At 66.9% G+C, this 111,088-nt stretch carries 107 protein-coding genes, 2 tRNA genes and 1 other RNA gene (1 of these 110 cut by a window edge); 50 read left to right on the top strand and 60 right to left on the bottom strand.

The features are described from left to right. The 3 genes in view from ASF81_RS05365 to purB are tightly spaced (at most 5 nt apart) and all read right to left on the bottom strand, a layout consistent with a single transcriptional unit that may run on beyond the window. Positions 1–247, bottom strand: the 5' end (the start) of a protein-coding gene (locus ASF81_RS05365; RefSeq protein WP_235559260.1) for a 2OG-Fe(II) oxygenase family protein. 473 nt of this gene lie to the left of the window's left edge; the window shows 247 of its 720 coding nt (coding positions 1–247); it begins with the start codon at positions 245–247; its stop codon lies off the left edge, out of view. A 5-nt stretch (positions 248–252) separates the two neighbouring features. Beyond that, positions 253–588, bottom strand: coding sequence for a hypothetical protein (locus ASF81_RS05360; protein ID WP_055805961.1), 336 nt, complete (start codon positions 586–588; stop codon positions 253–255). Then, positions 585–1,886 (bottom strand): adenylosuccinate lyase, encoded by a 1,302-nt coding sequence (gene purB / locus ASF81_RS05355; protein WP_055805957.1) that lies wholly within the window; start codon positions 1,884–1,886, stop codon positions 585–587. Before purB ends, ASF81_RS05360 begins: the two co-directional genes overlap by 4 nt. 162 nt (positions 1,887–2,048) lie before the next feature. Between purB and ASF81_RS05350 the strand changes: the two genes are divergently transcribed. The 3 genes from ASF81_RS05350 to ASF81_RS15540 are packed head-to-tail and all read left to right on the top strand — an operon-like array spanning position 2,049 to position 3,227. Then, positions 2,049–2,369, top strand: coding sequence for a multidrug efflux SMR transporter (locus ASF81_RS05350; protein WP_055805954.1), 321 nt, complete (start codon positions 2,049–2,051; stop codon positions 2,367–2,369). A gap of 22 nt (positions 2,370–2,391) precedes the next feature. Next, on the top strand, positions 2,392–3,060 hold the full coding sequence (locus ASF81_RS05345) for a glutathione S-transferase family protein (protein WP_055805951.1): 669 nt from the start codon (positions 2,392–2,394) through the stop codon (positions 3,058–3,060). A 35-nt stretch (positions 3,061–3,095) separates the two neighbouring features. Beyond that, positions 3,096–3,227 carry a hypothetical protein gene (locus ASF81_RS15540; RefSeq protein WP_255353863.1) on the top strand — a complete coding sequence of 44 codons (132 nt, stop codon included), beginning with the start codon at positions 3,096–3,098 and terminating at the stop codon, positions 3,225–3,227. 4 nt (positions 3,228–3,231) lie between these two features. On the opposite strand, the gene ASF81_RS05340 is transcribed toward ASF81_RS15540, so the two are convergent. Then, positions 3,232–4,917 (bottom strand): lytic transglycosylase domain-containing protein, encoded by a 1,686-nt coding sequence (locus ASF81_RS05340; RefSeq protein WP_055805946.1) that lies wholly within the window; start codon positions 4,915–4,917, stop codon positions 3,232–3,234. Positions 4,918–5,001: 84 nt separating this feature from the next. Further along, positions 5,002–5,814, bottom strand: coding sequence for a uracil-DNA glycosylase family protein (locus tag ASF81_RS05335; protein ID WP_055805943.1), 813 nt, complete (start codon positions 5,812–5,814; stop codon positions 5,002–5,004). Between the two features lie 195 nt (positions 5,815–6,009). Here ASF81_RS05335 and ASF81_RS05330 point away from each other — a divergent pair, with 195 nt between their 5' ends. The 6 genes from ASF81_RS05330 (at position 6,010) to glyS (ending at position 14,643) form a co-directional block, all read left to right on the top strand. Continuing rightward, complete coding sequence (locus ASF81_RS05330; RefSeq protein WP_156363179.1) at positions 6,010–7,665, top strand: electron transfer flavoprotein-ubiquinone oxidoreductase; 1,656 nt, start codon at positions 6,010–6,012, stop codon at positions 7,663–7,665. 64 nt (positions 7,666–7,729) lie between these two features. After that, complete coding sequence (locus ASF81_RS05325; protein ID WP_055805936.1) at positions 7,730–9,592, top strand: tetratricopeptide repeat protein; 1,863 nt, start codon at positions 7,730–7,732, stop codon at positions 9,590–9,592. A gap of 3 nt (positions 9,593–9,595) precedes the next feature. Beyond that, positions 9,596–10,474, top strand: a complete 879-nt coding sequence (locus ASF81_RS05320) for a 4-(cytidine 5'-diphospho)-2-C-methyl-D-erythritol kinase (protein WP_055805932.1) — start codon at positions 9,596–9,598, stop codon at positions 10,472–10,474. Positions 10,475–10,677: 203 nt separating this feature from the next. Then, entirely contained in the window at positions 10,678–11,568 is an 891-nt protein-coding gene (locus tag ASF81_RS05315) for a fasciclin domain-containing protein (protein WP_055805929.1), read from the top strand. Positions 11,569–11,668: 100 nt separating this feature from the next. Then, positions 11,669–12,562, top strand: a complete 894-nt coding sequence (locus ASF81_RS05310) for a glycine--tRNA ligase subunit alpha (protein WP_055805924.1) — start codon at positions 11,669–11,671, stop codon at positions 12,560–12,562. After that, on the top strand, positions 12,562–14,643 hold the full coding sequence (glyS, locus tag ASF81_RS05305; RefSeq protein WP_055805921.1) for a glycine--tRNA ligase subunit beta: 2,082 nt from the start codon (positions 12,562–12,564) through the stop codon (positions 14,641–14,643). Before ASF81_RS05310 ends, glyS begins: the two co-directional genes overlap by 1 nt. A gap of 129 nt (positions 14,644–14,772) precedes the next feature. Here the strand turns inward: glyS and ASF81_RS05300 are convergent, their stop codons facing one another. Then, positions 14,773–15,126: an endonuclease domain-containing protein gene (locus ASF81_RS05300; RefSeq protein ID WP_055806903.1), complete on the bottom strand. Its 354-nt coding sequence runs from the start codon at positions 15,124–15,126 to the stop codon at positions 14,773–14,775. 209 nt (positions 15,127–15,335) lie between these two features. Here ASF81_RS05300 and ppdK point away from each other — a divergent pair, with 209 nt between their 5' ends. Both ppdK and ASF81_RS05290 read left to right on the top strand, forming a co-directional pair. Further along, positions 15,336–18,017, top strand: a complete 2,682-nt coding sequence (ppdK, locus tag ASF81_RS05295; RefSeq protein ID WP_156363160.1) for a pyruvate, phosphate dikinase — start codon at positions 15,336–15,338, stop codon at positions 18,015–18,017. Between the two features lie 232 nt (positions 18,018–18,249). Continuing rightward, positions 18,250–18,777, top strand: coding sequence for a porin family protein (locus tag ASF81_RS05290; protein ID WP_055805919.1), 528 nt, complete (start codon positions 18,250–18,252; stop codon positions 18,775–18,777). Between the two features lie 72 nt (positions 18,778–18,849). Here ASF81_RS05290 and ASF81_RS05285 read toward each other — a convergent pair whose 3' ends face one another. After that, a complete protein-coding gene (locus ASF81_RS05285) occupies positions 18,850–19,119 on the bottom strand; it encodes a hypothetical protein (RefSeq protein WP_017504786.1) in 270 nt (89 codons plus the stop codon). A gap of 136 nt (positions 19,120–19,255) precedes the next feature. Here ASF81_RS05285 and ASF81_RS05280 point away from each other — a divergent pair, with 136 nt between their 5' ends. Then, on the top strand, positions 19,256–20,461 hold the full coding sequence (locus ASF81_RS05280; RefSeq protein WP_055805917.1) for a M48 family metallopeptidase: 1,206 nt from the start codon (positions 19,256–19,258) through the stop codon (positions 20,459–20,461). A gap of 41 nt (positions 20,462–20,502) precedes the next feature. After that, the gene (locus ASF81_RS05275; RefSeq protein ID WP_055805915.1) at positions 20,503–20,964 is read left to right on the top strand and encodes a DoxX family protein; all 462 of its coding nucleotides are present in this window, start codon (positions 20,503–20,505) and stop codon (positions 20,962–20,964) included. A gap of 4 nt (positions 20,965–20,968) precedes the next feature. Here ASF81_RS05275 and ASF81_RS05270 read toward each other — a convergent pair whose 3' ends face one another. From ASF81_RS05270 to ASF81_RS05250, 5 genes are all read right to left on the bottom strand, one after another. Further along, positions 20,969–22,123 (bottom strand): beta-ketoacyl-ACP synthase III, encoded by a 1,155-nt coding sequence (locus tag ASF81_RS05270; protein WP_055805913.1) that lies wholly within the window; start codon positions 22,121–22,123, stop codon positions 20,969–20,971. Between the two features lie 114 nt (positions 22,124–22,237). Beyond that, positions 22,238–24,292, bottom strand: coding sequence for a capsular polysaccharide biosynthesis protein (locus ASF81_RS05265; protein WP_235559241.1), 2,055 nt, complete (start codon positions 24,290–24,292; stop codon positions 22,238–22,240). A 52-nt stretch (positions 24,293–24,344) separates the two neighbouring features. Further along, positions 24,345–25,181 (bottom strand): CoA ester lyase, encoded by an 837-nt coding sequence (locus tag ASF81_RS05260; protein WP_055805906.1) that lies wholly within the window; start codon positions 25,179–25,181, stop codon positions 24,345–24,347. Continuing rightward, positions 25,181–25,858, bottom strand: coding sequence for an SDR family NAD(P)-dependent oxidoreductase (locus ASF81_RS05255; protein WP_055806895.1), 678 nt, complete (start codon positions 25,856–25,858; stop codon positions 25,181–25,183). Before ASF81_RS05255 ends, ASF81_RS05260 begins: the two co-directional genes overlap by 1 nt. 60 nt (positions 25,859–25,918) lie before the next feature. Then, positions 25,919–26,416, bottom strand: coding sequence for a GAF domain-containing protein (locus tag ASF81_RS05250; RefSeq protein ID WP_055806891.1), 498 nt, complete (start codon positions 26,414–26,416; stop codon positions 25,919–25,921). 144 nt (positions 26,417–26,560) lie between these two features. Between ASF81_RS05250 and ASF81_RS05245 the strand changes: the two genes are divergently transcribed. Further along, positions 26,561–27,058, top strand: a complete 498-nt coding sequence (locus tag ASF81_RS05245; RefSeq protein WP_156363159.1) for a hypothetical protein — start codon at positions 26,561–26,563, stop codon at positions 27,056–27,058. Between the two features lie 243 nt (positions 27,059–27,301). Here ASF81_RS05245 and ASF81_RS05240 read toward each other — a convergent pair whose 3' ends face one another. From ASF81_RS05240 to ASF81_RS05230, 3 genes are read right to left on the bottom strand one after another with little or no spacing between them, the layout of a single operon-like run. Continuing rightward, positions 27,302–28,426 carry an osmoprotectant NAGGN system M42 family peptidase gene (locus ASF81_RS05240; protein ID WP_200932888.1) on the bottom strand — a complete coding sequence of 375 codons (1,125 nt, stop codon included), beginning with the start codon at positions 28,424–28,426 and terminating at the stop codon, positions 27,302–27,304. Positions 28,427–28,436: 10 nt separating this feature from the next. After that, positions 28,437–30,206 (bottom strand): N-acetylglutaminylglutamine synthetase, encoded by a 1,770-nt coding sequence (gene ngg / locus ASF81_RS05235; RefSeq protein WP_055805897.1) that lies wholly within the window; start codon positions 30,204–30,206, stop codon positions 28,437–28,439. Beyond that, the gene (locus ASF81_RS05230) at positions 30,196–31,971 is read right to left on the bottom strand and encodes an N-acetylglutaminylglutamine amidotransferase (protein WP_055805894.1); all 1,776 of its coding nucleotides are present in this window, start codon (positions 31,969–31,971) and stop codon (positions 30,196–30,198) included. Before ASF81_RS05230 ends, ngg begins: the two co-directional genes overlap by 11 nt. 65 nt (positions 31,972–32,036) lie before the next feature. Here ASF81_RS05230 and ASF81_RS05225 point away from each other — a divergent pair, with 65 nt between their 5' ends. Continuing rightward, positions 32,037–32,549, top strand: a complete 513-nt coding sequence (locus tag ASF81_RS05225) for a MarR family winged helix-turn-helix transcriptional regulator (RefSeq protein ID WP_055805891.1) — start codon at positions 32,037–32,039, stop codon at positions 32,547–32,549. A gap of 86 nt (positions 32,550–32,635) precedes the next feature. Here ASF81_RS05225 and ASF81_RS05220 read toward each other — a convergent pair whose 3' ends face one another. The 5 genes from ASF81_RS05220 to ASF81_RS05200 all read right to left on the bottom strand — a co-directional run bounded on the left by ASF81_RS05220 (position 32,636) and on the right by ASF81_RS05200 (position 37,022). After that, entirely contained in the window at positions 32,636–34,411 is a 1,776-nt protein-coding gene (locus ASF81_RS05220) for an SLC13 family permease (RefSeq protein WP_055805886.1), read from the bottom strand. A 218-nt stretch (positions 34,412–34,629) separates the two neighbouring features. Beyond that, on the bottom strand, positions 34,630–35,091 hold the full coding sequence (locus ASF81_RS05215; RefSeq protein WP_055805883.1) for a DoxX family protein: 462 nt from the start codon (positions 35,089–35,091) through the stop codon (positions 34,630–34,632). Continuing rightward, positions 35,088–35,873 (bottom strand): DNA-binding domain-containing protein, encoded by a 786-nt coding sequence (locus ASF81_RS05210; protein ID WP_055805881.1) that lies wholly within the window; start codon positions 35,871–35,873, stop codon positions 35,088–35,090. The genes ASF81_RS05215 and ASF81_RS05210 overlap by 4 nt, the downstream gene beginning before the upstream one ends. Next, positions 35,854–36,717, bottom strand: coding sequence for a DUF692 domain-containing protein (locus ASF81_RS05205; RefSeq protein ID WP_055805878.1), 864 nt, complete (start codon positions 36,715–36,717; stop codon positions 35,854–35,856). The genes ASF81_RS05210 and ASF81_RS05205 overlap by 20 nt, the downstream gene beginning before the upstream one ends. Before the next feature lie 14 nt (positions 36,718–36,731). Further along, positions 36,732–37,022 carry a DUF2282 domain-containing protein gene (locus tag ASF81_RS05200; RefSeq protein WP_055805874.1) on the bottom strand — a complete coding sequence of 97 codons (291 nt, stop codon included), beginning with the start codon at positions 37,020–37,022 and terminating at the stop codon, positions 36,732–36,734. A gap of 197 nt (positions 37,023–37,219) precedes the next feature. Here ASF81_RS05200 and ASF81_RS05195 point away from each other — a divergent pair, with 197 nt between their 5' ends. Together ASF81_RS05195 and ASF81_RS05190 are read left to right on the top strand one after the other, a co-directional pair. Beyond that, positions 37,220–37,747 carry a sigma-70 family RNA polymerase sigma factor gene (locus tag ASF81_RS05195; RefSeq protein ID WP_369814901.1) on the top strand — a complete coding sequence of 176 codons (528 nt, stop codon included), beginning with the start codon at positions 37,220–37,222 and terminating at the stop codon, positions 37,745–37,747. After that, the gene (locus ASF81_RS05190) at positions 37,737–38,378 is read left to right on the top strand and encodes an NrsF family protein (protein WP_055805868.1); all 642 of its coding nucleotides are present in this window, start codon (positions 37,737–37,739) and stop codon (positions 38,376–38,378) included. The genes ASF81_RS05195 and ASF81_RS05190 overlap by 11 nt, the downstream gene beginning before the upstream one ends. 64 nt (positions 38,379–38,442) lie before the next feature. Here ASF81_RS05190 and ASF81_RS05185 read toward each other — a convergent pair. After that, positions 38,443–38,518: transfer RNA gene (locus ASF81_RS05185), tRNA-Ile, on the bottom strand. Positions 38,519–38,730: 212 nt separating this feature from the next. Here ASF81_RS05185 and ASF81_RS05180 point away from each other — a divergent pair. Further along, a complete protein-coding gene (locus tag ASF81_RS05180; RefSeq protein ID WP_055805865.1) occupies positions 38,731–39,522 on the top strand; it encodes an SIMPL domain-containing protein in 792 nt (263 codons plus the stop codon). 72 nt (positions 39,523–39,594) lie between these two features. Here the strand turns inward: ASF81_RS05180 and panD are convergent, their stop codons facing one another. Beyond that, positions 39,595–39,951, bottom strand: a complete 357-nt coding sequence (gene panD, locus ASF81_RS05175) for an aspartate 1-decarboxylase (RefSeq protein WP_039246844.1) — start codon at positions 39,949–39,951, stop codon at positions 39,595–39,597. A gap of 227 nt (positions 39,952–40,178) precedes the next feature. Here panD and sppA point away from each other — a divergent pair, with 227 nt between their 5' ends. The 4 genes from sppA (at position 40,179) to rnpB (ending at position 43,582) form a co-directional block, all read left to right on the top strand. Beyond that, on the top strand, positions 40,179–41,957 hold the full coding sequence (gene sppA / locus ASF81_RS05170; protein WP_055805861.1) for a signal peptide peptidase SppA: 1,779 nt from the start codon (positions 40,179–40,181) through the stop codon (positions 41,955–41,957). Positions 41,958–42,062: 105 nt separating this feature from the next. After that, positions 42,063–42,386: a hypothetical protein gene (locus tag ASF81_RS05165; RefSeq protein WP_055805858.1), complete on the top strand. Its 324-nt coding sequence runs from the start codon at positions 42,063–42,065 to the stop codon at positions 42,384–42,386. Between the two features lie 13 nt (positions 42,387–42,399). Continuing rightward, entirely contained in the window at positions 42,400–43,161 is a 762-nt protein-coding gene (locus tag ASF81_RS05160) for an N-acetylmuramoyl-L-alanine amidase (protein ID WP_055806888.1), read from the top strand. A gap of 32 nt (positions 43,162–43,193) precedes the next feature. After that, positions 43,194–43,582: RNase P RNA component class A (rnpB, locus tag ASF81_RS07305), an RNA gene on the top strand. 646 nt (positions 43,583–44,228) lie between these two features. Here rnpB and ASF81_RS15635 read toward each other — a convergent pair. Beyond that, a complete protein-coding gene (locus tag ASF81_RS15635; RefSeq protein WP_350224835.1) occupies positions 44,229–44,297 on the bottom strand; it encodes a hypothetical protein in 69 nt (22 codons plus the stop codon). Between ASF81_RS15635 and ASF81_RS15630 the strand changes: the two genes are divergently transcribed. The 11 genes from ASF81_RS15630 (at position 44,296) to ASF81_RS05105 (ending at position 57,017) form a co-directional block, all read left to right on the top strand. Beyond that, positions 44,296–44,544 (top strand): division/cell wall cluster transcriptional repressor MraZ, encoded by a 249-nt coding sequence (locus tag ASF81_RS15630; protein WP_350224834.1) that lies wholly within the window; start codon positions 44,296–44,298, stop codon positions 44,542–44,544. The two genes, ASF81_RS15635 and ASF81_RS15630, sit on opposite strands and share 2 nt — an antisense overlap. After that, the gene (gene rsmH, locus ASF81_RS05150) at positions 44,541–45,521 is read left to right on the top strand and encodes a 16S rRNA (cytosine(1402)-N(4))-methyltransferase RsmH (protein ID WP_055805855.1); all 981 of its coding nucleotides are present in this window, start codon (positions 44,541–44,543) and stop codon (positions 45,519–45,521) included. Before ASF81_RS15630 ends, rsmH begins: the two co-directional genes overlap by 4 nt. Then, complete coding sequence (locus ASF81_RS05145; RefSeq protein ID WP_055805852.1) at positions 45,518–45,967, top strand: hypothetical protein; 450 nt, start codon at positions 45,518–45,520, stop codon at positions 45,965–45,967. The genes rsmH and ASF81_RS05145 overlap by 4 nt, the downstream gene beginning before the upstream one ends. Further along, entirely contained in the window at positions 45,964–47,748 is a 1,785-nt protein-coding gene (locus ASF81_RS05140; protein WP_055805849.1) for a penicillin-binding protein 2, read from the top strand. Before ASF81_RS05145 ends, ASF81_RS05140 begins: the two co-directional genes overlap by 4 nt. Further along, on the top strand, positions 47,745–49,205 hold the full coding sequence (locus tag ASF81_RS05135) for a UDP-N-acetylmuramoyl-L-alanyl-D-glutamate--2,6-diaminopimelate ligase (protein ID WP_055805846.1): 1,461 nt from the start codon (positions 47,745–47,747) through the stop codon (positions 49,203–49,205). Before ASF81_RS05140 ends, ASF81_RS05135 begins: the two co-directional genes overlap by 4 nt. Continuing rightward, positions 49,198–50,616, top strand: coding sequence for a UDP-N-acetylmuramoyl-tripeptide--D-alanyl-D-alanine ligase (murF, locus tag ASF81_RS05130; protein ID WP_055805842.1), 1,419 nt, complete (start codon positions 49,198–49,200; stop codon positions 50,614–50,616). Before ASF81_RS05135 ends, murF begins: the two co-directional genes overlap by 8 nt. 9 nt (positions 50,617–50,625) lie before the next feature. Further along, positions 50,626–51,735 carry a phospho-N-acetylmuramoyl-pentapeptide-transferase gene (mraY, locus tag ASF81_RS05125; RefSeq protein WP_017504532.1) on the top strand — a complete coding sequence of 370 codons (1,110 nt, stop codon included), beginning with the start codon at positions 50,626–50,628 and terminating at the stop codon, positions 51,733–51,735. 4 nt (positions 51,736–51,739) lie between these two features. Beyond that, complete coding sequence (murD, locus tag ASF81_RS05120; protein WP_055805839.1) at positions 51,740–53,125, top strand: UDP-N-acetylmuramoyl-L-alanine--D-glutamate ligase; 1,386 nt, start codon at positions 51,740–51,742, stop codon at positions 53,123–53,125. Continuing rightward, on the top strand, positions 53,122–54,297 hold the full coding sequence (locus tag ASF81_RS05115; RefSeq protein WP_055805836.1) for a putative peptidoglycan glycosyltransferase FtsW: 1,176 nt from the start codon (positions 53,122–53,124) through the stop codon (positions 54,295–54,297). Before murD ends, ASF81_RS05115 begins: the two co-directional genes overlap by 4 nt. A gap of 285 nt (positions 54,298–54,582) precedes the next feature. Further along, a complete protein-coding gene (murG, locus tag ASF81_RS05110) occupies positions 54,583–55,674 on the top strand; it encodes an undecaprenyldiphospho-muramoylpentapeptide beta-N-acetylglucosaminyltransferase (RefSeq protein ID WP_055805833.1) in 1,092 nt (363 codons plus the stop codon). A 167-nt stretch (positions 55,675–55,841) separates the two neighbouring features. Next, on the top strand, positions 55,842–57,017 hold the full coding sequence (locus tag ASF81_RS05105) for a mechanosensitive ion channel family protein (protein WP_055805830.1): 1,176 nt from the start codon (positions 55,842–55,844) through the stop codon (positions 57,015–57,017). Here the strand turns inward: ASF81_RS05105 and ASF81_RS14775 are convergent. The 8 genes from ASF81_RS14775 to ASF81_RS05070 form a co-directional block, all read right to left on the bottom strand. After that, positions 56,938–57,285, bottom strand: coding sequence for an endonuclease domain-containing protein (locus tag ASF81_RS14775; protein WP_235559259.1), 348 nt, complete (start codon positions 57,283–57,285; stop codon positions 56,938–56,940). The two genes, ASF81_RS05105 and ASF81_RS14775, sit on opposite strands and share 80 nt — an antisense overlap. A 111-nt stretch (positions 57,286–57,396) precedes the next feature. Continuing rightward, the gene (locus ASF81_RS05100; RefSeq protein WP_055805826.1) at positions 57,397–57,810 is read right to left on the bottom strand and encodes a surface-adhesin E family protein; all 414 of its coding nucleotides are present in this window, start codon (positions 57,808–57,810) and stop codon (positions 57,397–57,399) included. Then, positions 57,807–61,244, bottom strand: a complete 3,438-nt coding sequence (smc, locus tag ASF81_RS05095) for a chromosome segregation protein SMC (protein ID WP_055805824.1) — start codon at positions 61,242–61,244, stop codon at positions 57,807–57,809. The genes ASF81_RS05100 and smc overlap by 4 nt, the downstream gene beginning before the upstream one ends. A gap of 12 nt (positions 61,245–61,256) precedes the next feature. Beyond that, a complete protein-coding gene (locus ASF81_RS05090; protein WP_055805821.1) occupies positions 61,257–61,868 on the bottom strand; it encodes a thioredoxin domain-containing protein in 612 nt (203 codons plus the stop codon). Positions 61,869–61,883: 15 nt separating this feature from the next. Then, on the bottom strand, positions 61,884–62,528 hold the full coding sequence (locus ASF81_RS05085) for a DsbA family protein (RefSeq protein WP_039246870.1): 645 nt from the start codon (positions 62,526–62,528) through the stop codon (positions 61,884–61,886). Between the two features lie 107 nt (positions 62,529–62,635). Beyond that, positions 62,636–63,091 carry a response regulator gene (locus tag ASF81_RS05080; protein ID WP_082503461.1) on the bottom strand — a complete coding sequence of 152 codons (456 nt, stop codon included), beginning with the start codon at positions 63,089–63,091 and terminating at the stop codon, positions 62,636–62,638. Further along, a complete protein-coding gene (locus tag ASF81_RS05075; RefSeq protein WP_055805817.1) occupies positions 63,092–64,186 on the bottom strand; it encodes a PAS domain-containing protein in 1,095 nt (364 codons plus the stop codon). A 107-nt stretch (positions 64,187–64,293) separates the two neighbouring features. Further along, complete coding sequence (locus ASF81_RS05070) at positions 64,294–64,848, bottom strand: DUF721 domain-containing protein (protein WP_055805814.1); 555 nt, start codon at positions 64,846–64,848, stop codon at positions 64,294–64,296. Positions 64,849–64,868: 20 nt separating this feature from the next. Here ASF81_RS05070 and mutY point away from each other — a divergent pair, with 20 nt between their 5' ends. Then, positions 64,869–65,918, top strand: a complete 1,050-nt coding sequence (mutY, locus tag ASF81_RS05065) for an A/G-specific adenine glycosylase (RefSeq protein WP_055805811.1) — start codon at positions 64,869–64,871, stop codon at positions 65,916–65,918. 3 nt (positions 65,919–65,921) lie between these two features. Here mutY and ASF81_RS05060 read toward each other — a convergent pair whose 3' ends face one another. The 4 genes from ASF81_RS05060 to ASF81_RS05045 form a co-directional block, all read right to left on the bottom strand. After that, on the bottom strand, positions 65,922–68,069 hold the full coding sequence (locus tag ASF81_RS05060) for an amylo-alpha-1,6-glucosidase (protein ID WP_055805808.1): 2,148 nt from the start codon (positions 68,067–68,069) through the stop codon (positions 65,922–65,924). A gap of 148 nt (positions 68,070–68,217) precedes the next feature. After that, a complete protein-coding gene (locus tag ASF81_RS05055; RefSeq protein WP_162237576.1) occupies positions 68,218–69,633 on the bottom strand; it encodes a VWA domain-containing protein in 1,416 nt (471 codons plus the stop codon). A gap of 117 nt (positions 69,634–69,750) precedes the next feature. After that, positions 69,751–70,863: a glycosyltransferase family 4 protein gene (locus tag ASF81_RS05050; protein ID WP_055806882.1), complete on the bottom strand. Its 1,113-nt coding sequence runs from the start codon at positions 70,861–70,863 to the stop codon at positions 69,751–69,753. Positions 70,864–71,074: 211 nt separating this feature from the next. Continuing rightward, positions 71,075–72,166 (bottom strand): site-specific DNA-methyltransferase, encoded by a 1,092-nt coding sequence (locus tag ASF81_RS05045; protein ID WP_055805799.1) that lies wholly within the window; start codon positions 72,164–72,166, stop codon positions 71,075–71,077. Positions 72,167–72,358: 192 nt separating this feature from the next. Between ASF81_RS05045 and ASF81_RS05040 the strand changes: the two genes are divergently transcribed. Continuing rightward, positions 72,359–72,562 carry a hypothetical protein gene (locus ASF81_RS05040; protein WP_228763748.1) on the top strand — a complete coding sequence of 68 codons (204 nt, stop codon included), beginning with the start codon at positions 72,359–72,361 and terminating at the stop codon, positions 72,560–72,562. A 7-nt stretch (positions 72,563–72,569) separates the two neighbouring features. On the opposite strand, the gene ASF81_RS15235 is transcribed toward ASF81_RS05040, so the two are convergent. The 7 genes from ASF81_RS15235 to ASF81_RS05010 form a co-directional block, all read right to left on the bottom strand. Further along, on the bottom strand, positions 72,570–72,746 hold the full coding sequence (locus ASF81_RS15235; RefSeq protein WP_200932887.1) for a hypothetical protein: 177 nt from the start codon (positions 72,744–72,746) through the stop codon (positions 72,570–72,572). A 51-nt stretch (positions 72,747–72,797) separates the two neighbouring features. Then, positions 72,798–73,913: an HlyD family secretion protein gene (locus ASF81_RS05035; protein WP_055805796.1), complete on the bottom strand. Its 1,116-nt coding sequence runs from the start codon at positions 73,911–73,913 to the stop codon at positions 72,798–72,800. Positions 73,914–73,926: 13 nt separating this feature from the next. After that, positions 73,927–75,627, bottom strand: coding sequence for an MFS transporter (locus tag ASF81_RS05030; RefSeq protein WP_055805792.1), 1,701 nt, complete (start codon positions 75,625–75,627; stop codon positions 73,927–73,929). After that, positions 75,627–76,202 (bottom strand): TetR/AcrR family transcriptional regulator, encoded by a 576-nt coding sequence (locus tag ASF81_RS05025; RefSeq protein WP_055805788.1) that lies wholly within the window; start codon positions 76,200–76,202, stop codon positions 75,627–75,629. Before ASF81_RS05025 ends, ASF81_RS05030 begins: the two co-directional genes overlap by 1 nt. Before the next feature lie 46 nt (positions 76,203–76,248). After that, positions 76,249–76,758, bottom strand: a complete 510-nt coding sequence (locus ASF81_RS05020; RefSeq protein ID WP_055805785.1) for a GNAT family N-acetyltransferase — start codon at positions 76,756–76,758, stop codon at positions 76,249–76,251. Beyond that, positions 76,755–78,833 carry a S46 family peptidase gene (locus ASF81_RS05015; protein ID WP_055805781.1) on the bottom strand — a complete coding sequence of 693 codons (2,079 nt, stop codon included), beginning with the start codon at positions 78,831–78,833 and terminating at the stop codon, positions 76,755–76,757. Before ASF81_RS05015 ends, ASF81_RS05020 begins: the two co-directional genes overlap by 4 nt. A 171-nt stretch (positions 78,834–79,004) precedes the next feature. After that, positions 79,005–81,098 (bottom strand): S46 family peptidase, encoded by a 2,094-nt coding sequence (locus ASF81_RS05010; protein ID WP_055806879.1) that lies wholly within the window; start codon positions 81,096–81,098, stop codon positions 79,005–79,007. Between the two features lie 214 nt (positions 81,099–81,312). On the opposite strand from ASF81_RS05010, the gene ASF81_RS05005 reads away from it, so the two are divergent. The 3 genes from ASF81_RS05005 to ASF81_RS04995 are packed head-to-tail and all read left to right on the top strand — an operon-like array spanning position 81,313 to position 84,276. Then, entirely contained in the window at positions 81,313–82,485 is a 1,173-nt protein-coding gene (locus tag ASF81_RS05005) for an ABC transporter permease (protein ID WP_055805778.1), read from the top strand. Further along, positions 82,482–83,237, top strand: a complete 756-nt coding sequence (locus tag ASF81_RS05000; RefSeq protein WP_055805773.1) for an ABC transporter ATP-binding protein — start codon at positions 82,482–82,484, stop codon at positions 83,235–83,237. The genes ASF81_RS05005 and ASF81_RS05000 overlap by 4 nt, the downstream gene beginning before the upstream one ends. A 34-nt stretch (positions 83,238–83,271) precedes the next feature. After that, positions 83,272–84,276, top strand: a complete 1,005-nt coding sequence (locus tag ASF81_RS04995; RefSeq protein WP_055805770.1) for an HlyD family secretion protein — start codon at positions 83,272–83,274, stop codon at positions 84,274–84,276. A 9-nt stretch (positions 84,277–84,285) separates the two neighbouring features. On the opposite strand, the gene ASF81_RS04990 is transcribed toward ASF81_RS04995, so the two are convergent. Together ASF81_RS04990 and ASF81_RS15230 are read right to left on the bottom strand one after the other, a co-directional pair. Beyond that, on the bottom strand, positions 84,286–85,083 hold the full coding sequence (locus ASF81_RS04990; protein ID WP_055805766.1) for a crotonase/enoyl-CoA hydratase family protein: 798 nt from the start codon (positions 85,081–85,083) through the stop codon (positions 84,286–84,288). Between the two features lie 116 nt (positions 85,084–85,199). Continuing rightward, complete coding sequence (locus tag ASF81_RS15230) at positions 85,200–85,352, bottom strand: hypothetical protein (RefSeq protein WP_017505113.1); 153 nt, start codon at positions 85,350–85,352, stop codon at positions 85,200–85,202. A 156-nt stretch (positions 85,353–85,508) separates the two neighbouring features. Between ASF81_RS15230 and ASF81_RS04985 the strand changes: the two genes are divergently transcribed. After that, positions 85,509–85,730: a DUF1289 domain-containing protein gene (locus ASF81_RS04985; RefSeq protein ID WP_055805762.1), complete on the top strand. Its 222-nt coding sequence runs from the start codon at positions 85,509–85,511 to the stop codon at positions 85,728–85,730. Between the two features lie 75 nt (positions 85,731–85,805). Next, positions 85,806–86,321, top strand: coding sequence for a TIGR02281 family clan AA aspartic protease (locus ASF81_RS04980; RefSeq protein WP_055805758.1), 516 nt, complete (start codon positions 85,806–85,808; stop codon positions 86,319–86,321). On the opposite strand, the gene pgsA is transcribed toward ASF81_RS04980, so the two are convergent. The 6 genes from pgsA to ASF81_RS04950 all read right to left on the bottom strand — a co-directional run bounded on the left by pgsA (position 86,318) and on the right by ASF81_RS04950 (position 91,278). Then, positions 86,318–86,962: a CDP-diacylglycerol--glycerol-3-phosphate 3-phosphatidyltransferase gene (gene pgsA, locus ASF81_RS04975; protein ID WP_026108402.1), complete on the bottom strand. Its 645-nt coding sequence runs from the start codon at positions 86,960–86,962 to the stop codon at positions 86,318–86,320. The two genes, ASF81_RS04980 and pgsA, sit on opposite strands and share 4 nt — an antisense overlap. A gap of 44 nt (positions 86,963–87,006) precedes the next feature. Then, positions 87,007–87,630, bottom strand: a complete 624-nt coding sequence (locus ASF81_RS04970) for a carbonic anhydrase (RefSeq protein ID WP_055753092.1) — start codon at positions 87,628–87,630, stop codon at positions 87,007–87,009. Between the two features lie 21 nt (positions 87,631–87,651). Further along, on the bottom strand, positions 87,652–89,532 hold the full coding sequence (gene uvrC, locus ASF81_RS04965; protein ID WP_055805754.1) for an excinuclease ABC subunit UvrC: 1,881 nt from the start codon (positions 89,530–89,532) through the stop codon (positions 87,652–87,654). Positions 89,533–89,548: 16 nt separating this feature from the next. Beyond that, a complete protein-coding gene (locus ASF81_RS04960; protein WP_055805751.1) occupies positions 89,549–89,995 on the bottom strand; it encodes a DMT family transporter in 447 nt (148 codons plus the stop codon). Continuing rightward, complete coding sequence (locus ASF81_RS04955) at positions 89,992–90,600, bottom strand: hypothetical protein (RefSeq protein WP_055805748.1); 609 nt, start codon at positions 90,598–90,600, stop codon at positions 89,992–89,994. Before ASF81_RS04955 ends, ASF81_RS04960 begins: the two co-directional genes overlap by 4 nt. Positions 90,601–90,804: 204 nt before the next feature. Further along, entirely contained in the window at positions 90,805–91,278 is a 474-nt protein-coding gene (locus ASF81_RS04950) for an NUDIX domain-containing protein (protein ID WP_055805745.1), read from the bottom strand. A 170-nt stretch (positions 91,279–91,448) separates the two neighbouring features. On the opposite strand from ASF81_RS04950, the gene ASF81_RS04945 reads away from it, so the two are divergent. The 6 genes from ASF81_RS04945 to ASF81_RS04920 all read left to right on the top strand — a co-directional run bounded on the left by ASF81_RS04945 (position 91,449) and on the right by ASF81_RS04920 (position 94,780). After that, positions 91,449–91,886 (top strand): hypothetical protein, encoded by a 438-nt coding sequence (locus ASF81_RS04945; RefSeq protein WP_055805742.1) that lies wholly within the window; start codon positions 91,449–91,451, stop codon positions 91,884–91,886. A 231-nt stretch (positions 91,887–92,117) separates the two neighbouring features. After that, positions 92,118–92,879, top strand: coding sequence for an SDR family oxidoreductase (locus ASF81_RS04940; protein WP_055805738.1), 762 nt, complete (start codon positions 92,118–92,120; stop codon positions 92,877–92,879). A 3-nt stretch (positions 92,880–92,882) separates the two neighbouring features. Continuing rightward, positions 92,883–93,281, top strand: coding sequence for a dihydroneopterin aldolase (gene folB, locus ASF81_RS04935; protein WP_200932886.1), 399 nt, complete (start codon positions 92,883–92,885; stop codon positions 93,279–93,281). A gap of 82 nt (positions 93,282–93,363) precedes the next feature. After that, positions 93,364–94,035, top strand: coding sequence for a hypothetical protein (locus ASF81_RS04930; RefSeq protein WP_055805734.1), 672 nt, complete (start codon positions 93,364–93,366; stop codon positions 94,033–94,035). A 10-nt stretch (positions 94,036–94,045) separates the two neighbouring features. Continuing rightward, a complete protein-coding gene (locus tag ASF81_RS04925) occupies positions 94,046–94,429 on the top strand; it encodes a hypothetical protein (protein WP_055805731.1) in 384 nt (127 codons plus the stop codon). Between the two features lie 66 nt (positions 94,430–94,495). After that, positions 94,496–94,780 (top strand): GNAT family N-acetyltransferase, encoded by a 285-nt coding sequence (locus tag ASF81_RS04920; protein ID WP_055805728.1) that lies wholly within the window; start codon positions 94,496–94,498, stop codon positions 94,778–94,780. A 42-nt stretch (positions 94,781–94,822) separates the two neighbouring features. Here the strand turns inward: ASF81_RS04920 and ASF81_RS04915 are convergent, their stop codons facing one another. From ASF81_RS04915 to msrA, 6 genes are all read right to left on the bottom strand, one after another. Next, on the bottom strand, positions 94,823–95,809 hold the full coding sequence (locus tag ASF81_RS04915; RefSeq protein WP_055805725.1) for an SDR family oxidoreductase: 987 nt from the start codon (positions 95,807–95,809) through the stop codon (positions 94,823–94,825). A gap of 78 nt (positions 95,810–95,887) precedes the next feature. Continuing rightward, on the bottom strand, positions 95,888–96,205 hold the full coding sequence (locus tag ASF81_RS04910) for a hypothetical protein (RefSeq protein ID WP_039248149.1): 318 nt from the start codon (positions 96,203–96,205) through the stop codon (positions 95,888–95,890). A gap of 111 nt (positions 96,206–96,316) precedes the next feature. Beyond that, positions 96,317–98,281 (bottom strand): glucans biosynthesis glucosyltransferase MdoH, encoded by a 1,965-nt coding sequence (mdoH, locus tag ASF81_RS04905; protein ID WP_055805722.1) that lies wholly within the window; start codon positions 98,279–98,281, stop codon positions 96,317–96,319. Between the two features lie 153 nt (positions 98,282–98,434). Continuing rightward, positions 98,435–100,282, bottom strand: coding sequence for an acyltransferase family protein (locus tag ASF81_RS04900; protein ID WP_235559240.1), 1,848 nt, complete (start codon positions 100,280–100,282; stop codon positions 98,435–98,437). An 86-nt stretch (positions 100,283–100,368) separates the two neighbouring features. Next, on the bottom strand, positions 100,369–101,691 hold the full coding sequence (locus tag ASF81_RS04895; RefSeq protein WP_082503459.1) for a VOC family protein: 1,323 nt from the start codon (positions 101,689–101,691) through the stop codon (positions 100,369–100,371). Between the two features lie 71 nt (positions 101,692–101,762). Further along, on the bottom strand, positions 101,763–102,413 hold the full coding sequence (gene msrA / locus ASF81_RS04890) for a peptide-methionine (S)-S-oxide reductase MsrA (protein WP_055805710.1): 651 nt from the start codon (positions 102,411–102,413) through the stop codon (positions 101,763–101,765). 139 nt (positions 102,414–102,552) lie between these two features. On the opposite strand from msrA, the gene ASF81_RS04885 reads away from it, so the two are divergent. After that, positions 102,553–102,642 (top strand) — tRNA-Ser (locus tag ASF81_RS04885). Between the two features lie 639 nt (positions 102,643–103,281). On the opposite strand, the gene ASF81_RS04880 is transcribed toward ASF81_RS04885, so the two are convergent. From ASF81_RS04880 to ASF81_RS04870, 3 genes are read right to left on the bottom strand one after another with little or no spacing between them, the layout of a single operon-like run. Continuing rightward, complete coding sequence (locus tag ASF81_RS04880; RefSeq protein ID WP_055805707.1) at positions 103,282–103,932, bottom strand: 2-dehydro-3-deoxy-6-phosphogalactonate aldolase; 651 nt, start codon at positions 103,930–103,932, stop codon at positions 103,282–103,284. Beyond that, complete coding sequence (locus ASF81_RS04875; RefSeq protein ID WP_055805703.1) at positions 103,929–104,819, bottom strand: 2-dehydro-3-deoxygalactonokinase; 891 nt, start codon at positions 104,817–104,819, stop codon at positions 103,929–103,931. Before ASF81_RS04875 ends, ASF81_RS04880 begins: the two co-directional genes overlap by 4 nt. A 1-nt stretch (position 104,820) precedes the next feature. Further along, positions 104,821–106,395: a sodium/sugar symporter gene (locus ASF81_RS04870; protein ID WP_055805699.1), complete on the bottom strand. Its 1,575-nt coding sequence runs from the start codon at positions 106,393–106,395 to the stop codon at positions 104,821–104,823. A gap of 190 nt (positions 106,396–106,585) precedes the next feature. On the opposite strand from ASF81_RS04870, the gene ASF81_RS04865 reads away from it, so the two are divergent. The 3 genes from ASF81_RS04865 (at position 106,586) to ASF81_RS04855 (ending at position 110,013) form a co-directional block, all read left to right on the top strand. Then, positions 106,586–107,359 carry an IclR family transcriptional regulator gene (locus ASF81_RS04865; protein WP_055805696.1) on the top strand — a complete coding sequence of 258 codons (774 nt, stop codon included), beginning with the start codon at positions 106,586–106,588 and terminating at the stop codon, positions 107,357–107,359. 100 nt (positions 107,360–107,459) lie between these two features. Continuing rightward, a complete protein-coding gene (locus ASF81_RS04860) occupies positions 107,460–108,209 on the top strand; it encodes an SDR family NAD(P)-dependent oxidoreductase (RefSeq protein WP_055805692.1) in 750 nt (249 codons plus the stop codon). 1 nt (position 108,210) lies between these two features. Next, positions 108,211–110,013, top strand: a complete 1,803-nt coding sequence (locus ASF81_RS04855) for an IlvD/Edd family dehydratase (RefSeq protein ID WP_055805690.1) — start codon at positions 108,211–108,213, stop codon at positions 110,011–110,013. A 253-nt stretch (positions 110,014–110,266) separates the two neighbouring features. Here ASF81_RS04855 and ASF81_RS04850 read toward each other — a convergent pair. After that, on the bottom strand, positions 110,267–111,088 hold an 822-nt coding region (locus ASF81_RS04850; protein WP_162237582.1), incomplete at both ends, for a tryptophan halogenase family protein.

Raw genomic sequence — 111,088 nt, 5'->3', positions numbered from 1 at the left:
CCGCCAGCGCGCGCTGTATCTGGGCCCCGATCGCATCGCGGCCCATGGCCTGCATCTCCTGCGGCGACAGCAGCTTGCCGCCTTCAGGGGTCTTCAAGGACAGATGCCAACTGGTGTCGTGTTCGAGCGCAAGCTCCAGCCATTCGGCGCTCGCCTCATCCAGCAGATCGGTCACCTGCACCATGCCGTCGCGCGCATAGGCCGCCGCATAGTCGCGGGGATCGAGCCGGGGATTGAGCCGGATCACCCTGTTCAACGCGCATTGACCGTGATTGTCACGACCATCGTCCTGCCGACTGAAGATGCGGATGGAGCAGATTGTGTTTGGGCGATACAGCGCAGGGTTTCCAGATCGCGCACGCTCATATGACGGTCGTCAGTTAAGTCGCAGCCGCCCAACTGCCTGCCCGCACTCACCACGCATCGCATGTCTGTCTTGATCGAGCGCGAACCCTTATGACGCCGCAGGCAGACTTCAGCCCGTGCGTCATCAGACAGCAGAGCGGTAGGTGCATACACCGACCAGCCGATGTCGCTGATTTCAGGCGTGTTGGCCTGAATGAACAGAGCGAGCAGCGCGGCGATCATGCCTCATTGAACACCCGCTTGAACACCACGTCCACGTTCTTGGTGTGATAGCCGAGGTCGAACAGGGCCTCGAGCTGGTCGGCGGGCAGGGTGACGCGGTCGTCGGCCTTCAGGAAATCCAGGAAAGCGCCTTCGCCGCGCCAGACCTTCATGGCGTTCTCCTGAACGGCGGCATAGGCGTCTTCGCGCGACACGCCGGCCTGGGTCAGGGCCAGCATCACCCGCTGCGAGTGCACCAGACCGCCCAGGCGGTCGATGTTCTTCTGCATGTTCTCTGGGTAGACGTTCAGCCGCTCGACCACATTGGCCAGCCGGTGCAGGGCGAAGTCCAGGTGGATGGTGGCGTCCGGGCCGATGCCGCGTTCGACCGAGGAGTGGCTGATGTCGCGCTCATGCCACAAGGCGACGTTCTCCATCGCGGGCGTCACGGCTGAACGGACCAGACGGGCCAGGCCGGTCAGGTTCTCGGTCAGGATCGGGTTGCGCTTGTGCGGCATGGCCGACGAGCCCTTTTGACCCTTGTCGAAGAACTCCTCGGCTTCGAGGACTTCGGTGCGTTGCAGGTGGCGGATCTCGACGGCGAGACGTTCGACCGAGCTGGCGACGACGCCCAGGGCGGCGAAGAAGGCGGCATGTCGGTCGCGCGGGATGACCTGGGTCGAGACCGGCTCGACGGTCAGGCCCATCTGGTCGGCGACATATTGCTCGACCGCCGGGTCGACATTGGCGAAGGTGCCGACGGCGCCCGAGATGGCGCAGGTGGCTATCTCTTCCTTGGCGGTGATCAGGCGGCGTTTGGCGCGCTGGAACTCGGCATGATAGCCGGCCAGTTTCAGGCCGAAGGTGACGGGCTCGGCGTGGATGCCGTGCGAACGGCCCACGGTCGGGGTGTATTTATGCTCCTTGGCGCGGGTCTCCAGCGCGGCCAGAACCCGGTCGACGCCCTCGATCAGCAGGTCCGAAGACCGCGCCAGCTGAACCGCGAAACAGGTGTCCAGCACGTCCGAGGAAGTCATGCCCTGGTGCAGGAAGCGCGCTTCCTCGCCGACGATCTCGGCGACGTGCGTCAGGAAGGCGATGACGTCGTGTTTGGTGGTGCGTTCGATCTCGTCGATGCGGTCGGCGTCGAAGGTCGCATCCTTGCCCTTGGCCCAGATGGCGTCGGCCGATTCCTTGGGGATCACGCCCAGCTCGGCCATCTTCGTGGCGGCGTGGGCCTCGATCTCGAACCAGATCTTGTACTTGGTTTCCTGGGACCAGATGGCGGCGGCGACGGGGCGGGAGTAGCGCGTGATCATGGGCGGGTCGTGTCGGTCGTGGGCGGCGCGGAGTCAAGGTTTGCGGGATGGCGCGGTTGACTTTGCCGGCCGTTGTTCCAGATTCAACGCGCTTTCAGGAGGACGACCTCCCCCACATGGGACCAACGCCGGGACGACCCGACGCCATGCAGGGAGAATGTCATGGCATGGGTATTCCTTCTTTTCGCCGGCCTGCTGGAAGTCGTCTGGGCGTTTCTGATGAAGGCGTCGGCCGGCTTCATGCGACCGTGGCCGACGGTGGGGATGATCGTCTTCATGATCGGTTCGTTCGGTCTGCTGTCGCTGGCGATGAAGACCCTGCCGCTGGGCACGGCCTATGCCATCTGGACCGGCATTGGCGCAGTCGGCGCCTTTGTGGTGGGCGCGGTCTTTCTGGGCGAGCCGCTGACGCCGCTCAGGATCGCGGGCGTCGCCCTGGTCGCATCGGGCCTGTTTGTGCTGAAACTGGCGGCGAGCCATTGATGGCGGCGACAGGAGAGGCGCGATGGAACTGGTGATCGGCGACAAGGCCTATTCGACGTGGTCGCTGCGGCCGTGGCTGGTGCTGAAACATTGCGGCGCGGCCTTCGAGGAGATCCTCGTGCCTCTGAACCAGCCCGACACCGATCAGCGCATCCGTGAGCATTCGCCGTCCGGCCTTGTCCCGGTGTTGAAGGTCGAGGGCGAGGTGATCTGGGATTCGATGGCCATCGCCGTCTGGGCGGCCGAACGCTATCCGCAAGCCCGTCTCTGGCCGTCAGACGCCCATGCGCGTTGGCTGGCGCGGTCGGCGGCGTGCGAGATGCACGGCGGCTTCACCGCCTTACGCACGGCCTGTTCGACCGGCCCGGATCACTGGATGGTCGGCCCCAGTCGCGCATCCGCGCCGAACGATCCCGGACTCGCCAAGGATCTGCGCCGCATCGTCGAACTGTGGCGGAGCCTGCGTGAGCGGTTTGGCGCGGGCGGGCCGTATCTGTTTGGCGACTGGTCCGTGCCGGACGCCTTCTTCACGCCGGTCGCCGCCCGCATCCGCCATTTCCAGCTGGACCTTACGGCGCATGGAGACGACGGCACGGCCCGGGCCTATGCCGAGACCTTGCTGGCCCATCCCCACTTCCGGGAGTGGGAAGCCGACGCGCTGGGCTTAACGCGCGACAACCATCCCGGCTGACGCAGCGTTAAGTGGACGCCGTTATCTCTAAGGGCATGACGAGCCCGATCCTGCCCAGCCCTCCGACCCAAGCCGCTGCGCGCGGCCTGAATCCGGTCATGGCCTATGGGCTTGCGGCCTTGGTCGGGGCGGCGTTTTGGGCCAGCCTGTTGTTCGCGGTCTTCTAAAAGGTCAGCGCGCGCCGGCGATGGGCGTCGTCTCGGCGATCAGGACCGGCTCGGCCTGGGGCGGCGGAGCCACGTAATCCAGCGCCATCGGAACGGCGCGCGCGCCCGATGCGACGGCGTCCAGGGTCTTCAGCGGGCCGCCGAACAGCCGCTGATAGATCCAATAGCTGGCCATGACCTTTTCGACGTAGTCACGCGCCTGGGGCACGTCGATCGTCTCGATCAGCAGCAGGGGATCGGCGTCCGCGCCCAGCTTCCTGACGGCCGCCAGCATCGGCCCCGGCCCTGCGTTGTAGGAGGCCACGGCCCGCAGCAGATCGCCCTGGAAGGCCGGCAACGCCAGCATCTTGTTGATGTAGGCCTGGCCCAAACGCATGTTGACCGCCGGAACCAGCAGCTTGGTCGGGTCCGAGACGAAGGTGCGATCGCCGGTCATCTCGGCCGCCGTCGTCGGCATGACTTGCATCAGCCCATAGGCGCCGACGCTGGAACGGGCGTTCGGATTGAAGTCGGTCTCCTTGCGCGCCAGGGCATAGACCAGCGCCCGCTCGATGACGAAGCCGCCTTCGGGCGCCAGGTCCGGCATCGGATAGCGGGTCGCATCGATGCGGGTGGCGTCGCCGTTGTTGACCGGCAGGATGGCGCGCGCCAGGGCCGTCCACATCTTGGCCGCATCGCCCACGGCGGTGCGCAGCCCGGACCGCAGCTCGGTCTCGGCGTCGGCGTTGCGCCCGACCTCATAGAAGGCGACGGTGCGTTTGGCGCGGGCGTCGGCCTGGACGAAGGCTTCCAGGGCGGTCGGTTCGACGGCGGCGCTCTGGGGCACATAGGCGGCGCGGCGCAGGCGTGGCTCGGCTTCGTAGGGGCGGGGGCCCATGTTCTCGATCGTCGGCTCTTCTCCGAGCTGACGCAGGGCGATCTGGCCATAGAAGGTGGCGGGCCACTGGGCCGACAGGCGCAGATAGTCGGTGACGCGATCCTGGCGACCGGACTGGGCGGCGGCGCGCGCGGTCCAGAAGGCGGCGCCGGCGCGGACCCAGGCGTCCTCGGTTGGATCGTTGGCGACGCGTTCGAAGGCGGCGAAGGATTCGTGGAACTGGCCCAGGCGCCATTCCGCCAGGCCGACCGTCCACCAGTCGCCGATCTGGCGCCCCAGGGCCGAGGCGCCGGTCAGGTCGTCATTGTTATAGGCGACGCGCGCCGCCTTGGCCGGATCGGTCACGCCGCCGTCGCCGGACACGGCGCTGACCAGACTGTTCCAAGTGCGGCCCAGCACGCCGCCAGGACGCACCGGCTCGGGCGCGCCGTCGGGGCGACGACGCAGCGCCAGCGTATAGACCCGGTCTGCGCACGGCAGATCCGAATAGGTCTCAAGCCAGGCCGTCAGCTCTTCATAGGTGGCGACATGATCAGGATGGAACAGGCTTTCGAACTCGACCTGACCCAGCAGCACACGGTCCTGCGCCTGACGAGCCGCCGTGCGGGCCGTCTCGATATCGCCGCGTCGCAGGGCGTCAAAGGCGGTGGTGTAGGAGATTCTGTCGGCCGAGCTCAGCGCGGTGGGACGTCCGGAACCGGCTCCGGCCTCGGCGGTTGACCCGTAGGGCGTCTCGGCGGTCGCGGCCGTCGTGGCGGCGCAGAACGCAAGGACAAGCGTCGACGCGAGGATCGCGCGGCGGAACAGAAACATAAGCGGCGGCCCCCTCGTTGGCGACGCGCGTAAGCTACGGGCGCGTGTATGGCGATCGGTCGTCAGCATGCGAACATGCCGCGATTAGCCTTGTTCTTCAACCGAGTCCGTTTCAAGGCGAACGGCCAGCGAAAGCAGGTCGCTCCAGACCTGTCGTTTCGCTTGTGGCTGACGCAGCAAAAAGGCGGGATGCAGGGTCGGCATGACGGGCGCCGACACCGCCCCTTCCAGCAGGCGCCATTCCTTCCAGTTGCCGCGCAGCTTCATGATGCCTTCTTCGGCGCCGAGCACCGATTTGGCCGAGGCTGCGCCCAGCAGCAGCACGGCCTTGGGCTTCAGCAGGGCGAAGGCGCGCTCGACGAAGGGCGCGCACACCGCTTGTTCCTGCGGGCTAGGGGTGCGGTTGCCGGGCGGGCGCCAGAAGACGGTGTTGGTGATGAAGACCTTGTCGGTCAGGCCTGCCGCCGCCAGCATCCGGTCCAGCAACTGCCCGGCCTTGCCGACGAAGGGCTGGCCCGCCCGGTCCTCATCCGCGCCGGGACCTTCGCCGACGATCAGGACCGAGGCGTTGGGGTTGCCGCGTCCGAACACCGATTGCGTCGCGCCCATGCCGCGCAGCGGACAGCCCTCGAACCCCGCGACCGCCGCCGCCAGATCCTGAAGCGTCGCGGCGCCAGCGGCCAGCCGCCGCGCGTCGGCGAGGGCGTCATCGGCGTTGACGCCGGCCAGGGGCATGACGACCGAGGCCGTCGCCCTCTGCACCGCCTTTACGGCCGGCGGCGGGGCGACATGGGTGTGATCGACGGGCGCATCGCCATAGCAAGCGTCGACCCCCGCATCCCGCCAAAAGGCGAGCAAGCTTTCGACTGCAGCGATGTCATGGGGTTGCGCGTTCATGTCTCGGAACACCGATAAGCCTTGACCGCCCTCGCGTCACCTTCCGATAAGCGGCATAACCACACAGATAACCGGGATTCAGGGGAAACCATGGCCGAAGACGCCATCGAAGGCGGCGCGGAAAACGCCCGTCAGGACGCCATCATCGACAATCTGCCGCCGCTGGAGGCGCTGAACGGCGTCGAGCGCGAGATTATGGAATATGATGTCGTGATCGTCGGCGGCGGGCCTGCGGGCCTGTCGGCGGCCATCCGCCTGAAGCAGCGCGCGGAAAAGGATGGCAAGGAAATCACCGTCGCGGTTCTGGAAAAGGCGGCCGAGGTCGGCGGTCATATCCTGTCGGGCGCGGTCATCGATCCCAAGGCGCTGAACGAGCTGTTCCCCGACTGGAAGGAACGCGGCGCGCCGCTGGAGACGCCGGTCACGAAGGATAAGTTCCTGCTGCTGGGCCCGCAGGGGTCGGCGTCGCTGCCGATGCCGCTGATGCCGCCCTTCATGCACAATCACGGCTGCTACATCGCCTCGTTGGGCAACGTCACGCGCTGGCTGGGCGAGCAGGCCGAGGCCCTGGGCGTCGAGGTCTATCCCGGCATGGCCGCCAGCCACGTCGTCTGGGAAGAAGAGACGGGTCAGGTGAAGGGCGTCGTCGCCGGCGTCTTCGGCATCGACCGCGAGGGCAAGCCGACCGGCGATTTCCAGCCCGGCATTGAACTGCACGGCAAATATGTCTTCATCGCCGAGGGCGTGCGCGGCTCCCTGGCCAAGACCATCATCGCCAGGCACAAGCTTCAGGACGGCAAGTCGCCCCAGAAATACGGCATCGGCCTGAAAGAGTTGTGGCAGGTGCCGGCCGACAAGCACCAGCCCGGCCTGGCCCAGCACACGACCGGCTGGCCGCTGGACGAACACACCGGCGGCGGCAGCTTCCTGTATCACTTCGGCGATCGCTACGTGGCCGTCGGCTATGTGGTTCACCTGAACTACAAGAACCCGTTCCTGTCGCCGTTCGACGAGTTCCAGCGCTTCAAGCACCACCCCGAGATCGCTCAGCACCTGGAGGGCGGAACACGCATCTCCTACGGCGCGCGCGCCATCACCGAGGGCGGCCTGCAGTCGATCCCGAAGCTGAGCTTCCCCGGCGGCGTGCTGATCGGTTGTTCGGCCGGCTTCGTGAACGTGCCCCGCATCAAGGGCAGCCACAACGCCATGAAGACCGGCATGCTGGCCGCCGACGCCGCCTATGAGGCGGTTCAGGCCGGGCGCGCGGGCGACGAACTGGTCGAATACCAGACCGCCTTCGAAAAGAGCTGGGTCTATAAGGAGCTGTCGGTCGTCCGTAACGCCAAACCCCTGCTGTCCAAGTTCGGCACGACGCTGGGCGGGGCGCTGGGCATGTTCGACATGTGGTGCCGCACCCTCTTGGGCGGCCTGTCGCCGATCCCGACGCTGAAGCACAAAAAGACCGACGCCGCCTCGACCGGCCTGGCCGCCGACCACAAGGCGATCGCCTATCCGAAGCCGGACGGCAAGCTGTCGTTCGACAAGCTGTCGTCGGTGTTCATCTCCAACACCAACCACGCCGAGGACCAGCCGGCCCACCTGAAGCTGCTGGATCCGTCGATCCCGATCCGGGTCAACCTGCCCAAATACGGCGAGCCGGCGCGGCTTTACTGCCCCGCGGGCGTGTACGAGGTGGTCTATGGCGACGAGGCGGCCAAGGCCGATCCCCGCTTCGTCATCAACGCCCAGAACTGCGTTCACTGCAAAACCTGCGACATCAAGGATCCGTCGCAGAACATCGTCTGGACCACGCCCGAGGGCGGCGGCGGTCCCAACTATCCGAACATGTGACGGAACGGGGCAGGGGCGGCGTTCCGCCCTTGCCCGCCGCTGCAAAAGCGTGAAGGGTCCGGGCATGATCGCCTCCCGTTCTCGCCTGTTCGCCGCCTCCCTGACCGTCCTCGCCGTGGCGCTTGCCGGCCATGCCTCGGCGCAGCAAACGACCCCGCCCGCCCCGACGCCGGACACCCATCCGCCGGCCGTCATCCCGGAGCCGGGCCAGACGGCGCCGGCTCAGGCGCCGACCGAGGCCGCGCCCGATCCTCACATCATCATCACCGACACGCCCGCGACGCCGGCGATCCCGGCCGTCTGGGCGCCGATCCCGACGAATGCCGAGGGCCGTAGCGCCTATGGTCTGTATCTGGCGGGCAAGCTGGCCCTGATGCAGGGCGAGGGGACGACCGGCTCGGACTATCTGGCCCAGGCGGAACGACTGACGCCGGAACAGCCGCGCGTGCGCGAACAAGCCTTCACCTCCGCCCTGCTGACCGGCGATCTGGATGTGGCGGCCGCCCTGGCCCCGACCGATGCGACGGCGTCTCCGGCGTTCGTTGAGGGCGGGCGGCTGGTGCGTCTGGTGCAGGACTTCGTAGGCGGCGACGCCAGGACGCCGAACGCCGAACTGGCCCGTCGGCCCATCGGCGCGCCGCACGCGCGCGCCGGCCTGTTGGTCGCGCCGTGGATCGCGGCGGCGGCGGACGACTGGAGCCGGGCGCTTCAGCCGGTCCCGACCGCCGGCGATCCTCTTACGCTGGCCTTCGCCCGGATCAATCGCGCCGCCCTGCTGGAAAAACGTCGCGACTATGCCGAGGCCGAGGTCGAGTTGAAGACCGCTTCGGAAGTCGCCGGCGTCGGCACCCTGTTCAAACGCCCCTATGGCGAGTTTCTGGAACGGCGCGGTCGCCGCGACGACGCCGTCGCCCTGTATGAAGCCGCCATGGCGGTGCAACCCGTCGATCCGGGCGTGGCCCGCGCGCTGCAACGGCTGAAAGACGGCGGCCGGCCGCCGGCCTTGCCCGACTTCCGCGAAGGCGCCGCCCAGAGCCTGATCACCGCCGCCGCCCAGGCTTCGGCCGAGCGCGGCAATGAGTTCGCCGCCGTCTATCTGCGCCTCGCCCAGAACCTGCACGACGATGACGAGACGGAATATCAGCTGGCCCAAGTGCTCTCCCGCGCCGGTCTGAAATCCGCCGCCCGCAACGCCCTGTCGCGGGTCGGAACCGCCGATCCGCAGCTCTACGCCGCCGCCCGCGCTCAGCTGGCCGTGGCGCTGGAGGAAGACGGCCAGTCGCAGGACGCGCTCACCGAACTGCGCCGCGCCGCCGCCGCCAGCCCCGACGATCGGCAGATTGCCTTGGTCTTGGCCGGTCAGCTGATGCAGCTGAAACAGCATGACGAGGCGCTTGCGTTGCTGGACGGGCCGCTTCTGAACACCGCCGATCAGGGCGCCAGCGTTCACTTCCTGCGCGGCGCCGCCTATGAGGCGCTGGGTCGTGTTCCCGAGGCCGAGGCCGAACTGTGGGCCGCGCTTCAGACCGCGCCGAACGACGCCGATATGCTGAACTACCTCGGCTATCTTTGGGTCGATAAGGGGCTGCGGGTTCAGGAAGGCGCCGAGATGATCGCCCGCGCCCATGCGTTGGAGCCCGACAACGGCAACATCCAGGATTCGCTGGGCTGGGCGCAGTTCAAACAGGGCCAGTACGAAACCGCCGTCAACACTCTGGAAGAGGCTGTCGACAAGGAGCCGTCCAACGCCGAGATCAACGATCACCTCGGCGACGCCTACTGGAAGGTCGGCCGTCAACGCGAAGCCGTCTGGCTGTGGAACCGCGTCCTGGTGCTGGAGCCCGAACCCGAACGTCGGGCCGAGGTCGAACGCAAGATCGCCAATGGGCTGGACAGCGCGCCGAGCGCTCAGGGCGTCACGCAATAGGTCATGCCTGCCCTGACCGCCCTGGCGCCGGCCAAGATCAATCTGTTCCTACACGTCGGCGCGGTGGATGCTGACGGCTATCATCCGCTGTCCAGCCTGGTCGCCTTCGCCGATGTCGGGGATCGCGTGTCGGTCGAGCCGGCGGATCGCCTGTCGCTGATTGTCGACGGGCCTTTCGGCGGCGGGCTGGGCGCGACGGACGACAATCTGATCCTGCGCGCGCTGCGTCAGCTGGGCGAGGCCTGCGGCATCGGAGAGCCGAAACTGAAGGTCACGCTGGACAAGCGCCTGCCCATCGCGGCGGGGCTGGGCGGCGGATCGTCCGATGCGGGCGCGGCGCTGAAGCTGGCGCGCGACGTCCTTGCGCTCGATCTCGACGACCACGCGCTTGAGACGGTCGCGGGCGTCGTCGGCGCGGACGGGCCGATGTGTCTGCGGATGCGCACGGCCTGGGCCGAGGGGAGGGGCGATGTGCTGACTGACGAACCCCGCCTGCCGCCGCTGCCGGCCGTTCTGTTCAATCCCGGCGTCCCATCGCCGACCGGCGCCGTCTATCAAACCTATGACGCAGGGCCGGTGCGGGCCGCCGACAGGCCCTCGCCGCCACACGACTGGTCCGTCGCCGCCGTGATCGACTGGCTGTCGGACCAGCGCAACGATCTGGAAGCGCCCGCGCTGGCCCTGACGCCGGCGATCGACTCGGCCCTGTCGGCGGTTGCGGTGACGGACCAGGTCGCTCTGACCCGCATGTCCGGCTCAGGCGCGACGGTGTTCGGTTTGTACCCCAGCGACGACGCGGCCCAATCTGCTGCGCGCGCATTGTCCGCCGCACATCCCAGGGCCTGGGTCAAAGCAACGCAACTGTCCGTACAGCAACGCTAAAGCTTTGTGGCCGAATACCGGCGGTCAGGCTGCGAAACCGGCGATTTCGCCCAGGTCTCGCCCAGATCATCACAAACGTTACGCATTGTTTCGAAATCTCGGAACCAGATCACGGCGTTCTGATTTGAGTCGGCAGTTCCGATGTCTGGAACGGGTCGCCTTCTCCCTCGTGGCGATCCTCAAACAGGAAAAAGGAAATCGCCATGCTTCGTGCAAAACTGCTTGCCGCCACCGCCGTCGTCAGCCTGATGGCTGCCCCTGCTTTCGCCCAGGACATGACCGCCCCGGCGACCACGACGACGCCCGCCCCGGCGACCATGCCGCAAACCGATCCGGCCATGCCGGCCATGCCGCAGACGCCGGCCCCGACGGCTGAGACCGCCACGACTACGACCGCAGAGGCGACCACGCCTGTCGCCGGCGACACCGTTGTCGACAAGCTGAAGGCCAGCGGTCAGTTCACCACCCTGCTGGCCGCGCTGGACGCCGCCCAGCTGACCGACACCCTGGCCAGCCGCCCGGCCATCTCGATCTTCGCCCCGACCGACGCCGCCTTCGCCGCCGTTCCCGAGGCCGAGCGTACGCGTCTGATGGACCCGGCCAACGCCGCCGAACTGCGCCAGCTTCTGCTGTATCACGTCATCGTCGCCGACGTGACGCCCGACCAGATCATGGGCAAGAAGGGCGGCGTAGAGACGGCCGCCGAGAGCCAGGTGCTGCTGGACGGCACGGGTTCGGCCATCAAGGCTGACGGCGCGACCGTGGTCAGCGCCGAGCTGGACGCCTCGAACGGCGCCATCTTCCCGATCGACAAGGTCCTGAACCCGGCGAACTCCATGGCCGCCATGGGCGATGAAGAAGCCGCCGCGCCCGCCGAGGCTGCCGCTCCGGCCGCCGAGGCGACCCCGGCTGCTGAAGCGACCCCGGCCCCGACGGCGCCGAACGGTCAACCCGCCGCGATGACGACGACCACGTCCTCGTCGCCGGTCGTCAACCCGACCGATGGTCAGGTCGACACCCCGGCCACGCCGCCGGTCGATGCGGCTGATCCCGCCGCCGACGGTGCGGCCGAAGCCAAGCCGACCCCGAACTGATCAGGGTCATCCACGCGCTCGCTCGGTAGCGTGTTGAAGCGGAAGGCGGCGGGCCCTATGGTCCGCCGTCTTTTTTACAGCCCCTCCCCACGAGCCCGATTTGACCACCTCGACCGAGCCGCTCGCGTTTCAGGACCTGATCCTGACGCTCCACCGCTATTGGGGCGAGCAGGGCTGCGCCATTCTGCAACCCTATGACATCGAGGTCGGGGCCGGCACGCTGCATCCCGCCACCGTCCTGCGCGCGCTTGGCTCCAAGCCGTGGAAGGCCGCCTATGTCCAGCCCAGCCGCCGCCCGGGCGACGGCCGCTATGGTGAAAACCCCAATCGCCTCCAACACTATTACCAATACCAGGTCATCCTGAAGCCGAACCCGGACAACCTTCAGGAGCTGTATCTGGGGTCGCTGGCGGCCATCGGCATCGATCCGAAACTGCACGACATTCGCTTCGTCGAGGACGACTGGGAGAACCCCACCGTCGGCGCCTGGGGGCTGGGCTGGGAGGTCTGGTGCGATGGGATGGAGGTGACGCAGTTCACCTATTTCCAGGGCGTCGGCGGCATCGAGGTCGACGTGGTGTCGGGCGAACTGACCTACGGGCTGGAGCGTCTGGCCATGTACGTCCAGGGCGTGGACAACGTCTATGATCTGAAGTTCACCAAGGAGGGCCTGACCTATGGCGAGGTCTTCCTGGAGAACGAGCGGCAACAGTCGGAAGCCAACTTCCACGGTTATGACGTGGACGGGCTGAAGCGCCGGTTCGAGGACATGGTGGGCGAAGTTCAGCGCCTGCTAGACATGCGCGGGCCGCAGGATCAGCCGCTGGTCCTGCCCGCCTACGATCAGGTTCTGAAGGCCAGCCACCTGTTCAACCTGATGGACGCCCGCGGCGCCATCGCCGTGGCGGAGCGCCAAAGCTACATCGGCCGCATCCGCGAACTCTGTAAAGCCTGCGCCCTCGCCTATGTCGAACAAGAGCGGAAAACCGCCTGATGCCCCAACTTCTCCTCGAAATCTTTTCCGAAGAAATCCCCGCCCGGATGCAGCAGGGCGCCGCGCGCGACCTGGAGCGTATGGTCTCCGACCGGCTGAAGGCTGCCGGCCTGACGTGGGAGGCGCTGACGACCTATGCCGGTCCGCGCCGCCTGACGCTGGTCATCGACGGCTTGCCCACGGCCACGCCGGACCGCGAGGAAGAGGTCAAGGGCCCACGCGCCTCGGCCCCGGAACAGGCGCTGGAAGGCTTCCTGCGCAAGACCGGCCTGACGCGCGATCAACTGACCGAGCGCGACGGCGTCCTGTTCGCCGTCCTGTCGTCCAAGGGCCGCGCCACGACCGATCTGGTCGCCGAGACGGTCGATCAGGTCGTCCGCACCTTCCCCTGGCCCAAGTCGATGCGCTGGGGGTCCGGCACGCTGCGCTGGGTGCGTCCAATCAAGCGCATCCTGTGCCTGTTCGACGGCAAGGTGGTGCCTTTCGAGATCGACGGGATTCAGAGCGACGCGATCACCGAGGGCCACCGCTTCCTGGGTTCCGGCGAGCTGCTGCGCGTCAGCGACTTCGTCGACTACCGCACCCAACTGGAAAAGAACTTCGTCCTGCTGGACGTCGCCGACCGCAAGCTGCGCATTCTGGAACAGGCCAAGGCCGCCTGCGCCGCGCGCGGCCTCGCCCTGGTCGATGACGACGGTCTGCTGGACGAGGTTTCGGGTCTGGCGGAATGGCCGACCCCGATCCTGGGCGACATGGACCCGCAGTTCCTGGCCCTGCCGCCGGAAGTCGTGCGCCTGTCGATGAAGGTCCACCAGAAGTATTTCGCTGTCCGCGATCCGTCCAAGGATGGCCTGGCTCCCAACTTCCTGGTCGTCGCCAATGTCGAGGCGATCGACGGCGGCAAGGCCCTGGCCGCCGGCAACAGCCGCGTCCTGTCCGCCCGCCTGAACGACGCGCGCTTCTTCTGGGACGAGGACCAGAAGGTCGGCTTCGACGCCTGGAACGCCAAATTGTCCGGCGTCACCTTCCACGCCAAACTGGGCACCTTGGCCGAGCGCGTCGAGCGCATCGCCGCCCTGGCGCGTGAGATTGCGCCGCTGGTCGGCGCCGACGCCGACGAGGCCGACACCGCCGCCCGCCTGTCAAAGGCAGATCTGCTGTCGGGCATGGTCAGCGAGTTCCCGGAACTGCAGGGGATCATGGGCGGCTATTACGCCCGCCTCGCCGGCCATTCCGACGCGATCGCCGACGCCGTGCGCGATCACTACAAGCCGCAAGGCCCCGCCGACACGGTCCCGACTGCCCCGGTCACGGTCGCCGTCGCCCTGGCCGACAAGCTGGACACCCTGGTCGGCTTCTTCGCCATCGACGAAAAGCCCACGGGATCGAAGGATCCGTTCGCGCTTCGGAGAGCGGCGCTGGGCGTGATCCGGTTGGTGTTGGAGAATGACGCAAGGCTGCCTCTGGAAACCCAGTTTATAACGGCCCTGGCCGCAATTGACGCCGATCGGGCAATCGCTTCGCAAGCTATGCTTGGCATCGAACTTTCCCGGTTCTTCATTGATCGTTTGAAAGTCATGCTGCGAGATGGAGGCGCTCGCCACGACTTGGTGGATGCGATCGTTGAAGCCGCAAAAGACAGTGAGGGCAGAGTAGACGACGACCTCGTCCGCATCGTGCGTCGGGTGGAGGCGCTGGCCGCTTTCCTCGCCACGGACGACGGGGCCAATCTGCTGGCCGGTTACAAGCGCGCCTCCAACATCCTCCGCGCCGAGGAGAAGAAGGGCCCCCTGCCGACCGGCATGGTCCAGACCGGCCTGCCCAATCAGCCCGAGGCCGAGACCACCCTCGCCTTCGCCGTCGGCGCCGCCCGCACCGCCGTCGAGGCCGCACTGGAGACCGAGGACTTCGCCGCCGCCATGACGGCCCTGGCGCGCCTGCGCGCGCCCGTGGACCGCTTCTTCGACGACGTTCTGGTCAACTCCGACGTCCCCGCCGAACGCGAGAACCGCCTTAAGCTGCTGGGCCAGGTCCGCGACGTCATGGGCCAGGTCGCCGACTTCGGCCAGATCGCGGGGTAGGGCAGAACCCCTCCGTCTCTCCGCTGCGCTCCGAGCCACCTCCCCATGGAATGGGGAGGAGACCGGACTTCGCCGCATCGTCTCCTCCCCACTTGTGGGGAGGGGGACCGCGCAGCGGTGGAGGGGCTCTTAGCCTCGGATTCGGTCTCTCGCCCTGTCGGCGATGAAATCGAGCACGTCACCTAAGTCCACCCGCACCTGTTCGGCCGAGACGCGGATGACCGCAATGCCCTGGGTCGCAAGCCAGCGCGTGCGTCGGGCGTCGTGTTCGCCTCGGCCTTCGTGGCTTTCGCCATCCACCTCGACGGCCAGCATCGCCTCGGCGCAATAGAAGTCGAGCACATAGACGCCCGCCGGATGCTGACGGCGGAACTTGAGGCCATTCAGCGCGCGGCGGCGGAGGTGGACCCACAGTCGGGCTTCGGGCGGAGTCAGGGCGCGGCGCAGGATGCGGGCGCGGGAAACGGAGCCTTCGTGCGTCAAGAACCCCTCCACCGCTTCGCGGTCCCCCTCTCCATTTCATGGGGAGGAGACGATGACGTCAAGGTTGTGCGCGCACGTCGCCTGGAAACCGCACACCCCCTCACGCATTGTTACATCCGCAATGGTCAAGGCCGCTCTCACGCGCTAGATCATGCTGCATGTGCGAGCGGGGCCAACCCGCCGGACGATCCGAAAAGCTCAGGGACTGCATGATGACTCAGTGGGTGTACGGCTTCGGCGGAGGCTCCGCCGACGGCGACGCGTCGATGAAGAACCTTCTCGGCGGCAAGGGCGCCAATCTGGCGGAAATGTCGTCGCTGGGTCTGCCGGTTCCCCCGGGCTTCACCGTCACCACCGAGGTCTGCACCCACTATTACGCCAACAACGAGACCTATCCGGCCGATCTGGACGCCCAGGTCCAGGCCGCCCTGGCCAAGGTCGAGGGCGTGGTCGGCAAGACCTTCGGCGATGTCGAAAACCCGTTGCTGGTGTCGGTGCGGTCCGGCGCGCGCGCGTCCATGCCGGGCATGATGGACACTGTGCTGAACCTGGGCCTGAACGACCAGACGGTCGAAGGCTTGGCCAAGCTGTCGGGCGACCGTCGCTTCGCCTTCGACAGCTATCGCCGCTTCATCACCATGTATTCCAACGTCGTGCTGGGCCTCAGCCACGACGATTTCGAAGAGGTGCTGGACCAGCACAAGGATCGCCTGGGCGTCACGGTCGATACCGACCTGACCGCCGCCGATTGGGAGAAGGTGGTCGCCGACTACAAGGCCGTGGTCGAGCGCGAACTGGGTCACGCCTTCCCGCAGGATCCCAAGGACCAGCTGTGGGGCGCCGTGGGCGCCGTGTTCGAAAGCTGGATGAACGACCGGGCGAAATTCTATCGCCGCATGCACGACATCCCCGAAAGCTGGGGCACGGCCGTCAACGTCCAGTCGATGGTGTTCGGCAATATGGGCGAGACCTCGGCGACCGGCGTGGCCTTCACCCGCAACCCCTCGACCGGCGAGGCGCGCCTGTATGGCGAGTTCCTGATCAACGCCCAGGGCGAGGACGTGGTCGCCGGCATCCGCACGCCGCAGTCCCTGACCAAGATCGGCCGCGAGGAGATGGGCGAGACCGCCCCCTCGATGGAAGAGGCCATGCCTGAGGTGTTCGCCCAGTTCGTCGACGTCGTCGGCAAGCTGGAAAGCCACTACCGCGACATGCAGGACATCGAGTTCACGGTCGAACAGGGCCGTCTGTGGATGCTGCAGACCCGCAACGGCAAACGCACCGCCAAGTCGGCGCTGAAGGTCGCCGTGGACCTCGCCGCCGAGGGCGTGATCTCTCAGGAAGAGGCCATCAGCCGGGTCGAGCCGTCGGCGCTGGACCAGCTGCTGCACCCGACGCTGGACCCCGATGCGGCGCGCACCGTGGTCGCGGCCGGCCTGCCGGCCTCGCCCGGCGCCGCGACGGGCAAGATCGTCTTCGACGCAGACGAGGCCGAGCGGATGTCGGGTCTGGGCGAAGCGGTCATCCTGGTGCGCGAAGAGACCAGCCCCGAAGACATCCACGGCATGCATGCGGCGCGCGGCATCGTCACCGCCCGCGGCGGCATGACCAGCCACGCCGCCGTCGTGGCGCGCGGCATGGGGCGGGCCTGCGTCTCCGGCGCCGGCGAGATCCACATCGACGAGGCCAAGGGCACCTTCACCGCGCGCGGCCGCACCTTCAAGGCCGGCGAGGTCATCACCATCGACGGCTCCAAGGGCGAGGTGCTGGACGGCGCCGTGCCGATGATTGAGCCGGAACTGACCGGCGACTTCCAGACCCTGATGGGTTGGGCGGACAAGGTGCGCCGCCTGAAGGTTCGCGCCAACGCCGAGACCCCGCTGGACGCCAAGACCGCGCGCGGCTTCGGTGCCGAGGGCATCGGCCTGTGCCGCACCGAACACATGTTCTTCGACGACACCCGGATCGCCGCCGTGCGCGAGATGATTCTGGCCGACGACGAGAAGGGCCGTCGCGCGGCGCTGGCCAAGATCGCGCCGTTCCAGAAGTCGGACTTCGTCGAACTGTTCGAGATCATGGCCGGTCTGCCGGTGACGGTGCGCCTGCTGGACCCGCCGCTGCACGAGTTCATCCCCCACACCGAGGAAGACATCGACGCCCTGGCCGCCTCGTCCGGCATCGACGCCGAGAAGCTGAAGCGTCGCGCCAAGGAGCTGCACGAGACCAACCCCATGCTGGGCCACCGCGGTTGCCGGCTGGGCGTCGCCTATCCCGAAATCTACGAGATGCAGGTCCGCGCCATCATCGAGGCGGCGCTGGAGGTCAAGCAGAAGTCGGGCGCCGCGCCCCTGCCGGAGATCATGCACCCGCTAGTCGCCCTGGGCCTGGAGATGAAATATCTGCGCGAGCTGACCGACCGCACGGCCAAGGCCGTGTTCGAGGAGACGGGCCAGAGCATCGACTATCTGGTCGGCACGATGATCGAACTGCCGCGCGCCGCCATCCGCGCCGGGGACCTGGCCGAATACGCCCAGTTCTTCAGCTTCGGCACCAACGACCTGACCCAGACGACGTTCGGCATTTCGCGTGACGATTCCGGCCGGTTCCTGCAGGCCTATCTGGACAAGGGCATTTTCGAGACCGATCCCTTCGTGCGGCTGGACCAGGACGGCGTCGGCGGCCTGATCGAGATCGCCGCCGAGCGTGGGCGCAAGGTCCGGCCCGAGGTTAAGCTGGGTATCTGCGGCGAACATGGCGGCGACCCGTCGTCGATCGCCTTCTGCGAACAGGCCGGGCTGGATTATGTCTCCTGCTCGCCCTACCGCGTGCCGATCGCCCGTCTTGCGGCGGCCCAGGCAGCCCTGAACGTGGAGCGCGAGAAGGACCGCTAGACCTTCTCAGCAAGACGACCCGAAGAAGGGCGGTCTCGGTCGAGGCCGCCCTTTTTGCTGCGGCGCCACAAAGTCGCCGATCTTGACGGAACGTTGTATGTGTCCCGGCGTCCACAGGCATTCGTCGTGTTTTCGTGCCTCTGGAACAGATGAGGCGCTGACCTATTTAAGCACTCGCTGGATGGGGCTGATGATCGGCTCGGTCATCACATCTAGGAGTTAATAAGAAACAATGCGTAACATTCTTCTCGCCGCTGTCGCCGTTTCCGCAATCGCCGCTCCGACCTTTGCTCAAACCAATCCTGAGCCGCGTGGTTACGGCTCGCTGGGCTACACTCATCTTGAAGGCGACAATGCAACGACGGGCGCTGTCACCGGTCGTCTTGGCGTCAACCTCAACCGTTACATCGCTGTGGAAACCGAAGCCTCGGTCGGCGTGAAGCATGACGACTTCACCGTCGCGGGCGTCGATGGCGAGATCAAGCATGAGTGGGACGCCGCCGGCTACGTGGTCGGCAAGGTGCCGGTCTCTGACAAGCTGGAACTGTTCGCACGCGGCGGTTACGGCCATACCGAGCTGAAGCAGAAGTTCCCGGGCGCCAACACCGACGTGGGCGGCGACAGCTGGAACTACGGCGCTGGCGCCAACTACTACCTGGACGGTGTCAATGGCGTGCGCGCCGACTGGACCCGTCGCGACTATCGCGACAACGGTGGTGAAGCCGACGCCTATTCGGTCAGCTACATCCGTCGCTTTTGATCTGATCGATCAGTCCTAACGACGAAGGCGCGCTCCGTAGGGAGCGCGCCTTTTTCGTTCAGGACAGCGAAATCAGCCGAAGTCGCCGGCCAGAGCCCAACGCTGAGAGCCTTCGCCGAACGGGCGGACGAACCAGTCGCGATAGTATTCGAAGGTCTCGATGATCTTTTGGCGAAGATCGGGCGGGTTGACCGCCTCGCCGCGCTGGCGCTTCATCGCCGCCACGCAATCGACCACCATGTTCTGATGAGCCGAGCCACCCATGCTCTTCAACACGGTGGCGATATCATGAGCCAAGCTTTCCAGGACCTGCTTGGGCGTCTTGTGAGCCATCTGGGACATCCCCTGTTCTCGACAAGAGAATGCGTGACAAAAAGTCGTGAAAGATTCAAGCGTGGCCGGGCGAGAATCATCATGGATGCGAATTAACCTGACATAACGCGGGTCGCGCGGTTTGGTTCTCTCAAGGGAGAAAACCATGACGAATTTCGATCCGGCGGCCGCGACGGCCCAATGGCTGGCGACCTTGTCGCCCCAGGAAACGGCCCGCGCGATCGCCTATACCCACGGCTCGCATTGGCTGATCCTGTGGAGCTTCCTGGTCTCGGCCCTGGTCGCCTGGATCATCGTGCGCACCGGCCTGCTGGTCGCGATCCGCAGCCGGATCGAACGTCGCCGTCGTCGGCCGATCCTGGCCAGTTTCGTCGTCGCCCTGGTCTATTCGGCCATGAGTTGGGCGCTGACCCTGCCGTGGGCGATCTATCAGGGCTGGTGGCGAGAGAAACAGTATGGACTGACCAGCCAGGCCCTGGGCGGCTGGCTGGGCGAGGCTGTGATCGGCGCAGCCATATCGGTCGTGGCGACGTCGCTGCTGCTGGTGGCGATCTATGCCCTGATCCGGCGCGCGCGTCGGTTCTGGTGGGCCTGGGCGGCCGGCGTGACGGCGGCCTTCATCGTCATCGGCCTGGTGCTCGCGCCCCTGGTGATCGAGCCGATCTTCAACACCTATACGCCCGCGCCGAACGGGCCGGTGCGCGACGCCGTCGTGACCCTGGCCAAACAGACGGGCACGCCGTCGGACAAGATCTTCATCTACAACGGCTCCAAACAGTCCGACCGCTACACCGCCAATGTCTCGGGCCTGTTCGGTACGGCGCGGGTGGCGATGAGCGACACCATGTTCAAACAGGGCGCGGATCTGGCCGAGGTGCGCGGCGTGGTCGGCCACGAGATGGGCCACTATGTCCGGGCGCACATTCTCTGGACCGTCGGCATTCTGGCCCTGTTGTCGGTGCTGGCCTTCTGGCTGACCGACCGGCTGTATCCGGTGGCGCATCGTCTGCTGAGGGCGGATCGCGTGGGCGACATCTCCGACCCTGCGGGCCTGCCGGTCCTGGCCCTGGTGCTGGCCTTCCTGGGCGTGCTGGGCACCCCGGTCTTCGCCACCATGACCCGCACGATGGAGGAGGACGCCGACCACTTTTCGCTGGTTCACGCCAATGCGCCGGACGGTCTGTCCAAAGCCCTGATCAAGACCGCCGAATACCGCGCCCCGTCGCCGTCGGCGATCGAGGAGTTCCTGTTCTACGATCACCCCAGCGTGGAGAACCGCATCCGCCGCGCCATGGAATGGAAGGCGACGCATCCAGCCCACGCCTTGGCAGGGCAACCGACGCGTCCTTAAGGCATTGAAGGCTTCGCCATTCCAAGCGGAGCCTTCGCCCCATGATCGACCTCTATCGCGGCCTCGGCCTGGGCGTTCCGGCCCTGATGGACATCGCGCCCCTGATCGCGCGGGTCGTGGTCGGGGGAATGTTCTTCCTGTCCGGCTTCTACAAGCTGTTCACCCCGGCCCAGGCCGAGAAGATGAGCAAGACGATGGTCGAGGCCGGCATCGCCGCGCCGCGCCAGACCGCGAAGTTTGTTTCTGTGTGCGAGTTCGCCTTCGGCGCCCTGCTTATCATGGGTCTGTTCACCAGTCTGGCGGCCCTGGTGCTGCTGATCATCAGCCTGGTCGCCCTGGTGACGGTCGCGTCAAAGTCGGTGGAGGGGACAAGCCTCGGCTATCGCCTCTCCAGCTATTTCGACCTGCCCGAGACCCTGCTGATGGTCATCCTGATCTGGCTGATCGCCAATGGACCGGGGCTGTGGAGCCTGGACTTCGTCCTGTTCCTGCCCCGGCTTTAGGGCTTCAGGCGGCTCGCTTCCTGACGAAGACCGTCCCGGCGGAATAGCCGGCGCCGAAGCTGCAGATCAGCCCCGTCTCGCCCGCCTCGAACCCGTCGTTGTGCAGGTGGAAGGCGATGATCGACCCGGCCGAAGAGGTGTTGGCGTATTCGTCCAGGATGATGACGTTCTCATCCGCCGAGGGTTCGCGACCCAGCACCTTCTTGCCGATCATCGTGTTCATGTTGATGTTGGCCTGGTGCAGCCAAAGCCGCTTTAGCTCGTGCGGATCCAGGCCCAGTTCGCCGGCGTGATCCACGATCATGTCCGACACCATCGGCACCACGTCGCGGAAGACCTTGCGGCCCTGCTGGATGAACAGCTTGTCGTTCTGCACGCTGTCGTCCGCCTCGGGGCTGTCCAGATGCGCGGTGTCGCGCGCATTGCGGTTCAGGAAGCCGAAGTTGTTGCGGATATTGTTGGAGAAGGTTGTCTTCAGCCGCGTGCCCAGCACGTCCCAGCCGCCCGGTCCCGCCGTATCCGACGACTCCATGATCACCGCCGTCGCCACATCGCCGAAGATGAAATGGCTGTCGCGATCGGTGAAGTTCAGATGGGCCGAACAAACCTCCGGATTGACCATCAGCACCGCCTTGACCGAGCCGCCGGCGATGAAGTCCGCCGCCGTCTTGATGCCGAAGGTCGCCGAGCTGCACGCCACATTCATGTCGAAGGCGAAGCCCTCGATGCCCAGTGCCTGCTGAACCTCGATGGCCATGGCCGGATAGGCGCGCTGCATGTTCGACGCGGCGCACAGGACAGCGCCGATTTCCGAGACCGGCTTGCCCCACGCCTCGATCGCCTGACGCGCCGCCTTGACCGCCATCTCGGCCAGGATCGAGATTTCGTCATTGGAGCGTTCGGCCAGGTTCGGCGCCATCCGCTCGGGATCGATGATCCCGGCCTTGTCCAGCACGAATCGGCTCTTGATGCCCGAGGCCTTCTCGATGAACTCGGGCGAGGAGTGCGACTTGGCCTCCAGCTCGCCGGCCTCGATCTGGGCGGCGTGGCGCGCGTTCCAGCCGTCGGCCCAGGCGTTGTAACTGTCGACCAGTTCGGCGTTCGAGACCGACTGTTCGGGGGTGAAGAGGCCGGTGGTGGCGATCACTGCATTCGACACTTTGGTGTTCCTATGGCTCGACGCGCGGCGTCTCGCTGCTTGAGGAGTGTGTTCCTATCGCTCGGCCCGCGGGACCTTGCTGCTTGAGGACAGTCCGTTTCCTATCAGAACGCGTCAATAGGACGGCGGCGGCTTGCGGTCGAGACTGGCGATGATGCCGGCGGCCCAGCGCTGCACCTGGCCGCGCGGCGCCTTGGGCGTCGGCTGGTCGCGCGCGGCGATCAGCCGGTCCACCAGATCCTCGGCCTCGCAGGGCCAGCCCTCGGGCGTGACATAGAGGGGATAGGCGATCAGGGCGGCGTGGACCAGGTGATCGACGCCGGCGCGGCGGCTGCGGCGCTCGAACGTCAGCCGGTCGTCGGTCAGCCCCCATCCGGCATAGAAGGGCCGGCCATAGACCGACACCGCCTTGCCCCGCATCAGGCCCTCGAACCCGGTCAGGGAGGTCAGGGTCGCCACCCGGCGACAGGCGTCCAGACAGTCGATGATATCCAGCCCGTCGCCCACCGCATCGACCGAGGCCATGGCCCCGGCGTCCAGTCGCCCGGGCCGGTTGCCCGCCAGCACGTCGGGGTGATTGCGATAGACCAGAAAGGCGTCCGGATGATCGCGCCTCGCCGCCTCCACCAGGGCCGAGTTGGTGTTCAGATCCGGCGCACAGCCCAGCAGGATCGACTTGTCGTTCTCGACCTGACCGACCACCAGCAGGATGTCGCGATCGGCGGGCCAGTCCGACGGCGCCTGACCCTGCAGATTGTATTTCGACAGGCCGGCATCGACCACGCGCGTCCGCAGGGCGGCGGCCCGCGCCAGCTGAACCGGCGACAGGTCCGAGGTTTCGATCAGGGTTTCCAGCCGCGAAGGCCGCGACGGATCGTAATAAACGCCCTGATCGTCCAGGGCGACCGACAGGGCGCCGACGAAATCGGAACCCAGCCCCCGCGAACGGATAAAGCCGTCTTCCATCCGCACGGTCGGGCCGTCAAATGCAGCCGCCGCCTGGCGCGTCGCCTCGCTCTCCTTGCCCGCCCACCAGATCAGCCGGCCGTCGGTCGTCTTGGCATGGGCGGCGGCGCGCGAGGGCGACATGAAATAGCGCATCGACGCCTTGGGCGAGTTCAGCAGGCGGCGCACCGGCGGCCGCTTGGCGGGCGCAAACCCGACCGCCGACCACGACCCCGCCAGCCGGTCGGCCCGGTCGCGCAGCGCGATCAACCGCTCCAGCGCCTGTTCGGCCTCGCACCTGTCGCCCGTCACCGGATCGACATAGCGGCTGTAGGCGATCAGGGCGGCGGCGGCGACCTGTTCGATCGACCGCGCGACGCCGCGCCGCCCCGTTTCGACCGCATCGTTCGTCAGACCCCAGCCGGAATAGAAGGGCGCACCGAAACACCGCACCGGCAGGCCGCGCAATAGGGCCTCGAACCCCAGGGCCGAGGTGACGCAATAGACCGCATCCACCGCCGCCAGCAAATCGGCGGGCCGTACATCCGTATCGACCAGAGTGACGCCCGTCAGGTCCGTCACGCAGCCGCGCTTCCGGCCCGCCGCCACCGCCGGATGGCGTTTGACGATCAGCTGGGCGTCCGGCTCGTCGCGGCGGGCGGCGGCGATCATCTCGTCAAAGCTCTGGGCCGTCGCCAGACCATAGGCGATGGAGGCGTCTCCAAACGTCTGGTCCACGATCAGCACGCGCCGACCGGGCTTCAGCAAGCTCGGATCCAGCGGCCCGCCCATATTGGTCTTGGACACGCCCGAAGCCACGATCCGGTCGATCAGCCCGCGCGCCCGCGCGATCATGACAGCGTCGCACCAGTCGTCCGCCGTCTGTATCAGTTGCTCCAGCTGGCTGGCCCGCGTCGCATCATAATAGACGCCCAGGTCATCGACGATCAGGCTGAGGCTCGTCGCGCCCGCCTCGCCGATGCCGACCGAACGCAAAAACCCATCCTCCAGCGCGACATAGGGCCGCCCGTTCTTCTCGGCCCACCGTCGCCCCGCCGCCGCTGTCGGCTTCATCCCCCAACCCAGCACCGCCTGCACATCGTCGCTCGGCAGGCGACGCAGGTCGTAGTCGGCCAGAAACACGTCGAGGAAGGGGACCTTCAGCACGCCGGGCGCGCAGACCCAGGCCGGGATTTTCGAAGGCGTGTCGGAGGGTAGGGGCAAGGAGGGTCCGCTGAGGTTCGACGCGAGCTTTACGGCGGTTGCATCGACGCGACTAGGCCCGATCCGCCCGCGCCAGCAAGGCCTTCGCCTGCTCCAGATGCAGTCGCTCGACCATCGCCCCGTTCACGCGGATCGCGCCCCGCCCCTCGGCGTCTGGCGCATCGAAGGCGGCGACGATCGCTCGCGCATCGGCGATCTCGGGTTCGGAGGGCGAGAAGGCGGCGTTGGCCGCCGCGATCTGCGACGGGTGGATCAGGCTCTTGCCGTCGAACCCGTACAGTCGCCCCTGCAGTGCCTCGGCCGCCAGGCCTTCGGCATCGTCGATCCGGTTGAACACCCCGTCGATGGCCAGCAAGCCATTGGCCCGCGCGGCGGCGACCAGCATCGTCAGCCACGGCTTGAACGGTTCGCGATCCGGCGACGCCCCCGTCCCCAACGCCTTGGCGAGGTCGTTGACCCCCAGCATCAGCCCGTCCAGCGCCCCATCCGACGTGGCGATGTCGGCCAGGGCCATCAGCGCGCGCGGCGTCTCGATCATCGCCCACACGGCGCAACCCTTGGCCAGGCCGGCGGACAGGGCGTGCACGGCCTCGGGCGTCTCCACCTTGGGTGCGACGACCAGCGTGGCCCCCGCCGCCTTCATCGCCGCCAGATCGTCCAACCCCCAGTCGGTGTCCAGCCCATTGATCCGCACGCCCAGGCGCGGCCCGAACCCGCCGCCGCGAACCGCCGCGACGGCGGCGTCGCGGGCGGCAGCCTTGGCCTCGGGCGCCACGGCGTCTTCCAGGTCCAGCACGGCGACATCGCAATTCAGCGTCCGCGCCTTCTCGATCGCCCGTGCATTGGAGGCGGGCAGATAAAGGACGCTGCGGACCCGGTCGCTGCGCATCAGACGCGGCCCGTCACAGGCACCAGGGCGCCGGTCATGGCCCGGCTCTCGGGCGAGGCCAGGAACAGGATCACCGCCGCCAGATCGGCCGGCGCGACCCAGGTCGCCGGATCGGCGTCGGGCATGTCCTTGCGGTTCGCCGGCGTGTTGATAATCGACGGCAGGACGGCGTTGACCGTCACCTTTGTCGTCTTCAACTCCTCCGCCAGCGCCTGTGTCAGGGCGTGAACCCCGGCCTTGGCCGCCCCATAGGCCCCCATGCCGGCCCCGGCCTTCAACGCGGCGGCCGAGCCGACATTGACGATCCGACCCTCGGGCGAGGCCTTCAGCGCATCCAGCGCCGCGCGGCTGGTGTTTACGGCGGTCGTGATGTTCAGCGCATGCATCCGGTCCCAGGCCGGTTCCGCATCGTCGGTCGTCTGCCAGACGAAGCCGCCGGCGATGTTCAGCAGGGCGTCCAGCCGCCCGAACCGGGCGATCACGGCGTCGACGGCCTTCTGCGCCTGGCCGGCGTCCGTCAGATCGACCCCGCCGACTTCCAGCACCCCGTCGGGCACGGCATGGCCCGAGGCATGGTCAATGACCGCGACCTGCCAGCCGGCTTTCAGCGCCGCCTCCAGCACCGCCCGGCCCAGGACGCCGTGTCCGCCCGTGATTGCGACTGTCCGCTGCATCATCCGATCCTCCATGTCGCCGGGGACCATAGAGCCGGCTGCGGCCGGATCAACCGGCCCCGATCAAGCGTCGACGAACACTTTCGCCATCAACCGCTCCAGCGCCTCTTGATCGTCCGTATCGAAGGCGGCCGGCGTCGTCGCATCCACGTCGAACACTGCGATCAGAGCGCCTGAGGCGTCGCGCACGGGCACCACGATCTCGCTGGCCGAACGGCTGTCGCAGGCGATGTGGCCAGGGAAGGCGTGCACGTCCTCGACCAACTGCGTTTGACCCGTCGCCGCCGCCGCGCCGCACACTCCGCGCCCGAACGCGATGCGCAGGCACCCCAGCGTCCCCTGATACGGCCCGACCACCAGTTCATCCGCCTTTTCCGGCGCCACGACGTAGAAGCCGGTCCAGAAATAGTGCTCGAACGCATCCGCCAGCATCGACGCCACCGTCGCCATCCGTGCCGTTACATTCGGCTCGCCGTCCAGCACGGCCAGGACTTCCGCCTCGACCTCCAGATAGCGCGCCGCCTTTTCGGCGGGACGATCGTTGCGGGCGACATAGGCCATCAGGGGAACTCCGGAGCGGGACAGGCTGGCGATATAGGCGACGGCTCGGCCGAAGGGGAGGGGCGCCGTCAATCGCCGACACCTGGCCGGGAACGCTTCCATGCGCCCCCGTGTTGGCGCTGGGAGACAACGATGGAGGCTCGCGTGACATCAACCCCTTCACGATCGCTCAGCCTGATCGCCGCCGTGATGCTGTCGGCCGCCGCGGCCGCCTGTGGTCAGGACGCCGCCGCGCCTGGGCCAGCTGACACGACGCAGACCCCCGCGCCGTCCGCGCCAGAGCCGACAGCACCGCCCCCGGAACCGGCCAAGAACGGCGCAAGCCCCGCTCCCTCGCCGTCGACATCCGCGACGCCGACGGCGTCGCGCAAGTCCTGCTATCTCTCGGTCGACGGCAAGGTTTTGCTCGACGAGCCGTGCCTCGTCTATCCGTTCGGCGACGGCGGCTATACGATGAACGCCTGGTCCGAGGGCAAGCCCAAGAACTCGCATTTCGCTGTCGTCGTCCTGATGGCCGACGGCACAGCCGACGCCACCTGGAACGCCGATCCCGATGACGATAAGGCCGGCGATCGTCTGGGGTCCGTGCGCCTCAGCGACGGCTGCTGGATCAACGACCGCGCGCGCATTTGTGTGAGCTAGCTCCAAATGCGCTCAGGAAGGTTATGTCGAGACCACTTAATACTGGAGTTATCGGTTCCTACAAAAACGTGCTGTTGATTCCTGTAACCACCCCGCTGATCACTGGACAATGCCTCAATCGGTCTGGATCTGGGTCGACTGTGTGCGGCCCAGCGCCAAGAGAGGGGGACCTTTCGAAGGCTACCTCAGTCTGACGTGCATTGGCTGAGTTTAGGCGGCTAAGCGAATGCGATCCCCTAAGCGCTAATCCCCCTCGTCACCCACAGGTTGGTGGGTAAAGCCTTTTGCTCCGCTCAAAGACTTGGCGTCACGGCTGATTTCGACATCGCTTTCGGCATAGGCGATCAGCAGGCGCGACAGGTCTTCAAGCGCGCTTTCGTGGATGCGTTCATAGCCGTGGCTGGCGTCGATGCCGAAGGTGACCAAGGCCGTCCGGATGTCGGCGCCAGCTTCCAGGGCCGAGGCCGAGTCCGAGCGATAGTATCGGAAGACGTCCTTCTGGTGCGGGATTTCGTGGTCGCGGGCCAGTTGAACCAGTTTGCGTGACAGGTGCCAATCGAAGGGGCCTGTCTGGTCGGCCATGGCTATGGTGACGCCGAACTCCGAAGAGTTCTGACCAAGTGCGGTCGTGCCATTGTCGACCGTCACCATGGCGGCGACATCCGGAATCAGCACCGACGAGGCTCCCAGCCCGACCTCCTCGGCGATCGTGAACAGCCACCAGATATCGACTTTCGGCGTGCGATCTTCGCGGATCATGCATTCCAGCGCAGCCAAAAGGGTAGCGACGCCCGCCTTGTCGTCCAAATGGCGTGAGACGATGAAGCCAGTATCGATGAACTCGGGCTGCGGATCGATGGCGACGATGTCGCCGACATCTACGCCCAGGGCCAGGGTGTCTTCGCAGCCGTGGGTAACGGCGTCTATGCGCAGTTCGACCTGAGACCAGTTCACCGGCTGGGTGTCCACCTCTTCGTTGAAGGTATGGCCGGACGCCTTCAACGGCAGGATCGTGCCGCGATAGGCACCGCCCTCAGAGAAAATCGTCGCCCGCGCACCCTCGGCGAAACGTGACGACCAGTGACCGATCGCGACCAGTTCCAGCCGGCCGTTCTCCTTAACCTGTTTGACCTGGGCGCCCAGGGTGTCGACGTGGGCGACGATGGCGCGCGCCGGTTTTGGCGTACGGCCCGGCAGGCGGGCGCGAAGGGCGCCGCGGCGGGTCATTTCATAGTCGAGGCCCAGCCTCTGGAGTTCTCGGCACAAGAGCCAGACGGCCTCGTCCGTATAGCCGGTCGGGCTGGGCGTGTTCAGCAGGTCGGCCAGGCGGGCCTTCAGGTAGTCGAGGTCTATCGCGGGGCGGGCCACGGGGCCTCCTTCAGGCATCGGATCGCGGAAATGTCCGCGCAGCGGCCGGCGTGGACAGTGGAAAGAGCAGATCCACGAAACGCTCGGCGGTCGGTTGAGGTTCGTGGTTGGCCAGGCCGGGGCGCTCATTGGCTTCGATGAAGGCGTAGTCGGGTTCACGCGGCGACTTCACCATCAGGTCGATGCCGGTGACCGGGATATCGATGGCGCGGGCGGCGGCGACGGCGGCGCGGATCAGCGCGGGATGCACCTCTTCCGTCACGTCATGGATGGTGCCGCCCAGATGCAGGTTGGCGGCCTTGCGAACCAGGATCTCCTCACCATCCGGCGCCACGTCGTCGAGGCGATAGTCGGCCTCGGCCAGGGTGCGTTCCGTCTCGGCGTCGATCGGGATGGTGGATTCCCCGCCGGTGGCGGCGGCGCGACGACGACTTTGGTGTTCGACAAGGGCGCGCAAGGTCGAGCGCCCGTCACCAACGACGCGCGGCGGACGACGCAGGGCGCAGGCGACGACCTTGTAGTCGATCACTACCAGCCGGAGGTCCTCGCCCTGGACCTGTTCCTCGACCAGAACCTCGGAACAGATGCGGCGCGCCCGGACCAGAGCCGTCTGGACCTCGCTCATCGTCGTCAGGCCGACTGCGACGCCTTGCCCCTGCTCGCCACGCGCCGGTTTGACGACCAAGGCGCCGAACTTGGTCAGCGCCGCATCGATGGCCGACGGGTTTTCGGGATCGATTCTCTCGGGAACGCGCACGCCGGCCGCCTCGACGATGCGTCGCGTCATCCGCTTGTCGTCGCAGATGCTGAGCGCGACGGCCGAGGTCAATTCCGACAGACTTTCGCGACATCGGACCGACCGGCCGCCCCAGTTCAGGCGAAACAGCCCGCCCTCACCGTCGATGATCTCGGTATGGATGCCGCGCCGACGCGCCTCGTCCACGATGATGCGGGCATAGGGATTCAGGTCATGATCGTCGGTCGGGCCGACGAACAGGGCCTCGTTGATCGGGTTCTTGCGTTTGACCCCAAAGAAGGAGACGCGACGGAAACCCAGCTTTTCGTACAGGGCGATGGCTTGATTATTGTCGTGCATGACCGACAGGTCCATGTGCGCCAAGCCTTGGGTCTTGAAATGTTCCGCCAGACGCCGAACTAGGGCCTCGCCAACGCCCGGCTGGGTCGCCTGTGGATCGACCGCCAGGCACCATAGCGAAGAGCCGCATTCCGGATCCTGAAAGGCGCGGGCGTGGTTGACGCCCGTCACGGTGCCGATCACAGCCCCCGTCACCGTATCCTCGGCGACGAAATAGGTCAGGGTCCGGTCGTCCCGATGCGACCAGAAGAAGTCAGGCGGAACCGGCACCATTTTGCGCTTGGCGTAGATGTCGTTGACCGCCTGCGCATCCGCTTCCGACGTCAGACGGCGCACGGTGAAGCCTCGGGGCTGACGTCGGCTGGTGCGATAGGTCGCCAGTTCCAGCCGATAGGTGTGCGACGGATCCAGGAACAACTCCTGCGGCGCCGAGGCCAGCAGGACGTGCGGATTGCGGACATAGAAGGCGATGTCGCGCCGGTCCGGCCCTTCGGCGCGCAGGGCCTCGACCAGCGGCTCGGCCGTCTCGAAGGTCTGGGCGAACAGCAGTCGGCCCCAGCCGCAATCCAGCACGGCATCGGGGGTCGGTCCGTCCCCGGACTGAACCGGGGGCTTCAGGCCCTCGTGCCGCAGACGTTTCAGCCGATGCGCCTTTGATCGCTCGGGGCGGATATCAGACGCCATGCTGCTGCATCCAAATTTCCAGCACTGCGACCTGCCAGAGTTCGGAGCCGCGAAGGGGTGTGATGTGCTCGGTGGGATTGGCGAACAGGGTGTCCAGATAGCCCCGGTCGAACAGGCCGCGATCGCGCGCCGCCTGATTGGTCAGGGCCTCGCGCACCATCTCCAGATACGGACCCTGGATGTATTTCAGCGCGGGCACGGGGAAATAGCCCTTCTTGCGATCAATGACCTCGGAGGGGATCACCAGACGCGCCGCTTCTTTCAGCACGCCCTTGCCGCCTTGCGCCAGCTTGTGCTCGGGCGGGATGCGGCCCGCCAGTTCGACCAGTTCGTGATCCAGGAAGGGCACGCGCGCCTCCAGACCCCAGGCCATGGTCATGTTGTCGACCCGCTTCACCGGGTCGTCGACCAGCATCACCTGGCTGTCCAGACGCAGGGCTTGGTCGACCGGCGTCGCTGCGCGGCCTTGCGCGAAATGAGCCTCGACCAGGGCGCGGCTGACGTCGGTGTCGGCCATATAGGCACCGTTCAGCTGGGTCTTCAGCGTGGCATGGCTGCGGTCGAAGAAGGCCTTGGCATAGGTTTCGACCGGATCGGTCGCGCCCAGCATCGGCGGATACCAGTGATAACCGGCGAACACCTCGTCGGCGCCCTGGCCGGACTGCACCACCTTGATATGTTTCGAGACTTCCTGGCTCAGCAGGTAGAAGCCGACGTTGTCGTAAGAGACCATCGGCTCTGACATGGCGCCGACGGTGCCCGGCAGGGCTTCCATCAGCCGCTTGTGCGGCACGAAGATCTGGTGATGCTTGGTCCCGTAATGTTTGGCGATCAGGTCGGAATAGACGAACTCGTCGCCCTTCTCGCCATTGGCCTCTTCGAAACCGACGGAGAAGGTCATCAGGTCCTTCTGACCCAGTTCGGCCAGCAGACCGACGATCAGGCTGGAGTCCACTCCACCCGACAGCAGCACGCCTACCGGCACGTCGGCGACCATGCGGCGCTTCACGGCTTCGCGCAGACTGTCCAGGACCCGATCGCGCCAATCTTCGGCCGTCAGGGCCGCGTCCTGAGCATGGCGGGTCATGTCGGGCTGCCAGTAGAGGCGGTCCTTGGCCCTCCCATCCGCCTCGATCACGCGGATGGTGGCCGGCGGGAACTTCTTGACGCCCTTCAGGATCGTGTGCGGCGGCGGCACGACCGCGTGGAAGGTCATGTAGTGGTGCAGGCCGACGGGATCGATAGTCTTGTCCACGTCGCCCGCCGCCAGCAGGGCCGGCAGGGTCGAGGCGAACCGCAGACGCTTGCCCTGTTCGGCCAGATACAGCGGCTTGATGCCGAAACGGTCGCGAGCGATCACGGTGCGGCCGGTGTCGCGCTCATGAAGCACGAAGGCGAACATGCCCTTGAATCGCTCGACGCAGGCTTCGCCCCACGCCTTCCAGGCCTTGATGATGACCTCGGTGTCGCCGTGCGAGAAGAAGCGGAACCCCATCCCCTGCAGCTCTTCGCGCAGTTCGGGATAGTTGTAGATGCAGCCGTTGAACGCCAGGGTCACGCCCAGGTCAGGGTCCACCATCGGCTGCTGAGCTTTCTCACTCAGGTCGATGATCTTCAAACGGCGGTGACCCAGCCCCACAGAGCCGCGCATAACAATGCCGGAGCCATCCGGTCCACGCGGCGAGAGCGCATCGGTCATGCGTTGAACGGCGCCGGCATCGGCCGGTCGTCCGTCGAAATTGATCTCGCCGCTAAGACCGCACATGGGTCCTCCTTGAATTGTGGAAGCAGCGGGTACAAATGGTTAGGGCACGAAAGAGTTCAACCTGAATGGCCGATATTTCCCATGAGCCAAGCCCTGACGCGGCGGTTGACGCCACCGCATCCCTTGTCCGGTCAGTCCGACGCATCGCCCAGGCGATCGATGTTCGGTCTCGAGAAATTTCACGTCTGACCGGGCTGACGCTGCCGCAGCTCCTCGTGCTGCAATCCATCCGCGCATTGGGTGAAGTCAGCACCAGCGCGATATCGCGGGACGTTTCCATGTCGGCGCCGACCGTCGTCGCCGTGCTGGACAAGCTCGAAGCCAAGGGCATGGCCGCCCGCTATCGCTCCACCGTGGATCGCCGCGTCGTCCATGTGCGTTTGACCGACGCGGGGCGGCAGGCATTGCAGACGTCCCCGGGCCTGCTCGGCGACGGCTTTCTCGCCGCCTTGGCTGAACTTCCACACAGCGAACGACTGGCGATGGCTGAAGCTGTCGAACGCCTCGCAGTTTTGATGCAGCCTCGCGACTCTCAGGCCTCTTTGAAGCCGCATTATCAGGCTGTCAGGCCCTCATAAGCGGCTCGGGATGGCGAGCCGGCGAACAGCCGGAAACGGTGATCCTGACCTGTCTGTTCCAACGCTATCTTCTGACCTCGAGCCAATCAAAGAGGCCAAAACAGCAAGATGAGAGAGGGCCCCGTGACCAGAACGAGCGCGCTCAAAGGCGCGCCCAGCCTGGGATAATCAGAAAACTTGTAGCCGCCAGGTCCCATAACCAGCGTGTTGCACTGGTGACCGATGGGCGTCAGGAAGTCGCACGCGGCGCCGACCGCGACCGCCATCAGGAACGGGTCTGGATTGTAGCCAAGCTGCTTGGCCAGCGTCGCTCCGATCGGGGCGACGATCAGAACGGTCGCCGCATTGTTCAGGAAGGGCGTAACCGCCATTGAGGCGAGCATGACGCCGGTAATGGCGACGACGCCCGGCAAGCCTGTGAACACGTGGCGAAGCAGTCCTGCGATCAGGTCGGACCCTCCCGTGGATTGGATCGCGTCTGAGACGGGAATGAGGGCCGCGATCAGAACGAGGAGGGGTCCATCGAGCGCGGCATAGGCCTCACGCATCTTCAAGCCGCCTAATGCGACGATCACGACGGCGGCGCCGAAGAAGGCGACGGCGACTGGAACCAGGCCAAGGCCGACGAGCGTCATGGCGCACGCAAGAACAACAGCCGGCATGAAGCGCCTGCGCACGCTCCCGAGTTGAACCTGACGCTCCGCCAGAGGGAGTAAATCCAGCGCCCTCAGCGCGACCGGCAGCGCCTGTTCGGCGCCTTGAAGCAGGATGATATCGCCGGGCGCCAGTTTTGCCGTCCGCAGATGCTGGGTGAGTTGAAAGCCGCTTCGCGACACGCCCAACAGATTGATCCCGTGCTGGCCGTACAGATCCGAGCTTCGAACAGACTGCCCTTGAAGCGGGGAGTTTCGGCCGATGACCGCCTCTACGATCGCAATCTCCTCGGATGCGGTCGCTATGGGAACCGGGCGATCATCGCGGATGAGATTCATCTGAGCCCGACTGACGAAGCCCTCCAGCGCCTGCTGCTCGCCCTCGATCAGCAGCGCGTCACCCGCTTTGACGACGACATTGCCTCTGGGACTCAGCCGCCGTTTCCCTGAACGAATCAGCGCCATGATCTTGACCTCGTCGTCGCCGAGGGCGGCAAGAGCGGACACGGTCATAGACCCCGGAGCCCAGCCTTCAGGCGCCCTGACTTCCGTGGCATAGGCGTTGGCGGCCAAGGCCGCGCTCATGGACGTTGCGCCCTGTCGATCGCGGGGCAACAGGCGATAGCCAAACGCCAAAAACGCCAAGGCGACCAGCGTGAGCGCTAAGCCCACTGGTGCGTAGTCAAACATGGCGAAGGGTTCGCCAACGATGCCTTGGCGCACTTCGGCGACGATGATGTTCGGAGCGGTCCCGACCAGGGTGACCATGCCGCCCGCCATGGCGCCGAAAGCCATTGGCATCAGGAGCCGGGACGGAGACGACTTCGTCTGGCGCGCCACCTGAAGCGCCACCGGCATCATGATCGCCAGAGCTCCGACATTCTTCGTCGCCATGGAAAGCAACGTCACAGCGCCGGTCAGAACCGGGACTTGAGAACGCTCAGTCTTTAGCAGCGGCATCACCCGCCGCATCACGAGCTCAATTACCCCCGATCGGGCGAAGGCGGCCGAAACGATCAGCGCGCAGGCGATGATGACGGTGACGTCGTTTTTGAAACCGTTAAATGCAGCCTCGGCGGGGATGATGCCGATCGCCAATCCTGCAACCAACGCGACGACCGCGACCAGGTCGTAACGAAACCGACCCCAGATGAAGGCGCCGATTGTCAGCCCGACAAGGCCAAAGGCCAGTCCCTGTTGAAACGTCACTCGCCTAGCGCCCTTGCCTGATCAGCACGCAGCGTAGGCTCAATGTTGATAGGCAGCCAACCCTCTGGAGTATCCAATGACAGAAGGACATCCGCTGTCAGTGCTGACCTCATCCTGGCGGCAGGGCATGACTACCCAGCCGCCCCAGGATGGACGATGAAGTTTGAGGTCAAGCAGTAGATCAGGGTGAAAAATGCAGACCTGAGCAATTCTTCGGATCAGCTTCGCCGGCCCAGCCAGTGATCGAAACCAATCGGCCCGGCGCCGAACCTGATGATGTAGAGCAGCACCGTCGCCCAGAGCAGGTGGGTCGGCCAACCGAGGGGATAGACGAAAACCTCGATCACTACAGTCATGCCCAGAAGCGCGAGCGCGGCGAAGCGGGCGCCGAGGCCGAGCACCAGCAGGATCGGGAACAGATGTTCTGAATAGGTCGCCAGGTGGGCGGCGATATCGCTGGGGATCAAAGGCAGTCGGTATTCCTCGGCGAACAGAGCATAGGTGCTGTCGGTGACGGTCAGCAGGCCCTCCACCTTTGTCCGGCCGGAGAGGAAAAAGACCGCCGCGATCGATACACGCGCGATCAGGCTGAGCACCGGCAGGGGGATCGCAGCCTGGGCCAGGCGTGGGAGGACCGCCAAGGAGGGGCGCGGCGACGATACGGCGGTCAGTTCGGTCATTGTGGCGCTCCGGTATCGATGCGGGTGAAGGCGCCGGTCAGAAGCAGGTCTCTGAACAGCTCGGACAGATTGGCTGCGGGATCGGCGGCGAGGGCGGCGAGGGCCGCCGCTCCGACAGTGCGGCCGTGACGACAGGCGTCAAGGAAGGCGAACTGGGGCCGGTTCAGCCGATGGGTCTGGACCTCCATTTCCGGACGCACGATCAACAGGCCCTCAGGAGACTGGTCCCAGAGCATGTCGTCCGGAGGCGTAGCCAGACGATTGGCCAGCCAGATCGATGGCGCGGTCCAGTCGAACCAGAAGACTTGCGCAGACGGATGCAGGACCGCGCTGCCGGCGTTGAGAGCAGTGTGCGACAGGGCGGCGACCGTCCCAGGGCGCAGGGTCGGTGCGTCAGCGGCGCGGTGCGCGCGGCTCCATGCGCGATCAAGACGGGCGACAGGCGGCAGAAACGGAAGTTCAAACGCGGGCGGAAACGTCGCCAGCCACTCCGGGAAGCCCTCGCCATAGGCATCGAGAACCGGGGATGAGGGAGGCGCGCTGTCGGCGTAGATCAGAGCGGCGTCGCGAAACCAGTCCGGACCGACCAACCGTTCGGCCGTCGGATAGAGACCCGCCAGGGCGTCGGCACGCCCCTTGGCCACCGTGTTTCGATAAACCGCCAGTCCGGGCGCATTCGGGTCCGCCAGCCACGGTGTGAGCACGGAGCTATGCCCCTGCAAGGCCAGAGAGAAGCTCGCATGAAATGACAGCATCGGATCGTCAGGCGGCGCACTGGACATGGCAGGCCTCCATTATGGCGACGGCTTGATCGCGTTCGGCGATCAACTCGGCGAAGTCGGGGATGTTTTCGTCGCGCTCGATCAGCGTGGGACGCGGCCCGATCCGCATGAGTGTCTCGGCATAGAGGGACCAGGCGGCGTCGCTGACCGGCGCGTCGTGGGTGTCGATCAACAGCGCCTCTGCGTGGACGGGATCGGGCGCAAAGCCGGCCAGATGGATCTCGCCGATGAGATCGGCCGGAACGGCCGCCAGATAGTCCCGCGGGTCGGCGCCGAGATTGTTGGCGCTGATGTGCACATTGTTCAGATCGAGCAGCAGGCCACAGCCTGTCGCGGCGGCCAGTTCGACCAGGAAATCGACCTCCCCCATCTCGTGGCCTTTCAGGTCGAGGTAAAGGGATGGATTCTCGATCAGCAGGCGTCGGCCCAGCGCGTCCTGCGCTCGCGCGACGTTGTCGCTGACCTGCTTCAACATCTGTCGGGTGCGCGGAAACGGGAGCAGATCAGGGTGATAGACGCCGCCGCCCCGCGACCAGGCCAGATGCTCGGACATCAGAAACGGCTCGAACCGGTCAGCGAGCGTCTTGAGCCGCGCCAGATGCTCCGGGTCCGGCGCCTCGTCTCCGCCGAGCGACAAGCCGACACCGTGCAGCGACAGAGGCTTTTCTCGACGGATGGCCTCCAGCCATTTCAAGCGAGGGCCACCATCGACCATATAGTTCTCAGGATGGACCTCAAACCACAGACCGGCCGCCGCAGACGCCAGAGCCTCGTCGTAATGGCGGGCCTTGAGGCCCAGTCCCACAGTGGGGACAGGCGTCGTGGCGGTCGATCCATGGTTCATCAGTCCAGTTCCGATCAGCGCGAGACTGGCGTCAGCGAGCCGTTGCCGCGCGGGGTGCGGATGCTGGTGCAGGTGCCGGCGGGCGTGTGCTTCCAGGCGTTGCCCTGATAGTCGCGCACCGAGGTGCCGGCGCAGGTCGTGCCGGGGCCGGCGGCGCAGTCGTTCTTCCCGGCCAGAGCGATGCCGTAGCATTTTTCCATGGCGGCCGGTTTGGCCTCGGGGTTCCTGGTCGATTGGGCGTGCGCCATGCCGGCGCCGGCGGTCAAGGCGACTAGGGTGGCGGCGGCGATCTTGGTGCGGGTCATGCAAGAGGTCCTTCTCAAAAGGCACGGCCGTTCGTGGCCGCTGAATCCGCCTTTCGCCGACGACCCGCCGCGCGTTACATTTTCGAGCCAACTATTTTTCGTGCATCATTTTGCGAGACGCCATGTAACCGTCGCGGTCTCCGCAGCGTAGGTCGCAGTCGCACGTGCTTGACCGGGAATCACAACTCAAAGCCTTGATGCTCAAAGGCCTGGACGGTGACGCGCAGGCTTGGCGCGTGCTGCTGTCGGACCTGGCCGCGCACCTGCGGCCCTTTTTCAAACGCCGTCGTTTCAACGGAGAAAGCGACGCGGAGGACCTCGTGCAAGAGACCTTGATCGCCATTCACGCCAAGCGCGCCACATGGGATCGCAACCAGTCGTTCACGGCCTGGGCCTTCACGATCGCCCGCCACAAGCTGATCGACCACCTGCGCCGCCAAGGCCGACGCCTCACCGAGCCGCTGGATGACGCAAGCGTGCTGCTGGCCGAGCACACGGTCGAGGACGGGGTCATGCGACGCGATTTGACCCGCGCCTTGTCGATCCTCCCGGCGCGACAGCGCGCCCTGATCCATGATGTGAAAGTCACCGGGCTGAGCGTGGCCGAGGCGGCCGAGCGTCACGGCTATTCCGTCGCCGCCGCCAAGGTCAGCATCCATCGCAGCTTCAAGGCTCTGACCGCGCGCTTCGCGGCTAGAGCAGCAGGGTCCAACGATGAAGACTGACGACCTGATCACCAGCCTGGCGCTGGACTTGCCGCCGACGTCCCGAAGCGACGTCGACCGTCGTGTGCTGCTGTTCATGCTGCCGGCGGCGGGCGTCGCGCTTGCTGGTGTCGTTTGGTGGCTGGGATTGCGACCGGATCTGATGTCGGCCGTCGCCGGACCGACCTTCTGGGCCAAGGCGGCCTATACGGCGGCCCTGTGCGTCGCGGGCTTCTGGCTTCTGGATCGACTGGGGCGGCCGGGCGCTTCGCCGCGCCGTCCCGCAATCCTGCTAGCCGCCATTTTGGCCGTCGCTGCAGGATGGGCTGTCGTGGAGTTGCTGGGCGCTGCGCCTGACGCGCGGATGGACATGGTCATGGGGCGCTCCGCCAGGGTCTGTCCGACGAACATACTGTCGTTGGGCGCTCTGGCGGCGCCTTTCATATTCTTCGGCGCGAGACGGTTCGCCCCTGTGAAGCCCGCTTCCGCCGGCGCCGCCGCCGGTCTTCTGGCCGCAGGGCTGGCCGCGACCGTCTATGGCCTGCATTGCCCCGAGCACACGGCCGCCTTTGTGGCGGTCTGGTACACCTTGGGCATGGGCCTCGTCGCGGTCCTGGGCGCGGCTCTGGGTCGTTTCACCTTCCGCTGGTGAGCATGTGCGCGACACTGCAGTTGAGCGGTCTTGAGGCGCTTCTGAGTGGTCTCGACAAACAGAGTGGTAGGCCCGGAGGGACTCGAACCCCCAACCAGACCGTTATGAGCGGTCGGCTCTAACCATTGAGCTACAGGCCCCCAAGGCGCGCCCCGGCGGTAGGGGTTTCGCCTAGCAGGCGCGGGCGCGGCTTGCCAAGCGGAGGCGGGCAAGAAGGCGATCTTTCGGCGATTTCACGAAGATGAACGGAAACTGCCAAGGCGCACGGGCGTTGGTTCAGGCGAGAACGGCCAAGGTCGTTGCAACGGATCGGCGAATGCGCCGGTCCCGGATCGCTCACGGAGAAGACTGCATGACCCGCAACCTGGCCGCCGCCCCCCTGAAGACCCTGTCGTTGAAGACCGTCGCCCTGGGCGGCGCCGTCGCCGCCGCCGCCTTCCTGGCCGCCGCCACGCCGCGCGCCATGGCTCAGACGGCCGAACCGATGGGAGCCATGCACATGATGCAACCCGCGCCGTCGCTGAGCCTGTCGGCCTACGGCGAGGTGAAGGCCGCGCCGGACATGGCCACCATCACCTTCGGCGTCCAGACCGAGGCAACGACTGCCCAGGCCGCTATGCGCGATAATGCTGCGCAAATGACGCGCGTGGTCGCCGCCCTGCGCCGCGCGGGCGTCGCTGAACGCGACATCCAGACCTCGGGTCTGAACCTGTCGGCGCAATACGATTACGTCCAGAACGAGCCGCCCAAGCTGCGCGGCTACCAGGCTGTGAACCGTGTGACGGTGGTCATCAACGACCTGAGCAAGGTCGGTACGACGGCCGACGCCGTGGTCGCCGCCGGCGTCAACCAGATCGACGGCATCAGCTTCGGCCTGAAGGATCCGACCGCCGCCGAAAACCAGGCGCGCCAGCTGGCGGTGCGCAACCTGCAGGCCAAGGCCCAGCTGTACGCCCAGTCGCTGAACGTCCAACTGTCGGGCATTCGCAACCTGACCGAGGGCGGCGGCTATGCGCCCCAGCCGCCGATGCCGATGTTCGCCGCCCGCGCCGTGTCGATGGACCGGGCCGAGAGCACGCCGGTTTCCGCCGGCGAACTGACGGTGCGGATCGACATCACGGGCGTCTACGACATCGCCCGCTGATCGCATCGATCGGATAAAGAAAAGGCCCGCCGTCGCCGGCGGGCCTTTTTGCATTCTGAGAGGCGAAGCGCCTTAGCCGGCGGTCTTGATCGCGTTGGCGTCGTCCAGCAGGACCACGTTCGGGTTCCACTGGCGCGCCTCTTCCTGCGGCAGCTGGCCGTAGGTGACCACGATCACTTTGTCGTTCTTCTGCACCAGGCGGGCGGCGGCGCCGTTGACGCCGATGACCTTGGAGCCGCGCGGCGCCTCGATCGCATAGGTGGTGAAGCGCGCGCCATTGGTGATGTTCAGCACATCGACCTGTTCGTGCGGATAGATGCCGGCGGCGTCCAGCAGGTCCATGTCGATGGCGATCGATCCTTCGTAATCGAGATCGGCCTGGGTCACCGTGGCGCGGTGCAGCTTGGACTTCATCAGGGTGACCAGCATCGTGCGGTCTCCAGCAAGAAAAACGCGGGGCGCAGGCCCTCGCTCACAGGCGGCTCATATAGGGATTTCCGGGCCTCGCATCAATCCGCACGCTGCGTCGCAGCAATCGGGTGCGGCTGCGAACGCCAGGTCAACCGACGGATTGCACGCGCGTCATTTGACGACGGCCCGCGTCCCCCTATGCTGGCGACGCCATTTCCGGCCTGCGAGCGCGCGTTTTCCCTCCGATGAAGCAATTCTTCCTGACGGTCCTTGGTGTCTTCACCGGGCTGATCCTGTTCGTCGTCGTCATTCCCGTTGTGCTGCTGACGGTCGCCGTCGCCTCGTCGTCCAAGCCGACGACGCCGGCGACCACCGTGCTGGAGCTGGACCTGCGCGGCGGCGTCAGCGACCAGCCGTCGTCCAATCCGTTCGCGGCCTTCGGCAGTTCGGGCCTGGCCCTGACGGACGTGGTCGATGGCCTGCATCAGGCCCAGAGCGACAGCAGCGTCAAGGCTCTGCTGATCCGCCTGCCGGAAAGCGGCATGACGCCCGCCACCGCCGACGAACTGCGCCAGGCCATCCACCGCTTCCGCAATGCCGGCAAGCCCGTCATCGCCCACAGCCAGGGCTTCGCCCCGTCGGGCGCGGTGATGTCCACCTATATGGTCGGGGCCTCGGCGTCGGAGCTGTGGATGCAGAACACCGCCGGCTTCCAGGCCACGGGCTTCTCGGCCGACAGCCTGTTCCTGGGCCGCGCCTTCCAGAAATACGGCGTCAAACCCGAGTTTGAACAGCGCTACGAGTACAAGAACGCCGTCAACGAATACACCCAGAGCGACTACACCGGCCCGCACCGCGAGGCGATGACGGCCTGGATGACGTCGATCTACGACACCGCCCTGGCCAACGCGGCCAGGGACCGCAAGACGACGGCCCCGGCGCTGAAGACGGTGATCGAGGCCGGCCCCTATTCGGCGGAACAGGCGCTCAGCAATCGGCTGATCGACAAGGTGGGCCAGGTCGAAGAGGCCGAGATCGCCATCAAGACCCGCGCCGGCAAAGGCGCCGAGATCGTCGAGTTCGGCAAATACGCCAGCCAGAAGGGCGAACGCACGGGTTCGGGCAAGAACGCCATCGCCATCGTCGGCGGGGAGGGTGCCATCGTCACCGGGCGCGGCGGCGGCGCCAGCTTCGGCGGCGGCTCGTCCATCCATTCCGACGACACGGCCGAGGCCATCTACGACGCGATCGAGGACAAGAGCGTCAAGGCGATCGTCTTCCGCGTCTCTTCGCCCGGCGGTTCGCCCGAAGCGTCCGAGCAGATCCTTGCCGCCGTGCGCGCGGCGCGGGCGGCGGGCAAGCCGGTGGTGGTGTCCATGGGCGCCTATGCGGCCTCGGGCGGCTACTGGATCAGTTCCGAGGCCGACTGGATCGTGGCCCAGCCCACGACCCTGACCGGCTCGATCGGCGTGTTCGGCGGCAAGTTCGTCTTGGCCGATGCGCTGGGCCGGTTCGGCGTCGACATGCGTGAGCTGACGGTGGGCGGGGAATACGCCGACGCCTTCTCGCCGACGCAAGAGTTCACCCCCCAGCAGCGCGCGGCCTTCGCCGGTTCGATGGACCGGATCTACGACGACTTCATCACCCGTGTGGCGACGGGCCGCAAACTGTCGCCGGACCGGGTGCGCGAAATCGCCAAGGGGCGCGTCTGGACCGGCGCCCAAGCCCTGCCGCTGGGCCTCGTCGACCAGTTGGGCGGCGTGACCGAGGCGGTGAACAAGGCCCGCCAACTGGCCAAGATTCCCGACAACGAGCCTGTCCGCTTCAAGCATTTCCCCAAGCAGCAGTCGCCGTTCGAGGCCCTGTCCGAAATGTTCGGCGTCCAGACCGAGGCCGCCAAGGCCCTGGTCGTGCTGGGCGGCGTCATGGCCGATCCCCAGGCCCAGGCCGTGATGCGCCGGATCGACAGCGACCGGATGCGCAGCCAGGGCGCGGTGGTTCTGGCCGATCAGCCGATCTTTTGATGGACCGCGGCGCACGCGACCGTGCGTCGCGGTCCATTGACCGCAGGCCCCGATGGACCGACATTGCGTGTCAGGCGTTCCCCGGATCGCCTGAAAGGATGACCCATGTTCCAGCCTGAACGTCTCGCCGCCATCGGCCATGCCGCCCGCCGCCGTCCCAACGGCCTGGTGGCGTCCGTCATGTGGGTCGCCGGCATGATCGCCGCCGTCTGCGCCATGGCGGTCGGCGCCGTCCTCGCCGTCTTCACCGCTGCAGCCGTGGCGGTCATCGCCCTGTTCGCCGGCGTTCTGGTCTTCCTTGTCGGTCTGGTCATGCGCACCCGCCGCAACATCGCGCCGCGTCGCCGCAACAGCGATCACGACCTGATCGAGGCCCACAAGGTGGACGGCGCCTGGGTCGCCTATGGCTGGGAGCGCAACGGCCGCTGAGCCGACGCCGCCCATGACGTCCTACATCGACGCGCCTTCGCCCAACTTCGACGCGCGCCGTGCGCCGCCGGACATGCTGGTGCTGCACTACACCGGCATGCAGACCGGCGAGGGCGCTCTGGCCCGCCTGCGCGACCCGGAGGCCAAGGTCTCGGCCCACTATCTGGTTGAGGAAGACGGCCGCGTCTTTCAACTGGTGCCCGAGGAGCGCCGCGCCTGGCACGCTGGCCGCGGCGTCTGGCAGGGCGAGGACGACTGCAACGCCGCCTCCATCGGCATCGAGATCGTCAATCCGGGCCATGAGTTCGGCTATCGCGCCTTCCCCGAAGCCCAGATCGCGGCCGTCATCGCCCTGATCTCCGATATTCGCAGTCGCTGGACCATCGCCGACAACCGCATCATCGCCCATTCCGACCTGGCGCCGGATCGCAAGGAAGATCCGGGCGAGCTTTTCCCCTGGAAACGCTTGGCCGAGGCCGGGCACGGCCTGTGGTTCGAACCGGCGGCCGAACGGGTGCAGGCCTTGGGCGGCCTGCTGCAGAAGGGCGATCAGGGCATCGGCCCGATGGTGCTCAGCGCCGGCCTGCATCGGCTGGGCTACGGCCTGAAAGCCAGCGGCGACTACGACGCCGCCGTCGAAACCGCCGTCCGCGCCTTCCAGCGTCATTGGCGCCCGGTCCGCGTCGACGGCGTCGCCGACGGCGAAACCCGCGCCCGCCTGGTCGGCCTGCTCCAGCTGGCCAGCGCCGAGAGCGTCACGGGCGTATTGAATTGACGTTCGCGCCGCTAACGCGCATCTAGCGCGCGCCAGACGGCTGGGCGGTCGCGGCGGACTTCGCGTCCGTCGAGGAAAGTCCGGGCTCCACGGTGAAAAGGCGGCGGATAACTTCCGCCCGGGGTGACCCGAGGGATAGCGCCACAGAAAGCAAACCTCCGGCCTTGCGAGGCCGGTAAGGGTGAAAGGGTGGGGTAAGAGCCCACCGCGGACCTGGCAACAGGGACGGCATGGCAAGCCCCGCCTGGAGCAAGACCAAATAGGGACATCGCGCGGGCTCGCTCGCGGGGCTCACCGCCTCAGATGTCCGGGTAGGTCGCGAGAACCGATCAGCAATGGTCGGTCCAGAGGAATGATCGTCGCCGATCCGGGCCTCGGCTTCGGAGCGGAACAAAACCCGGCTTACAGGCCGTCTGGCATACTTTTCTTTAGGCCTATCGGCCTTCGGCCTGCTTGAGGCCGATTTTCTCGGCCTACCGCGCTTCGCGCTGCTTGAGGCCGACTTTTTTCTTCGGGCCTATCGGCCTTTGGCCTACTTGAGGCCAGTAGGGCTGGGGGTTGGCGCCCTCCCTTAGCGCGTCGCCTAATCTGAGTTGGGATTATCCCCGCATTTCAGCGTTCTGGCGGCGGTCCCGCGTGTTGGCGGGCGTTAACCTATTGTCTGGCAATGGAAGGTTAGAACGGCTCACAGCCTGTGAATACTTTGTTTGTTCCGTGTATGTTCCAGCTGTTCGAGCGTGCTTAAGTCGTCACACGTCAAAACATGGTTAAATCTTGGCCTTGATCCCATTGAGGCCCATTTCATCCCATGCTATCCCAGCTTCATGATTTGGGGCTGAGAGGCGGGCGCGGCGGGCGTTCGTCAGGGCATCTAGGGACGGGCCGAAGGGCTCGATTGGACAGGGCGTGTTTCTCTCGACCTATGAGAAGCAGCTGGACGGCAAGCGCCGTCTCCTCATCCCCAACGATTTCCGCACGACCGAAAACGGCGCCGCCGGCGGCGTCTTCATCTTTCCTTCGATCGAGGCCGACTGCCTGGAAGCGGGCGGCGACCGCCTGTTCGCCGTCTATGCCGAAATGATCGAAGCCCTGCCGTTCGGCTCCGAGGAGCGTTCGGCGCTGGAGTGGCAGGTGATGGGCGAGCAGGTGCGTCTGGCCTACGATTCCGGCGGTCGGATCACCTTGCCCGAGGCGCTGTGCGCCGAGGCGGGTTTGGGCGACACCGTCGTCATCGTCGGCCTGAACGACCGCTTCCAGATCTGGTCGCGCGAGAAATGGGCGGCCCGCCGCGCCGAACAGCGCGCCCTGGCCAAGGCCGGCATGGCCCAGATTGGCGCCCTGAAGCTGGCGGCCCAGATGAAGCTGGCGGGAGGTGGATCGTGACTGACGCTCCCCCCAATTCTCCCCACGCCCCCGTCCTGCTGGCCGAGGTGATCGAGGCCCTGGCGCCCGCGCCCGGCGACGTCGTGATCGACGCCACCTTCGGCGCCGGCGGCTATACCCGCGCCATCCTGAAAGCGGGCGCTCAGGTCGTCGCCCTGGATCGCGACCCGACGGTCCAGCCGCACGCCGACGCCGTCGCCAGCGACTTTCCCGGCCAGTTCCAGCTGATCCGCACCCCCTTCTCGGGGCTGGCCCAGGCGTTCGCCGACAGCGGCAAGGCGAAGCTGGACGGCGCGGTCTTCGACATCGGCGTCTCGTCGATGCAGCTGGATCAGGCCGAGCGCGGCTTCTCCTTCATGCGCGACGGTCCGCTGGACATGCGCATGTCCGATGAGGGCGCGACCGCCGCCGATATCGTCAACACCTGGGACCACGGTCCCCTGGCCCACATCTTCAAACTGTATGGCGAAGAGCGCCACTCGGGCCGCGTCGCCACCGCCATCCTGCGTCGCCGCGCCGAACAACCGTTCACCCGCACTCTGGATTTGGCCGAGGTGGTCGAAAAGGCTCTGGGCGGCCGTCGCGGCGCGCCCATTCATCCGGCGACGCGCGTGTTCCAGGCCCTGCGCATCGCGGTCAATGACGAACTGGGCGAGCTGGAGCGCGGTCTGGAATCGGCCGAGGCGACGCTCGCCCCCGGCGGACGCCTCGCCGTCGTCACCTTCCATTCGCTGGAAGACCGCATCGTCAAGGCCTTCCTGACCGAGCGCACCGGCAACAGCCCCGCCGGTTCGCGTCATGCGCCGATGGCCGTCGATCCGCGCAAGCCCAGCTTCACGCTTCAGTTCAAGGGCGCGCGCGAGGCGGGCGACGAAGAGCGTTCCACCAACCCGCGCGCCCGCTCGGCCAAGCTGCGCGCCGCCGTGCGCACCGACGCCCCGGCCTGGGGTCGGATCGATGGGAAAGCGGCGGCATGACCACGGCGCCCTTCTTCACCTATTCCCGCACCGCCCTTCAGCGTCTGTTCGACTGGAAGGTGCGTGGCGTGCGCTGGGTCGAGATCATCGGCGTGGCCTTGGTCGCGATCATGATCGTGTCGGTCTATGCCGCCAAGGCCGCCGCAGCGCGTGAGAGCAGCCGCATCGCTCAGATCGAACAGGACATCCGCGAGAACGGACAGCGCGTCCGCCTGCTGCGCGCCGAGGTCGCCCGTCTGGAACAGCCCGCACGTCTGGAAAGCCTGTCGCGCCAGATCGGCATGGCCCCCGTCGCGGTCGCCCGTCAGGCCAAGGAAGGTCAGCTGACGGCCCTGATGCCCGTCCCCGCTCAACCCGCCGCGTCCGCGCCTGCAGCCGCGCCGGCGCCGGCCGCCGTCGCCGATGACGCGCCCGTCCCAACGCCCTCGCCGGAGCCGGCGCAATGAGCGTTCAGGATCATCGCTATCATCGCCCCGCGCCGGGCGCCGATTTCCAGGAACGACTGCAAGGCCGTCTGTCTCCCTTCTGGCGCTGGCTGACGGAACTGGTCTGGCGGCTGGAGCACGGCTTCGAGCGCGCACGCGCCGACGCCCGTCCGGAAGAGGACACGCGCGTCCGCATCTTCCTGATCCTGATCGTCTTTTCCTGCGTCTTCGGCGGCCTGGCCATCGGCGCGTCGTACAAGGCCCTGTTCGCCCCGGCCAACGGCCTGGGGCGCGGCGTCAATCCGAACGCCCTGGTGCGCGGCGACCTGACGGACCGCAATGGCGAGCTTCTGGCCACCAACATCGTCCACTACGGCCTCTACATCGACCCGGCCGAGATCTGGGATCGCGACCTGGCCTATCGCCAGATTCGCCGCGCCCTGCCGCGCATCTCCGCCGAGCGACTGAAGAAGGTGCTGGGCGGCGACCGTCGTCTGATCGCCTTGACTGGCCTGACGCCTCAGGAAAAGGCCGCCGTCCACGACCTGGCGCTGGGCGGCGTCACCTTCGAGCCCGAGGATCGCCGCGCCTATCCGCTGGGAACGTCGGCCGTCCATCTGATCGGCGACGCCGACACGGGCGGGCAGGGCGTCTCGGGCGCCGAACTGGCCTTCAACGACGAGATCCGCGCGGCGGGTCAGCGCGGCGAGGCCTTCCCCCTGTCCATCGACCTGCGCGTCCAGGGCGTGCTGGAAAACGAACTCGCCGCCGCCGCGATCAAGAACCAGGCCAAGGGCGCCGTCGGCATCGTCACCGACGTCCAGACCGGCGAGGTGCTGGGCATGGCGTCCTGGCCGACCTTCAACTCGGCCGATCGCGGCGCGGCGCCCGACGGTGCCACCCTGAACCGCGCCGTCTCGGGCCACTACGAGATGGGCTCGGTGTTCAAGACCTTCACCGTCGCCGCCGGCCTCGACACCGGCCGGGCCGACATGAACACCCTGTTCGACGCCTCCCAGGCCTTCCAGATCGGCGATCGCAAGATCAAGGACTTCCACGCCCAGAACCGGGTGATGACCCTGGAAGAGGTCTATCTGCACTCCTCCAACATCGGCACGTCGCAGCTGGCGGTGCAGATGGGCCCTAACACCATGCGCGACTATTTCCGCCGCCTGGGCCTGCTGGACGCCGCCAAGATCGAGCTGAAGGAATCGGCCAAGCCGGTCGTGCCGCGTCGTTGGGACAACTCGACCCTGGCGTCGCTGTCCTTCGGCTACGGCATCATGATCACCCCGGCTCAGATGGTTCAGGCCATGGGCGCCCTGACCAATGGCGGTCGGATGATCCCGCTGTCGCTGCGCAAGGGGGGCGCCCGCAACGTCCAGCCGCAACAGGTCGTCACCGAAGAGACCTCGCGCGCCATTCTCGACCTGCTGCGTCGCAACGTCGTCAAGGGTTCGGGCGGTTTCGCCGACGCGCCAGGCCTGCGGGTCGGCGGCAAGACGGGCTCGGCCAACAAACTGGTCGGGGGTCGCTATGACCCCAGCCACGCCCTGGGCTCCTTCGCGGCGGTCTTCCCCTTCGACGGCCCGCTGAACGGCAAACGCTACGCCATCCTGATCGTGATGGACGAGCCGGGGACCTATCCCAAGACCGGCGCCTATGTCGCTGCGCCCGCCGTGCACAATATCGCCGACCGCATCGCCGGCTTCCTGGGCGTCGAACGCCGCGACGACCGCTGGCGCACCGCCTCGGGCGAGAAGATCCCGCAATATCAGGACGTGGCGGGGGACGGGCTTTGAGCGCGCTTCACCTGTCCGACCTGCTGCGCCGCGACGTCTCCTCGGACCCCGTCATCACCGGCGTCACCGCCGACAGCCGCAAGGTCTCGCCCGGCGCCCTGTTCGTCGCCCTGCCGGGCACGGCCGCCGACGGCCGCGCCTTCATCCCCCAGGCCCTGGCGCAAGGGGCCGCTGCGGTTCTGGCGCCGACTGACACGCCGGATGGTGCGGCGCCCGTTCTGGTCACCTCGGGCGACGTGCGCCGGGCCTACGCCATCGCCGCGCGCGGCTTCTACGGCGCCCAGCCCAAGACCTGCGTCGCCGTCACCGGCACCAACGGCAAGACGTCGGTCGCCACCTTCTGCCGCCAGATCTGGGCCGGTGTCGGCCATAAGTCCGCCAGCATGGGCACGCTAGGCGTCATCGGCCAGAAGGGCGTCAAGACCTACGCCCTGACCGGCCCGGGCCTGACCAGCCCCGACGCCGCCGAGGCCGCGCGCCTGATGGCCGAACTGGCCGCCAAGGACGTGACCCACGTCGCGCTGGAGGCCTCGTCCCACGGCATCGATCAGCGCCGCCTGGACGGTGTCGCGTTGAAGGCCGCCGCCTTCACCAACCTGACCCAGGACCACCTCGATTATCACGGCACCATGGCGGACTACCGTTCCGCCAAGATGCGCCTGTTCGAGACCCTGCTGCCGCGTGGCCGCACCGCCGTGCTGAACGCCGATTCCGACGCCTATTCGGTCTTCGCCTCGGCCTCGATCATGGCGGGCCTGGGCGTCATGGGCGTGGGCGAGCGCGGTCGCGACCTGACCCTGATCGGCCGTCGCGCGACGCCTGAAGGGCAGCGTCTGACGATCGATGTGCGCGGCGACATTCGCGAGATCCTGCTGCCGCTGGCCGGCGCGTTTCAGGCGTCCAACGCCCTGGTGGCGGCCGGTCTGTGCATCGCCGCCGGCGACCCCGCCGACGCCGTCATCGGCGCGCTGGAAGGCCTGACCGGCGCGCAAGGCCGCCTCCAACGCATAGGCGGGGGCCTAGAAGGCCGGGGCGAGGTATATGTCGACTACGCCCACACGCCCGACGGGCTTGAGACGGTCTTGAACGCGCTGCGTCCGCACGCGACTGGCCGACTGATCGTCGTCTTCGGCGCCGGCGGCGATCGCGATCGTGGCAAGCGTCCCCTGATGGGCGAGATCGCCGGGCGTCTGGCCGACATCGCCATCGTCACCGACGACAATCCGCGTTCCGAAGACGCCGCCGCCATCCGCGCCCAGGTCCGCGCCGGCTGCCCGGACGGGATCGAGATCGGCGACCGCCGCGCCGCCATCGAGGCCGCCGTCGAAATGATGCGTGACGGGGATGTGGTGGTCATCGCCGGAAAAGGGCATGAACAGGGTCAGATCGTCGCGGGCGTGACCCACCCCTTCGACGACGCCACTGTCGCGTCCGAGGCCCTGTCTCTCTATGCCTGAAAACTCCGCCCGCCCGCTCTGGTCGGCCGCCGAAGTCGCCGCCGCCACGGGCGGCGTGCTGCACGGCGACGACCGCCCGATTACGGGCCTGACCTACAACAGCCGCGAGATCGTCCCCGGCGATCTGTTTCTGGCGCTGAAGGGCGAACGCGACGGGCATCAGTTCGCCAGCGGCGCCTTCGCATCGGGCGCTGCGGCCGCCCTGGTCGAAAATGAGGTCGACGGCGGCCCGTGCGTCGTTGTGCCCGACACCTTGCGCGGCCTCGAAGCCCTGGGCGTCGCCGCTCGCGAGCGCGCGCCCCATGTAAGGCGCGGAGCCGTCACCGGCAGCGTCGGCAAGACCAGCGTCACCCAGGCGATCAAGGCGGGCCTCGACCTCGCCGGTCCCGCCCACGGCTCGATCAAGAGCTACAACAACCACATTGGCGTGCCCCTGACGCTGGCCCGGATGCCGGTCGAGACCCAGCGCGCCGTGTTCGAGATCGGCATGAATGCGCCGGGCGAGATCGCGCCCCTGTCGCGCTTCGTCGCCCCCCACGCCGCCTGCGTCACCACGGTCGGTCCGGTCCATATCGAGGCCTTCGCGGACGGCGAGGCCGGGGTCGCGCGTGAAAAGGCGACCATTTTCCAGGGTCTGGTCCCGGGCGGTGCGGCGGTGGCGAACGGCGACGTCGCCTTCTCGGCTGTCCTGTGCGACGCGGCCAAGGCGGTCGGCGCGCGTCTGCTGACGTTCGGATCCGACGCCGGCCATGACGCCCGCCTGCTGGACTTCCGGCCTGACGCCGAGGGCGCGGCGGTGGCCGCCGAACTGTTCGGGCGACGCATCGACTATCGCCTGGCCCAGTCCGGCGCCCATTGGGGCCTGAACAGCCTGTGCGTCCTCTTGATGCTCGACGCCCTGGACGTGACGCTGGATACGGGTCTCGAAGCCCTCGCCGGGTTCCAGCCTCTGGCTGGGCGCGGCCAGACCCGCACGGTCACGACGCCGGACGGCGCCTTCACCCTGATCGACGAGAGCTACAACGCCAATCCCCTGTCCATGGCCGCCGGGTTCAAGACCCTTGGCGTGCGCTCGACCTCGGGCCGCCGCGTGGTGGTGCTGACCGATATGCTGGAGCTGGGCGAGCAGAGCCGCGACCTGCACGAAGGTCTCGCCGGCCCCATCGACGCCGCCGGTCTCGACCTTGTCCACGCCGCCGGTCCCGAGATGCGCTGGCTCTACGACGCGCTTCCAGTCTCGCGACGCGGCGTCTGGCGCCCGACGGCGGCGGAACTGGCGGCCGAGGCGGCCCTGTTGGTCGCGCCCGGCGACATCGTCATGGTCAAGGGTTCGAACGGCTCCAAGGCCTCGCTGGTGGCAAAGGCGCTCGCCGACCTTCAAGGCCGCGACACGACGCCCACGACGCGATAGGGAAGCCGAATGTTTTACCTGCTCTATCTCTACTACGCCGACGTGGCGCACCAGTATCCGCTGCTGAACCTGGTTCAGTATCAGACGGTGCGCGTGGCGCTCGCCATGGCCACCGCCATGATCGTCGCCGTCGCCATGGGCAGCCGCTTCATCAACTGGATCCGCGCCAAACAGGGCCGGGGCCAGCCGATCCGCGACGACGGCCCGGTGTCCCACCTGTCCAAGGTCGGCACCCCGACAATGGGCGGTCTGATGATCCTGGCCGGCATCGGCGTGGCGGTGCTGCTCTGGGGCGACCTGACCAATCCCTACATCTGGATCGTCAGCTTCGTGACGGCGGCCTTCGGCGTGCTGGGCTTCATCGACGACTACGCCAAGGTGACCAAACAGACCTCGGCCGGCCTGACCTCCAAACAGAAGCTGCTGGCCCAGACCGTCGTCGCCGTCGTCGCCGGCGTCCTGACCGTGCTGTGGATGACCGTCTCGCCGACCTCGCCGGGGCTCGAGACGTCGATCGCCTTCCCCTTCTTCAAGGCCGTGCTGCTGAATATCGGCTGGTTCTATGTGGCGTTCGCGGCCTTCACCATCGTCGGCTTCTCCAATGCGGTGAACCTGACGGACGGTCTGGACGGTCTGGCGACCGTGCCGGTGATGATGGCGGCGGGCGCGTTCGGCGTGATCAGCTACCTCGCCGGCAACTTCGTCTTCGCCCAGTATCTGCAGGTCCACCACGTGCCTGGCGCGGGCGAACTGGCCATCTTCTGCGCGGCCATGATCGGCGGCGGCGCGGGCTTCCTCTGGTACAACGCCCCGCCGGCCAAGATCTTCATGGGCGACACCGGCTCACTGGCTCTGGGCGGGGCGCTGGGCGCCATCGCCGTCACCACCAAGCATGAGCTGGTCCTGGGCATCGTCGGCGGCCTGTTCGTCATGGAGGCCGCCTCGGTCATGATCCAGGTCGGCTATTACAAGCTGACCAAGAAGCGCATCTTCCTGATGGCGCCGGTCCACCACCATTTCGAGAAGATGGGCTGGCCGGAATCCACGGTCGTTATCCGCTTCTGGATCATCGCCGGCGCCCTGGCCCTGCTGGGCCTGTCCACGCTGAAGCTGCGCTGATCCGATGATCTCCGTTCCCGGCTTTGAAGGCAGGCGGGTCGCGGTCTTCGGCCTGGGACGGTCGGGGATCACGGCCGCGCGCGCCCTTCAGGCCGGGGGCGCGATCCCGATCCTGTGGGACGACGGCGAGGCCGGCCGGGCGCAGGCGAAAGGCGAGGGCTTCACGGTCGAGGACCTGGCTGCCGCCGACTGGTCCGACTTCGCCGCCCTGGTCCTGTCGCCCGGCGCGCCCCTGACCCATCCCAGGCCGCACTGGACCGTGGACTTGGCCCGCGCGGCCGGCGTGCCCGTCCTCGGCGACATCGAACTGTTCGCCCGCGCCCTGGCCGACCGGCCGAAGGATCAGCGGCCGCGCGTCGTCGCCATCACCGGCACCAACGGCAAGTCGACCACCACCGCGCTGATCGGCTGGGTGCTGAAGTCGGCGGGCCTGACGGTCCACGTCGGCGGCAATATCGGCGTCGGCGTCCTGGCCTTGCCCGAACCGACGCCCGACGCCGTCTATGTGATCGAGGTCTCGAGCTATCAGCTGGACCTGACCACGACCTTCGCCCCCGACGTCGCCATCCTGACCAACATCAGCCCCGACCACCTGGACCGCCATGGCGGCATGGACGGCTATGTTGCGGCCAAGGCGCGCATCTTCGCCAATCAGGGACGGGATGATGTGGCCTTGGTGGGCGTGGACGACACCTGGGGGCAGGAGATTGCGCGTGACCTGCCAGATCGCGCCACCGTCATCTCGACCCACCCCTCACAGAGAGCAGAAGGATATGTCGCACAGCCGGGTGCGGTTTTGAAGGATGGTGAGCTGGTCGCCGACCTCTCCACCGCCCGTTCGTTACCCGGCCGTCACAATGCTCAGAACGCTGCCTTTGCTTATGGTACGGCCGTCAGGCTCGGCGTCTCGCACGACGCCGCCGTCGCCGGCCTGCTGTCCTTCCCCGGCCTGGCCCACCGTATGGAGGCGGTCGGCCGCCTCGGCTCCGTGCGCTTCATCAACGATTCCAAGGCCACCAACGCCGACGCCGCGCGTCAGGCCCTGGCCTCCTATCCGTCCGTCTTCTGGATCGCCGGCGGCGTGCCCAAGACCGGCGGCATCGACGACCTCGCCGACCTCTTCCCCCGCATCGCCAAGGCCTATCTGATCGGCGACGCGGCCGACGCCTTCGCCGCCACATTGGCTGACACGCCCCACGTCATCGCCCGTACCCTCGACGCCGCCGTCGCCGCCGCCGCCGCCGATGCGGCCTCGGCCGGCGGCGACCAGATCGTCCTTCTGTCCCCCACCTGCGCCAGCTTCGATCAGTTCAAGGACTTCGAGGCGCGGGGCGAGGCCTTCCGCGCCGCCGTTCTGGCCCTCGGCGCCGTCCCGGAAACCGCGTCATGAGCGCTCCCTACACTCCCGCCTTTTCCCGCAACGACCAAAGCCATGTGGCCCAGTGGTTCTGGACCGTGGATCGCGGCCTGCTGGGCGCGGCGCTCGCGCTGATGGCCCTGGGCGTGGCGCTCAGCTTCGCCTCCAGCCCCGCCGCCATCCTGGCCGATGAATCGATCACCGACCCCTTCCACTATTCTTGGCGGATGATGGTCTTTTCGGGCGTGGGGCTCAGCATCATGCTGACGACCTCGCTGATGTCGCCGCGCGGCGTGCGGCGCATCGCGGTCCTGGCCCTGTTCGGCGCCATCGTCGTGATGATGGCCTTGCCGTTCATTGGCGACACGGTGAAGGGGGCCGCCCGCTGGGTGAACTTCGGCCCCTTCAGTCTGCAACCGTCCGAGTTCGCCAAGCCCGGCCTGATCGTCTTCGCCGCCTGGATGTTCGCCGAGGCGCAAAAGGGGCAGGGGGTGCCCGGCGTGACTATCGCTTTCGGCTTCTACGCCCTGACCGTCTCGCTGCTGCTGATCCAGCCCGACATCGGCCAGACGCTTCTGATCACCACCACCTTCATGGCCGTCTTCTTCATGGCGGGCGTGCCGTTCAAATGGATGGCGGTTCTGGCCAGCCTGGGCATGGCGGGGCTGGTGTCGCTGTATTTCGTCTTCGGCCACATGCGTGACCGCCTCAGCCGCTTCTTCTCGCCCGAAACCACCGACACCCACCAGATCGACAGCGCCTCGGAGGCCATCCGCGCCGGCGGCCTGCTGGGCCGGGGCATCGGCGAGGGCGTGATGAAGCGCCGCGTGCCCGACCTGCACACCGACTTCATCTATTCCGTCGGCGCCGAGGAGTTCGGCCTGATCCTCAGCCTGATCATGATCAGCCTCTACGCCTTCATCGTCATTCGCGGCATGCGCCGGGCCATGAAGCTGACCGACCCGTTCGAGCAGACGGCGGCGGCGGGCCTGTTCATGCTGATCGGGCTTCAGGCCTGCATCAACGTCGCGGTGAACCTGAACCTGATCCCGACCAAGGGCATGACGTTGCCCTTCATCAGCTACGGCGGCTCCTCCATGCTGGCCATGGGCCTGACCATGGGCTTTGCCCTGGCCCTGACGCGACGCCGCCCCGGCGCCTACGAACCCGGCGCCAGCCTGACCATGGGCCGGCGGTTGCTGTAGTTCTCTTTCGTCGTCCCGCGATCTCGCTACGCCAGTCGGAGTAGGACGAAAGAGCGGTTAGCCAGCCTTCTTTGACGAAAACATGCGGATGATTTCCGTCGCTTACCGCTCGCGATCGACCGTCTCCTGCCCACGCTGCAAAATCGTGCGATCCTGTCGCCGCCCCATTCCTCGCCGCACCGTTCCTGGCCGACATTAGACAGATTAGACGAATTAGACGGTGTTTTTGCCTGCCCACCGTCTGAACTTCAGACTATTCAGACCCTCTTTTTCGGAGCCTCGCCCATGACCAAGCTCTGCGTCGTCGCCGCCGGCGGCACCGGCGGCCATATGTTCCCGGCCGAGGCGCTGGCGCGCGAGATGGCGGCGCGCGGCTGGCGCGTGGTGCTGGCGACCGATCACCGGGGCGAACAATACGCCCACGCCTTTCCCGCCGAGGAACGGCTGGCGCTGGACGCCGCCACCGGCTCGGGCCCGCTGGGCCTGATCAAGGCCGGCGTCGCCATCTTTAAGGGCGTGGTTCAGGCGCGAACGGCCTTCGACCGGCTGGGCGCCGATGTCGTCGTCGGCTTCGGTGGCTATCCGTCCGCCCCGGCCCTGGTCGCCGCCGTCACGTCCCAGCGACCGACGGTGATCCATGAACAGAACGCGGTCCTGGGCCGCACCAACCGCCTCCTGGCCCCCTATGTCGGTCAGGTCGCTTCATCCTTCCCGACGCTCGAACGCGCGCCGGCCAGGGTCCAGGGCCGCTCGCACGTCGTCGGCTCGCCGGTGCGGTCCGAGATCCGCGCCCTGTTCGACCGCACCTATGTCGCCCCCGCCGCCGATGGCCCGATCCATCTGCTGGTCACCGGCGGCAGCCAGGGCGCCCGCATCCTGTCCGAGACCACGCCCCGCGCCCTGGCCGCCCTGCCGGAATCCCTTCGCCGTCGCCTGAAGGTGCAGCAGCAGTCACGCCCCGAGACGCTGGAGGCCGCGCGCCAGATCTATCTGGAGGCCGGGATTGAGGCCGAGGTCGCCCCCTTCTTCCGCGACATGGCTGAACGGCTGTCCAAGGCGCATCTTGTTGTCGGCCGCTCCGGTGCCTCGACCTGCGCCGAACTGGCGGTCGCGGCCCTGCCGTCCGTTCTGATCCCGCTGAAGATCGCCACCGACGACCACCAGCGCCTGAACGCCAAGGCCCTGACCGATGCGGGCGCGGCCGAGGTCATTCTGGAAGACGACCTGACCATCGATCGCCTGGCTTCGACCCTGACCAGCGTCCTGTCCGACCCGGCGCGCCTGTCGGCCATGTCCGCCGCCGCCCGCAGCGTCGCCATCCCCGACGCCGCCCAACGCCTGGCCGACCTCGTCGAAGCGACGGCAGGTCGTGCGTGATGTCTCCTCCCCACGTGTGGGGAGGGGGACCGCGTAGCGGTGGAGGGGTTCTTCGCGCCGAAAGAACCCCTCCGTCACGGCGCGAAGGGCGCGCCGCGCCACCTCCCCATCGCTTCGCGACAGGGAGGAGACATAAACCCTCTCGGCCCTGAGGCGTTAGGAAGCTCATGCCTCCCGAAATCATCGCCGTCACCCGCCAGATTCGCGCCCTGTGGCACCGGTTCGACTGGCTGCCCGAATGGGCGGTCATCGGCCTGGTCCTGCTGGTTTTCGTCGGCGGCGGCTGGCTGACGCACAAGATCGTCTTCGCCATCCTGCGTCGCGTCGTTCGCAACAAGGATCTCTTCTGGCGCGGCGTGGTCGAACGCGCCCGGGTCAAGCTGCGCGTTCTGATCATCATCATCGGCATCGGCATCGGCGTGACCGTCTCGCCGATGGATCCCGGCCCGTCCGAGGATATCCGCAGCGCTCTGCTGTTCCTGTTCATCCTGACCCTCGGCTGGATGGCGTCGGGCGTGCTCGACATGTGGTCGGTCATGCACCTCAAGCGGTACAATATCGCTGTCGAGGACAATCTGCTCGCCAGGAAGCACCTGACCCAGACCCGCATCCTGCAGCGGGTGGCCAAGGTCGTGCTGTTCATCGTCACAGTGGGCCTGGCCCTGATGACCATCGCCGGCTTCCGTCAATGGGGCGTCAGCCTGCTGGCCTCGGCCGGCGTCGTCGGCATCATCGCCGGTCTGGCGCTTCAGCCGATCCTGACGAACATGGTCGCCGGCATCCAGATCGCCCTGACCCAGCCCATCCGCCTGGACGACGCCGTCATCGTCGAGAACGAGTGGGGCAATGTCGAGGAGATCACCTCGACCTATGTGGTGGTGAAGCTGTGGGACTGGCGCCGGATGGTGCTGCCCCTGTCCTACTTCATCACCAAGCCCTTCCAAAACTGGACGCGCGAGAACGCCCGCCTGATCGGCGTGGCCTTCTTCTACGTCGATTACGAAGCGCCCATCGACCGGCTGCGCACCGCCTTCGAGGGCATCGTCAAGGCGTCCAAACACTGGGATGGCGACGTGCAGGTGATGCAGGTCACCGACATCACCGAACGCGTGCTTCAGGTGCGCTGCCTGGCCAGCGCCCGCTCGGCCCCGGTCGCCTTCGACCTGCGCTGCGAGATCCGCGAGAAGCTGATGGCCTTCATGCGCGACGAATGCCGCGAGGCCCTGCCGCGCGACCGCATCGAATGGCCGCAAGGCGAACCCTCTAGTCTCCCTCCCCGTCTCGGGGAGGGTGGCCGCGAAGCGGCCGGGTGGGGGCGGCCGCCATCAGTTCGCGAAGAATAAAATCCATGACATCCGGGAGTCGATCCCGAACATCGGAGGCCGCTATGCGCAGTGTCTTTACGCCGTGATGAGCCAATGCGGCGTCACGGCGGGCGTCCCAGTCGCCACGCCCCTCTTGCGAACCGCCATCGACCTCCACCGCCAAGCCGCGTCGGAGACAAATGAAGTCGACATAATAGCCGAGGAGAGGATGCTGGCGTCGGAAATGAAAACCTTGTTTTCGAAGCTCGCGCAGAGCCAACCAAAGCCTCGCCTCCGGCGGGCTCATGGCTTTTCGCATCGCTCGGGCTTTTGCGATCTTCGCCATTCTGGGGCGCCCCCGCCCGGTCTCGCTGCGCTCAACCACCCTCCCCTGAAGGGGAGGGAGATGGCAAGAGGCTTAGTCCGCCAGCGCCCTTTGTCCCTGGCTGATGGCCTGCTCCAGCGTCAGCGCCTGGGCCGGCCGTTCGGCCCCGCATGCGATGGCCAGCAGCTCGGCTGCATCCCCGCCCGGCGCGGCGTCATAGGCGGGGGCGGCGTCGGGCGTCGCCGGCCCTTCCGTCCCGTCCGCCTTCAAAGAGGAGAAGTCCAACCGATCCGCCGTCCTCGCCCGACAGTCGAACGCCCACCGCGACCAGCCCCCGACATAGGTCACGTCTCCGACCTTGAACCCGGCCTCGGTCACCTGCAGTTCCCGCATCCGCGCCACGTCGCCCTCGCGTTCGATCGAGGCCACGTCGGCATAGATGGCGAACCGTCCCACGCCGGTCGGGACCAGCTGAGGATCGGCGAGCGCGAGCAGCAGGGCGATCATGCGATCAGGGTCTCCGCCTGTTTCAGGTCCACGCTGACCAGCTGGCTCATGCCGCGTTCCGGCATGGTGACGCCGTACAGCCGGTCCATCCGGCTCATGGTCACGGGGTTGTGGGTGATGACGATGAAGCGGGTGTCGGTGCGGCTGCGCATCTCGTGCAGCATCCGGCAGAAGCGGTCCACATTGGCGTCGTCCAGCGGCGCGTCCACCTCGTCCAATACGCAAACCGGCGCGGGGTTGGCCAGGAAGACGCCGAAGATCAGGGCGGCCGCGGTCAGCGCCTGCTCGCCGCCGCTCATCAGGCTCATGACCGACAACCGTTTGCCGGGCGGGCAGGCGTAGATCTCCAGTCCCGCTTCCAGTGGGTCGTCGCTCTCGACCAGCTTCAGCTCGGCTTGGCCCCCGCCGAACAGGGCCTCGAACAGCGTCTTGAAGTTGGCGTTGATCACGTCGAACGCCGCCACCAGCCGCTCACGGCCTTCGGCGTTCAGCTCGTCGATGCCGTCGCGCAGCTTGGCGATCGCCTGGGTCAGGTCGATCCGCTCCGACTTCATGCTGTTCAGCCGCTCGCCATATTCGACCGCCTCGTCCTCGGCGCGCAGGTTGACGGCCCCCAGGGCCTCGCGTTCGCGCTCCAGCCCGTAGAGCAGGCTCTCGGCGCCGGCGGCGTCGGGCGGGCGGGCGATGGCGTCGTCGGTCAGCTTCTGACCCAGCTCCTGCGGCGACATCTGCGCCGTCTCGCCCAGGGTGGTCTCGGCCTCGGCCAGCTTCTCGGCGGCGGCCTCGGCGCGGGCGGACAGGCCGGCGCGGGCCTCGCGGGCCTGCGACGCGGCGGTGTCTGCGGCGCGCGATGCGCGGTCGGCCTCGGTCGCCTCGGTCTCGGCGACGGCCATGGCGTCCGACGCCGCCTGTTTCCTCTGTTCGGCGGCGACCAGCGTGTCCAGCAGCTTGCCGCGCTGTTCAGCGAAGCCCTGGGGCGCGACCTCGGCCTGTTTCAGCAGGGCGGCGGTCCGGTCGGCGTCCTTGGCCAGGGCGGCGACGCGGCCGGCGCTGTCCTTGGACCGCGTGACCCAGCCTTCGCGAGCGCGGGTCAGGCTGCCCAGCCGCTGCTCGCGGCCCTGACGATCGCGGGCCTCGGCGTCGCGGTCCGACAGGGCGGTCTGGGCCGCAGTGCGGGCGGCGTCGGCCGTGGCGCGGGCGGCGGTCAGTTCGTCGCGCAGGCCGGCGATCGTCTCGGACGGAGCGTCGGTGGTCTGGGCGGCGTCCAAGGCGGCTTGCGCCTCGGCTGCGTCGGCCGCCAGCCGGCTCACGGTGTCGTCCAACGCCTGGGCGCGGGCCTCGCGGCGGGCCTGCTCGCGGGCCAGGGTTTCCACGCGGTCGCGGGCGGCGGTCACGGCCTTGTCGGCGGCGAAGGGTTTCAGGCGTGCGGCCTTAACCGCGTCTTCAGCGGCGCGGAAGGCTTCCGTCGCCGACTTCTGGGCCGCCTGTGCCTGATCCAGCGCCGGTCTGCCCTTGTCGATCTCGGCTTCAAGCTCGGCCAGGCGCGTGCGCTGTGCCAGGCGCACGGCGGCCGGGCGCGGCGCCTCGGCGCGGCTGACGAACCCGTCCCAGCGATAAAGGTCGCCCTCGATCGTCACCAGGCGCGCGCCGGGAGGCAGAAGTCCCGCCAGCCGGGCCGCCTCGGCCTTCGATGCCACACCGCACAGAGCGAGGCGCGCGGTCAGCTGTGACGGCGCCTGAACATGATCCGAAAGCGGCGTGATACCGGCGGGCCAGGACGGGGAGGGCGCATCCGCTCCGCCCCAATAGGCGGCGGCTTTGGCGTCCAGCGCCGCGTCCAGATCGTCACCCAAGGCGGCGGCCAGGGCGGCCTCGAACCCCTTGTCGGCCCGCACCTTGTCCAGGGCGGGGGGATGGTCGCGCTTGCCGGTGACCAGCAGTTGAGCCAGGCCGCGCGCCTCGGTCTGAAGCCGGCCCAGCCGGTCCTCTGCCGTGCGGGCTGCGGTGCGGGCCTCCTGTTCGGCGCGGGCCAGGTCGCCGCGTGTGGCCTCAGCCGCCTCGACGGCGTCGCGCGCAGCGCTCAGGTCGGCATGCGCGGCTTCCAGCGCCTGGCGGGCGGTTTCCAGCTCGGGCGTTTCCAGCGGCCCCAGAGCCTCGCGTTCGCGTCGGGCTTGATTGTGCTGGGCGGTGACGCGGGCTAGCCGGGCCTCGGCGTCGCGCTTGCGGGCCGTCTCGGCGTTGGCGCGGGCCTCGACGGCGGCCAACATGCCCGCCAGCCGTTCGACCTTGCCGTCGGCGGCCTTGCGGGAGTCCTCGGCGGCCGCCAGGGCCTTGTCCAGTTCGGGGCCGCGTTCGGGGGCGGCGGCGATCTCGGCCTTCAGCCGGGCCAGTTCGTTGTTGAGCCGGTCCAATTCGCGCTGGGCGTCGGCGGCCATGCCGTCTTCGCGCGCGGCGTCGGCGGCGATGCGGGCGGCCTCGCCCTTTAGGCGATCCACTTCCGCGCGGGCCGCCTGTTCAGCCATGTCCAGCCGATCGCGCTCCAGGCTGGCGCGGTGCAGAAGGGCGGAGGCGACGGCGTCCTCCTCCCGCGCGGGCTTCAGGGCTTCCTGGGCGGACAGGGCGGCCGTCTGGGCGGCGGCGGCGGCGGTCGTTGTTTCGGCGACGGCGGCGTCGGCCGCGCGCAGTTCGGCGGCGGCGGCCTCTGCGGCCAGACGCGCGTCGTTCCAACGCACGTAGAGCAGGGCGGCTTGGAGGGCACGGATCTCCGCTGAAATCTTCTTGTATTTCTCGGCTTGGCGGGCTTCGCGCTTCAGCCGGTTCAACGCCGTCTCCAGCTCGCGGCCGATGTCGTCCAGCCGGTCCAGATTGGTCTCGGCGGCCTTGAGTCGCAGCTCGGCCTCGTGCCGACGGGTATGCAGACCGGCGACGCCGCCCGCTTCTTCCAGAATGCGCCGGCGGTTCTGCGGCTTGGCGGCGATCAGTTCCGAGATTTGGCCCTGACGCACCAGAGCGGGCGAGTTGGCGCCGGTCGAGGCGTCGGCGAACAGCAGCTGGACGTCGCGGGCGCGCACCTCCTTGCCGTTGATGCGGTAGGTCGAACCCTGGCCCCGGTCGATGCGGCGCGACACCTCCAGCACGGGGCTGTCGGTGAAGGGCTGGGGCGCGCGGCGAGCCGCGTTGTCGATGGTCAGGCTGACTTCGGCGTGGCTGCGCGGAGGACGGCCAGCGGCGCCGGCGAAGATGACGTCGTCCATGCCCTGACCGCGCATGGCCTTGGCCGAGTTGGCGCCCATGACCCAACGCAGGCTTTCAAGGACGTTGGATTTGCCGCAGCCGTTGGGGCCGACGACGCCGGTCAGGCCGGATTCGATGTGCACCTCCGCCGGATCGACGAACGACTTGAAGCCGACGAGCCGGAGGCGCTGAAACTGCATCGTCCCGACGGACTACCGAAGCAGCGGATCGATGGCGGCCGATAGAGCCTCCAGCGAATGCTCCATCACCATCGTCCCGTTGACGAAGAAGGTGGGCGTGCCGGTGACGCCGGCGGCGCGCGCGCCTTCGATTTGGGCGTCGAGGGCCGTACGGATGGTCGGGCCGTTCAGGCACGCCTCGATCTGCTCGCGAGTCTTGCCGCTGGCGGCGATACCGGCCGCGAACCAGGGTTGGGCGCCGGTGGTCTCCAGGTTGGCTTGATCGCGCATGAAGACGGCCGCCACGTCGAAATAGCGTTCGGGCGCGGCGCACAGGGCGACCGCAGCCGCGGCGGCGGCGACATTGGCGGGCGCGGTCGGCAGGTTGCGGTGAACCAGCCGGACCTTGCCGGTGTCGATGTATTTGGCCTTGAAGGCCGGCAGCACGGTGTTGTGGAAGTCCGCGCAATGCGAGCAGGTGAAGGACGCGTATTCAATCACCGTGACCGGCGCATTCGCCCGGCCCAGGACGTGATCCTGGGCCGTGACGGGCGGGGGCGCATCGGCGGCGAGCGCCGGCGTCGCCAAACCGCCGGTCAGGGCGGCGAAGGCGAAACCGGCGGCGATGAAGGCGCGTCGCATCATCTGATTTGGCCTCGGTTACTTGGCCAGGGCCGCGTCGATGGCGGTGGACAGGTCGGCCAGGCTGGCGCCTTCGCCGCCGGGCGAGATGACCTGCGTCTCATTGACATAGAAGGCCGGGGTGCCGGTCACGCCCTGGGCACGGGCGGCCTGAACCCGCTTCTCCATGGCGGCGACGGCGTCTTTGTCGGTGACGCAGTCGTTGAACTGCTGCTCGGACAGGCCGGCGGCCTGGGCGGTGCGCAGCAGCCAGTCGCGCGGCGAAGACGTCAACATCTCCTGCTGCGTCGCCATCAGCTGGTGAACCACATCGAAGTACTTGTCCGGACCGGCGCAGCGCGCCACCAGGAAGCCGGCGGTGGCGGCGTCGACCGGCGGGGTCGGCAGTTCGCGGAAGACGTAGCGGACCTTGTTGGTGTCGACGTATTTGGCCTTGAACGCCGGCCAGGTGTTCTTCTGCCACAGGGCGCAGTGGGGGCAGGTGACCGAGGCGTATTCGACCACCGTGACCTTGGCGCCTTCGGGCGCGCCCAGACCCATGTCGCCCTCGGCCGCACCCTTGGCGCCGCCGCCGCAGGCCGCCAAAGCCATGGTCGCCAGTGCGGCGCCGGTGATGGCCGCACGACGGCTCATGCGGGCGAAGCGGGATTCAGTGTCGGCCATGAAGGTTCCTCGGATCGGATCGTTGGCGATGATCGCGCGATTCCCCGGGAATGGCGCAACCCTGAACTAGTCTGGAACAGGTGCGGCGAAGTTTTGTCAACAGCGCCTTATCCGCGCGCCCAGGCCCGATTGATCGCCGGTGCGGGGATGAAACTTTGCGGCCTGTCCTGGCGGGGCGGCGGATCGCTTATGCCCTGCTGAATGAAGCGCATCGCCGACAGCAGGCCGGACCGCGAGAAGGGCTTGGGGATCACGCCATGCGCGCCCAGGAAGTCCTCGGGGATCATCTTGGGGTTGGCGGTCAGAAAGACAACGGCCGTGGACGGCCAGCGATCCTTTATCAGGCGACAAACGTCCAGACCGCTGGAGTTATCCGCCAGCTGGATGTCGACAAAGGCGATGTCGGGCGGCGCGTCGAGCGACAGCGACTCGACCTCGCTCAGGGACATGGCTTCTCCGACCAGCCGGTGGCCTTCGTCCTCAAGCATCGCCTCGAGGTCCATCACAAGCAGGGCCTCGTCCTCGACGACCAGGATGTCGAAGTGAGGCCCGGCGGCGCGCACCTAGCCGCTCACGGGGAAGTCGACGACCGCGCGCGTTCCGGGATCGGCTGGCAGCCACAGCGTCTTGCCGCCGATCTGCTTTGAAAGACGACCGATCAAAGTCTTGCCCAATCCCTGATGCGCAGCGCCGGGAATGCCGGGGCCGTCGTCCTGAACAACGACCTGGCCGCCTTGTTCCGTTCTTTTGGCCGAGACGATCAATCGGCCGCCGCGATCCTCGGGGAAGCCGTGCTTGATCGCATTGGTCAGCAGTTCGTTGATGATCAGCCCGATCGACGAGGCATGGGTCGAAGGAATGAACATGGGCTCCACATCGACGGACACCTCGATATCGGTGCGTCCTGTCGAGCCAATCACATCGGCGACCAGGGTGTTGGTGAAGGCGCCGACGTCAAACTGGGTGACGTCCTCGGACTGATAGAGTTTGCGGTGAACGGTCGCCAAGGCGTCCACCCGCTCCAGCATGGAGTCCAGTGTGGCGGTCAGGGCCGGATCGGACAGCGAGCGCGATTGCAGCCGCAGCAGCGAGCCGATCATGGTCAGGTTGTTCTTGACCCTGTGATCGACCTCGTGAAGCAGCAGGGTCTTGGCGGCGAGCGCCTCTTGCAGATCGGCGGTGCGGGCGGCGACTTCGCGTTCGACCAAAGCCTTTTGCTTTTCGACGTAGACCTGAGCCTCAATCCGCTCGGTCACATTCAGCTGCGAGGCGAAGAAATACTCGATCTCCCCCTGGGCGTTGCGCACCGGGCTGATGAACAGGGCGTTCCAGAAGGTGCTGCCGTCCTTGCGATAGTTCAGCAGATCGATGTGGATGTCGGCGCCGGCCTCAAGAGCTTCGCGGATCTTGGCGACGGCGGCCTTGTCGGACTTCGGCCCTTGAAGGAACCGGCAGTTCTGGCCGATGATTTCGTCACGCTCGTAGCCGGTCAAATCCTGGAAGGCCTTGTTGGCGAAGACGATCGGATTGTCGTCGCGACGCGGGTCGGTGATGACCATCGGCATGCGCGTGCCACGTATGGCAGCGGCGAACGGATCTCCGCGCCCGATTTCGTGTTCGACGACATCGGTAAGTCGCCAGTCGTCTTGCTGCTTCATCGGGACTCGGAATACAGGCGCGCGACCGGAAGCGCCGTGCGGATATTTGTCGCTTTACAATCTCTTCCTACAGCACCGGGGGGCGACTGCCAACCAAGGCGCGGCGCTCAGTCGGACTTGATGTCGGAGCGCGACAGGGCGACGCGGCCCAGCCGGACCAAGGCGGCGCGCAGATCGTCGGGGGCTGAAGCGATCGATGCGGCCAGATCGGCCTCGGCCTGGGCGGGCAGGGGCGGCGGCTTGGCGCTGCGTTTGGGACGGGCGACGGCCTCCTTGAAAGGGGCGACCGGACCCTGGGCGATGCGCAACCGGTCCACGGTCCCGGCGCCCAGGAACAGGTTGACGCGGGCCAAGATGTCCTCGGACTGATGCTGGATCAGCAGGGCGGCGGCGCCGGCGACGCGCAGCTCCAGCACACCGGGCTGGCCGCCCTTGCCCTTCGTCAGTTTCTGCGGGCGAGTGACGCGGGCCAGGCGATCGCCGACGATCTCGCGCCAACGGGGTTCCAGCGCGCCTGCGCCGCGTCCGAACTGCTCGTCCAGCTTCTTGATCAGGGGCGTCAGCGCCTTGCCCGCGCGCGGCGCCGGTCGTGGGACCGGACGGGTGCGGCGGCGAGACAGGATCTCGCGGGCCTCGGCGTCTGTGGGCAGCGTGCGGCGCATGGGTCTATATAGCCCGACCGATGCCTGACGTCTCTCCCGACATAGACCTGATCCGCTCGCGGCTGCTGGCCTGGTACGACGCCCATGCGCGCAGCCTGCCGTGGCGAGCGGCCGTCGGCGCGCCGCGGACCGAGCCATACCGCGTCTGGTTGTCGGAGGTCATGCTGCAGCAGACGACCGTGCCGCATGCGACGCCGTATTTCCACGCCTTCACCACGCGCTGGCCGACGGTCTCGGACCTGGCGGCGGCCGAGGATGCGGAGGTCATGGGGGCCTGGGCGGGGCTGGGCTACTATGCGCGTGCGCGCAATCTGCTGGCCTGCGCGCGGGCGGTGGCGGGCGCGCATGGCGGGGTGTTTCCGGACACCGAGGCGGCGCTGCTCGCCCTGCCGGGCGTGGGCGCCTATACGGCCGCAGCCGTCGCCTCGATCGCCTTCGACCGGGCGGCCAATGTCGTGGACGGCAATGTCGAGCGGGTCATGGCGCGTCTGTTCGCGGTCGAGACGCCGGTCCCCGCCGCTCGGCCCGAACTGAAGCGGCTGGCGGGCCTGTTCGTCACCGACGAGCGGCCAGGGGATTGGGCGCAGGCGTTGATGGATCTGGGGGCGACGGTTTGCCGGCCCAAGTCGCCGTCGTGCGGGACCTGTCCGGCAGCCGGCGAATGCCTGGGTCTGGCCACGGGCGACCCGGCCCGGTTTCCGATGAAGACCAAGAAGGCGGACCGGCCGCATCGGCGGGGCGCGGCCTATGTGCTGGTCGATGATCAGGGGCGGGTCGCAGTCGAGATGCGGCCTGAAAAGGGGCTGCTGGGCGGAATGCTGGGCCTGCCGACCAGCGACTGGACAACAGGCGAGCCTGTTGCCGCAGCGCCGGTCGAGGCCGACTGGCGCGACGCGGGGGCTGTGGAGCACGTCTTCACCCACTTCAGCCTGACGCTGACGGTGATGACCGCGCGCGTCGATGCGGACGGTGACTATCGCTGGATGCCGATCGAGGCGGCGCGGGCCGCCCTGCCGACGGTCTTCGCCAAGGCGCTGGACCGGGCGAGCGTGCCCGATCTGTTCGGCTGACCCCTATCGCAACGTGCGGATCGAAACCTTGCCCTGCTTATGATGCGGGATGACCACGGCGCGACCGTCGGCGTGCTGGATATTCAGATCGACAACGGCGCCGCCGACTTCCAGGCCAGTGATCTTCAGACGATCCAGACCGGCAGGCAGGACGGGGTCAGCGAGATCGACCGTCTCGGTCCAGGCGTCGATCGACAGGCCCAGGGTCGCCTGAAGCATCAGGAAGACCGATCCCGCCGCCCAGGCCTGGGGCAGGCAGGCGACCGGATAGGCGATGGGCGGCTCGCCCGGCTCACGCGGGAAGCCGCAGAACAGTTCGGGCAGCCGCAGGTGGAAGTGGGCGGCCGCAGCGTAGATCTCGGCCAGGATTTGCGCGACCGCATCGCGCTCGCCGTAAGCCGCCATGCCGGCGGCGGCCATGGCGGTGTCGTGCGGCCAGACCGAGCCGTTGTGATAGCTCATCGGATTGAAGCGGGCCTGTCCGACCTCCAGGGTGCGGATGCCCCAGCCGGTGCGGAACTCGGCGGTCAACAGGCGTTTGGTGACGCGTCGCGCACGTTCCAGCGACGGCAGGCCGGTGAACAGCAGGTGTCCGGCGTTGGAGGCGATGGCGCGACATTGCTGCCCGTCGCCATCGAGGGCCACGGCGTAGAAGCCCTCGTCCTCCATCCAGAACTTTTCCTCGACCAGAGAGCGGACCTGTTCGGCGCGCATACGCCATTCGGTCGTGCGGTCGTCGTGCAGACGCTCACCTAGATCACCCAGCGCTTTCCAGGCGGCGAAGGCGTAGCCCTGAACCTCCAGAAGCGCGATCGGACCCTTGGGGAAGCGGCCGTCGGCGTGGAAGATGGAATCCTCTGAGTCCTTCCAGCCCTGGTTGGACAGGCCGGTATCGGCCCCGCGCTGGTAGTCGATCAGGCCGTCGTTGTTGCTGTCGCCATAGTCGCGCATCCAGTAGGCGGCCGCGATCAGATTGGGCCAGAGCTTGCTGATCAGATCCAGATCGCCGGTGCGGTTGGCGTAGGCGCCGGCCAGGGCCACGAACAGACAGGTGGTGTCGACCCCGCCATAGTAGAGACCGAACGGCACCTCGTGCAGGGCGCTCATCTCGCCGCCGCGGGTTTCGTGCATGATCTTGCCGGGCTGGCTGTCCCGATAGAGCGAGGTCTCGGTCGCCTGGCGCGAGGCCAGATAGGTCAGCACACCCTTGGCCAGCGACGGATCCAGCCAGAGCATTTGCCAGGCCGAAATGATGCCGTCGCGTCCGAACGGGGTCGAGAACCACGGCGTGCCTGCGTAGGGATAGGGGCCTGTCGGCAGGTCGGTCGTCAACAGCGCCATGTCGGCGCGCGACTGATCCAGCCAATCGTTGAAGCGCGGGCTGCGCGGGCCGCGCACCGAGGCGCCCCGCCGGCGTTTGGCGCGCATGGCCAGGCGCGCCTGTATCGCGTTCTGTCGCCAACGGTCGGCGTCCGGTGTCTCGCAGGCGTCCACGCCGCATTCGATGAACAGATCCAGCGAGCGGCCCTTGGGCAGGCTGAACATGAACTCGGCGCGCTGGTGCGTCAGGCGCGCGGGCGGTTCGGAAAAGGCGATGCAACTGGAACGGTCCACGTCGTCCAGGCCGGTGTAGCGGAAGGTGACGCGGCGGCCGTCGGTCGTCGGCGTGTGGATCGTCCCGCGCTTGGCCCGAGGCGTGCCGCGCACCTGGAAAATATCGAAGAAGTCCGCGCCGAAGTCGAAGGCCAGCGGCAGCAGGATGTCCTCCACCCCGTGGTTGACCATGCGGATGCGCTCGAACATCCGCCGGTTCCACAGGAACCGCCGGCGTTCGATATGTAGGACGCCGGCCGGTGCCGACCGGCCGCCCATCGGGGGCAGGGGACGGTTGGTGGTGTGGCAGGAGAAGAAGACGTTGTCCTGGCTGACGCCGGACGACAGACGCGACGGCTTCAGCAGGCCGACGGTCATGGCCCAGCGCGACAGGACGCGGGTGTCGCCCGCGAACAGGCCGTCGGCGCCGCCCTTCATGTCGCCCCATCCGTCGGCGACCAGGAAGGTATCGCCTTCCTTCAGCGCCATCAGTTGTTCGAGACCCGTGGCCTCGACCGATTCACCGGCGGTCAGTTGAGTGGAATAGGCGTCGTCCATGCGGTCTCTTCCCCGTCGTTGTGAGGCCTCGGCCGAACGTGTCGCACCCGAATGCGGCGCTCAGGGGCCGCTTGCAGACTTTAATGGGCAAGTCGCCGACGGGTTCAGGCGAACCTGTGCTTTTTCATCAACAGAGGCCGGGCGACCTTCATTTGATCAACCGTACAACGCCGATGGACCGCGCGATGTCGCGGAAGGCGGCTTCCAGCGCGGCGCTGTCTTCGGCCAGGAAGGCATGGTCGGAATCTGTCGCGCAGGTCCTCAGCAGATTGCGTCCGTTTTGCGTGGGCACGTTCAGGCCGACGGTGAAGACCTCGATCTTGTTCGACTTGGCATAGGTGCAGATCGAGTCGAGATCGGCATCCGTCGCCGCCAGCTCATTGGGTTTGACCGTGGCGACGTGTGCGCCGTCGGACGAGCGGTAGCGCAGGGTGTTCACGCCGTCGGTCATCAGCACCAGAATCTTGCGCGGCGTGCGGTTGGCGGGGTCGTAGGCGCCGCCTTCCTGGAACGGCGCGGTAGGCGACAGCAGATTGATGCCCCAGATCAGGCCGGATGGAATGTGGGTTTCGGGTTTGTAGCCGCCGACATTGATGACGAGGTTCTTGATTGCGTTCAGGACGCTGGACTTGCTCTTGGACAAGGGGCTGACAGCATTCAGGCAGCTCTGGCCCGTCGTCAGGAACCCTTTGTAGGGCGTCGCCGGCGACTGGTCGTTCAGCCGCGTCGTGCCGACGTTGCGCGAATAGACGCAGCCGAACCACTTGTAGCTGACGTTGCAAGCATAGGGCGGGACGGTGACCGTCTTGACCACCTGATCCTTGTAGCAGGTGCCGGTCTCGTTGACGCCGTCGCGCACGGTGGTGCACGGGTAGGGGGTGCCGCCGCTGTAGGTCGTCTTGGTCGTGCAGGTGCGCTCCTGAACATAGTCGTCGGGGACCGACAGCCAGGAAGCCTTGCGGTTGGCCACGCCGACATTGACGTAGTCCGCATAGGGCACGACGCCGATCGAGACCTCGTCGCTCTCGGTCGCCATCAACTCGTTGACCAGCAGACTGGCCGAGGTCTTCAGCGCATCGATCCGCTTGATCGAGCGGCTGTCCTTTTCGCTCATCGACCAGGTGTTATCGAGCACCAGGACGGTCTCGATCTTTTGCGCCACGCCGCGCGTCGCCTCGGACAGGGCGTTGATGTCGAACTGTTTGACGCCGGCCAGACCCGCGAAGATGGGTTTGACCCCGCCCTTGAACGTCACCCTGACGATTTTGCCATCGACGTATTGAGTGCCGGTTTTCCAGCCGTCGAGCAGTTGGCCGGTCTTCAGATTGGCCTCCAGATAGGGACCGCTGACCGCTTCCAACTCCTTGACCGTCTGGGCGCGGGACGCGGCCGCGCCCAACGCTGCTGCATCGAGCGCTTCTTGCACCTGGTTCCTGACAGAGACATAGCGATTGATGTCGATGGCCAGGCCGACCATCAGTGTCAGTCCCATGGCGGACAGGGCGAAGAAGGTCGCAATGTTGCCCGCGGTATTCCGGCGCAGATGCGCCAGCCGCCGCCTCATCGCTGTCCATTGCATAGTGGTCGCCCCGATTTGGGACGACCGTAATGGATAAGCTTAACTTTTGGGTGAACGCCGTTACTAACTCAGGATTGCAACGGCGTCCCGACTGAGTTGGTTTCAGGCGGTGGCGGCGAAGCTGCGTTCTTCACGCGGACGCAACGGCGTGACCACGTCATCCAGCGCGGTTTCCGCGAACGGGCGGCGGGCCAGCAGATCGCCGTAGACGTCCAGATACCGGCGCGCCATGGCGGTGGCCGAGAACCGCAGATCAAACCGCGCGCGGATCGCCTCGCGGTCCAGCAGATGCGCGCGTCCGGCCGCGGCGATGGCCTGTTCCATCGTATCGACCAGGAAGCCGGTGGCGCCGTCTTCGATGACCTCAGGCGTCGAGCCGCAGCGGAAAGCGACGACCGGCGTGCCGCAGGCCATGGCCTCGATCATCACCAAACCGAACGGCTCCGGCCAGTCGATAGGGAAGAGCAGGGCCTCGGCGCCGCCGAGGAAGGCGGACTTCTGGTGATCGCCGATTTCGCCGATGAACTCGATCAGCGGATTGCCCTCAACCAGTGGGCGAATCGTTTCTTCCCAATAGCGTTTGTCGGCGGCGTCCACCTTGGCGGCCATCTTCAAACGCTTGCCCAGTTTGGTGGCGATCTCGATGGCGCGGTCGGGTCGCTTCTCGGGCGAGATGCGACCCAGGAAGGCCAGATAGCCCTCGGACTTCGGGGAGAAGATGTATTGTTCGCCGGGCATGCCGTGATGGACGGTGGCCTTCCAGTTGGCGAAATGCAGCGGCTTGCGCTGATCGTCGGAGATGGAGACCAGCCCAAACTCGCTCCAACGCGCATAGACGCCGGGCAGGTCCTTCATGTCCAGACGGCCGTGAAGGGTCGTCAAAGTCTTGTCCGCATATTTCTGGAACAGCGGGAAGTGGACCATGTCGGTATGGAAGTGGATGACGTCAAACTCGTCGGCGCGGTCCAGAACTTCGCCCAGCATCGACAGGTGAGCGGCGAGGTCGGATTTCAGTGGCGCCGGATCCAGACGGATGGCCTGATCGCGCACGGGCACCAGACGGGCCTTGGTCTGGGCGTCGGCGCTGGCGAACAGAGTCACGTCGTGGCCCAGATCGACCAAGGCGTCGGTCAGATGCGCCACCACACGCTCCGTGCCACCGTACAGCTTGGGAGGCACGGCCTCATACAGAGGGGTGATCTGCGCGATTTTCATGGTGATGTGCTCCGACACCGCATCCTGGCGGGCCGTTGACATCAATGTTCTCGCAACTGCGAAGTTCCATCGCAGGCGATGAATTTTCACATAGGTTTCGCGGGGTTACAGCGACGCTGACCCATATTGAGTGTGCGAAAGCGTACGTATTCGCGGCGGATTGCCGGCTAAGTGATTGATGTGGCTTACGCGACGGGCAGTCGCAGCGGGCTTACATCGCGGCGCGAACTTCCGACCGGAGGGCGTCGATGGATTTTAGCCCCTGGTCGGTCTTGAAGCGCCAGTAGGTCCAGCCGTTGCAGGCCGGCGCATTCTCCAGCAGCGCGCCCAGCTTGTGGATCGAGCCGCTGAGCGAACCGTGAACCAGCGAACCGTCCGCACGAACACGCGCCTCACGCTCGCCCTTGGGGCAATAAAGGCGGTCGCCGGGTTGCAGCAGGCCGGCCTCGACCAGGGCGCCGAACGGCACCTTGGGTTCGGCGCGCTTGGAGCCTGTGACCATCAGGTCTTCGGGGCGGGCAGGGATGACCGAGGCGATGCGGGTTTCGGCGACCTCGGCATAGGTCTCGTCACGTTCGATCCCGATGTAGTGGCGGCCGAGGCGCTTGGCGGCGGCGCCGGTGGTGCCGGTGCCGAAGAAGGGATCCAGGATCACGTCGCCGGGGCGCGTGGCCGACAGCAGGACGCGGTGCAGCAGGGCTTCGGGCTTCTGGGTCGGATGGGCCTTCTTGCCGTCGGCGTCCTTGATCCGCTCCTCGCCTGTGCACAGGGCGAAGGTCCAGTCGGAGCGCATCTGGGTGTCTTCGTTGAAGGCCTTCAGCGCATCATAGTTGAAGGTGTAGCGCTTCTGATCCCGCGACTTGGCGGCCCAGATCAGGGTCTCATGGGCGTTGGTGAACCGGGTGCCCTTGAAGTTCGGCATCGGGTTGGATTTGCGCCAGATGATATCGTTCAAAACCCAGAAGCCCAGGTCCTGGATCGCGGACCCCAGGCGGAAGACGTTGTGGTAGGAGCCGATCACCCAGATCGAGCCCTCGGGCTTCAGGACGCGGCGGCATTCCGCCAGCCAGGCGCGGGTGAAGGCGTCGTAGTCGGCGAAGCTGGCGAACTTGTCCCAGTCGTCATCGACCGCATCGACCTTGGAATTGTCGGGACGCAGCAGGTCGCCGCCCAGTTGCAGGTTATAGGGCGGATCGGCGAAGACCATGTCCACCGAGGCGTCGGGCAGGCTCTTCAGCACCTCGATGCAGTCGCCACGATGAATGACGTCCTTTGTAAGGACAGGGGTCTTCAGATCGGACATGGAACGCGGCCCCGCAACAGTGAGACCACTATGGTGAATCCTTGTGGTTAAGGTGGATTAAACGGCAGGGTCAGCCGGACGATTTTGCAAACCGACCGCGCCATCCACAGCCTTCTTGGGTCAGCGTGTTCCGGATTTGTTCCGTTTGTGATCTAACCGTCTGCGGCGGTCGGCGGCGTGATGGAGGATCAGATGAACGACGGAATCCTGGCCCATATGATGGCCGAACTGGATGCGGAGCTGGCGCGGGCGGAGCCGTCCTTGCCCGCCCATCCCGAACATACGCGCCAGACCGAGATCATGCGCGCCCTGGCCCTGGGGCTGGGGAACTTCGAGCGGATGCGGGCGCATGACGTGCATCTGCTCGCCGCCAGCCTGTCGCCGCGATCGGCCTGATCCGGCGTCAGGGCTTGCGTTTGAAGGTGTCGCCGATCTCGGCGGCGTCCGGGCCGTCCGGTCCCGCGCTCTTGCGCTCGGCCTGACCGACTTCCTTGGTCGCCTTGTCGGAGGTCAGGGCGTCCGGCTTGCCGGCCGGATCGGCGCCGTTCTCTTCACGACCCTTGGTCTGTTCGCGGTCCATGGTGCTCTCCGTTGCTGGGAGAGGTAGCGCGATGGGGAGCTGCGCGTTCCGTCAGCCGGCCGTATTCACCTTCACCACCACCGACATGCCCGGCGCCAGACGCTCGGCGGCGGGCTGGTTCGGGTCGATGCGGATGCGGACCGGGATGCGCTGGGCCACCTTGGTGAAGTTGCCGGTGGCGTTGTCGGGGCGGATGACGCTGAACTCCGATCCGGCGGCGGGGGCGATGCGTTGGACATGGCCGCGCAGGGTCTGGCCGCCCAAGGCGTCGACGGTGATCTCGACCGGTTGGCCGACGCGGATGTTCTTCATCTGCGTCTCCTTCATATTGGCCGTGACCCAGACCACGTCCGGCACCAGACCCATCAACTGGGTTCCCGCGGTCACATACTGACCCTGGCGTACGCCAATCTCGCCCAGACGCCCCGCGCGGGGCGCGATGATACGGGTGTTGGCCAGGTCGATCTGGGCCAGGCGCACGGCGGCCTGGGCGTTCTCGACGGCGGCGGCCAGGCTGTCGCGGCCAACGACGGCGGAGGTGACGCCGGTCTGGGCGATGCCCTCGGCGGCGCGGGCCTGGGCGACCTGGGCCTGGGCGCTGCGCAGGGCGGCTTCGGCGACGTCCACATTGGCCTGGGCGACCCAGCCGCCGGCCTTCAGGGTGCGGGCGCGGTTGGCGTCGGCCTGGGCTCGTGTCAACGTCGCTTCGGCGGCGGCGATGGAAGCGCGCTGCTGGGCCACCGATCCGCGCGCCGACGCCTGGGTCTGGGCCGAGTTGGACAGGGCCGCCTGGGCCGAGTGCAGGCTGGCCTCGGCCTGCTCCAGCCGCTGGCGATAGATGCGATCGTCCACCTGGGCCAGCAACTGCCCCTGTTGGACGGTCTGGAAGTCCTGGACCGGCACCTGGACGACATAGCCGTTCACCTGCGGGCTGATGATCGTCACCTGGCCGCGCACATAGGCGTTGTCCGTGCGCTGGATCGCGCCCCGGAAGGGCGGCAACTGCCAGGCGTACAGCACCATCAGCACGCCCAGCAGGGCGACCCCGGCGGCGATGACGGTCCACATGACGTTCTTCTTCGGCGCAGGTGCAGGCGGAGCCGCAGAGGGCGCTTGCGGGGCGGCGGGGGCGGCAGAGGCGGGGGCGGGCGGGGCGGCGTCGGTCATTGTGGGTCTCGGTTCAGTCGGCGGCGGCGACGGCGGCGCTCTGAACCGCAGCGTCTGCATTGTTGTTGTTCTTGGCGTCGCGGCGCGCCTTCCAGCGCGGCCGCAGGTGGGTGACGGTCACCCAGGCGGAGCCCAGGGCCGCGATCACGGCGATGACCAGAAAGACGTCGTTGTAGGCCAGCACATTGGCCTGCTGAGTCACCTGTCGGCCCAGCAGAACGGCGCCTTCGGCGTTCGCCAGCGCGGGATCCGTTATCGTCGAGGCATAGGCACCCGACAGCTGGCGCAGCCGCAAGGCGACCTGCGGGTCCAGCGCCGAAATCCCGGCCGCCAGCTGGTTGGAATGGTATTTCTCGCGGAGGATCTGAAGCGTCCCGGTCAGCGCCGAACCCGCCAGACCGCCGACGTTCTGAAGCACGCTGAACATGACGATGAAGCTGATCAGGTTCTGCTTGCCTTGGGTCAGCACCTTGACGATGCCGATCATCAGCGCCGGGCCGATGAACATGGCCGAGGCGAAGGCGATCAGGGCCTGGCTGAAATACAGCTGCGCCGGGCGCGTCAGGACCGTCGAATGGCTGTCGATCCAGGCGCCGACCGCGATCAGCGCCAGGGCGATGGCGATCGGCTTGTTCAGCTTCTCCATATTCAGGGTGAAGGCGCTGACCAGGGTGCCGGCGATCATCGACAGCAGGATGACGACGAAGAGGCCGTGAAGCTGATCCGGTCCCAAGCCGACGACGGTCAGAAAGCCCACCGCGCCGGATGTCTGTTCCGACAGCACGATGCGGATCAGCAGGATCGCCCCGAACAGGCGCAGCAGGTCTGGCCCGGTCAGCCAGCGCGTGTTGATCAGTGGGTTCTTGCGATTGTGCTCGACCAGGAAGGCGGCGGTCAGCAGGATGACGGACCCGATCAAGGCCCAGCCGATCCAGGCGGCTTGCGTCCACCAGACGATGCGCCCCAGACCCAGGGCCGCGCACAGCAGGGCCACGCCTGGCGCAAACAGGGCGAAGGTCAGGAAGTCCAGCCGGTCGAATACGCGTAGCCGCTCGGACGGCGGCAGCTTGACCACCTGCACCGCGCCCCAGGCGACCAGGCACAGGCCCAGCTCGAACATGTAGAAGGCGCGCCAGTCGCCTAGCTGGAGCAGGCCGGGCATGACCAGGCGCGAAATCGGCACGGCAAAACTGGCCAGGCCGATGCCGATAATCAGTCCCTTCAGCCGATGCGCAGCCGGGAAGGCCTGGATGATGTAGAGAAAGCCGAGGCTGGAAAGGCCCGCGCCCGCCATGCCGGCGATGGCCCGCACCAGCAGGGTCGATTGGTAGTTGTCGACGAACAGGTGGGCGGCGCAGACCAGCACGAAGGCCCCCAGGAAGATCTGGGTGAACAGGCGCAAGCCGTACTGCATCCGGAACTTGACGAGGATCAGGTTCATGCAGGCGTTGGTCATGACGAAGACGACCGGCAGCCAGGCGGCCTCGGTGATCGTGATCCCCAGCGAGCCTTGCAGGTTCTGGATATTGGCGGTGACGGCGGCGTTGCCCAGCGATCCGACCATGGCGACTAGCAGGCCGGTCAGGGCGTACTGGATCCGCATCGGCCAGGAGTGATCGGGAGTGGCGGGAGAGCCGGGCATCATCGGCCGCTCGTGCGGCTTCAGCGTCTCGACATACTGTTCCCAGGGCAGATGCCAGTTGTTGCGGGCCATCAGCGCGGCCCCCCTCGAGGTCTCAGCCCGTCCAGAACAAGCGCGCGGGTCCGCAGCGACACGGCCTGGCGCTCGGCTTCGTCTGCGCCCTGAAAACCGGCGCCCAGCAGGGTGGCGATCAGACGGATGTCCATCGGCCGCAGATCCTCCCTCACCAGGCCGGCGGCCTGGGCCCGCTTCAGCGGTGCGGCGCCCGCCTCCATCAAGCTCTGCCGCAAGGGGGTAAGCGCATCTGGCGACCGCACGTTCCGCACGACGCCGGCCAGTCCCGCATTGCGCACCATGTCCTCGGCCAGCCGGTCCAGAAACCAGAAGAAGGCCTGCGGATCATCGCCCTGTTCGGCGGTGCGCCGACCCAGGTCTGCGACGTCGGCCTCCAGCACCGCCAAGGCCAGTTCCGTGCGGTCGGAGAAGTGCCGATACAGGGTGCCGCGCCCCACACCGGCCCGTTCGGCGATCAGATCCAGGGGCGCATCCAACCCTTGGCTGGCGAAGACCGCGCGCGCGGCCTCCAGCACCGCCGCCCGGTTCAGAGCGGCGTCCTTGCGGACAGGTTTTTCGGCAGGGCGCGTCATGGTGAGGCGCGTAAATGGACACGACTGTCCGTTTTGCAAGGGGCGGCTAGAGCGCTTTTTCCAGCACCGCGAATTCCAGCTCGGGTCGGAGCGGATCGACGGGGAAGGGGCGAGTCTCGCCGGTAGGGGCGTAACCGCGTCGTTCGTACCAGGCGATCAGTTCGGTCCGGCGGTGGATGACGGTCATCTCCATGCGACGGGCGCCGAAACGCGCGACCGCTTCGCTTTCGGCGGCCGCGAGCAGACGACGGCCGAGGCCGGACGCCTGCAAGGTCGGCTCGACCGTCAGCATGCCGAGATAGGCCAGGTCGTCGCCGGCGCGGGCGACCTGGACGCAGCTGATCAGCGCGCCGTCGCGATGGGCCAGCAGGATGACCCGGTCGGGATCGGCGATCAGGGCCGACAGCTCCGCCGCGCTGGTGCGATCATCGAACAGCAGGTCGGCTTCATGCGTCCAGCCGGCCTTGGCCGTTTCGCCGCGATAGGCGCGCTCGATCAGAGGATGCAGCGCGGCGACGTCGTTGAGCGTCGCCGCGCGGACGACGATCTCCGTCACCGGCTGACGCCCAGCTCCGTCAGCAGATGATCCATCCCATAGACGTCGCGCAGGGCCACGGTGACGGCCTGGGTTGTGACGATCACGCTGCGGTTGGTGTTGCGATCGTAGCCATAGGCGTTGCGCTGGGTCAGGACGGTGGAATCGAAGTTGGCCCCGATGATCTCGCCCCGGGCGTTGACCGCGGGCGAGCCGGACGAACCGCCGATCGTGTCGGTCGAGACGGCCATGTCCATCACCGCGTTCGGATCGATCCGGTCCTTGGCGGCCATCAGCTTGGGCGCGACCTTGAACGGTTCGGCGCCGGTGGCGCGGTCCCACAGGCCGGCGAAGGTGGTGAAGGCGCCGAAGCGCTGACCTGGCACGTCGGAGCCTTCGACCTTGCCATAGGTCAGGCGAAGGGTGCCGGTGGCGTCGGGATAGACGGCGTCGCCATAGGCGGCGAAGCGGGCGGCCGCCAGCTGTTCCGACGCGCGGTCGGTCGGCGCCTTGACCTTGTTCTCCCATTCCGTGCGAACGGCGCGGGCGTCGGCGTCGATCGACAGCACATACTGGATCATCGGATCGTCCGACGCCTGAACCGCCGCCAGGCCGCCGGTCCACAGGGCGCGACGCACGGCCGGATCGGCCAGCTTGGTGCCCGAGACGACGCGGGCCGACAACTCTTCGGGGCTTTCCTTGCCCAGCAGGGTGCGAACATAGGGGCTGTCCACCGTCAGCCATTCGCGCGTCTTGGACAGCCACCATTCCAGCCGAATCTGCTCCAGCTCGGGATAGGTCGGCCGTTCCGCGAACAGACCGGATTCGACGCCCGGCAAGCGGCTGTCGGCGAACTCGGCCAGACGCTGGTCCGACGGCTTGGCCCGTTCCTGCGCGCCGCGCACAATGGCCTTGGCCCACTGGAACAGCTGCGATCCGCCGGCGACCGAGGTGGTGCCTAGGCCCGTGCCGCCTTCCAGTAGCGCAGTCGGCGCATAGAGTTCGCGCGCGATGGGCTGGACCGCTTTCAGCGCGCCCCAGGGATCGGGACCATTGCCGTTGGCGGCGGCGTAGCGCTGCATGAAGTCGACCTCGGCCGCAGCCTTGGCCTGGATGAACTGGGCGTCGGTCAGGGCGCGCATCCGGCCCAAGCCGCGCTTGTAGGTGTTCTCCACGCCCACGATCGGGTCCATGGCGATGAAGGCCTGGTCCTCGCCCTCTTCGGAATAGCGGATCAGACGACCGCGCAGCTCCGAGGCGATCAGCTGATCCAGCGGCAGGACCACGTCGCGGATGGTGGCCAGTTGGTCCATCGTCAGCAGGCGCTGGGTGGCGCCGGGATTACCGGTGATGAAGACGGCCTCGCCCTCGGTCGGCTTGTCGGCGTTCCAGGCGAAGTGGATCGGCGTCTCGACCGGCTTGCCGTCCTCATACAGGCGGATGAAGGCGGCATCGATGGCGAAGCGGGGGAACGAGAAGTTGTCCAGATCGCCGCCGAAGGTCGCGGCGCGGTCTTCCGGCGCCCAGGCCAGGCGCACATCGCTGTATTTGCGGTATTTGTAGAGTTTGAACTGGCCGCCCCGGTACAGGCTGACGACCTGGCAGCGGATCTTGGGATCGTTTCCGCAGGCTTCAGTCTCGATCCGCCCGGCCTCGGCCTCGCGCGCCTGGGTGAAGGCCTGGCCCTCAAGCCCTTCGCCGGCCTTGTGCATCCGCTCGGTGACGTCGGAGATGTCGGTCAGGATCTCGGCCGTGGCGCCGGGGCATTTGCGCTCTTCCTCACGCGTCTTGGGCGTAAAGCCCGTCTCGCCATACTGCTGCTGCGGCGTGGACAGATTGGCTACGCAGGTGGCGACGCAGTGGTTGTTGGTCATCACCAGACCCTGGCCCGACACCACGCCCGCCGAACAACCGCCGAACTTCACCGACGACAGCCGCACCCGATCCAGGAAGGCCTGGTCGATATTCGTGCCCAGCGTCTGATTGGCGCGGGCGATGGGGAAGTTGTCGTAGGTCCACATGCCTTCCTCGGCGCTGGCCGATGTGGCGGCGGCGAAAGCGAGAACGGCGGCGGAGGCGAGGAGAAGAGGGCGCATGGAAAACTCCTGATCCTTCTCCCCTCGGGGGAGAAGGTGAGCCCGAAGGGCTCGGATGAGGGGGCTCTGTTCGCATTCAAAATGGAAAAAGGGGGCCTGGGTCAACCAGCCCCCTCATCCGTCTCGCTTGCGCGAGCCACCTTCTCCCCCGCGGGGAGAAGGATCTTCAGCTTAGCGGCGCACGCCCAGTTCGCGCAGCAGGCGCGGCTGGTTGTAGACGTTGCGCAGGGCCTCGGTGATGGCGGCGGTCGAGACCGTCACCGTGCGGTTCAGCTCGGGGTCGTAACCGAAGCTGCCGCCCAGCGAGTGGATGTTGCCGTCGAAGGCGGCGCCGATGACTTCGCCCTTGGCGTTGATCACGGGCGAGCCCGAGTTGCCGCCGATGATGTCGTTGGTCGAGACGAAGTCATAGACGGTCGACTTGTTGACCTTGCCCTCGGCCGCCAGCCAATCCTCGGCCGCGTTGAAGGGCTCGGCGCCGGTGTTGCGCTCGTACAGGCCGCCGATCTGGGTGAAGGGTTCGACCGTCACGCCGCGATAGGTCCAGCCCTTCACCTGGCCGTAGGACAGGCGCAAGGAGAAGGTCGCGTCGGGGTACAGGTTGGTGCCGTAAACCGCGAACCGGGCCTGGGCGATCTTTTCGCCGGCGCGGCTGGTCGGGCCGGACACGGCCGATTCCCACTGGGTGCGCACGGCCTGGGCCGCATCGTCGTTGGCCAGCACGAACTGGATCAGCGGGTCGCCCGAGGCGGCCAGTTGCTCCGGCGTCATGGCCAGGGCCTGGGCGCGGAAGGCGGGATCGGCCAGTCGCGTGCCGTCGACCAGACGCTCCGCGATCTGCTCGGGGCTTTCCTTGCCCAGCAGCGCCTTCACGTTCGCATTGTCGACCGTCAGATATTCGCGGGTCTTGGACAGCCAGAAGTCGAGATAGATCTTCTCCAGGTCGTTCGAGATCGGCGTCTCAGTCGCCAGGCGACGGCCCAGCGAGGCGATGTCGGCGTCCGAATAGCCGGCGCGGCGTTCAGCGACGGGCTTGGCGCGTTCCTTGGAGGCGCGGACGATGGCCTTGGCGTAGCTGTACAGCGACGAGCGCTGACCGGCCGCCGATTCCAGCTGGCGATAGGGCAGATACAGGTCGCGCTGGGCGGTCGAGGCGCGTTCCAGATCGGCCCACGGATCGCCGATGCGTTGAGCGAGGGCCGGGTCGGCGGCGACGCGCTGGCGCAACTCCTGCTCTTCGCGGCGCTTGGTGGCCATGAAGGCCGGGTCGGTCAGGGCGCCCTGCTGACCGTAGTTGACCTTGAAGCCGTTCTCCAGGCCGAAGATCGGATCGACCGAGACGCGCTTGGCCTCTTCGCCGGTGGTCGAATACTCCAGCAGGCGACCGCGCAGTTCGGAGGTCTGGATCAGGCTGATGGGCAGTTGCTGGTCGCGCAGGGTTTCCAGTTGGGCCACGGTCAGCAGGCGCTGGGTCGAGCCGGGGTTGCCGGCGACGAAGGTGACGTCGCCTTCCTTGGGCGCATTGGCGTTCCAGGTCAGGTGGTTCGGCGTGGCGACCGGCTTGCCGTCTTCGTAGATGCGCAGGAAGCCGGCATCCAAGGCGTAGCGCGGGAAGTTGAAGTTGTCCGGGTCGCCGCCGAAGAAGGCCGCCTGGAACTCGGGCGCAAAGACCAGGCGCACGTCGTCATACTTGCGGAACTTGTAGAGCTTGTACTGACCGCCGCGGTAGAAGCTGATGACCTGGCAGGTCAGTTTCTGATCGTCGCCGCAGGTCTCCTTCTGAATCTTGTCGATCTCGGCGGCGCGGGCCTGGACGAAGGCGGCGCCCTCAAGGCCGGCGCCGGCGCCGGTCACGCGATCGGTGACATCGACGATGTCCGTCAGGATTTCGGCCGTCTGGCCGGGGCACTTCTTCTCTTCCTCGCGGGTGGCGGGCATCCAGCCGTTCTTGACGTAGTCGTTCTGGGCCGTGGACAGGTCCTGAACGCACGACACGACGCAGTGGTGGTTGGTCAGCACCAGACCTTCGTTCGACACCAGCGAGGCCGAGCAGCCCTGCAGGCGGACCGCGGCGTTGCGCACGCGATCCAGCCAGGCCTGGTCGATGTTGGTGCCGTACTTCTCGTTCACCGTGGCGATGGGGAAGTTGTCGAAGGTCCACATGCCCTCGTCGGCGCGCGCGGAGGTCGCGGGCGCGGACAGGACGGCGGTGGCGGCGCCGAGCGCGGCCAGAGAGGCGGTGAGACGAAGCGAGGGCAAGGACATGAAGGCGTGTTTCCCAGAGCGTGGGACGGCCTGTCCCATCTGTTATGTTGTAACTAGCGCCGACGAAGGGTGGGCGCCAAGAGGCTGTAAGGCCCTTAATCCCCTGATTTCGAACCCGCAATGACAAGGGTTCACAAGCCTTACCCCGATTTAACTTGGCGGTGAGGGGGCGCACGGTCAGATAGGCGCAAGTACCGGGGGTTTATCGACGACAATGTCGCTTGCGCTATCAACACTGCTGTTCGAGTGGCGTCGCTATATGGCGGCGGTCATGGCCCTGGCCCTGTCGGGGCTTCTGGTCCTGGCGATGACCGGCGTCTTCATCGGCATCGGCAAGGGATTCACCGCGACCATCGAACGGTCGAACGCCGACATCTTCATCATGCAGCCCGGCGCCAAGAGCCTGATCGGCGGGCCGTCGGGCGTGCCCCGCCGGTTCATCCCCCTGGCCTACAACCACCCCGAGGTGGTCGAGGTCATGCCGCTGGACGGCGCCGGCGGCACCTTCCAGAACATCAAGAACGTCGATCCGACCAAGAGCCAGGCGGACAATGCGTCGCAGGGCGCGCCGCGTCAGAAGTTCGTTCAGGCCAGCATCATCGACACTCGTCCCGGCTCGGTGACCATCCCGACCGACTATTCGCAGGAACTGGTCGATGCGTTGCGCCAACCCTACACCGTGGCGGTCGACGAGACGGCCCTGACGACCCTGGGCGTGAAGCTGGGCGACAAGGCCCTGTATAACGGCCAGACCGTCACCGTCGTCGGCGTGACGCGCGGCTATCCCAATATGATGCAGCCGGGCGTGGTCATGTCGCGCGACACCCTGCGGATGCTGGGCCAGGCCGACACGGGTCCGCGCGTCGGTCCGCTGATGGTCAAGCTGCGTGATCCGGCCCGCGCGCCCATCGTGGTGGCCCAGCTGAACGCCATGGGCGCCGGTCAGTGGAAGGCCTGGACCAAGCAGCAACTGGCCGACGCCAACGCCGGCGCCATGTTCGAGGAAGGCATCCTGGTCATCATCATCGGCGGCTGCGTCGTCTTGGGGATCATCATCGGCGTGGCCATCACCTGGCAGACCCTGCGCGGCGCCATCATGGCCAACATCAAGGAGTTCGCCTCTCTGCGGGCCCTGGGCGTCAGCATGGGGTCGTTGCGTCGGATCGTGGTCGAGCTGAGCTTCTGGGTCGGCGTCGTCGGCGTCATCGCGGCCATTGTCCTGACCTGGCTGGTGTCGCTGCTGGCGATGATGGGGGCGGTGATCATCGCCTTGCCGCTGTCGCTGCTGATCATCGTCGGCATCGGCCTGATCGCCATCGCCATGGTGTCCGGCCTGCTGTCGCTGGGCATCCTCAAGAACAGCCAACCGGCGGACCTGCTGCGATGAACGTTCATACAAAGGTTCACGGCAAGCACGGCGACTTCGCCATCGAGGCCAAAAGCCTGGTCAAGCGGTTCAAGTCCGGCAAGGCCTGGGTGGATGTGCTGAAGGGCGTCGATTTCGATGCGCGGCATGGCGACCTGACCATGGTCATGGGCCCCTCCGGCTCGGGCAAGTCCACCCTGATCGCAGCCCTGTCGGGCCTGCTGAAGCCTGAAGAGGGTCGGGTGGATGCGTTGGACGTCGACGATCTTTGGAAGCTGTCCTCGGGTCGGATCGACAAGTTCCGCCTGGATAACTGCGGCTTCATCTTCCAGGGCTTCAACCTGTTCCCCGCGCTGACGGCGCTTCAGCAGGTCGAGACGGTGCTGAAGTTCCAGGGGCTGACCGCGGGCCAGGCCAAGAAGCGCGCCACCATCGCCCTTGAAGAGGTCGGCCTGGGCCACCGTCTGCACCAGCGGCCGGCGGCTTTGTCGGGCGGTGAAAAGCAGCGCGTCGCCATCGCCCGCGCCCTGGCCAAGGATCCCAAGATCCTGTTCGCCGACGAACCCACCTCGGCCCTGGATGGCGAAAACGGGCAGGTGGTCATCAAGCTGCTGCGCCGCGCCGCCACCGAACACGGCGCCGCCGTCATCTGCGTGACCCACGATCCACGCCTGGAGGCCTGGGCCGACCGGGTCATCCACATCGAGGACGGCAAGATCCTGGACGACCAGCGCCGCATCCCCGATCCGAACGCCATCCTGGCGTCCCACTAACCGACACGACGATTTCCCTTAGGACGACACGCCAATGCCCGGCTTTCTGAAGAAAAAACGCACCTGGATCGGCCTGCTGCTGGTGATCGTGCTGGCGGTCGGCTTCATGCTGTTCCAGTCCGCCGCCAAGACCAAGAAGGAAGAACAGGCCAAGCAGGAGGCTGCCAAGGTCGACAGCCCCTATGCGGCCATCGCCAACGGCAAGGTGGACGTCGAGGGCGGCATCATCCAGATCGCGGCCCGTCGCGGCGGCATCGTCCGTGATGTTCTGGTTCAGGAAGGCGATCGCGTCGTCGCTGGTCAGATCCTGGCCCGTCAGGAAGACGACGAGGCGCGTCTGGCGGTGCAGGCCGCGGCCGCCGCCGTCAGCCAGGCCGAAAGCCAACTGGCCCAGATCCGCGTGGACATCCGCACCGCCCAGCGCGAGCAGGAGCGTCTGCAACGCCTCGTCGCCACCAACTTCGTCGCCGCCCAGCGCATGGACCAGGCCCAGGACGCCATCGCCACCGCCCAGGCCCGCCTGGGGTCGCAGGTCGCCGCCGTCCAGACCGCGCGCGCTCAGCTGGATCAGGCCCGCTACAATCAGGAACTGACGGTCATCCGCGCCCCGACCAACGGCCGGATCGTGCGCCGTTACGCCAACCCCGGCGCCGGCGCCTCGACCCTGAACGTCTCTAATATGTTCGATCTGGAACCCGACGCGCCGCGCATCGTCCGCGCCGAGGTGGTCGAGAGCGACCTGCCGAACCTGACCGACGGCCAGGCCGTCGAGATCAGCCCCGAGGGCGACGCCAGCAAGGTCTATATCGGCGCCGTCATGCGTCGGGCCGCCGTGTTCGGCGCGCGCAAACTGGCCTCTGACGACCCCTCGCAGCGCAGCGACGAGCGGGTGGTGGAAGTGGTCGCTTCGGCCGGCGATGCGCCCCTGCTGATCGGACAGCGGGTGCTGGTCAAGTTCATGAAGCCGGGCGAGACCGCCGGGGCCAAACGCGCCGTCGCCGCCGGCGTCGGGCCCAACGAGGCGATGAAGACGAAATAGTACTTCGGATCAGTGGCCGGTGAAGTTGCCCGGCCGCTTTTCCAGCACGGCGGCGACGCCTTCCTGATGGTCCTCGGTCAGGTGGGCCAGCGCCTGCATCGCCGCCGACATCTCCAGCATCTGGTCGAAGGTCGTGTCGCGACCCTGACGCAGCAGGGTCTTGGCCATGCGCAGGGCCTGCGGCGGCTGGGCCGCGACCTGGGCGGCCGCAGCCAGGGCTTCGTCCATCAGGCTGTCGTGCGCGACCACGCGATTGACCAGCCCCCATTCGGCCGCCGTCGCGGCGTCGATGGAGCGGGCCGTGAACAGCAGTTCAGCGGCGCGGGCGTAGCCGATGTTGCGTGGCAGCAGCCAGGAGCCGCCGTCGCCGGGAATGATGCCCAGCTTCAGAAAGGGCACGCCGAAGCTGGCGCGCTCAGACGCGATGCGGATGTCCCCGAGCCCCGCGATGTCGCAGCCCAGGCCCATCGCCGGCCCGTTGACGGCGGCGATCAGCGGAACCTCGAGCCCATACAGGGACCGCACGATCCGGTGGACGACGCGGCGATAGCGTTCGCGGATGGCGGCGCCTGAGCCCTCGAACAGGTCGCGCCCGTCCCGCATCGCCGTCAGATCGCCGCCGGCCGAGAACGCCCGCCCGGCGCCGGTCAGGACCACGCAGCGGATCGAGGGATCAGCATTGACCCGCTCGCACGCCGCCGCGACCTCGTCGCCGTCGCCCAGATCGGGCAGGGCGTTCAGCCGCGCCTCGCGATCCAGCATCCAGATCAGGATCGCGCCCCGCTTCTCTTCGGTGATCAGGCCCATGCATCGTCTCCGTCTTCGCGCCCGTCATCGACCGCGAACGCCGCGTCAGGCAAGCCCGGAATTGCAAAAGCCCCGGCGAGACCGGGGCTTCTTCAGGCTGAGGGCCGAGCGGGCTGTCAGCGTTTCTTGATCGTATAGGGTACGAAGTTGGACGGATGGCTGACCACCCGGCCCGAGTTCGACGGCATATGCCGACTGTTGACCAGCATCCCGCCCCAAAGGGCGAAGGACATCATGGCGTGTTGGAGGTTACGCTCCTTATCGTTCATCTTGGCGTCTCCTTTCGCAGAACGATGAAAAGAGACGCGTCGTACCAATGGGATTCCACCGTCAGTCGTTTCGCGTCATCGGTCAATATAAGACAGTTTCGTGAATTTGCAACTTTATTCGTCAGGAGTCGGAGTGATTTTCGCTACTGTGTCACAATGAGCGCGACGACCCCGAGCCGGCCCGGACCGCCCAGGGCCATCGCCACGCCGTGCGTCATGGTGTGCGCGGTCGATGGCGAGAGCGGCCTGTGCCTGGGCTGTTTTCGCTCCCTGAAGGAGATCGCCGGCTGGCGGTCGCTGAGCGACGCCGACCGCGCGGCGATCATGGCCGACCTGCCGTCGCGGCGGTCGCAGGTCGATCCGGCCAAGCTGGGCTAGCGCGGTTCGGAGTTTAAGCTTTCGTCAGCCACGTCGTTTCACCCCATCCAAACGCCGCGCCTTTAAGACAGAGGCATGGTTCGCATCGATACCCAGTCTGTCGTGGTCCTCGGCTTCGCGCTCATGGCGTCGTTCGGCACGGCGCTGACGATCCGCCATCTGGAAGGCGACGGCATGGCCCAGGCGGCGACGCCTGTGATCGAGGCGGCGGTCGGCGCCTCCGGGACCGACGCCCAGGTGGTCAAGGGCGCGGACGGCCACTACTGGGCCGAGGCCAATATCGACGGCAAGGCGGTGCGTGTGCTGGTGGACACCGGCGCCAGCGTGGTCGCCCTGACGCGCGCCGACGCCTTGCGGCTGGGCGTCGATCCCGAACCCGAAGCCTTCACCGGCAAGGTCCAGACCGCCTCGGGCGTCGTGCGCGCCGCGCCGGTCCAGCTGAAGACGATCTCGGTCGCGGGCGCGCGGGTGGACCGGGTCGAGGCCCTGGTGGTCGAGCAGGGGCTGGAATACTCCCTGCTGGGCATGAGCTATCTGGGCCGGCTTTCCGCCTTTTCCGCCACGCCGGCCGGGCTGACGCTGCGGCCCTAAAGGTCGCGCATCTGGCGGCGGGCTTCGCTGAAATACTGCCAGCCGGTCCACAGGGTGATGATGGCGGCGAACCAGATCAGGAAGATGGCGAAGGATTCGAACGCCGGCTGCCAGGCCAGAGGCGATCCGTCGTCGTTCTGCAGGCCCAGGGCGCCCCACAGCAGGGTCAGCTGAAGCGCGGCGAGCGCCACCATCTGCACCGTGGTCTTCCACTTGGCGGCCAGGGTGACCGGCAGTTCGATGCGGCCGGCCATCGTCTCGCGCAGGGCGGAGACGGCGAATTCGCGGAACAGGATCAGGCCGCAGGGCAGGGCGATGCCGGGCAGGGATCCCGAGGCCAGGACGCCCAGGATGGCCCCGGTCACCAACACCTTGTCGGCGATGGGATCCAGAATGGCGCCCCAGCGCGTGGTCGCGTTCCAGCGCCGGGCGAGGTAGCCGTCGACCCAGTCGGTCGAGGCGGCGATGACGAAGATCCAGAAGGCCCAGACGCTGAACCGCCCCTGGGTCTCCGGCGACAGCCAGGCCTCCAGCGCGCCCGGCGCGGCCCCGGCCATCATGGCGAACATCACCACCCCGGCCGCCAGGCGCAGCCCGGTCAGGATGTTGGGAATGGGGTTGGCGCGGTGGGCGGAGGTCATCGTCATGTCCGTTGCAACGCGCCGGGTGTGGCACGGTTCGCCGCTCAATCCAACGGTTCGAACCGGGGCTTGTCGGTCAGGGCTGTGAGCGCCCCCTCGGCGATGCCGAAGTGCAGGCCGCTGAGCTGAAGCTCGCCCTTGGCTTCGCGCTCGGCAATCCAGGGGAAGGTGCGCAGGTTCCGGATCGACAGCCGCACGATGGCCTCTTCGGCGGCGCGTTCCAGCTGGTCGGGGGCGACGGTTTCGGCGACGTGCTGGACGACGGGCGCGCCTTGAGCGATCCAGGGGGCGACAAAGTCGGCGACGATTTCTGGGGCGCCGTTGATCATGGCGTTGACCCCGCCGCAGTGGGCGTGGCCCATGACCACGATCCGCTTGACGCCCAGCACCTTGACCCCGAACTCCAGCGCCGCCGACACGCCGTGGAGCTTGCCGTCCGGCTCGTAGGGCGGGACCAGATTGGCGACGTTGCGCACGACGAACAGCTCGCCCGGCTTGGCGTCGAAGATCAGAGCCGGATCGGCGCGGCTGTCGGAACAGGCCACGATCAGGGTGTGCGGCTTCTGGCCCTTGGTCGCCAGGGTTTCGTACTCGGCGCGGGCCGTCGGCCAGTGCTCGGCGCGGAAGCGGCGATAGCCGGCGGTCAGTTCGTCTTCGATGTCGCTCATGGTCGGTGTCTTAGCTCCGGCTCAGCTTTTACGGAAGAAGGCGTGGATGCGCTCGGCGAGGGGTTGGTTGATGCCGTCGACCTTGACCAGGTCGGCCAGGGAGGCGCGGCTGACGCCCTTGGCCGAGCCGAAGGCGTGCAGCAGAGCCTTCTTGCGGCCGGGGCCGACGCCTTCGATCTCGTCCAGCGGGTTCTTCTTGATGTCCATCGAGCGGCGCTTGGCGTGGGCGCCGTTGGCGAAGCGGTGGGCTTCGTCGCGCAGCCGTTGGAGGTAGTAGAGGGCCGGCGACTTCAGCGGCAGCATGAAGGGGGCCTTGCCGGGCATGAAGAACTTCTCCAGCCCCGCGTCGCGATCCGGCCCCTTAGCCACGCCGACGACGGTGATGTCGTCCAGCCCGCCCAAGTCGGCCATGACCGCCAGCACCTCGGCCAACTGTCCCGCGCCGCCGTCGATCAGCAGCAGGTCAGGGCGCACCACGTCTTCGCCCTTGGCCTCGCCTTCCTCCTCGTCCTTGATCAGGCGTGAGAAGCGACGGCGCATCACCTCGCGCATCATGCCGTAGTCGTCGCCGGGCGTCAGATCCTCGCCCCGGATGTTGAACTTGCGATACTGCGACTTCTGGAAGCCCTCGGGGCCGGCGACGACCATGCCGCCCACCGCATTGGTCCCTTGAATGTGGGCGTTATCGTAGATCTCGATCCGTTCAGGTCGGCTCTCCAGTCCGAAGGCCTCGCACACCTCGTCCAGAATCTTGCCCTGCGCCGAGCTTTCGGCCAGGCGCCGGCCCAGGGCCTCGCGCGCATTGGTCAGGGCGTGGTCGACAAGGGCCAGCTTCTCGCCGCGCATCGGTCGGACGATCTCGACCTTGCGATCCGCCTTCATCGAGAAGGCCTCTTCCAGCAGTTCCAGCTCGTGCGGGCGCACGTTGGACAAGATCAGGCGCGGGATCGGTTTGTCCTCGTAGAACTGGCCCAGGAAGGCGGCCAGGATCTCGGGATCGGTGTCGGTCTTGTCCACGCGCGGGAAATAGGCGCGGCCGCCCCAGTTCTGGCCGGCGCGATAGAAGAAGACCTGGACGCAGGCTTGGCCGCCGTCGGAATGCAGGGCGAAGACGTCGCCTTCGGCGACGCTGTCGGCGCTGACGGAGTTCTCCATCGCAATGGCCGACAGGGCGCGGATGCGGTCGCGCACGCGGGCGGCCTGTTCGAAGTCCATCTCGTCCGACGCCGCCTGCATCTCCTTGGACAGGCGGCCGATGACGGCGCGGGACTTGCCGCGCAGGAACTGTTCGGCCTCGGTGACCAGTTCGCCGTAGTCCTCGAGGCTGATCAGGCCGGTGCAGGGGGCCGAGCAACGCTTGATCTGGTGCAGCATGCAGGGGCGGGTGCGGGTCTCATAGACGCTGTCGGAACAGGAGCGCAGCAGGAAGGCCTTCTGCAGGGTGTTCAGCGTGCGATTGACTGCCCAGGTCGAGGCGAAGGGACCGAAATAGTCGCCGGGCGTGGTGTGGGCCCCGCGATGCTTCCTGACTTGGGGCGCGCGGTGGTCGCGGCGGATCATCAGTTCGGCGAAGGACTTGTCGTCGCGCAGCACCACGTTGAAGCGGGGCTTCAGCTTCTTGATGAAGTTGGATTCCAGCAGCAGGGCTTCGGTCTCGGTGGCGGTGACCACCAACTCCATCGACCGGGTCTGCGACACCATCAGGCCGATGCGCTGGGTGTGAAAACGCCCCTGCGCATACTGGATGATGCGCTTCTTCAGCGACTTGGCCTTGCCGACATAGAGGCACGAGCCGTCCTCGCCGTACATGCGATAGACGCCCGGCTTGTCCGGCGCCCGGCGCGCCTCGTCGGCGATCAGGGCGGCGGCTTTCAGTTGGGAATCAGGCGTCTCCTCGGTCATCGCGCCCGATATAGGGTCAAGAGCGCCGGACCAGAAGGACGCCGGCCAGAACAAGCCCCACCCCGGCGATGCGGCCGATGTTCAGCGGCTGGCGCGGCACGCCCAGCGCTCCGAAATGATCCAGCGCCAGGCTGAGCAACAGCTGGCCGCCGACCATCAGGGTGATGGTCATGGCCACGCCCAGGCGCGGCACGCCCCAGGCGGCGGCGACCACGAAACAGGCGCCGTAGGCTCCGCCCAGCCAGGCGTACCACGGCAGGGCCCGCGTCGCGGCCATGTCCGGCCGGGTGTGCAGGATCGCCGCCACTATCCCCAGCACCGTGGTCCCGACCGCAAAGGAGATGAAGGCGGCGTTGACCGGCGAGGCCACGGCGGTCGCCAGCTTGGCGTTGGTCGGGGCTTGAAGCGCAGTGGCGCCGCCGGCCAGGATGACGACGAGGATGGCGAGCAGGGACGGGTTCATGGCCCTTGGCTAGCATGGCTTTCAGGACTTGCAGAGGGCGGCGTGCGGCGCTGGGTGCGGCGCAGGCGGCGGCGCTCGGCCCGATTGAGGGGTACGCCGGATCGGCCTAGGTCGTCCGAAGATAAAACAGGGTGCAATCGGTGCGCTTCGCCCGGTCCGGACCCGGCCTCGTCCATCGAGGGGCGAGGGGCGGGCGCGTCGGTCCCATCAGACGGTCGGGGCGAAAAATCAGGGTGCAATGTGTGCACATCGCCGGGCGCCGACGCCATCGACGACAGGGTCTCGAAGATCCTGAGCCAACGCTGGGCCTCGGTCGCCTCGCCGTCCAGCAGGGCCAGTTGCAGGCGACGGCGCGCCGTGTCGGCCATGCCGGAAAAGGCGATATCCTCGACCGCCTCCAGCTCGAGCGCGGGATCGTACAGGTCGGGATCGTCCTGGTCCCCGCGCCGCCACTTGCCTTTGCGCGCGCGGATGCGGAAGGCCGACAGGCCCAGGTCGTAGCGGCGGCAGACGATCCGCGCCGGCTCGCCCGCCAGATAGTCGTCGCGGGCCAGGTCCCAGATCTCCTGCGAGCGGACGCGATAGACGGGGGCGGCTTGGGTCATGGGCGGACGCTGCCACGCGCCTGCGTCAGATGCGGACGCACAAGGTCTCCTCCCTGCGGAGCGGGGAGGGGGACCGCGCGAAGCGTGGTGGAGGGGTTTTTGAAGTCCCACGGGCGGCTGTGGTTGCGGTGCAGAGCCCCTCCGTCACGGCGCAAGAGCGCCGCGCCACCTCCCCGCTGCGCAAGGAGGAGACTGCAGCGGGCCTCACCAGTCCGGATCGACCGGGGCGCCGTCGAAGATTTCGGCCAGACGCGCGCGGCAGCCCCGGTTCACGTCGTCCGGCAGGGCGGAGGGCGAGAGCCAGGCGATCTCGGCGATCTCGCCGTGGCTGGTGCGGTCGCCCACATCGAAGGCGTCGATGCGGAAGACGGCGACGTGATCGCCGGGAAAGAATCGCTCGTTGGAATGGATCGAGATCAGGCGCGGCGCCCCGCGCGCGACCAGACCGGCCTCTTCACGCAGTTCGCGCACCACGGCGGCGTGGGTGGTCTCGCCCCGGTCCACCCCGCCGCCCGGCAACCACCAGCCCTTGAGATAGGTGTGCCGCACCATCAGCACCCGCCCCTGCGCATCCACCGCCACCGCCCGCACGCCCAACGTCTTGCCCCGCGTCAGCCGCGACCAGGCGAAGAAGAGGGGACGGGTGAAAGGTTCGACGTGGATGCGCCAGTTGCTCATGGCCCCACCGTGCCAGAGTCAATGCTGGACCTAAACCTAAACCAAACATCCCGGCGAAGGATGTTATGCTGATCAAGAGCGGAGGGGATTGGATGCGTTTGTTGGCTGTGATCTTGTCGGTGCTGCTGTCTTTGTGGCCCCTCACCTCGGCGAGCGCTTAGGACGCAACAATGGATGCCGACCAGTCCCAGCGCGAAGAAAGCTTCAAGGCTGATCTGATCGCCCGCTTGACGGCGGCAGGCGTTCAGGAGAGCGACATCATGGTCGCCTATCGGGACGATTTGCAGGACTATGAAATCCTGATCGGAGGCGGGACGCTGACAGACGAGGGTATAGCGCACATAAGGACCGCGACGCGGATGGCCGGCATCGTCACCTTTGAAGACAGCGAAAACGCGGCGCGCCTGCACGCGCAGGAGGCGGTCGAAGGTCGAGCCTTGATGCGGAATATGGGCGCCGAATTGAGGGCGAGTACGCCAGGTCTGCCCGTGTACGATCCAGCCGCCATGTCGCTGGCGGATTTCGCGACGGCATTGGAAACATACGCCGGCTTCCAGCCCCGGCAGGTGCTTTCTTTGCGTGAGAATGAAACGCTCCGGATCGCGTGATAGGGCCGATAGATTCCGATCGATCGAGAAAACTCTTCAATGCGATTACGGCCACGCTATTTGATCATGAGGAAGTAAACGTCGTGCTGGTCGGTGAGGACGGAGCTTGAACCCGGCGCAGCGCCGCTCTAAGCCAAGACGGACAACAGGAGCATTCCATGCTGGCTCTCGGCATCATCTTCGGCTTCATCGCCGTTCTGGCGGCGTTCAACGTGTTCGAGTTCGGTCGGGTTGACTGAGGCGGCTGCTCGCTCTGAGCGGGGCGTCGCCCTGGTTACGGGCGGGGCGCGGCGGATCGGGCGGGCCATCTGTCTGAAGCTGGCCCAGGCCGGGTTCGACGTGGCGATCCATCATCATGCGTCGGGCGACGACGCCCGGACCCTGGCCGACGAGATCGCCGGCTTGGGTCGGCGCGCATGCCTGTTGCAGGCGGACCTGACGGACGAGGTCAAGGTGCGGGCGCTGATCCCTGCGGCGGTCGAGGCCCTGGGGCAGGTCAGCGTGCTGGTCAACAACGCCTCGGTGTTCGAGGACGACCGGATCGGCGAGCTGACGCGCGACAGCTGGGACCTGCATCTCGACACCAATCTGAGGGCGCCGATCGTTCTGGCCGAGGCGTTCGCGGCGCAAGCCGTCGAGGGCGCCATCGTCAACCTGCTGGACCAGAAGGTGCTGAAGCCGGATCCGCGCTTCTTTTCCTACAGCCTGTCGCGGAACGGCCTGTGGTGGGCGACGCAGACCCTGGCCCAGGCGCTGGCGCCGGGCATCCGGGTCAATGGGGTGGGGCCGGGGCCGACCCTGCCGTCCATCCACCAGACACCCGAAGAATTCGCCGCCGAGGCGCGCGCCACCCTGCTGGAAACGCCCGGCAGCCCCGAGGCGGTGGCCGAGGCGGTGCTGTGGCTGATTGACGCCCGGATGGTCACGGGCCAGATGATCGCCGTCGACGGGGGCCAGCACCTGGCCTGGCGCACCCCCGACATCCAGGAGTAGCGCGTGGTTTCCTCTCCTCTGGCGACGCCGGTTCCGGCGGACGATCCGCTGCGTTTCGAGCGGCTGAGCGTGTTCGTGCGCGGGCTGGAGGTCGAGGCCGGGATCGGGGTCTATGACCACGAGCAGGGGCGGCTGCAACGGCTGGTGATCGATGTGACGCTGGAGCTGGAGCCACGCCCCATCGAGCGTCTGGGCGACACCATCAACTATGAGACCGTGGCCGACGCCGCGCGCGCCATCGCCGCCGAGGGGCATGTGGGGCTGGTGGAGACCTTCGCCGAACGGCTGGCGCGGGCGTGCCTGGAGGACGGCCGGGTGCAGCGGGCCACGGTGCGTATCGAAAAGCCGGGCGCCCTGGCGGCGGTGGCGGCGCCGGGCTGCGAGATCGTGCTGGGGCGGTAAGGGCGGTTGCTTCGCGCCGCGCCGACCGCCATTGTCGTCGGCAGATTCCAGCCGGGCGTCCGGCGTGACAGAAGCGTTGTTCATGGCCGAACCCGGCGATCCGAAAGACCCAGCAGCGCCCCGCGATCACGACCACGATCATGACGCCGAGGTCGGCTTCGTCTCGCCCGCGTCGCTGGCGGGCCGTGCGCGTGAGCGCCAGCCGGAGCCGTTTCCCACAGACGAGCGCGAACCAGACCTGTTCGACCCGCCCGAGCCGGGGCCTTTCGACCGGTCGGGCCCGACGACCCGGCCGACGGCGCCGTTTCCGCCCCGGTCCGAGCCGACGCCCGCCGAGGCCGAGCCGGCGCCGGCCGTGCGCGCGGTGCGCCAGCGTCTGACGGCCGAGTCCGCGCCCAAACTTCAGGATTCAGGCCGCGAAGGACCGGTCGTGCCGATGCGGCTGTATGCGGTCTATGTGCTGATCCTGCTGGCGGTGCCGACGCTGGGCGTGTCGTGCCTGGTGGCGCTGCTGGCGGTGATGCGGCGCGACGGGGCGACAGATTTGCTGGAGCACAGCCATGCCGTCTATCAGCAGCGCACCATCGTGGGCGCGGTCGGGGCGGCGGTCGTCGGAGCCCTTCTGATCGTGGTCAACATCGGCGTGCTGGTGCTGTTCGCCCTGGCGATCTGGGTTCTGGCGCGCGGCGCGTTCGGGGTGCTGAAACTGAAGAGCGGACAGGCCGTTCCTCACCCCCGCAGCCTGTTGTTCTGAAGGACCGACGATGACGAACGAACCCAATTTCATCGCCGGGCAGCCGTCCGAGGGCAAGGTCGGGGCGCTGATCGCCTGGGCCCTGTTCATCCTGTCGATCCCCAGCGCCAATGTGCTGGTTCTGATCGGGCTGGTGGTGTCCTATGTCACGCGCGGGACGGCGACGGGCGTGGCGCGCCAGCATATCGAGGCGCAGATCCGGCTGTTCTGGTCGGTCTTCTGGTGGACCATCGCGGCCTGGGTCGGGATATTCGTCAGCGCCCTGGCGTCGGTCGTGCTGATCGGCATTCCGTTCTTGCTGCTGTTCCTGCTGGTCTGGTTCCTGCTGAGCGTCTGGTTCACGATCAAGAGCGTGATCGGCCTGCTGAACCTGCTGAACGACAAGCCTATCTAAGGGCCGATCTGAAGCTCGCGGAACGTCCCGGCGGCCCTGGTGGTTGATCCGTCAAAGGAGAATCCGATGGGACAGTTCAAGGACGTCGAAGGCGACAACCGGTTCAAACAGGCGTTCGACGACGACAAGGGCGCGGGTCTGGTCTGGGCCGACTATGCCGTCAAGGGCGATGCGCGGATCATCCTGCATGTCGAGGCCGAGCCGTCGCTGCGTGGATCAGGCGCGGCGGGGCGGTTCATGCAGTCGCTGGCCGACCATGCGCGCCAGACGGGACTGAAGCTGTTTCCGCGCTGCAGCTATGCCGTCGCTTGGCACAAGCGGCACCCAGATTACGACGACGTATTGGCCTAGGAAAATGCCGCCGCCCCGCGATCGCAGGGCGGCGGTTTCGGTTCAGCCGCCGGCGTAGCCGCCGATGATCGGCAGGATCTCGCCGGTGATGAAGCTAGACATCTGGGGCGAGGCCAAGAAGACGTAGGCGGGCGCGATCTCTTCGGGCTGGGCCGGGCGTTTCATCACCGTGTCAGCGCCGAACTTCGAGGTCGCTTCGGCGTCCTTGTCGGCGGGGTTCAGCGGGGTCCAGACCGGGCCGGGCGCGACGACGTTCACGCGAATGCCGGGCGGCGCCAGATGCGTGCCCAGCGAACGGGCAAAGGCGTGGATGCCGCCTTTGGTCAGCGAATAGTCGAGCAGATCCTTGTTGCCCATCAGACCGGTGACCGAGCCGGTCATGACGATGGCGCCGCCGGCCTTCATGTGCGGGACCGCCGCCTTGGTCATGTTGAAATAGCCGTAGAGATTGGTCTTCAGCGTGCGGTCGAAATGCTCGTAGGTCAGGTCCTCGAAGGCGGGGACGTGTTCCTGGAAGGCGGCGTTGGGGACGAGGACGTCCAGGCGGCCGAAGGCGTCCAGCGTCGCCTTGACCGCCATCTCGGCGAAGGCGGGATCGGAGACATCGCCCTTCAACACCACGGCGCGGCGACCCTCGGCCTCGACGGCGGCCTTGGTGGTTTCGGCGTCGGCGTCCTCGTCCAGATGGCAGATGACGACGTCGCAGCCCTCGCGCGCGAACAGGACGGCGACCGAACGGCCGATGCCGGAATCTGCGCCGGTGATCAGGGCGGCGAACCCGTCCAGCTTGCCCGACCCCTTCCAGAAGGGGGCGTCGTACATCGGCGCGGGATCGAGCGCGGCCTCGTCGCCGGGCTTGGTCTGATGTTGTTTGGGGAAGGGCGGTTCGGGGTAGGGGCGGGCGCCGGCCTGCATCGCGCCGGACGGTTTGTCATCGCCGGACGCCTTGTCCTTTGCGTCGATGTCGCGCTGGATGGCGCGTTCCTGATCGGCGATGTCTTCGGCGCGCGCGGGGGTCCGGTCGTCCATGGATGTCGTCTCCTGAAGATGGGGGTCGTCAGGAAAGCGGACGGGCGGGCGGGTCGTTCCGACGGCTCCGCTTCGGTTTTAGCCGACGCGGTGGACGATGGTCTTGATGGTCTCGGCCTTGGTCGGCAGATCGGCGGCGAGACGCGAGGCGATCTCGCGCGCGCCCACCGGATAGGCGTCGCCGCCGTCCGCGATGGCCTTGGCCTTGGCGGCGGCTTCCAGCAACAGCTTTTCCAGACCTTCGATCTCTTCCAGAGCCAGGGCGTGGGCTTCGAGCTGAAGGCGTTTGACGCGATCGGCGGTGGTTTCAGGCGCTTTCATCAGGTCGTAAATCTCGGCCTCGGCCGCGACGAGCCGCAGGTCAGGCTTGGCGTCGGAACCGGTGGATTTGGCCATGGAATCAGGTCTCCCCGCAAAGGTCAGGGGACAGAGTGCGGCCGATCGAGATTGACGTCGAGCGTTGCTGTAACGGTTGTGGCGACACTGTGGCCGCCACGCATCGGTCGATTACCGCTCGGGTGCCCGTGCCGGCACCATCGCAGGCGCAGCGACGGGGGCCAGGACGCCGCCGGCGACCGCACGCAGCGGCGAGCGCGGCGTGTGCAGGACGGCCGGCGAGACGCTGACGCCGTCCTGAACCGGGGTGACCAGATAGCCTTTGGCCGCCAGCTTGTCGCCCGAGCGGACACGCGAAGTCCAGACGGTGATCGGGGCGGCCAGAAGAAGCGGCAGGACGATCGGGGCGAACCAGGTGGCTAGGTCGGGACGGACCGCCAGCGGGATCAGGAAGCCGACGCCGGCGATCATCTGCCAGCGCATGGCGCGGAAAGCGTCCGACCAGGCCAGCCCGTCGGCCTCGCGCTGCTGGGTGGACCAGCCGGTGTCGTGGCCCGAGACGATCTGGATGAAGGCCTTGGTGTTGGCGACCATCAGGATGGGGGCCAGGATGGCGGAGAGGGCGATTTCGGCCGCCATGCCCTTGGCGATGGCGCGACGACCGCCGAAGGCGCGCAGCTCGGCCGGACGGCTGAGGACCAGGGCGGCGCCCATGAACTTGGGCCCGATCAGCAGCACGCCGGACAGGAAGGAGGCCAGCATGAAGGGCGTGAATTGGGGGTTCAGGATGTAGAAGAAGCTGGTCCAGTCGACCGGATAGAACATCTGGATGAACAGGCCGACCATCAGCGACGCCAGCCACAGGGGCGACGACAGATAGGCCATGCAGCCCATCAGCAGCTGAAGACGGCTCATCGGCGACAGGCCCTTGGCCGTGATCAGGCCCAGGTGCTGGAGGTTGCCCTGGAACCAGCGGTGGTCGCGGCGGATGAAGTCGGTGATCGACGGCGGGGTCTCTTCCCACGATCCATCCAGCGAGGCGGTGACGTGCACGGCCCAGCCGGCACGGCGCATCAGGGCGGCCTCGACGACGTCATGGCTCATGATATGTCCGCCGAAGGGCTTGCGGCCCTTCAGATGCGGCAGGCCGCAGCAGGCGGCGAAGGCGCGCGTGCGGATGATGGCGTTGTGGCCCCAGTAGCTGGATTCCGAACCGGTCCAGTAGGCCAGACCGGCAGCGGCGACGCGGCCGTACAGGCGCACCGAATACTGCGACACGCGCGCGAAGATGGTGCGGGCCTTGATGATGACCGGAGCGGTCTGGATCAGGCCGACGCCTGGATTGCGCTCCATGGCGTCGACCATGCGCAGCAGGGTCTCGCCGGCCATGGTGCTGTCGGCGTCCAGGACGATCATGTTCTCATAGGCGCCGCCGAAACGGCGGACCCATTCGGCCAGGTTGCCGGCCTTGCGCTCGGCGTTGTCGGTGCGGCGACGGTAGAAGGCCTTGGAGTTGGCGGCCATGCGGAACGATTGGAACACCGAACGCTCGGCGGCGGCGGCGTCTTCCTTGGTCGAATCGCTCAGCACGAAGATGTCGAAGGCCGACGAGGCGCCCAGACGCGCCAGGCAGGAATCGATCTGGGACAGGCGCGCGAAGGACGAACGGGCGTCCTCGTTGTACAGCGGCATCAGCAAGGCCGTGCGGGTGCGCGGCATCGGCGGATGCGGCGAGAAGGCGAGGTCCGCCTGATCCTTGCCGCGCAGCATGACGAACAGACCCATCAGGCCGCTGACGAACCAGCAGGAGATGGCGGTGATCAGGACCATGAACAGGCTGAAGGCCAGGATCTCGGTGCCGTCCCAACCCTTGCGGGCATAGAGGTAGAACGGCGTGATGGCCGACAGGCCGGTCAGGACGATTGTGCCGGCCAGCAGGGCCAGGCGTCGCGTCGCGACCGTGCGCGGCGAGGTCGCGGGCGTCACGTCGGCGACGGCGTCGGGCGCGGACAGGGACTGAACCGGCATGGCCAGCGGCGCCTCGTCGGGCAGCCACGACCAGCTAGGCGTTTGCGCGCCGTGGATAGTCGTCTCGATTTCAGCCTGTTCGACAGGCCGGATCGCCAGCTTGTTCATGCCGCTCTGGACGCCCCCGAGTGAACCGGATGTCGTCCCGAGGGCTGGGGACGACGCGGAGTGCTGCACTGCAACACGACCTGCATAATCGATCACATTCGCGCGATTTTCAATCACGCAATGTTGATGAAACCAAAAAATGTGGGGGTGAAGTCAGGCGGGAACGTCGAACGAGGCGGCAGCCGGGCGACCGTGCGGCGACTCCGTGGCGACCGACAGCAGTTTACGGTCCAGGACCAAGGCTGCAACCCCCACCCAGCAGACCAGGACGATGGCATACAGGCGCTCCCACCAGCCGACGTTGGCGTCATTGACCGTGCCGGGGAAGACGAGGTGCTTGGTCAGGACCGTCAGGATCGCCATCACGACGAAGGTGACGACGAGGAAGAGCTTCAGGCGCGGCAGGTCGCGGCGTTTGGCCAGGCCCCACAGCAGCAGCATCGGCGCCAACTGAATGCCCAAGGCCAGGTTGATGACCATGTGGCGCGGATCGGGCCAGGGCCACAGGGTCGAGGCCGACATGCCGCCGCCGGCCAGGATGAAGACGATGGCGATGACCCAGGCCGCGATCCGCGCGCCGGTCAGGGCGTAGATGGCCAGGCCGAAGCCGATCCCCGCCAGCCCGGCCATGACGCCGGCGACGAAGACCCCGCCGTTGAAGATGATCGGCGCCTTGGCCGTCGCCCCGCCCAGTTCGCTCAGATACTGGGTCGCATTGTTGAAGCCGGGGTAGGCCAGGATGGCCACGGCGACCACCGTCAGGGCCAGAAGCGGGGCCGCGACGCCAACGCCCAGCAGACGACGACGGCGATGATAGCGAAGCTGCGGCTTCAGCAGGGCCTGAAGGTCCAGCGGCCAGGGCCGGTCGTCCAAGGGCTTCAGCCCCCACAACGGGCGAATGGCCGGTATGCGACGCACGACCTCATAGATCGCCAGACTGCCGACGAAGGTGACGGCGATCAGGGACAGCAGTTCGACCGGCGCCGGCAGGTTGGCCGGGCGGATGATCCAGACGGCCGCGACCAGCACCGTCTGGTGCGCCAGATAGAGGGGGAAGGTGGCCTGGGTCAGATAGTTGAGCGCAGGGCCGCCCCGGTCGCGCAGATGGCGATAGCCGAAGCCCAGGATGGCGACGATCACCGCCCATTGGTCGATGCCGTACACGGCGGCCTTGGGCACGCCCCAGAAGGCCCGCGCGCCGGGATGCCAGACCTGGACCATCATGATCGGCAGGGCGACGGCCGCCAGGGCCAGAGCGATCCAGCGATACCGCTCCATCGTGCGCCAAAGGCTCTCGCGCCCCACGATGCTGAAGCCAAACAGGAAGGCGACCAGCGACAGGGCGTGGTTGTACCAGTCGTTGTGCAGGGTGTTGGTCAGGCCGAACCAGGGAAAGAGCAGCCACCGGATGGCGAACAGATAAAGGATCGGCAGGATCAGCAGACGCGGGCCGGTCAGCGCCTTTTCCAGCCCGTTCTCCAGCCGGTCGATCAGGCCGGGCTGGCGCCACAGAACCACGGCGACCAGGCTGTAGACGGCGATATAGACGATGAACCACAGATGGTTGACCGGCACGCCGTCGGCGAGACCGCTCCAGCCGAACTCATGACCCAGCCAGGCGACGAAGCCGACGACGCCGCCGGGCCAGCCGCCCTTGTCCATCGATTCGATCCAGGACTGGATCGGCACCAAAACCAGGGCGCCGAAGATCAGGGGCGGGACCAGCCGCTCGAACCGGGCGCGGGCGACCTCGCGCGGGGTGCGCCGGAAGGTCATGAACCGCAGGGCGGCGCCCGACACCAGAAACAGCAGGGTCAGCCGCCAGGGATTGGTGACCAGAATCGCCTCACGCATCCACTCGAAGGTGTGGGCGCTGTGGATGTGCCAGTCATAGACCCCGTAAACCAGGCCCACATGATACAGGATCAGCAGGCCGAAGGCGCCGACCCGGATCCAGTCGAGATCGTAACGGCGCTGGGTCGGGGAAGCGGACGGGTTCACGGCCGCGTCTATGATCCGCGTCTGCGCATCAGGCAAGACGCCGGATGGACGCGGGGCGCCGCCAGCCCCGCATCCGGTTGAACGGACTAGACCGTCTCCGCCAGGCCCAAGGCCTTCAGCGTCGCTGCGATCGAGGCGTCCTGTTCGGCGCGGTACAGGGCCATCTCGTCCTGGACCGGGCGGCCCAGCGCCTGTTCGAAATCGGCCTTTGCGGGATCGACGGCATAGGCGGTTTCGCGAGCCTCCGAGCCCAGGTTGGACTGGAAAATGCCGGCGGCGCTGACGGGCAGGAAGTCTTCATAGGTGATGGGTTCGGCGACGACGTGGCCCGAAGAGATCAGGGCGTCGAGGTCGGCGGTTTCGGCGCGGGCGGCCAGACCTTCGGGCGTCGCGCGATAGCGGAACCAGGCCAGGTCTGCGCGGCGCAGCGCGTCCCAGTCGTCGGGCAGGGCGGAGAAGTCCTTCGTCGCCAAGGCTTCGTCATACAGGGCGCGACCGGCCGGGGTCAGGGCGCAGCCGCGCTGTTCGATCTCGCCGAAGCGGGCGGTGTGGGCGCCCGCCGTGGGGCCGTCGGCGCCGGGGAAGGTGATCGCCTCCTGCAATGCCTTGAAGCTGGTCTGGCGCAGCAGGATCGGACAGGCGCGGGCGGGCGGACCCTCGATGGTTTCTTTGGGCGAAATACCGCGTGCGGGCATGGCGGCCTGGGCCGCATCGATATCCAGGGTGCGCGGCGTCAGGTGGTTGATGTGCGGCCCCTTGAAACTGACCACATCCGCGATCAGTCGGTGGGCGACGACCAGCCGTTCGTAAGTCTCGGCGCTGACGGTCGCCTGGGCGTGCCAGCGGAAGGTCTCCAGCAGCTCTGACACGAAACGATCGGCTTGGGCCTCGTCCAGCCCGCCGAAGGTCTCGGCGGTCTCGATCAGCTCGCGCGCGCCGGGGGTGAAGATGTCGCGGCGGGCCAGGGTCTTGGCCGCTTCCGCGCGCAAGGCTTCGTCCTCGATCAACTCCAGCCGCAGCAGCGAGGTGAAGACCCGGAACGGATTGCGCGCCAGGGCCGCCGGATCGACGGGGCGGAAGGCGGTCGAATGGACCGGCACTCCGGCGGGAGCGAGGTTGTAATAGCTGACCGGCTCCATCTCCATCACCGCAAAGGCGCGCGCAATCGTGGCCAGTTCATCGGCCGTGCCGACGCGGATGGCGCCGTGGCGCTCCTCGGACAGACGCGCCAGTTCGCCGGACGCCGCCAGCCTGTCTGCACCGCCGGCGTCGGCTTTCAACGTCTGCGCATTGATGTCCGCCACCAGCGTCAGCAGGTCGCCGTATTGCGGCACCTCGGCCCGGTACATGGCGGACAGGGCGGCCGAAAACCGGCTGCGGATCTCGTCAGGATGGACGAAGGCGGACATGAGCGCTCCCATTTTTCGCCGATCCATAGGCCGACTGGCCGCCGGTTGAAACCCGGCGGCCGTCGCAAGGATCAGGCGTCGACGCCGACCCCGATCGGGCAGACCACGCCGGTCCCGCCGATGCCGCAGTATCCGGCCGGGTTCTTGGCCAGATAGCCCTGGTGATAGCCCTCGGCGTAGAAATAGTCGCCCGCCGGTTCGATCTCGGTGGTGATCGTCCCGCGGCCCGACTTGGTCAGGGCGGTCTGATAGGCGTCGCGTGACGCATCGGCTTCGGCCTGCTGATCGGCGTTCAGCGTGTAGATGGCCGAGCGATAGGTGGTGCCGATGTCGTTGCCCTGGCGCATGCCCTGGGTCGGGTCGTGGTTCTCCCAGAAGGCCTTCAGCAGTTCGGCGTAGGTGATGACGCTCGGGTCGAACACGACCTTCACCACCTCGGTATGACCCGTCCGGCCGGTGCAGGTCTCCTCATAGGTCGGGTTGGGCGTGATTCCGCCGGAATAGCCGGCCGAGGTCACCCAGACGCCCGGCAACTGCCAGAAGATGCGCTCCACGCCCCAGAAACAGCCCATGCCGAAGATGGCGGTCTGGAAACCGTCGGGATAGGGCCCTTTCAGCGGGTTGCCGCTGACATAGTGGTTCACATCGGTGTCCAGCGGCTCGGAGCGGCCGGGCAGGGCGGTCTCGGGCGTGGGCATTTCGGCAGTCTTCTTGAACAGCATTTGGGGCTCCCTCATCGGAAAATGACGTTGAAGTCCATATGGGGATGCGAGAGGCGCTTGCCGAGGGGGCGAGGGTGTTCTATCAGGCCCGCCTCCCGCCGGATCGACCTCCGGCGGCGCGCAAGACGCAGCGTGAAACGGACAGGTGGCGGAGTGGTCGATCGCGCACGCTTGGAAAGCGTGTGTAGGTGAAAGCCTACCGAGGGTTCGAATCCCTCTCTGTCCGCCACCCTGCAAATTTTATCGTAGATTGTCGTAACGTTATTCTCGGGACTGTCTAACCGCAGGTGCGGGGTTTGATAGTCTTCTCGGTCGCGACAGGCGGTTTCGCTGTAGACGACGTAGCAATGTCAAGGCCATGTCCGTATCCCGCTGTCTCTGAACCACAAGGTCCGCACCTCGCCTTCATCGTCCATGAGGCGCCATAGGAACATGCGCTTCCCGCCAATCAAGCCAACGACTTCGTCGAGAGGCCAGCGTGGAGAATTAAAAGGGCGAAGTTTTTTCCAGTCCTCGTGCGCTCTGAGGCTTAAATTTGTCCAGCAGCGGATCGTCTCGTAGCTGACGTCAATCGCGGGCGGGCTATCAGCTCTTAAACGTCACGAAGGCTGAGGCTGAAGCGGAAGAAGAACCATACGGCTTGACGGATCACCGCCTTGGGAAAACGGTGGCGCTTGAACGATAGTGCTTTTACGAAATGCGATCTCCGATCAGACCTTTAGGTGGCCTAAAGTACAGAAGAGTTGGCGTCAGCCTGACAGCGCTAGGTGGAGACAGCGTAGCGTTAGAATGACGGCCAACAGCGACTCGCCCACGCTTACTCAAGCGATGGGCGAGTCGAACTCGGATAATGTTGATCCTCCTGTTTTCAGGCGGACGCTACACAACCGCTTTCTGATCTGCACCAAGTCGCCACGAAGGCTTGCGCCTGGCGGCCAACCTGTTCGGCTGACTGCCCTGGCTTGAATACGGCCGAGCCGATGCCAAAGCCGGAGGCGCCGGCGGAGCGCCAGCCGGACATGCTATCGGGATCGACGCCGCCGACGGGATAGATGCGGGTTTCGGCGGGCAGGACGGCGCGGACGGCTTTCAGACCCTTGGGACCGGCGATCTCGGCGGGAAACAGTTTCAAGGCGTCGGCCCCGGCGTCCAGGGCGGCGAAGGCTTCGGACGGCGTAAAGAAGCCGGGCAGGGACAGCAGGCCCAGGGTCTTGGTCTCGCGGATCACCTCGACATTCGTATTGGGCGAGATGATCAGCTGGCCGCCGGCGTCCGCGACCTCGTACGCCGCCGCGACGTTCAGCACCGTGCCGGCGCCGACCAAGGCGCGGCCGTGCAGGGCCTGGCGCAGGCGGCGGATGCTCTCCAGCGGCTCGGGCGAGTTCAGCGGCACTTCCAGACAGCGGAAACCGGCGGCGACGATGGCCTCGCCGACCTCGACCGCCTCGTCCGGTTTCAGACCACGCAGGATGGCGATCAGAGGGAGGGCGTCCAGGCTTTCGATGGAAACAGGAATCATCGCGATACAGCCTCGTGAATGCGCCACAGGCCCTTGGCCGTGGCGGCGGCGCCGTCCGCGATGCGAACGTCGTGGAAACCGCCCTGCGCCAAGGCGGCGGCATAGCGGCGGCTCAGGGCCTCGGCGCCGATCAGGATGACGGGGCGGTGGTTCGCCTCTGCTTGCGCCGCGACCTCGGCCCCGATCAGCAGGCCCGACAGATAGTCGGCCGAGGACGCGGGCGAAAGGCGTCCGGCCAGGCCCTCGACCCGCACCGAGAACAGGGCGGCGGTGACGGCGGGATCGCGCAGGGCCCGGTCCACGCCGGCCGCGAAGGCGTCGTCGTCCACGCCGGGATCGCCCATCTCGGCGCCCAGGATCGTGCCCTTGCGGATGGCGGCGAAAAGCTCGCCGGTCATGAAGGTCCGGAAATCCGTGACCCGGCCGCCAGCGGTGCGGATCCATTTGCTGTGGGTGCCGGGGCCGACGACCACCGCATCGTCGGGCGCATCCAGGCCGAAGACCTGGGTCTCCTCGCCGCGGATCACGTCCTGAAGTCGGCCGTCCTCGAACACGGCGACGCCGGGCACGAAGGAGACGTGGGGCGCGTCGTCAGGGCTGGCGACGGCGCTGGCCAGATCCGCGACGCCGGCCGGGCAGGGCAGATAGGCCATCTCGCGCCACCGACCCCGCGCCCCGGCCATGCCGCTGACCAGGACCGGCAGGCCGTCGTTCAGCCAGTCGCCGGCGACTTCGTCCAGCACGCCGCGAAACCGATCCGGCGCCAGACCGCCCGCGCCGCGCGGGTCGGAGCGGCTGTCGAGCACCGCGCCACCCTCGGCGATCCGTACGACGCGTAGATTGCTGGTGCCCCAGTCGACGCCGATCAGGCGGGCGGCTTCGCTCACCTCACCACCAGATCGTATAGACCAGGATCAGGAAGGCGATCACGCCGACCCCGGCCAGGTTGAAGCCCAGCGAGGTCTTGTAGCTGATCTTGTCCAGCTTGATCTTCATGGCGTCGGGCTTGGCCGGAACCAGCAGAGACACGATCACCGCCGCGATCAGCGAGACGACGAACACGACCGCGACCCGGTTCATGAACGGGAAGATGAACTGACCGGTCTCCTGCAGCCACCAGAAGACGGCCGACAGCAGGACCGAGCCGATGGCGGCAATCAGGGCGCCCGCTTCGGACGCGCGCTTCCAGAACAGGCCCAGCATGAAGATGACCACGATGCCGGGGGTGAAGAAGCCGGTGAACTCCTGGATGAACTGGAACGCCTGGTCGAAGCCGCCCAGCAGCGGGCGGGCGGTCAGGATGCCGATGATCACGGCGACGACGGCGGCGATGCGGCCGACCGTGACCAACTGATGTTCGGGCGTGTCCTTCTTGATCTTGGCGTAGAGATCAAGGGTGAAGATGGTCGAGATCGAGTTCACCTTGGACGCCAGCGAGGCGATGATGGCGGCGATCAGGGCGGCGAAGACCAGGCCCTTCAGACCGACTGGCAGCAGGTTCATCATCGTCGGATAGGCCTGGTCCGGCGCCGACAAAATGGGAGCCAGGATCAGCGCCGCCATGCCCGGCAGCACCACGATCACCGGCATCAGCAGCTTCAGATAGGCGGCGAAGGCGATGCCCTTCTGCGCTTCCGGCAGCGACTTGGCCGCCAAGGCGCGCTGAATGATGTACTGGTTGAAGCCCCAGTAGCTGATGTTCATGACCCACAGTCCGCCCAGCAGGACAGCGATGCCCGGTAGCTCCTGATAGTGCGGATTGTCCTTAGACAGGATCATGTCGAACTTGTCCGGGAACTCGGTCAGCAGGGTGTGGAAGCCGGCGATCGCGCCGCCCGCGCCGCCGATGGTCGACAGGGCGATGAAGCCGATGATCAGGCCGCCGCAGACCAGCAGGGCCACCTGCACGATGTCGGTCAGGGCCACGGCCTTCAACCCGCCCCACAGCTGATAGGCCAGGGCGAACACGCCGATGGCGACGATGGCGTAGTCCTGATTGAAGCCGGTCACGGTGTGGACGGCGATGGCGCCCAGCCACAGGATCGAGGTCACGTTCACGAAGACGTAGAGCAGCAGCCAGAAGACGGCCATTACATTGCGGATCGTCGGCCCGTACCGTTGCTGCAGGAACTGCGGCATGGTCACGATCTCGTTGCGCAGGAAGATCGGCAGGAAGAACTTGCCCACGATCAGCAGGGTCAGCGCCGCCATCCATTCATACGACGCGATGCCCAGGCCGATCACATAGCCCGAGCCGCTCATGCCGATGATCTGTTCGGCCGAGATGTTGGCCGCGATCAGCGAGGCGCCGATGGCCCACCACGGCAGGCTCTTCGAGGCCATGAAATAGTCGGTGGAGGTCTTCTGTTCGCCGGCCTTACTGCGTGAGACCCACTGGGCCAGGCCGAAGATGAAGATGGCGTAGATCGCCAGAATCGCCAGATCGATGCCTGCGAGCGACATGGTGCACTTCCCCCGATGCGCCCGTGTTCGGGCTTAGGTCGAAGCCTAGGTTAGCCCCCGGTCAGCCGCAATGGACTTTTTATATGCGCTTGTGTATTTTACCTGCGGTAATGTAGCTTTCGTGTTCCAAGCCTCGGCTCCCTCCGCGACGATGGCGAGGGCAACGTAGGGCCCACGCGACAGGAATCCCATGACCGATCAAGACGCCGCCGACGATCGCAAATATCGCGCGCCCGCCTTGGAGAAGGGCCTCGACGTTCTTGAACTGCTGTCGGCACAAGGCGAGCCGATGACGCCGTCGCAGATGTCCGTCACCTTGGGACGTTCCGTCAGCGAACTGTTCCGTATGATTCAGGTGCTGGAGTTCCGCGGCTATATCGAACAGTCTTCGGACGGCTATCGTCTGACCAACCGCCTGTTCACGCTGGGCATGACCCAGGCGCCGATCAAGTCGCTGGTCGATGTCGCCATGCCGGCCATGCGCGATCTGGCGTCGGCGACGATGCAGTCGTGCCACCTTGTTGTGCCGTCCGGCGATCAGATCGTCGTCATCGCGCGGATCGAGAGCCCCGGCGACCTCGGCTATTCGGTGCGGATCGGGTACCGGCGCAGCATCCTGCACGCCACCTCGGGCTTGATGTTCTATTCGCGGGCCAACGAACGGGCACGGGCGCATCTCAAGGAGACATTGGTCGGCCTGTTCGGAGCAAAAGCGGTGAACGAGTTCGCCGCCCGCTCGGAAGCGATGACCCAAGGCGCCTATGTGGAGCGGGCCAGCGACTTCGTGAAAGGCGTCACCGATCTGGTGGCGCCCATCATGGGGGCGGACGGCGTGATCGCCACCTTGATTACGCCTTTCATAGAACAGGCCCCGATGATCTGCACGAAGGATGAGGCAGCGGCGCTGCTGGTGCGGGCTGCGGAGGTGATTTCGGAGCAGATGGGCGCAGTTTCCCAGGCTTGACGCCGACGCCGACCATTTTTTGTTGACGGCAACAAGTTTCATTTGTGAAAAGGGCCTTGGGCCGCGCAGACGACCCTCCGGCCTGGGGAGGCCCGCATCCATGGCTGCCATCTATACCGACCTGAAAGGCAAGATCGTCGTCGTCACCGGCGGCGCCGGCGGTATAGGCGAGAGCATCGTGCGCGCCTTTCACGCCCAGGGCGCGCGGGTCGGCTTTCTGGACATCGACGCCGGCCGCGGGGCGAAGTTCCAGGCCGAATTGGGGGAAGGCGCGCTATTCGTCGCCTGCGATCTGACCGACATCCCGGCGCTGAAGGCCGCTATCGGCTCAGTGCGTGACGCCTTTGGTCCCATCGACGTCCTGGTCAACAACGCGGCCCACGACGAGCGTCACGCCACGCTGGACGTGACCGAGGATTATTGGGACGGCCGCATGGCCGTGAACCTGAAGCACCAGTTCTTCGCCGCACAGGCCGTGCTGCCGGACATGCAGGCGACGGGCAAGGGCGCCATCGTCAATCTGGGGTCGACCTCCTGGGTCATCGGCCAAGGCGGTATGGCCGCCTATACGGCGTGCAAGTCGGCGGTGATCGGCCTGACCCGTTCGCTGGCCCGCGACTTCGGCCAGTTCGGCGTTCGGGTGAACGCCGTGGCCCCCGGCTGGATCATGACCGAGCGCCAGCTCGAACTTTGGGTCACGCCGGAAACCGAAAAAGACATCTACGCCAACCAGTGCCTCAAGCGCCGGCTCGTCCCGGACGACATCGCCCGCGTGGTCGTCTTCATGTGTTCGGACGAGGCCGGGGCGATCACCAATCAACACTATGTCGTCGACGGCGGCTGGACCTGAAATGACCGACAATTCCAAGACCGCAAAGCCGCTCCGCAGCCGCGCCTGGTTCGACAATCCGGAAAACCCGGACATGACGGCGCTGTATCTCGAGCGCTATCTGAACTACGGCCTGACGCGCAAAGAGCTGCAGTCGAACAAGCCGATCATCGGCATCGCCCAGACCGGTTCGGACCTGTCGCCGTGCAACCGACACCATCTGGTTCTGGCCGCGCGCGTCCGCGAAGGCATCCGCGAAGCGGGCGGTATCGCTATGGAGTTCCCGGTCCATCCGATCCAGGAAACCGGCAAACGCCCCACCGCCGGTCTGGATCGCAACCTGGCCTATCTGGGTTTGGTCGAGAGCCTCTACGGCTATCCGCTGGATGGCGTCGTCCTGACCATCGGCTGCGACAAGACCACGCCCGCCTGCCTGATGGCCGCCGCCACCGTGGATATCCCCGCCATCGCCCTGTCGGTCGGCCCGATGCTGAACGGCTGGCACAAGGGCGAGCGCACCGGTTCCGGCACCATCATCTGGAAGGCGCGTCAGATGATGGCGGCCGGAGAAATCGACTATGACGGGTTCATCGAACTGGTGGCGTCGTCCGCCCCGTCGGTGGGCTATTGCAATACCATGGGCACGGCGACGACGATGAACTCGCTGGCCGAGGCGCTGGGGATGTCGCTGCCCGGCTCGGCCGCCATTCCGGCGCCGTACCGCGAGCGCGCCCAGGTCGCCTATGAGACCGGCCTGCGCATCGTGGAGATGGTGCGCGAAGATCTGAAGCCGTCGGACATCCTGACCAAGGAAGCCTTTCACAACGCCATCGTCGTTAACTCGGCCATCGGCGGCTCCACCAACGCCCCGATCCACCTGACCGCGCTGGCGCGCCACGCCCATGTCGATGTGCCGCTTCAAGACTGGCAGACCGAAGGCCTGCACGTGCCGCTGCTGGTCAATCTCCAGCCCGCCGGCGACTATCTGGGCGAGGACTATTTCCACGCCGGCGGCGTCCCCGCCGTCGTCTCCGAACTGATGAAAAAGGGGCTGATCAACGAAGACGCCCTGACCGTCACCGGCAAATCCATCGGCCAGAACTGCAAGAGCGCCGCGATCCAACTGCCCGATGTCATCAAGAGCTTCCACGCCCCGATGAAGACCGACGCCGGCTTCGTCGTCTTCAGCGGCAATCTGTTCAACTCGGCCATCATGAAGCTGAGCGTGATCTCGGACGAGTTCCGCCAGCGCTACCTCTCCAATCCCGACGATCTGAATGCCTTCGAGGGCCCGGCTGTCGTGTTCGACGGGCCCGAGGATTATCACCATCGCATCGACGACGAGAGCCTGGGCATCACCGAACAGACCCTGCTGTTCATGCGCGGCGCCGGCCCCATCGGCTATCCGGGCGCGGCCGAGGTCGTGAACATGCGCCCGCCGGCATACCTCATCAGGAAGGGCGTCAGCGCCCTGGCCTGCATCGGCGACGGGCGTCAGTCCGGTACCTCCGGCTCGCCCTCGATCCTGAACGCCTCGCCTGAGGCGGCGGCGGGTGGAAACATCGCCCTGCTGAAGACCGGCGACCGGGTCCGCATCGATCTGAACACCGGCCGCGCCGACATCCTTATCTCCGAGGAGGAACTGTCCGAGCGCCGCCAGGCGTTCGAGGCGGCAGGCGGCTACAAATACCCCGCCTCCCAGACCCCGTGGCAGGAAATGCAGCGCGACGTGGTCGGCCAGCTGGAAACCGGCGCCGTGCTGGAGCCCGCCGTCAAATACCACCGCATCGTCGACACCATCGGCCTGCCGCGCGACAACCACTGACGGCCCTAAAGCGTGATCGGTCGAGGAGGGATCGCTTCGCGATTCCGCTGACGCCGTGAATCAGGCTCCAGGATTTCGCTCTAGGCGTCGCCGCCTTGTTGCAGCGGCGGCGCCTTGCAGTTGGCGGCGATGAAGGCCTCGTGGGTCGGCATCCGCGCCACGCCCTGCTGGATCATCGCCTTCATTTTCTGCAACCATTGCTGGACACGGCCTTGATGTCGGCCTGGATGCCCGCGCCGCCGCCGCTGTCGGNCGGCGGCGCCTTGCAGTTGGCGGCGATGAAGGCCTCGTGGGTCGGCATCCGCGCCACGCCCTGCTGGATCATCGCCTTCATTTTCTGCAACCATTGCTGGACCTGCTCCAGAGGGATGGTCTCCGTGATCGGATCATGCCGCTCGGGAATGACGCCCTGGCCGAGCAGCACGGCGATCCAGCTTGTCTCCTGAAACAGCTCGTCCTCATATCGGAAGATGCGGCCCCGGCTGCGGAACTGGTCCATCTTCTGCTTCAGCGTCTCGGGAATCGGCATGGCCCGCACGYGGCGCCACAGAGGCGAGTCGTCGCGCGCCGTGGCGTGATAGTGCAAGATGATGAAGTCGCGGATGCGCTCGGTCTCCAGCCGCATCATGCGGTTGTAGTTGTCGATATCGGCCTRGGCGAAGCCGGTGTCGGGGAAGTGCAGCAGCAGTTTTGATATGCCCGACTGCACCAGATGGATGGAGGTCGATTCCAGCGGTTCCAGGAAGCCCGACGCCAGACCCAAAGCCAGACAGTTCTTGTTCCAGGTCCTCTTTCGGCGACCGGTGGTGAAGCGCAGGAAGTTCGGTTCGGCCATCGCCTCGCCGTCCAGGGAGGCGCGCAGCCTGGCCTGGGCCTCATCGTCCGAGATATAGGGGCTGCAATAGACATAGCCGTTGCCGGTGCGGTGCTGCAGCGGAATGCGCCAGCGCCATCCCGCCTCAAGGGCCGTCGATTGGGTATAGGGCGTCGGATCGCCGACCCGGGTGCAGGGCATGGCCACCGCACGGTCGGCCGGCAGCCAGTGGGTCCAGTCCTCGTAACCTGTCTTCAGCGC

The organism is Brevundimonas sp. Leaf168 (assembly GCF_001423685.1).
GTDB classification, from domain to species: domain Bacteria; phylum Pseudomonadota; class Alphaproteobacteria; order Caulobacterales; family Caulobacteraceae; genus Brevundimonas; species Brevundimonas vesicularis_C.
The sequence above is the reverse complement of the archived record's forward strand: the minus strand, read 5'-3'. Positions and strand labels throughout refer to the sequence as shown.

Coding starts and splice junctions, on each gene's coding strand:
- sppA (WP_055805861.1), top strand. CDS start 40,179: ATGAAGCAATTCTTCCTGACGGTCCTTGGTGTCTTCACCGGGCTGATC.
- ASF81_RS05140 (WP_055805849.1), top strand. CDS start 45,964: ATGAGCGTTCAGGATCATCGCTATCATCGCCCCGCGCCGGGCGCCGAT.
- ASF81_RS05335 (WP_055805943.1), bottom strand. CDS start 5,814: ATGAACGCGCAACCCCATGACATCGCTGCAGTCGAAAGCTTGCTCGCC.
- ASF81_RS05165 (WP_055805858.1), top strand. CDS start 42,063: ATGTTCCAGCCTGAACGTCTCGCCGCCATCGGCCATGCCGCCCGCCGC.
- ASF81_RS05290 (WP_055805919.1), top strand. CDS start 18,250: ATGCGTAACATTCTTCTCGCCGCTGTCGCCGTTTCCGCAATCGCCGCT.
- ASF81_RS05195 (WP_369814901.1), top strand. CDS start 37,220: ATGCTCAAAGGCCTGGACGGTGACGCGCAGGCTTGGCGCGTGCTGCTG.
- ASF81_RS05255 (WP_055806895.1), bottom strand. CDS start 25,858: ATGATGCAGCGGACAGTCGCAATCACGGGCGGACACGGCGTCCTGGGC.
- ASF81_RS05105 (WP_055805830.1), top strand. CDS start 55,842: ATGCCTCCCGAAATCATCGCCGTCACCCGCCAGATTCGCGCCCTGTGG.
- ASF81_RS05200 (WP_055805874.1), bottom strand. CDS start 37,022: ATGACCCGCACCAAGATCGCCGCCGCCACCCTAGTCGCCTTGACCGCC.
- ASF81_RS05350 (WP_055805954.1), top strand. CDS start 2,049: ATGGCATGGGTATTCCTTCTTTTCGCCGGCCTGCTGGAAGTCGTCTGG.
- ASF81_RS05050 (WP_055806882.1), bottom strand. CDS start 70,863: ATGAAAATCGCGCAGATCACCCCTCTGTATGAGGCCGTGCCTCCCAAG.
- ASF81_RS05345 (WP_055805951.1), top strand. CDS start 2,392: ATGGAACTGGTGATCGGCGACAAGGCCTATTCGACGTGGTCGCTGCGG.
- smc (WP_055805824.1), bottom strand. CDS start 61,244: ATGCAGTTTCAGCGCCTCCGGCTCGTCGGCTTCAAGTCGTTCGTCGAT.
- murF (WP_055805842.1), top strand. CDS start 49,198: ATGCCTGAAAACTCCGCCCGCCCGCTCTGGTCGGCCGCCGAAGTCGCC.
- ASF81_RS05055 (WP_162237576.1), bottom strand. CDS start 69,633: ATGAGGCGGCGGCTGGCGCATCTGCGCCGGAATACCGCGGGCAACATT.
- ppdK (WP_156363160.1), top strand. CDS start 15,336: ATGATGACTCAGTGGGTGTACGGCTTCGGCGGAGGCTCCGCCGACGGC.
- mdoH (WP_055805722.1), bottom strand. CDS start 98,281: ATGAACAAGCTGGCGATCCGGCCTGTCGAACAGGCTGAAATCGAGACG.
- ASF81_RS05210 (WP_055805881.1), bottom strand. CDS start 35,873: ATGTCCAGTGCGCCGCCTGACGATCCGATGCTGTCATTTCATGCGAGC.
- ASF81_RS05340 (WP_055805946.1), bottom strand. CDS start 4,917: ATGTTTCTGTTCCGCCGCGCGATCCTCGCGTCGACGCTTGTCCTTGCG.
- ASF81_RS05280 (WP_055805917.1), top strand. CDS start 19,256: ATGACGAATTTCGATCCGGCGGCCGCGACGGCCCAATGGCTGGCGACC.
- ASF81_RS05070 (WP_055805814.1), bottom strand. CDS start 64,848: ATGCGCCGCACGCTGCCCACAGACGCCGAGGCCCGCGAGATCCTGTCT.
- ASF81_RS05100 (WP_055805826.1), bottom strand. CDS start 57,810: ATGATCGCCCTGCTGCTCGCGCTCGCCGATCCTCAGCTGGTCCCGACC.
- ASF81_RS05015 (WP_055805781.1), bottom strand. CDS start 78,833: ATGCGCCCTCTTCTCCTCGCCTCCGCCGCCGTTCTCGCTTTCGCCGCC.
- ASF81_RS04865 (WP_055805696.1), top strand. CDS start 106,586: ATGACCGATCAAGACGCCGCCGACGATCGCAAATATCGCGCGCCCGCC.
- ASF81_RS04910 (WP_039248149.1), bottom strand. CDS start 96,205: ATGGCCAAATCCACCGGTTCCGACGCCAAGCCTGACCTGCGGCTCGTC.
- ASF81_RS05320 (WP_055805932.1), top strand. CDS start 9,596: ATGCCTGCCCTGACCGCCCTGGCGCCGGCCAAGATCAATCTGTTCCTA.
- ASF81_RS04930 (WP_055805734.1), top strand. CDS start 93,364: ATGGCCGAACCCGGCGATCCGAAAGACCCAGCAGCGCCCCGCGATCAC.
- ASF81_RS04960 (WP_055805751.1), bottom strand. CDS start 89,995: ATGAACCCGTCCCTGCTCGCCATCCTCGTCGTCATCCTGGCCGGCGGC.
- ASF81_RS05030 (WP_055805792.1), bottom strand. CDS start 75,627: ATGGCCCGCAACAACTGGCATCTGCCCTGGGAACAGTATGTCGAGACG.
- ASF81_RS04945 (WP_055805742.1), top strand. CDS start 91,449: ATGGATGCCGACCAGTCCCAGCGCGAAGAAAGCTTCAAGGCTGATCTG.
- pgsA (WP_026108402.1), bottom strand. CDS start 86,962: ATGACCTCCGCCCACCGCGCCAACCCCATTCCCAACATCCTGACCGGG.
- ASF81_RS04955 (WP_055805748.1), bottom strand. CDS start 90,600: ATGACCCAAGCCGCCCCCGTCTATCGCGTCCGCTCGCAGGAGATCTGG.
- panD (WP_039246844.1), bottom strand. CDS start 39,951: ATGCTGGTCACCCTGATGAAGTCCAAGCTGCACCGCGCCACGGTGACC.
- glyS (WP_055805921.1), top strand. CDS start 12,562: ATGCCCCAACTTCTCCTCGAAATCTTTTCCGAAGAAATCCCCGCCCGG.
- ASF81_RS05260 (WP_055805906.1), bottom strand. CDS start 25,181: ATGCGCAGCGACCGGGTCCGCAGCGTCCTTTATCTGCCCGCCTCCAAT.
- ASF81_RS04855 (WP_055805690.1), top strand. CDS start 108,211: ATGACCGACAATTCCAAGACCGCAAAGCCGCTCCGCAGCCGCGCCTGG.
- ASF81_RS05315 (WP_055805929.1), top strand. CDS start 10,678: ATGCTTCGTGCAAAACTGCTTGCCGCCACCGCCGTCGTCAGCCTGATG.
- ASF81_RS05190 (WP_055805868.1), top strand. CDS start 37,737: ATGAAGACTGACGACCTGATCACCAGCCTGGCGCTGGACTTGCCGCCG.
- ASF81_RS04880 (WP_055805707.1), bottom strand. CDS start 103,932: ATGATTCCTGTTTCCATCGAAAGCCTGGACGCCCTCCCTCTGATCGCC.
- ASF81_RS05085 (WP_039246870.1), bottom strand. CDS start 62,528: ATGGCCGACACTGAATCCCGCTTCGCCCGCATGAGCCGTCGTGCGGCC.
- murG (WP_055805833.1), top strand. CDS start 54,583: ATGACCAAGCTCTGCGTCGTCGCCGCCGGCGGCACCGGCGGCCATATG.
- ASF81_RS05330 (WP_156363179.1), top strand. CDS start 6,010: ATGGAATATGATGTCGTGATCGTCGGCGGCGGGCCTGCGGGCCTGTCG.
- ASF81_RS04860 (WP_055805692.1), top strand. CDS start 107,460: ATGGCTGCCATCTATACCGACCTGAAAGGCAAGATCGTCGTCGTCACC.
- ASF81_RS15540 (WP_255353863.1), top strand. CDS start 3,096: ATGACGAGCCCGATCCTGCCCAGCCCTCCGACCCAAGCCGCTGCGCGC.
- ASF81_RS05285 (WP_017504786.1), bottom strand. CDS start 19,119: ATGTCCCAGATGGCTCACAAGACGCCCAAGCAGGTCCTGGAAAGCTTG.
- ASF81_RS05010 (WP_055806879.1), bottom strand. CDS start 81,098: ATGTCCTTGCCCTCGCTTCGTCTCACCGCCTCTCTGGCCGCGCTCGGC.
- ASF81_RS05250 (WP_055806891.1), bottom strand. CDS start 26,416: ATGGCCTATGTCGCCCGCAACGATCGTCCCGCCGAAAAGGCGGCGCGC.
- ASF81_RS04925 (WP_055805731.1), top strand. CDS start 94,046: ATGACGAACGAACCCAATTTCATCGCCGGGCAGCCGTCCGAGGGCAAG.
- ASF81_RS05075 (WP_055805817.1), bottom strand. CDS start 64,186: ATGAAGCAGCAAGACGACTGGCGACTTACCGATGTCGTCGAACACGAA.
- ASF81_RS15230 (WP_017505113.1), bottom strand. CDS start 85,352: ATGAACGATAAGGAGCGTAACCTCCAACACGCCATGATGTCCTTCGCC.
- ASF81_RS04990 (WP_055805766.1), bottom strand. CDS start 85,083: ATGGGCCTGATCACCGAAGAGAAGCGGGGCGCGATCCTGATCTGGATG.
- ASF81_RS05205 (WP_055805878.1), bottom strand. CDS start 36,717: ATGAACCATGGATCGACCGCCACGACGCCTGTCCCCACTGTGGGACTG.
- mraY (WP_017504532.1), top strand. CDS start 50,626: ATGTTTTACCTGCTCTATCTCTACTACGCCGACGTGGCGCACCAGTAT.
- ASF81_RS04950 (WP_055805745.1), bottom strand. CDS start 91,278: ATGAGCAACTGGCGCATCCACGTCGAACCTTTCACCCGTCCCCTCTTC.
- ASF81_RS04980 (WP_055805758.1), top strand. CDS start 85,806: ATGGTTCGCATCGATACCCAGTCTGTCGTGGTCCTCGGCTTCGCGCTC.
- ASF81_RS05060 (WP_055805808.1), bottom strand. CDS start 68,069: ATGGACGACGCCTATTCCACTCAACTGACCGCCGGTGAATCGGTCGAG.
- ASF81_RS05005 (WP_055805778.1), top strand. CDS start 81,313: ATGTCGCTTGCGCTATCAACACTGCTGTTCGAGTGGCGTCGCTATATG.
- ASF81_RS05035 (WP_055805796.1), bottom strand. CDS start 73,913: ATGACCGACGCCGCCCCGCCCGCCCCCGCCTCTGCCGCCCCCGCCGCC.
- ASF81_RS05215 (WP_055805883.1), bottom strand. CDS start 35,091: ATGACCGAACTGACCGCCGTATCGTCGCCGCGCCCCTCCTTGGCGGTC.
- ASF81_RS05230 (WP_055805894.1), bottom strand. CDS start 31,971: ATGTGCGGTCTTAGCGGCGAGATCAATTTCGACGGACGACCGGCCGAT.
- ASF81_RS05045 (WP_055805799.1), bottom strand. CDS start 72,166: ATGTCCGATCTGAAGACCCCTGTCCTTACAAAGGACGTCATTCATCGT.
- uvrC (WP_055805754.1), bottom strand. CDS start 89,532: ATGACCGAGGAGACGCCTGATTCCCAACTGAAAGCCGCCGCCCTGATC.
- ASF81_RS04995 (WP_055805770.1), top strand. CDS start 83,272: ATGCCCGGCTTTCTGAAGAAAAAACGCACCTGGATCGGCCTGCTGCTG.
- ASF81_RS04915 (WP_055805725.1), bottom strand. CDS start 95,809: ATGGACGACCGGACCCCCGCGCGCGCCGAAGACATCGCCGATCAGGAA.
- ASF81_RS05115 (WP_055805836.1), top strand. CDS start 53,122: ATGAGCGCTCCCTACACTCCCGCCTTTTCCCGCAACGACCAAAGCCAT.
- ASF81_RS04895 (WP_082503459.1), bottom strand. CDS start 101,691: ATGTCCGCCTTCGTCCATCCTGACGAGATCCGCAGCCGGTTTTCGGCC.
- ASF81_RS04920 (WP_055805728.1), top strand. CDS start 94,496: ATGGGACAGTTCAAGGACGTCGAAGGCGACAACCGGTTCAAACAGGCG.
- ASF81_RS14775 (WP_235559259.1), bottom strand. CDS start 57,285: ATGAGCCCGCCGGAGGCGAGGCTTTGGTTGGCTCTGCGCGAGCTTCGA.
- murD (WP_055805839.1), top strand. CDS start 51,740: ATGATCTCCGTTCCCGGCTTTGAAGGCAGGCGGGTCGCGGTCTTCGGC.
- ASF81_RS05145 (WP_055805852.1), top strand. CDS start 45,518: ATGACCACGGCGCCCTTCTTCACCTATTCCCGCACCGCCCTTCAGCGT.
- ASF81_RS04970 (WP_055753092.1), bottom strand. CDS start 87,630: ATGAGCGACATCGAAGACGAACTGACCGCCGGCTATCGCCGCTTCCGC.
- purB (WP_055805957.1), bottom strand. CDS start 1,886: ATGATCACGCGCTACTCCCGCCCCGTCGCCGCCGCCATCTGGTCCCAG.
- ASF81_RS05090 (WP_055805821.1), bottom strand. CDS start 61,868: ATGATGCGACGCGCCTTCATCGCCGCCGGTTTCGCCTTCGCCGCCCTG.
- ASF81_RS05225 (WP_055805891.1), top strand. CDS start 32,037: ATGGCCGATATTTCCCATGAGCCAAGCCCTGACGCGGCGGTTGACGCC.
- ASF81_RS05025 (WP_055805788.1), bottom strand. CDS start 76,202: ATGACGCGCCCTGCCGAAAAACCTGTCCGCAAGGACGCCGCTCTGAAC.
- ASF81_RS04870 (WP_055805699.1), bottom strand. CDS start 106,395: ATGTCGCTCGCAGGCATCGATCTGGCGATTCTGGCGATCTACGCCATC.
- ASF81_RS05040 (WP_228763748.1), top strand. CDS start 72,359: ATGAACGACGGAATCCTGGCCCATATGATGGCCGAACTGGATGCGGAG.
- ngg (WP_055805897.1), bottom strand. CDS start 30,206: ATGGCGTCTGATATCCGCCCCGAGCGATCAAAGGCGCATCGGCTGAAA.
- ASF81_RS05000 (WP_055805773.1), top strand. CDS start 82,482: ATGAACGTTCATACAAAGGTTCACGGCAAGCACGGCGACTTCGCCATC.
- ASF81_RS05160 (WP_055806888.1), top strand. CDS start 42,400: ATGACGTCCTACATCGACGCGCCTTCGCCCAACTTCGACGCGCGCCGT.
- ASF81_RS05275 (WP_055805915.1), top strand. CDS start 20,503: ATGATCGACCTCTATCGCGGCCTCGGCCTGGGCGTTCCGGCCCTGATG.
- ASF81_RS05360 (WP_055805961.1), bottom strand. CDS start 588: ATGATCGCCGCGCTGCTCGCTCTGTTCATTCAGGCCAACACGCCTGAA.
- ASF81_RS15630 (WP_350224834.1), top strand. CDS start 44,296: ATGGGCGAGCAGGTGCGTCTGGCCTACGATTCCGGCGGTCGGATCACC.
- ASF81_RS05180 (WP_055805865.1), top strand. CDS start 38,731: ATGACCCGCAACCTGGCCGCCGCCCCCCTGAAGACCCTGTCGTTGAAG.
- ASF81_RS04985 (WP_055805762.1), top strand. CDS start 85,509: ATGAGCGCGACGACCCCGAGCCGGCCCGGACCGCCCAGGGCCATCGCC.
- mutY (WP_055805811.1), top strand. CDS start 64,869: ATGCCTGACGTCTCTCCCGACATAGACCTGATCCGCTCGCGGCTGCTG.
- msrA (WP_055805710.1), bottom strand. CDS start 102,413: ATGCTGTTCAAGAAGACTGCCGAAATGCCCACGCCCGAGACCGCCCTG.
- ASF81_RS15235 (WP_200932887.1), bottom strand. CDS start 72,746: ATGGACCGCGAACAGACCAAGGGTCGTGAAGAGAACGGCGCCGATCCG.
- ASF81_RS05325 (WP_055805936.1), top strand. CDS start 7,730: ATGATCGCCTCCCGTTCTCGCCTGTTCGCCGCCTCCCTGACCGTCCTC.